The sequence below is a fragment of the Lysinibacillus sp. NPDC093197 genome (assembly GCF_044754025.1).
Classification (GTDB): domain Bacteria; phylum Bacillota; class Bacilli; order Bacillales_A; family Planococcaceae; genus Lysinibacillus.
In genome coordinates, this window is the sequence record NZ_JBIVOH010000002.1 from 57,672 (window position 1) to 173,014 (window position 115,343).

114 protein-coding genes, 2 pseudogenes and 2 riboswitches (2 of these 118 cut by a window edge) are annotated in these 115,343 nt (G+C 36.2%); of the genes and pseudogenes, 38 read left to right on the plus strand and 78 right to left on the minus strand.

Annotated elements, in window-relative coordinates:
• Window positions 1-634 carry the 3' portion of a class I SAM-dependent methyltransferase gene (locus ACIP9G_RS06180; protein WP_401018316.1) on the plus strand. Its footprint begins 125 nt before the window's first position, so 634 of the gene's 759 nt are visible here — the last part of the coding sequence; its start codon lies off the left edge, out of view; the stop codon is at window positions 632-634.
• A gap of 238 nt (window positions 635-872) precedes the next feature.
• On the opposite strand, the gene ACIP9G_RS06185 is transcribed toward ACIP9G_RS06180, so the two are convergent.
• The 8 genes from ACIP9G_RS06185 to ACIP9G_RS06220 all read right to left on the minus strand — a co-directional run bounded on the left by ACIP9G_RS06185 (window position 873) and on the right by ACIP9G_RS06220 (window position 9,861).
• Entirely contained in the window at window positions 873-1,196 is a 324-nt protein-coding gene (locus ACIP9G_RS06185; RefSeq protein WP_401018317.1) for a YnfA family protein, read from the minus strand.
• Between the two features lie 79 nt (window positions 1,197-1,275).
• Entirely contained in the window at window positions 1,276-2,016 is a 741-nt protein-coding gene (locus tag ACIP9G_RS06190; RefSeq protein WP_401018319.1) for an urease accessory protein UreH domain-containing protein, read from the minus strand.
• A gap of 38 nt (window positions 2,017-2,054) precedes the next feature.
• Window positions 2,055-2,915 carry a LysR family transcriptional regulator gene (locus ACIP9G_RS06195; RefSeq protein ID WP_401018320.1) on the minus strand — a complete coding sequence of 287 codons (861 nt, stop codon included), beginning with the start codon at window positions 2,913-2,915 and terminating at the stop codon, window positions 2,055-2,057.
• Window positions 2,916-3,072: 157 nt separating this feature from the next.
• On the minus strand, window positions 3,073-3,930 hold the full coding sequence (locus ACIP9G_RS06200; RefSeq protein WP_401018322.1) for a patatin-like phospholipase family protein: 858 nt from the start codon (window positions 3,928-3,930) through the stop codon (window positions 3,073-3,075).
• 294 nt (window positions 3,931-4,224) lie between these two features.
• Entirely contained in the window at window positions 4,225-5,775 is a 1,551-nt protein-coding gene (locus ACIP9G_RS06205; protein WP_401018323.1) for a hydantoinase/oxoprolinase N-terminal domain-containing protein, read from the minus strand.
• Window positions 5,768-6,871, minus strand: coding sequence for an S-methyl thiohydantoin desulfurase family protein (locus ACIP9G_RS06210; protein ID WP_401018324.1), 1,104 nt, complete (start codon window positions 6,869-6,871; stop codon window positions 5,768-5,770). Before ACIP9G_RS06210 ends, ACIP9G_RS06205 begins: the two co-directional genes overlap by 8 nt.
• Entirely contained in the window at window positions 6,868-8,136 is a 1,269-nt protein-coding gene (locus ACIP9G_RS06215; protein ID WP_401018326.1) for a cytosine permease, read from the minus strand. Before ACIP9G_RS06215 ends, ACIP9G_RS06210 begins: the two co-directional genes overlap by 4 nt.
• A gap of 132 nt (window positions 8,137-8,268) precedes the next feature.
• Window positions 8,269-9,861 carry a PucR family transcriptional regulator gene (locus tag ACIP9G_RS06220; RefSeq protein ID WP_401018328.1) on the minus strand — a complete coding sequence of 531 codons (1,593 nt, stop codon included), beginning with the start codon at window positions 9,859-9,861 and terminating at the stop codon, window positions 8,269-8,271.
• Between the two features lie 252 nt (window positions 9,862-10,113).
• Between ACIP9G_RS06220 and ACIP9G_RS06225 the strand changes: the two genes are divergently transcribed.
• Entirely contained in the window at window positions 10,114-10,995 is an 882-nt protein-coding gene (locus ACIP9G_RS06225; RefSeq protein ID WP_401018329.1) for a pentapeptide repeat-containing protein, read from the plus strand.
• A gap of 43 nt (window positions 10,996-11,038) precedes the next feature.
• On the opposite strand, the gene ACIP9G_RS06230 is transcribed toward ACIP9G_RS06225, so the two are convergent.
• The 9 genes from ACIP9G_RS06230 to ACIP9G_RS06270 form a co-directional block, all read right to left on the minus strand.
• A complete protein-coding gene (locus ACIP9G_RS06230; protein ID WP_401018331.1) occupies window positions 11,039-12,757 on the minus strand; it encodes an FTR1 family iron permease in 1,719 nt (572 codons plus the stop codon).
• Window positions 12,732-13,991 carry an iron uptake transporter deferrochelatase/peroxidase subunit gene (gene efeB / locus ACIP9G_RS06235; RefSeq protein WP_401018333.1) on the minus strand — a complete coding sequence of 420 codons (1,260 nt, stop codon included), beginning with the start codon at window positions 13,989-13,991 and terminating at the stop codon, window positions 12,732-12,734. The genes ACIP9G_RS06230 and efeB overlap by 26 nt, the downstream gene beginning before the upstream one ends.
• 6 nt (window positions 13,992-13,997) lie before the next feature.
• Window positions 13,998-14,864, minus strand: coding sequence for an iron uptake system protein EfeO (gene efeO / locus ACIP9G_RS06240; protein WP_401018335.1), 867 nt, complete (start codon window positions 14,862-14,864; stop codon window positions 13,998-14,000).
• Between the two features lie 166 nt (window positions 14,865-15,030).
• Window positions 15,031-16,227, minus strand: a complete 1,197-nt coding sequence (locus tag ACIP9G_RS06245) for an MFS transporter (RefSeq protein ID WP_401018336.1) — start codon at window positions 16,225-16,227, stop codon at window positions 15,031-15,033.
• Between the two features lie 12 nt (window positions 16,228-16,239).
• Window positions 16,240-16,659 carry a MarR family winged helix-turn-helix transcriptional regulator gene (locus tag ACIP9G_RS06250; protein WP_401018337.1) on the minus strand — a complete coding sequence of 140 codons (420 nt, stop codon included), beginning with the start codon at window positions 16,657-16,659 and terminating at the stop codon, window positions 16,240-16,242.
• Window positions 16,660-16,791: 132 nt separating this feature from the next.
• A complete protein-coding gene (locus ACIP9G_RS06255; protein WP_401018338.1) occupies window positions 16,792-17,799 on the minus strand; it encodes a FecCD family ABC transporter permease in 1,008 nt (335 codons plus the stop codon).
• Window positions 17,792-18,793 carry a FecCD family ABC transporter permease gene (locus ACIP9G_RS06260; RefSeq protein WP_401018339.1) on the minus strand — a complete coding sequence of 334 codons (1,002 nt, stop codon included), beginning with the start codon at window positions 18,791-18,793 and terminating at the stop codon, window positions 17,792-17,794. Before ACIP9G_RS06260 ends, ACIP9G_RS06255 begins: the two co-directional genes overlap by 8 nt.
• Window positions 18,794-18,818: 25 nt before the next feature.
• Window positions 18,819-19,745 carry an iron-hydroxamate ABC transporter substrate-binding protein gene (locus tag ACIP9G_RS06265; RefSeq protein WP_401018340.1) on the minus strand — a complete coding sequence of 309 codons (927 nt, stop codon included), beginning with the start codon at window positions 19,743-19,745 and terminating at the stop codon, window positions 18,819-18,821.
• Between the two features lie 13 nt (window positions 19,746-19,758).
• Window positions 19,759-20,547: an ABC transporter ATP-binding protein gene (locus ACIP9G_RS06270; protein ID WP_401018342.1), complete on the minus strand. Its 789-nt coding sequence runs from the start codon at window positions 20,545-20,547 to the stop codon at window positions 19,759-19,761.
• A 148-nt stretch (window positions 20,548-20,695) separates the two neighbouring features.
• Here ACIP9G_RS06270 and ACIP9G_RS06275 point away from each other — a divergent pair, with 148 nt between their 5' ends.
• Complete coding sequence (locus ACIP9G_RS06275; protein WP_401018344.1) at window positions 20,696-21,739, plus strand: NAD(P)/FAD-dependent oxidoreductase; 1,044 nt, start codon at window positions 20,696-20,698, stop codon at window positions 21,737-21,739.
• Window positions 21,740-21,981: 242 nt separating this feature from the next.
• On the opposite strand, the gene ACIP9G_RS06280 is transcribed toward ACIP9G_RS06275, so the two are convergent.
• Complete coding sequence (locus ACIP9G_RS06280) at window positions 21,982-22,575, minus strand: YdeI/OmpD-associated family protein (protein WP_401018346.1); 594 nt, start codon at window positions 22,573-22,575, stop codon at window positions 21,982-21,984.
• Between the two features lie 694 nt (window positions 22,576-23,269).
• Here ACIP9G_RS06280 and ACIP9G_RS06285 point away from each other — a divergent pair.
• Window positions 23,270-23,977, plus strand: a complete 708-nt coding sequence (locus tag ACIP9G_RS06285) for a class I SAM-dependent methyltransferase (protein WP_401018347.1) — start codon at window positions 23,270-23,272, stop codon at window positions 23,975-23,977.
• Window positions 23,978-24,103: 126 nt separating this feature from the next.
• Here ACIP9G_RS06285 and ACIP9G_RS06290 read toward each other — a convergent pair whose 3' ends face one another.
• The 5 genes from ACIP9G_RS06290 to ACIP9G_RS06310 form a co-directional block, all read right to left on the minus strand.
• Window positions 24,104-24,721 carry an NUDIX hydrolase gene (locus tag ACIP9G_RS06290; RefSeq protein ID WP_401018349.1) on the minus strand — a complete coding sequence of 206 codons (618 nt, stop codon included), beginning with the start codon at window positions 24,719-24,721 and terminating at the stop codon, window positions 24,104-24,106.
• 161 nt (window positions 24,722-24,882) lie between these two features.
• Window positions 24,883-25,848, minus strand: coding sequence for a quinone oxidoreductase family protein (locus tag ACIP9G_RS06295; protein WP_401018350.1), 966 nt, complete (start codon window positions 25,846-25,848; stop codon window positions 24,883-24,885).
• A 131-nt stretch (window positions 25,849-25,979) separates the two neighbouring features.
• Complete coding sequence (locus ACIP9G_RS06300; RefSeq protein ID WP_401018352.1) at window positions 25,980-27,065, minus strand: hypothetical protein; 1,086 nt, start codon at window positions 27,063-27,065, stop codon at window positions 25,980-25,982.
• 233 nt (window positions 27,066-27,298) lie between these two features.
• On the minus strand, window positions 27,299-28,657 hold the full coding sequence (locus tag ACIP9G_RS06305; RefSeq protein WP_401018354.1) for a PepSY-associated TM helix domain-containing protein: 1,359 nt from the start codon (window positions 28,655-28,657) through the stop codon (window positions 27,299-27,301).
• A gap of 174 nt (window positions 28,658-28,831) precedes the next feature.
• Complete coding sequence (locus ACIP9G_RS06310; RefSeq protein WP_401018355.1) at window positions 28,832-29,014, minus strand: hypothetical protein; 183 nt, start codon at window positions 29,012-29,014, stop codon at window positions 28,832-28,834.
• Between the two features lie 214 nt (window positions 29,015-29,228).
• Window positions 29,229-29,420, minus strand: a riboswitch (cobalamin riboswitch).
• Between the two features lie 374 nt (window positions 29,421-29,794).
• Between ACIP9G_RS06310 and ACIP9G_RS06315 the strand changes: the two genes are divergently transcribed.
• The 5 genes and pseudogenes from ACIP9G_RS06315 (at window position 29,795) to ACIP9G_RS06335 (ending at window position 31,800) form a co-directional block, all read left to right on the plus strand.
• Entirely contained in the window at window positions 29,795-30,013 is a 219-nt protein-coding gene (locus ACIP9G_RS06315) for a hypothetical protein (RefSeq protein WP_401018357.1), read from the plus strand.
• A gap of 14 nt (window positions 30,014-30,027) precedes the next feature.
• Window positions 30,028-30,234, plus strand: a pseudogene (locus ACIP9G_RS06320) (LytTR family transcriptional regulator DNA-binding domain-containing protein); the annotation flags it as partial.
• On the plus strand, window positions 30,231-30,647 hold the full coding sequence (locus tag ACIP9G_RS06325; protein WP_401018358.1) for a hypothetical protein: 417 nt from the start codon (window positions 30,231-30,233) through the stop codon (window positions 30,645-30,647). The pseudogene ACIP9G_RS06320 and the gene ACIP9G_RS06325, both read left to right, overlap by 4 nt.
• 11 nt (window positions 30,648-30,658) lie before the next feature.
• Window positions 30,659-31,201, plus strand: a complete 543-nt coding sequence (locus tag ACIP9G_RS06330; RefSeq protein ID WP_401018360.1) for a DUF7010 family protein — start codon at window positions 30,659-30,661, stop codon at window positions 31,199-31,201.
• 179 nt (window positions 31,202-31,380) lie between these two features.
• The gene (locus ACIP9G_RS06335) at window positions 31,381-31,800 is read left to right on the plus strand and encodes a hypothetical protein (protein ID WP_401018362.1); all 420 of its coding nucleotides are present in this window, start codon (window positions 31,381-31,383) and stop codon (window positions 31,798-31,800) included.
• A gap of 360 nt (window positions 31,801-32,160) precedes the next feature.
• On the opposite strand, the gene ACIP9G_RS06340 is transcribed toward ACIP9G_RS06335, so the two are convergent.
• The 4 genes from ACIP9G_RS06340 to metE all read right to left on the minus strand — a co-directional run bounded on the left by ACIP9G_RS06340 (window position 32,161) and on the right by metE (window position 37,791).
• The gene (locus ACIP9G_RS06340; protein WP_401018363.1) at window positions 32,161-33,054 is read right to left on the minus strand and encodes an SDR family oxidoreductase; all 894 of its coding nucleotides are present in this window, start codon (window positions 33,052-33,054) and stop codon (window positions 32,161-32,163) included.
• Between the two features lie 401 nt (window positions 33,055-33,455).
• A complete protein-coding gene (locus ACIP9G_RS06345) occupies window positions 33,456-34,382 on the minus strand; it encodes an alpha/beta hydrolase fold domain-containing protein (protein WP_401018364.1) in 927 nt (308 codons plus the stop codon).
• 610 nt (window positions 34,383-34,992) lie between these two features.
• Window positions 34,993-35,142, minus strand: a complete 150-nt coding sequence (locus ACIP9G_RS06350) for a hypothetical protein (protein ID WP_401018366.1) — start codon at window positions 35,140-35,142, stop codon at window positions 34,993-34,995.
• 354 nt (window positions 35,143-35,496) lie between these two features.
• Entirely contained in the window at window positions 35,497-37,791 is a 2,295-nt protein-coding gene (gene metE / locus ACIP9G_RS06355; protein ID WP_401018368.1) for a 5-methyltetrahydropteroyltriglutamate--homocysteine S-methyltransferase, read from the minus strand.
• 185 nt (window positions 37,792-37,976) lie between these two features.
• Window positions 37,977-38,155, minus strand: a riboswitch (cobalamin riboswitch).
• Window positions 38,156-38,363: 208 nt separating this feature from the next.
• Between metE and ACIP9G_RS06360 the strand changes: the two genes are divergently transcribed.
• Together ACIP9G_RS06360 and ACIP9G_RS06365 are read left to right on the plus strand one after the other, a co-directional pair.
• Complete coding sequence (locus tag ACIP9G_RS06360) at window positions 38,364-38,726, plus strand: VOC family protein (RefSeq protein ID WP_401018370.1); 363 nt, start codon at window positions 38,364-38,366, stop codon at window positions 38,724-38,726.
• A 441-nt stretch (window positions 38,727-39,167) separates the two neighbouring features.
• A complete protein-coding gene (locus tag ACIP9G_RS06365; protein WP_340824691.1) occupies window positions 39,168-40,100 on the plus strand; it encodes a C40 family peptidase in 933 nt (310 codons plus the stop codon).
• A gap of 196 nt (window positions 40,101-40,296) precedes the next feature.
• Here ACIP9G_RS06365 and ACIP9G_RS06370 read toward each other — a convergent pair whose 3' ends face one another.
• Window positions 40,297-41,682: a UDP-N-acetylmuramoyl-tripeptide--D-alanyl-D-alanine ligase gene (locus tag ACIP9G_RS06370; protein WP_401018372.1), complete on the minus strand. Its 1,386-nt coding sequence runs from the start codon at window positions 41,680-41,682 to the stop codon at window positions 40,297-40,299.
• A gap of 213 nt (window positions 41,683-41,895) precedes the next feature.
• Window positions 41,896-43,293 carry a Mur ligase family protein gene (locus ACIP9G_RS06375; protein WP_340824695.1) on the minus strand — a complete coding sequence of 466 codons (1,398 nt, stop codon included), beginning with the start codon at window positions 43,291-43,293 and terminating at the stop codon, window positions 41,896-41,898.
• Window positions 43,294-43,444: 151 nt separating this feature from the next.
• Here ACIP9G_RS06375 and ACIP9G_RS06380 point away from each other — a divergent pair, with 151 nt between their 5' ends.
• Window positions 43,445-44,650 (plus strand): ATP-grasp domain-containing protein, encoded by a 1,206-nt coding sequence (locus ACIP9G_RS06380; protein ID WP_340826484.1) that lies wholly within the window; start codon window positions 43,445-43,447, stop codon window positions 44,648-44,650.
• Window positions 44,651-44,840: 190 nt separating this feature from the next.
• Here the strand turns inward: ACIP9G_RS06380 and ACIP9G_RS06385 are convergent, their stop codons facing one another.
• The 7 genes from ACIP9G_RS06385 to ACIP9G_RS06415 form a co-directional block, all read right to left on the minus strand.
• Window positions 44,841-47,093 carry a YheC/YheD family protein gene (locus tag ACIP9G_RS06385; protein ID WP_401018374.1) on the minus strand — a complete coding sequence of 751 codons (2,253 nt, stop codon included), beginning with the start codon at window positions 47,091-47,093 and terminating at the stop codon, window positions 44,841-44,843.
• Between the two features lie 114 nt (window positions 47,094-47,207).
• Window positions 47,208-47,639 (minus strand): hypothetical protein, encoded by a 432-nt coding sequence (locus ACIP9G_RS06390; protein WP_340824698.1) that lies wholly within the window; start codon window positions 47,637-47,639, stop codon window positions 47,208-47,210.
• A gap of 345 nt (window positions 47,640-47,984) precedes the next feature.
• On the minus strand, window positions 47,985-48,317 hold the full coding sequence (locus ACIP9G_RS06395) for a DMT family transporter (protein WP_340824700.1): 333 nt from the start codon (window positions 48,315-48,317) through the stop codon (window positions 47,985-47,987).
• A 12-nt stretch (window positions 48,318-48,329) separates the two neighbouring features.
• A complete protein-coding gene (locus ACIP9G_RS06400; protein ID WP_401018376.1) occupies window positions 48,330-48,656 on the minus strand; it encodes a DMT family transporter in 327 nt (108 codons plus the stop codon).
• Window positions 48,653-49,192: a TetR/AcrR family transcriptional regulator gene (locus ACIP9G_RS06405; protein ID WP_401018378.1), complete on the minus strand. Its 540-nt coding sequence runs from the start codon at window positions 49,190-49,192 to the stop codon at window positions 48,653-48,655. The genes ACIP9G_RS06400 and ACIP9G_RS06405 overlap by 4 nt, the downstream gene beginning before the upstream one ends.
• 136 nt (window positions 49,193-49,328) lie before the next feature.
• Window positions 49,329-50,843: an osmoprotectant update ABC transporter permease/substrate-binding subunit OpuFB gene (opuFB, locus tag ACIP9G_RS06410; RefSeq protein ID WP_340824704.1), complete on the minus strand. Its 1,515-nt coding sequence runs from the start codon at window positions 50,841-50,843 to the stop codon at window positions 49,329-49,331.
• On the minus strand, window positions 50,836-51,792 hold the full coding sequence (locus ACIP9G_RS06415; protein WP_401018379.1) for an ABC transporter ATP-binding protein: 957 nt from the start codon (window positions 51,790-51,792) through the stop codon (window positions 50,836-50,838). Before ACIP9G_RS06415 ends, opuFB begins: the two co-directional genes overlap by 8 nt.
• A gap of 499 nt (window positions 51,793-52,291) precedes the next feature.
• Between ACIP9G_RS06415 and ACIP9G_RS06420 the strand changes: the two genes are divergently transcribed.
• Window positions 52,292-52,981, plus strand: a complete 690-nt coding sequence (locus tag ACIP9G_RS06420; protein ID WP_401018381.1) for a glucosaminidase domain-containing protein — start codon at window positions 52,292-52,294, stop codon at window positions 52,979-52,981.
• Between the two features lie 80 nt (window positions 52,982-53,061).
• Here the strand turns inward: ACIP9G_RS06420 and ACIP9G_RS06425 are convergent, their stop codons facing one another.
• The 11 genes from ACIP9G_RS06425 to ACIP9G_RS06475 form a co-directional block, all read right to left on the minus strand.
• Window positions 53,062-53,886: an NlpC/P60 family protein gene (locus tag ACIP9G_RS06425; RefSeq protein ID WP_401018382.1), complete on the minus strand. Its 825-nt coding sequence runs from the start codon at window positions 53,884-53,886 to the stop codon at window positions 53,062-53,064.
• Window positions 53,883-54,668: a serine hydrolase gene (locus tag ACIP9G_RS06430; protein ID WP_401018383.1), complete on the minus strand. Its 786-nt coding sequence runs from the start codon at window positions 54,666-54,668 to the stop codon at window positions 53,883-53,885. The genes ACIP9G_RS06425 and ACIP9G_RS06430 overlap by 4 nt, the downstream gene beginning before the upstream one ends.
• A 7-nt stretch (window positions 54,669-54,675) precedes the next feature.
• Window positions 54,676-55,605: a S66 peptidase family protein gene (locus tag ACIP9G_RS06435; protein ID WP_401018384.1), complete on the minus strand. Its 930-nt coding sequence runs from the start codon at window positions 55,603-55,605 to the stop codon at window positions 54,676-54,678.
• Window positions 55,602-56,549 (minus strand): ATP-binding cassette domain-containing protein, encoded by a 948-nt coding sequence (locus tag ACIP9G_RS06440; RefSeq protein WP_401018386.1) that lies wholly within the window; start codon window positions 56,547-56,549, stop codon window positions 55,602-55,604. Before ACIP9G_RS06440 ends, ACIP9G_RS06435 begins: the two co-directional genes overlap by 4 nt.
• Window positions 56,539-57,600 carry an ABC transporter ATP-binding protein gene (locus tag ACIP9G_RS06445; protein ID WP_401018388.1) on the minus strand — a complete coding sequence of 354 codons (1,062 nt, stop codon included), beginning with the start codon at window positions 57,598-57,600 and terminating at the stop codon, window positions 56,539-56,541. The genes ACIP9G_RS06440 and ACIP9G_RS06445 overlap by 11 nt, the downstream gene beginning before the upstream one ends.
• A gap of 11 nt (window positions 57,601-57,611) precedes the next feature.
• Window positions 57,612-58,586, minus strand: a complete 975-nt coding sequence (locus ACIP9G_RS06450) for an ABC transporter permease (protein ID WP_401018389.1) — start codon at window positions 58,584-58,586, stop codon at window positions 57,612-57,614.
• The gene (locus ACIP9G_RS06455; protein WP_340824715.1) at window positions 58,586-59,530 is read right to left on the minus strand and encodes an ABC transporter permease; all 945 of its coding nucleotides are present in this window, start codon (window positions 59,528-59,530) and stop codon (window positions 58,586-58,588) included. Before ACIP9G_RS06455 ends, ACIP9G_RS06450 begins: the two co-directional genes overlap by 1 nt.
• Before the next feature lie 141 nt (window positions 59,531-59,671).
• Window positions 59,672-61,498, minus strand: a complete 1,827-nt coding sequence (locus tag ACIP9G_RS06460) for a peptide ABC transporter substrate-binding protein (protein WP_401018390.1) — start codon at window positions 61,496-61,498, stop codon at window positions 59,672-59,674.
• 24 nt (window positions 61,499-61,522) lie between these two features.
• Complete coding sequence (locus tag ACIP9G_RS06465; RefSeq protein ID WP_401018391.1) at window positions 61,523-62,587, minus strand: dipeptide epimerase; 1,065 nt, start codon at window positions 62,585-62,587, stop codon at window positions 61,523-61,525.
• Between the two features lie 21 nt (window positions 62,588-62,608).
• Window positions 62,609-63,403, minus strand: coding sequence for a M55 family metallopeptidase (locus ACIP9G_RS06470; protein ID WP_401018393.1), 795 nt, complete (start codon window positions 63,401-63,403; stop codon window positions 62,609-62,611).
• On the minus strand, window positions 63,400-64,143 hold the full coding sequence (locus ACIP9G_RS06475) for a M15 family metallopeptidase (protein ID WP_401018394.1): 744 nt from the start codon (window positions 64,141-64,143) through the stop codon (window positions 63,400-63,402). The genes ACIP9G_RS06470 and ACIP9G_RS06475 overlap by 4 nt, the downstream gene beginning before the upstream one ends.
• 305 nt (window positions 64,144-64,448) lie before the next feature.
• Here ACIP9G_RS06475 and ACIP9G_RS06480 point away from each other — a divergent pair, with 305 nt between their 5' ends.
• Entirely contained in the window at window positions 64,449-64,904 is a 456-nt protein-coding gene (locus tag ACIP9G_RS06480) for a hypothetical protein (RefSeq protein ID WP_401018395.1), read from the plus strand.
• 44 nt (window positions 64,905-64,948) lie between these two features.
• Here ACIP9G_RS06480 and ACIP9G_RS06485 read toward each other — a convergent pair whose 3' ends face one another.
• The gene (locus ACIP9G_RS06485) at window positions 64,949-66,007 is read right to left on the minus strand and encodes a DmpA family aminopeptidase (RefSeq protein ID WP_401018396.1); all 1,059 of its coding nucleotides are present in this window, start codon (window positions 66,005-66,007) and stop codon (window positions 64,949-64,951) included.
• Window positions 66,008-66,035: 28 nt separating this feature from the next.
• On the minus strand, window positions 66,036-66,725 hold the full coding sequence (locus ACIP9G_RS06490; RefSeq protein ID WP_401018397.1) for an aspartate/glutamate racemase family protein: 690 nt from the start codon (window positions 66,723-66,725) through the stop codon (window positions 66,036-66,038).
• Window positions 66,726-67,127: 402 nt separating this feature from the next.
• Between ACIP9G_RS06490 and ACIP9G_RS06495 the strand changes: the two genes are divergently transcribed.
• Window positions 67,128-68,525, plus strand: coding sequence for an alanine/glycine:cation symporter family protein (locus tag ACIP9G_RS06495; RefSeq protein WP_401018399.1), 1,398 nt, complete (start codon window positions 67,128-67,130; stop codon window positions 68,523-68,525).
• A 136-nt stretch (window positions 68,526-68,661) separates the two neighbouring features.
• On the opposite strand, the gene ACIP9G_RS06500 is transcribed toward ACIP9G_RS06495, so the two are convergent.
• The 4 genes from ACIP9G_RS06500 to ACIP9G_RS06515 form a co-directional block, all read right to left on the minus strand.
• On the minus strand, window positions 68,662-69,192 hold the full coding sequence (locus ACIP9G_RS06500; RefSeq protein ID WP_401018401.1) for a DUF1572 family protein: 531 nt from the start codon (window positions 69,190-69,192) through the stop codon (window positions 68,662-68,664).
• Between the two features lie 154 nt (window positions 69,193-69,346).
• A complete protein-coding gene (locus ACIP9G_RS06505; RefSeq protein ID WP_340824729.1) occupies window positions 69,347-69,997 on the minus strand; it encodes an amino acid ABC transporter permease in 651 nt (216 codons plus the stop codon).
• Window positions 69,998-70,059: 62 nt separating this feature from the next.
• Window positions 70,060-70,869 carry a transporter substrate-binding domain-containing protein gene (locus ACIP9G_RS06510; RefSeq protein WP_401018402.1) on the minus strand — a complete coding sequence of 270 codons (810 nt, stop codon included), beginning with the start codon at window positions 70,867-70,869 and terminating at the stop codon, window positions 70,060-70,062.
• Window positions 70,850-71,608 (minus strand): amino acid ABC transporter ATP-binding protein, encoded by a 759-nt coding sequence (locus ACIP9G_RS06515; protein ID WP_340824731.1) that lies wholly within the window; start codon window positions 71,606-71,608, stop codon window positions 70,850-70,852. The genes ACIP9G_RS06510 and ACIP9G_RS06515 overlap by 20 nt, the downstream gene beginning before the upstream one ends.
• Before the next feature lie 399 nt (window positions 71,609-72,007).
• Between ACIP9G_RS06515 and ACIP9G_RS06520 the strand changes: the two genes are divergently transcribed.
• A complete protein-coding gene (locus ACIP9G_RS06520) occupies window positions 72,008-72,745 on the plus strand; it encodes a response regulator transcription factor (RefSeq protein WP_401018404.1) in 738 nt (245 codons plus the stop codon).
• Complete coding sequence (locus tag ACIP9G_RS06525; RefSeq protein WP_401018406.1) at window positions 72,738-74,498, plus strand: sensor histidine kinase; 1,761 nt, start codon at window positions 72,738-72,740, stop codon at window positions 74,496-74,498. Before ACIP9G_RS06520 ends, ACIP9G_RS06525 begins: the two co-directional genes overlap by 8 nt.
• Window positions 74,499-74,549: 51 nt before the next feature.
• Here ACIP9G_RS06525 and ACIP9G_RS06530 read toward each other — a convergent pair whose 3' ends face one another.
• Entirely contained in the window at window positions 74,550-75,158 is a 609-nt protein-coding gene (locus ACIP9G_RS06530; RefSeq protein ID WP_401018407.1) for an SCO family protein, read from the minus strand.
• A gap of 419 nt (window positions 75,159-75,577) precedes the next feature.
• Here ACIP9G_RS06530 and ACIP9G_RS06535 point away from each other — a divergent pair, with 419 nt between their 5' ends.
• Both ACIP9G_RS06535 and ACIP9G_RS06540 read left to right on the plus strand, forming a co-directional pair.
• Window positions 75,578-75,742, plus strand: coding sequence for a hypothetical protein (locus ACIP9G_RS06535; protein ID WP_401018408.1), 165 nt, complete (start codon window positions 75,578-75,580; stop codon window positions 75,740-75,742).
• A 2-nt stretch (window positions 75,743-75,744) separates the two neighbouring features.
• The gene (locus ACIP9G_RS06540) at window positions 75,745-76,119 is read left to right on the plus strand and encodes a type II toxin-antitoxin system RelE/ParE family toxin (RefSeq protein WP_401018410.1); all 375 of its coding nucleotides are present in this window, start codon (window positions 75,745-75,747) and stop codon (window positions 76,117-76,119) included.
• Window positions 76,120-76,350: 231 nt separating this feature from the next.
• On the opposite strand, the gene ACIP9G_RS06545 is transcribed toward ACIP9G_RS06540, so the two are convergent.
• The 5 genes from ACIP9G_RS06545 to ACIP9G_RS06565 form a co-directional block, all read right to left on the minus strand.
• Complete coding sequence (locus ACIP9G_RS06545) at window positions 76,351-76,479, minus strand: YvrJ family protein (RefSeq protein ID WP_340824740.1); 129 nt, start codon at window positions 76,477-76,479, stop codon at window positions 76,351-76,353.
• Between the two features lie 74 nt (window positions 76,480-76,553).
• Window positions 76,554-76,778, minus strand: coding sequence for a DUF2922 domain-containing protein (locus tag ACIP9G_RS06550; protein ID WP_340824741.1), 225 nt, complete (start codon window positions 76,776-76,778; stop codon window positions 76,554-76,556).
• Between the two features lie 27 nt (window positions 76,779-76,805).
• Window positions 76,806-77,021, minus strand: coding sequence for a DUF1659 domain-containing protein (locus ACIP9G_RS06555; RefSeq protein WP_340824742.1), 216 nt, complete (start codon window positions 77,019-77,021; stop codon window positions 76,806-76,808).
• 215 nt (window positions 77,022-77,236) lie between these two features.
• Window positions 77,237-77,665, minus strand: coding sequence for an NUDIX hydrolase (locus tag ACIP9G_RS06560; protein ID WP_340824743.1), 429 nt, complete (start codon window positions 77,663-77,665; stop codon window positions 77,237-77,239).
• A 310-nt stretch (window positions 77,666-77,975) separates the two neighbouring features.
• The gene (locus tag ACIP9G_RS06565; RefSeq protein WP_340824744.1) at window positions 77,976-79,415 is read right to left on the minus strand and encodes a sigma-54 interaction domain-containing protein; all 1,440 of its coding nucleotides are present in this window, start codon (window positions 79,413-79,415) and stop codon (window positions 77,976-77,978) included.
• Between the two features lie 368 nt (window positions 79,416-79,783).
• Here ACIP9G_RS06565 and ACIP9G_RS06570 point away from each other — a divergent pair, with 368 nt between their 5' ends.
• Genes ACIP9G_RS06570 through ACIP9G_RS06580 form a run of 3 tightly spaced genes read left to right on the plus strand, consistent with a single transcriptional unit; the run spans window position 79,784 to window position 82,639 of the window.
• The gene (locus ACIP9G_RS06570) at window positions 79,784-80,965 is read left to right on the plus strand and encodes an aminotransferase A (RefSeq protein WP_401018411.1); all 1,182 of its coding nucleotides are present in this window, start codon (window positions 79,784-79,786) and stop codon (window positions 80,963-80,965) included.
• 1 nt (window position 80,966) lies between these two features.
• On the plus strand, window positions 80,967-81,164 hold the full coding sequence (locus ACIP9G_RS06575) for a DUF3311 domain-containing protein (RefSeq protein WP_401018413.1): 198 nt from the start codon (window positions 80,967-80,969) through the stop codon (window positions 81,162-81,164).
• Entirely contained in the window at window positions 81,161-82,639 is a 1,479-nt protein-coding gene (locus tag ACIP9G_RS06580; protein WP_401018415.1) for a sodium:solute symporter family protein, read from the plus strand. Before ACIP9G_RS06575 ends, ACIP9G_RS06580 begins: the two co-directional genes overlap by 4 nt.
• Before the next feature lie 157 nt (window positions 82,640-82,796).
• Here the strand turns inward: ACIP9G_RS06580 and ACIP9G_RS06585 are convergent, their stop codons facing one another.
• Window positions 82,797-83,495, minus strand: coding sequence for a Type 1 glutamine amidotransferase-like domain-containing protein (locus ACIP9G_RS06585; RefSeq protein ID WP_401018417.1), 699 nt, complete (start codon window positions 83,493-83,495; stop codon window positions 82,797-82,799).
• Window positions 83,496-83,937: 442 nt separating this feature from the next.
• Between ACIP9G_RS06585 and ACIP9G_RS06590 the strand changes: the two genes are divergently transcribed.
• Both ACIP9G_RS06590 and ACIP9G_RS06595 read left to right on the plus strand, forming a co-directional pair.
• The gene (locus ACIP9G_RS06590) at window positions 83,938-85,140 is read left to right on the plus strand and encodes an MFS transporter (protein ID WP_401019075.1); all 1,203 of its coding nucleotides are present in this window, start codon (window positions 83,938-83,940) and stop codon (window positions 85,138-85,140) included.
• 378 nt (window positions 85,141-85,518) lie between these two features.
• Window positions 85,519-86,421 carry a cation diffusion facilitator family transporter gene (locus tag ACIP9G_RS06595; protein ID WP_340824751.1) on the plus strand — a complete coding sequence of 301 codons (903 nt, stop codon included), beginning with the start codon at window positions 85,519-85,521 and terminating at the stop codon, window positions 86,419-86,421.
• A gap of 76 nt (window positions 86,422-86,497) precedes the next feature.
• Here the strand turns inward: ACIP9G_RS06595 and ACIP9G_RS06600 are convergent, their stop codons facing one another.
• Both ACIP9G_RS06600 and ACIP9G_RS06605 read right to left on the minus strand, forming a co-directional pair.
• Window positions 86,498-86,947 carry a DUF1569 domain-containing protein gene (locus ACIP9G_RS06600; protein ID WP_401018418.1) on the minus strand — a complete coding sequence of 150 codons (450 nt, stop codon included), beginning with the start codon at window positions 86,945-86,947 and terminating at the stop codon, window positions 86,498-86,500.
• Between the two features lie 49 nt (window positions 86,948-86,996).
• Window positions 86,997-87,701: a CPBP family intramembrane glutamic endopeptidase gene (locus ACIP9G_RS06605; protein ID WP_401018419.1), complete on the minus strand. Its 705-nt coding sequence runs from the start codon at window positions 87,699-87,701 to the stop codon at window positions 86,997-86,999.
• 88 nt (window positions 87,702-87,789) lie between these two features.
• Between ACIP9G_RS06605 and ACIP9G_RS06610 the strand changes: the two genes are divergently transcribed.
• Window positions 87,790-88,515: a MerR family transcriptional regulator gene (locus tag ACIP9G_RS06610; RefSeq protein WP_401018420.1), complete on the plus strand. Its 726-nt coding sequence runs from the start codon at window positions 87,790-87,792 to the stop codon at window positions 88,513-88,515.
• A 117-nt stretch (window positions 88,516-88,632) separates the two neighbouring features.
• On the opposite strand, the gene ACIP9G_RS06615 is transcribed toward ACIP9G_RS06610, so the two are convergent.
• The 4 genes from ACIP9G_RS06615 to ACIP9G_RS06630 all read right to left on the minus strand — a co-directional run bounded on the left by ACIP9G_RS06615 (window position 88,633) and on the right by ACIP9G_RS06630 (window position 90,704).
• Window positions 88,633-88,950 carry a thioredoxin family protein gene (locus tag ACIP9G_RS06615; RefSeq protein ID WP_340824756.1) on the minus strand — a complete coding sequence of 106 codons (318 nt, stop codon included), beginning with the start codon at window positions 88,948-88,950 and terminating at the stop codon, window positions 88,633-88,635.
• A 114-nt stretch (window positions 88,951-89,064) separates the two neighbouring features.
• The gene (locus ACIP9G_RS06620) at window positions 89,065-89,688 is read right to left on the minus strand and encodes an FMN-binding negative transcriptional regulator (protein WP_401018422.1); all 624 of its coding nucleotides are present in this window, start codon (window positions 89,686-89,688) and stop codon (window positions 89,065-89,067) included.
• Between the two features lie 19 nt (window positions 89,689-89,707).
• Window positions 89,708-90,226, minus strand: a complete 519-nt coding sequence (gene paiA / locus ACIP9G_RS06625; protein WP_401018424.1) for a spermidine/spermine N(1)-acetyltransferase — start codon at window positions 90,224-90,226, stop codon at window positions 89,708-89,710.
• Window positions 90,227-90,251: 25 nt separating this feature from the next.
• A complete protein-coding gene (locus ACIP9G_RS06630; protein ID WP_401018425.1) occupies window positions 90,252-90,704 on the minus strand; it encodes a MarR family winged helix-turn-helix transcriptional regulator in 453 nt (150 codons plus the stop codon).
• Window positions 90,705-90,818: 114 nt separating this feature from the next.
• Between ACIP9G_RS06630 and ACIP9G_RS06635 the strand changes: the two genes are divergently transcribed.
• The 3 genes from ACIP9G_RS06635 (at window position 90,819) to ACIP9G_RS06645 (ending at window position 94,085) form a co-directional block, all read left to right on the plus strand.
• Window positions 90,819-91,439, plus strand: a complete 621-nt coding sequence (locus tag ACIP9G_RS06635; protein WP_401018426.1) for a YczE/YyaS/YitT family protein — start codon at window positions 90,819-90,821, stop codon at window positions 91,437-91,439.
• A 150-nt stretch (window positions 91,440-91,589) separates the two neighbouring features.
• Window positions 91,590-92,732, plus strand: coding sequence for a winged helix-turn-helix domain-containing protein (locus tag ACIP9G_RS06640; RefSeq protein ID WP_401018428.1), 1,143 nt, complete (start codon window positions 91,590-91,592; stop codon window positions 92,730-92,732).
• An 87-nt stretch (window positions 92,733-92,819) separates the two neighbouring features.
• A complete protein-coding gene (locus ACIP9G_RS06645) occupies window positions 92,820-94,085 on the plus strand; it encodes an MFS transporter (protein ID WP_401018430.1) in 1,266 nt (421 codons plus the stop codon).
• 141 nt (window positions 94,086-94,226) lie between these two features.
• Here ACIP9G_RS06645 and ACIP9G_RS06650 read toward each other — a convergent pair whose 3' ends face one another.
• Window positions 94,227-94,703 (minus strand): hypothetical protein, encoded by a 477-nt coding sequence (locus ACIP9G_RS06650; RefSeq protein WP_401018432.1) that lies wholly within the window; start codon window positions 94,701-94,703, stop codon window positions 94,227-94,229.
• A 325-nt stretch (window positions 94,704-95,028) separates the two neighbouring features.
• On the opposite strand from ACIP9G_RS06650, the gene ACIP9G_RS06655 reads away from it, so the two are divergent.
• Window positions 95,029-95,457 carry a DUF2621 domain-containing protein gene (locus ACIP9G_RS06655; protein WP_172771918.1) on the plus strand — a complete coding sequence of 143 codons (429 nt, stop codon included), beginning with the start codon at window positions 95,029-95,031 and terminating at the stop codon, window positions 95,455-95,457.
• Window positions 95,458-95,721: 264 nt separating this feature from the next.
• Here ACIP9G_RS06655 and ACIP9G_RS06660 read toward each other — a convergent pair whose 3' ends face one another.
• From ACIP9G_RS06660 to ACIP9G_RS06680, 5 genes are all read right to left on the minus strand, one after another.
• Window positions 95,722-95,913 carry a hypothetical protein gene (locus ACIP9G_RS06660; protein ID WP_340824768.1) on the minus strand — a complete coding sequence of 64 codons (192 nt, stop codon included), beginning with the start codon at window positions 95,911-95,913 and terminating at the stop codon, window positions 95,722-95,724.
• Between the two features lie 142 nt (window positions 95,914-96,055).
• A complete protein-coding gene (locus tag ACIP9G_RS06665; protein WP_401018433.1) occupies window positions 96,056-96,553 on the minus strand; it encodes a CcdC family protein in 498 nt (165 codons plus the stop codon).
• A gap of 24 nt (window positions 96,554-96,577) precedes the next feature.
• The gene (locus tag ACIP9G_RS06670; RefSeq protein ID WP_401007733.1) at window positions 96,578-96,964 is read right to left on the minus strand and encodes a response regulator; all 387 of its coding nucleotides are present in this window, start codon (window positions 96,962-96,964) and stop codon (window positions 96,578-96,580) included.
• 33 nt (window positions 96,965-96,997) lie between these two features.
• Window positions 96,998-97,708, minus strand: a complete 711-nt coding sequence (locus ACIP9G_RS06675) for a cytochrome c biogenesis CcdA family protein (RefSeq protein ID WP_340824771.1) — start codon at window positions 97,706-97,708, stop codon at window positions 96,998-97,000.
• Window positions 97,709-98,035: 327 nt separating this feature from the next.
• Window positions 98,036-99,715, minus strand: coding sequence for an L-lactate permease (locus ACIP9G_RS06680; RefSeq protein WP_401018435.1), 1,680 nt, complete (start codon window positions 99,713-99,715; stop codon window positions 98,036-98,038).
• 445 nt (window positions 99,716-100,160) lie between these two features.
• Here ACIP9G_RS06680 and ACIP9G_RS06685 point away from each other — a divergent pair, with 445 nt between their 5' ends.
• The 4 genes from ACIP9G_RS06685 to ACIP9G_RS06700 all read left to right on the plus strand — a co-directional run bounded on the left by ACIP9G_RS06685 (window position 100,161) and on the right by ACIP9G_RS06700 (window position 103,946).
• Window positions 100,161-100,880 (plus strand): FadR/GntR family transcriptional regulator, encoded by a 720-nt coding sequence (locus ACIP9G_RS06685; protein ID WP_401018437.1) that lies wholly within the window; start codon window positions 100,161-100,163, stop codon window positions 100,878-100,880.
• Window positions 100,881-101,060: 180 nt separating this feature from the next.
• On the plus strand, window positions 101,061-101,777 hold the full coding sequence (locus ACIP9G_RS06690; protein WP_401018439.1) for a (Fe-S)-binding protein: 717 nt from the start codon (window positions 101,061-101,063) through the stop codon (window positions 101,775-101,777).
• 25 nt (window positions 101,778-101,802) lie between these two features.
• Entirely contained in the window at window positions 101,803-103,230 is a 1,428-nt protein-coding gene (locus ACIP9G_RS06695) for a LutB/LldF family L-lactate oxidation iron-sulfur protein (RefSeq protein WP_340824775.1), read from the plus strand.
• Complete coding sequence (locus tag ACIP9G_RS06700; RefSeq protein WP_401018441.1) at window positions 103,230-103,946, plus strand: LutC/YkgG family protein; 717 nt, start codon at window positions 103,230-103,232, stop codon at window positions 103,944-103,946. The genes ACIP9G_RS06695 and ACIP9G_RS06700 overlap by 1 nt, the downstream gene beginning before the upstream one ends.
• A 216-nt stretch (window positions 103,947-104,162) precedes the next feature.
• On the opposite strand, the gene ACIP9G_RS06705 is transcribed toward ACIP9G_RS06700, so the two are convergent.
• The gene (locus ACIP9G_RS06705) at window positions 104,163-105,449 is read right to left on the minus strand and encodes an MFS transporter (RefSeq protein ID WP_340824777.1); all 1,287 of its coding nucleotides are present in this window, start codon (window positions 105,447-105,449) and stop codon (window positions 104,163-104,165) included.
• Window positions 105,450-105,666: 217 nt separating this feature from the next.
• On the opposite strand from ACIP9G_RS06705, the gene ACIP9G_RS06710 reads away from it, so the two are divergent.
• Window positions 105,667-106,905: a helix-turn-helix domain-containing protein gene (locus tag ACIP9G_RS06710; RefSeq protein ID WP_401018443.1), complete on the plus strand. Its 1,239-nt coding sequence runs from the start codon at window positions 105,667-105,669 to the stop codon at window positions 106,903-106,905.
• Between the two features lie 264 nt (window positions 106,906-107,169).
• Here the strand turns inward: ACIP9G_RS06710 and rarD are convergent, their stop codons facing one another.
• From rarD to ACIP9G_RS06730, 4 genes are all read right to left on the minus strand, one after another.
• Window positions 107,170-108,075 carry an EamA family transporter RarD gene (gene rarD / locus ACIP9G_RS06715; RefSeq protein WP_340824779.1) on the minus strand — a complete coding sequence of 302 codons (906 nt, stop codon included), beginning with the start codon at window positions 108,073-108,075 and terminating at the stop codon, window positions 107,170-107,172.
• Window positions 108,076-108,245: 170 nt separating this feature from the next.
• Window positions 108,246-108,782: a hypothetical protein gene (locus ACIP9G_RS06720; RefSeq protein ID WP_340824780.1), complete on the minus strand. Its 537-nt coding sequence runs from the start codon at window positions 108,780-108,782 to the stop codon at window positions 108,246-108,248.
• A 203-nt stretch (window positions 108,783-108,985) separates the two neighbouring features.
• The gene (locus ACIP9G_RS06725) at window positions 108,986-109,657 is read right to left on the minus strand and encodes an MBL fold metallo-hydrolase (RefSeq protein WP_401018444.1); all 672 of its coding nucleotides are present in this window, start codon (window positions 109,655-109,657) and stop codon (window positions 108,986-108,988) included.
• A 600-nt stretch (window positions 109,658-110,257) separates the two neighbouring features.
• A complete protein-coding gene (locus ACIP9G_RS06730) occupies window positions 110,258-110,614 on the minus strand; it encodes a hypothetical protein (RefSeq protein WP_401018446.1) in 357 nt (118 codons plus the stop codon).
• Between the two features lie 259 nt (window positions 110,615-110,873).
• Between ACIP9G_RS06730 and ACIP9G_RS06735 the strand changes: the two genes are divergently transcribed.
• The gene (locus tag ACIP9G_RS06735) at window positions 110,874-112,223 is read left to right on the plus strand and encodes a DUF3238 domain-containing protein (protein ID WP_401018447.1); all 1,350 of its coding nucleotides are present in this window, start codon (window positions 110,874-110,876) and stop codon (window positions 112,221-112,223) included.
• 61 nt (window positions 112,224-112,284) lie between these two features.
• Here ACIP9G_RS06735 and ACIP9G_RS06740 read toward each other — a convergent pair whose 3' ends face one another.
• The gene (locus ACIP9G_RS06740; protein ID WP_401018448.1) at window positions 112,285-112,539 is read right to left on the minus strand and encodes a cupin domain-containing protein; all 255 of its coding nucleotides are present in this window, start codon (window positions 112,537-112,539) and stop codon (window positions 112,285-112,287) included.
• Window positions 112,540-112,670: 131 nt separating this feature from the next.
• On the opposite strand from ACIP9G_RS06740, the pseudogene ACIP9G_RS06745 reads away from it, so the two are divergent.
• From ACIP9G_RS06745 to ACIP9G_RS06755, 3 genes and pseudogenes are all read left to right on the plus strand, one after another.
• Window positions 112,671-112,962: pseudogene (locus tag ACIP9G_RS06745) on the plus strand (PLP-dependent aminotransferase family protein); the annotation flags it as partial.
• A gap of 240 nt (window positions 112,963-113,202) precedes the next feature.
• Window positions 113,203-113,733: a hypothetical protein gene (locus ACIP9G_RS06750; protein WP_401018450.1), complete on the plus strand. Its 531-nt coding sequence runs from the start codon at window positions 113,203-113,205 to the stop codon at window positions 113,731-113,733.
• A 471-nt stretch (window positions 113,734-114,204) separates the two neighbouring features.
• Window positions 114,205-115,343, plus strand: the 5' portion of a protein-coding gene (locus ACIP9G_RS06755; RefSeq protein WP_340824800.1) for a M20 metallopeptidase family protein. It continues 43 nt past the right edge of the window; 1,139 of the gene's 1,182 nt are visible here — the first part of the coding sequence; it begins with the start codon at window positions 114,205-114,207; its stop codon lies beyond the right edge, outside the window.

Consider the following 115,343-nt stretch of genomic DNA (forward strand, 5'->3'; position numbering starts at 1 on the left):
AACTGGCGATTTAGCAAATGAAATTGCTCAATTTGATGTTGTCGTTTTAGGTATTGATGCCTCCAATGAAATGATTCAAAGTGCACAACACAAATTCCCGGCACTTACGTTCAAAACAAAAGATGCTGCTTTGATGGACTACACTCATCAGTTTGACGCAGTATTTTCAAATGCTGCTCTGCATTGGATGAAACAACAGGACAAAGTCATCGAAAACATTTACCGTGCACTGAAACCACACGGACGTTTTGTTGCAGAAATGGGCGGTAAAGGGAATATTGCTTCAATTGTAGGGGCACTTCGAAAAAGTATGGAGGAACTTCAGCTTCCTTTTGAAGAGCAATATTTTCCATGGTATTTTCCTACGGCTGACGAATATCAAACTATGCTAGAAAATGCGGGCTTTTCAGTCCAAATGATTACTTTATATGAACGTCCAACCCCACTTCAAGGCGACGATGGCTTACGCAATTGGTTAGTCATGTTTAGCAATAACGTTCTTCAGCATTTAAGTGTCGATGAAAAGGAGCTAGTTTACGCTAAATGTGAAGAATTGTTAAAGCCAAACTATTATGAGGACAAGCAATGGATTGCCGATTATTGGCGATTACGTTTTGTTGCGACGAAGGGCTAAAAATAACGAAAAGATTTTGTAATCAATAAAAAATTAGAAGAGAGCACTAGTTGATAGTAGCGAAGGCGGTGACTCCTGCGGGAACGCACGCATAGTAAGACGCAACAGTCCGTGCGTTAGCGAGGCTTAGGTGTGCCCGCGGAAAGCACTGCCGTAGCGAACATCAATGCCATAGCAAAAAAAGTGTAAGATTGATTGTAGTCAATCTTACACTTTCTCTCATTGTCTCCGTTTCTTATTACGAACGAGGCCATAGCATAACCATGACCCCTACTATACAAATGCCAGCTCCAACTAAATCTAGCATATCTGGCTTTTGCTTATCTATTCCCCAGCCCCACAATACGGAAAGCACAATAAAGACACCTCCATATGCTGCATAGACTCTACCGAAGGTTGGGAATGATTGAAAGGTTGCAACAACGCCATATAATGCTAATGCAACTCCCCCAAAAATACCCCAATAAAAAGGTTTACCTTCCCTTAGCCAAAGCCAAATTAAATAACCCCCTCCAATTTCGCCAATACCTGCTACGATAAATAATATAATAGCGTAAATCATAGTTACCTACTTTCTTCTTATACTTATTTAAATTACTGCTATGTTGCTTATGCTTGTCCCTACATTCAACTTACCTTTCTCATGTATTAAAGCCCCAATATGTAATCGTATCCGTTACACCAATGATAATTAAAATTATACCTGCTACGATTTGTATTACTCTTCCCATTTTCATACTTGTTTTCATAATAAGGCGTTTTGTATCAAACAAATGGATAAGTGTCAGCATTAAGATTAATGGTACTGAGGTCGCAATGCCAAAAATCGCTGGCAAAATAAAGCCATATGAAGTTGTAACGACTGTCGGCATAAGCCAAACGAAAAATAGCACAAACATCGTAGGACAAAAAGCAATGGCAAAACATGCACCCATTATAAATGAACCAAACTTTCCTTCTTTTAATACAAGCGGGATACGTGTTGACAGTTGATGCAGCCATTTGAATTTTAAGATGCCAATTAGGACAAAACCAGTCAACAACATAATTGGTCCGATTAACTTTCGAAAAATTGGAAAATAGCTAGTCATTGACGTTTCAAATGATCGACCAAATAGCCATGCAAATAATCCGATTATACTAAACACAACGACCTTACCGATGATAAAAAATATTACTTCCCCGAAATTATTTTTCATTTGAATCGTACGATTACCATAGAAAGTAATAGCACTCATATTGCCAGTTAATTGACAAGGTGCTAGGGCGCCAACTAACCCTAAAAGTAACGCTATAATTAGTGGGGAATGTTCATAGGAGCTTAAAAATAAAGTAATTGGACTACTAACGAAGCGACTAATTTCTGACATCAAACTATACATGCTTGTATCACCTTCAATCCTAGTAATGGTCCGCTAAACTAATTGTTTTTATAAATGGCATAACAAACAGCCAAAAATGCTTCAATATCTGCAGTTACATATTTACATAAAAAATAAGTATTTGAAACAATATGTGAAAACTCTTTTACTGAATAACTATGAAGCAATTGCTCTTGATAGGGAGCTTCAATTACACTTTTTGGTAAAAAAGCAATCCCTAAACCTTGCTTGACAAAATTTTTGATGACTTCTGTTTGATTAATTTGCATACTTTTATAGCTCGGCAATTGTTGTAGTACTTGCTGGACCTCTTGCCAATATGGCGCATATTCGTGGATTAAAATCGTTTCTTGCTGTAAAAGTGTCATAGGATCGGTAAATTTTTTGCCTATTGGTACGATCAATTGGAGTGGCTCTTCGGCAAGCATTTCCATATGGATAGCTCGTGTGGACGTCAGTTTCGAGATACCTATATCGACAGCTCCTGCATATACCGCTTCTCCGATTTCATTGGACTTTAACAATTCAATTGAGAGCTGAATTGCAGGTTTTTGCTGTTGAAAATAATCAATTACAGCTGGTAATGTAGAATTCGCAATTTGTGGTGCTACGCCAATCGTTAATTTTGAAGTAAAACCACTTTTCAAAGATTGTGTACTATGTAATGCTTCATCAACGGTTGCCACTATCTCTTTGGCTTGCTGTAAAAAGTGTGCCCCGATGTAATTTAATTTTACATGTTTTGCTTGCCGTTCAAACAGCGGTGTTTGCAATTCCTTTTCTAAATGCTGAATATGTTTCGATACTGTCGATTGTGTAATAAAACATCTTTCTGCCGTCTCACGAAAATTTTCGGTTTCCGCTGCCACGATAAACGTCCGTAACCATTCTGTTTCCATAGACAATGCCTCTTTTAGTTTTTCATTCATTATAACGAAATTATTGTGTAACTTGAAACCTTTCAAACTATATAGGTTAGTATTGTTACGGCTAAAAAGGACAAAGGAGCACCTTAACATGTAAGGCACTCTCTAATCTGAAATCGATTTTCTACAATTATTGTAAAAAGTACTTCAAAGCATCGATTTGTTGCATAGCTTGCTCATACCCCATGTCGTAATTTTTGCGCATTTGCACCGTATCTTTCTCAAAGCTGTTAAGTGCTTGTGTTGGGCGGAATATAAACGCTTTTCCTTGTGCCTCCAACTTTTCACAATAATCAAGAGAAGCATTATAATGGTCTGCACGTTTTTGCATGCTTTTCACCAAATTAGGATAACGTTTTGCTAGTAGTTTCATAGCCCACTTGCTTTGGCGATCCATTTGTTTACGGTAACCTTTAGGTCTTGTTAACACAAGTACATGCTTTTTAAAACCATTTTCGACACCATGCATTATCGGAATTGGCTCCGCTAAACCACCATCGTAATAGGCCGTATTATTTAGTTTAATTTCCGGAAAAAGAATAGGTATAGCACAAGTTGCCCGCAACATCATACATTGTCGATCCATTTCTCGTGCATCCATATACTCAACTTGCCCTGTTGCTGCATTCGTTACGCCAAAAAGTAATTTCCCGTCATATTGCTTGTACGTATCCCAGTCAAAAATATCTAGCTCATTTGGAATAACATTATAAGCAAAATCTAAGCCAAATAAGCTCTTTTCCTTAAGGAAATTTTTTATGCCCATATACCGCTTATCATGACGGTAATCCATTAATACACGTAACGATCGTTCCTTTTGCTGTGACACATAGGAGCAAGCATTGATTGCACCTGCTGAAATGGCTACTACATAGGGCATCATAATGTCATGCTCTAAAAAAGCATCCAATACACCGGATGTAAACAATGTACGAAACGTTCCACCCTCTAATATTAAACTTGAATCCTCCACATTTACCTGTAGCATACCATCACTCTTTCACTCTATATTCTCTTTTAGTTTACCGCAATCAAAGCTAAGTTTCTTATTTTTTCACCAATTATAATAGTTAAGATTTTTTAATCGAAATAATAGGCGATGTGCCTGCTCTATGGTAATCACTTTTATAAGTATTGTGTCTTGTCCATGCAAATATTAGTAAATACACAGGTGTTATAATCGAAGGAATTTGATTTTGGGTATTTTGTTAAATACAGTGCCAGGCACTCAAACAATTTTAAAATAAAAAAGAAGAGCCTATTTAAAGGCTCTTCTTTTTCTTTACGCCATTTTACCGACAACTTTTACTTTTAGTCTTGTTGCGTTTTCTGGATGATAAGCAAGTGGCGTTTCTTCCACTTCGACTAATTCAATTGTTTCAGCAAGAGCTCCGGCTAATACCGCTTGCTTCACTGCTTTATTTTGTGCATCTTGCAAAGATTCTTCACGTGGTTCTTTAGCATAAATATAAATCTGTTCATACTGCCCACTAATTTGAGCAATTGATGCACCAATTGCATTGGCAACACTACCATGTTCATTTTTAATAATTTTAGCTACCCCTCGTAACGATTCAGGCACAATAATACTGCCCCCACCGACTAAAACGAGTTGCACATCTTCTGAAGAAGTTTTCATTTTATCAATGGCCTGCTCAAGTAACGACGCCATTTCTTTTTGTACGTCTTTGGCAAATGCTTCATCAAGATGAGCTACTAAACTACGATCTCCTACATCTGCAAGACCTAAACGAACCGCAATATCTGTTGTTGTCAGTGTGTCGCCCCCAAAGACCAGTGCCTCTTGGCTAATTTTATAGCCTACACTATCAGGGCCAACCGTAATCTTGCCATCATTGACACGGACGATACTACCTCCGCCTAGTCCAACAGAAATAATATCTGGCATTCTAAAGTTTGTACGAATGTCCCCTACTTCTACAGCGACAGACGATTCTCTTGGAAATCCATCTTGTAGGACACCAATATCAGAAGTTGTTCCGCCAACATCCAACACCATCGTATTTTTAATTTGTGACAAATAAGATGCACCACGTATACTGTTCGTCGGTCCACAAGCAATTGTTAAAATTGGGAACTGTTTTGCATAATCGATTGACATCAACGTTCCATCATTTTGACATAAATACACTTCCGCATTAAAAATCCCTTCTGTTTGCAATGCATGTACGAAGCCTTGTGTCGTTGTTTCAATTACTTTGCAAAGCGCCGCATTTAAAATTGTTGCATTTTCACGTTCAATTAACCCAACTGACCCAATCAATGAAGAACAAGAAATTGGATACTCTTCACCATATACTTGTTGGATAATATCACGGACTTTCAATTCTTGATCATTTTTGATAGATGAAAAGACCCCAACGATGGCTATTGACTCTACTTGGTGTCGCCAGCCCTCTAATAGTGATCGAATTTCATCTTCGTCAAGCTGTCCTAATACTTGCCCATCATATTCGTAACCACCATGCACTAAAGCATAATTGCCAGATAGGTTTTCAACCATATCTTTCGGCCAAGCAGTGTATGGCAATACGGATGCAGTTGCAGGATAGCCGAGGCGAATCACACCTACTTTAGCGAGTTTTTTACGCTCTACAATAGCGTTCGTACATTGTGTTGTACCTAACATCGCATGACTAATTTGTGTTTTATCGATTGCTAAATCTTGCAGTAAATTTCGTAAAGATGTTTCAATCCCTGTTTTAATATCTAAGCTTGTTGGTGATTTTACACTATGAATAAGCTTATTATTGTTATCTAAAAGGATGGCATCTGTATTTGTTCCACCTACATCAATTCCGATTTTATACATGCTCAGTTACCCCCTTTTTCACAATTTCCTCGATTGGCTCATAATCATACTCATAGCCGAAGTATTTTGGACCTGCTGTTTCAATTCCTTTTGCTGTGCGCCATTTTTCATTAGCAGGCAGACCAATGACACGTACACGTTTACCGTATTTTAAACTTTCTGTTGTTACAGGTAATAATGTTTCATAATCTACTAAACAAATTAAATCTGGAGTCATCGCAACGACTTGCTCATTTTTTTCTGCTAGCAGATTTTCATTTTGGAAATGGACTTTCATCTGTTCATCTTTATTAGCATCAATGCCTTCAAGATTCATTTTCCCTAGGTTAAAGCCACCCTTCGTTTCTCGAATGACATCAACTATTTTACCTTGGAATAATTCAAAGCCTGAAACGAGGTTTAGCAATTCTTGTAGCTTGTCATTTACTTCCTTATTTTTGGATGCAATGATTTCCCCAATTTTTTCAGAAAGTGTGATAATGTGATGCACACCGCTTTTCTTCATTTGTGCACCAGTTGTAGGATACAAGCTCACTAAAGCACTTGCGCCCATTTCTACTGTCGCTGTACGAGCTAAACGCTCTGTCCATTTATTATCAATTGTTTCAAAAATACCAATATTCCCTTTTTCGTCGGTAATCGCCATCGGTGTTGCTGAAATGCCATCTAAATGGAATGTCACCATCTGCAATTCTGGGAAGGCACGACCCATGCCATCACAATCAATAAGTGGTAACCCAAGTTGTGCAGCTACGACAATCGGAATCATCGAGTTCACCCCACCGGCTTCCATTGGATACGTACCAGCAATTTTCTCTTTTCCTAAGTATTGAGCAAGCTTTTGGAAAACTTTCACGAATTCATCACCACGTGGGAACTTCTCGACTAAAACAGAAGGTGCTCCCATCATTGCAGCGGGAATAAAAAAGTCCTCATCTGCTATTTCATCTACTGAATACAATTTGACAGGCCCGTTTTTTTCAATAGCAGATAGCGCCATAAGCTTTCCAATATAAGGATCTCCGCCTCCGCCAGTGCCTAAAAATGCTGCGCCAATCGCAATATTTTCAATTGCTTCTTTATCTAAATATCTCATCTATTTTCCTCCAATATTATCGATTTTTGTCCAGTTAACCGATGCCCTACGTAATAAATAACAAATGAAATGACAATCCCGATTAAAGGCTGATTTGGTATTTGTGGTAATTCAGGGAATAAGGATAAAATTACAGGCGCACTAGCAATAATTGCGCCAGCTAACCATGAAAATACACCTAAACGATTGACCCCTTCTACCTCATGCCAACTATTTTTATCACCTTTATTCATAAACCAGTATGAAGCAATCATAACGCCCGCAACTGGAGGAATCATCGCTGATAATATTGACATAATCGGTGTAAAGTAATTGAGTATCCCTACTACAGCCAATAATGTCCCAACTGTTCCGGCAATACCAATTGCCACTTTTTCTTTTTCCTTAGAAACGTTAAAAACATTTATAAGAGCAATTCCTCCTGAAATGGCATTGACCAAATTTGTTTTCCATGTCGCTAAAATTAACGCCACACCGCCAATAAATGGTGTTGCAATATTTAAAAAGACAGCAGTAATATCACTTGTTTGATAAGCGATTGTTAACACAGCCCCTACGCCAATCATTAAAATGCCAGCAGGGATAATGCCGAATGTAGCTGCTTTAAAAACATCCGCACGTTTTTTGGAAAATTGCGAATAGTCACCAGCTATTACTGCTCCTAAAGCAAACGAACCAATCGTTACAGCTAATCCATCCATAAAGCTCATCGTTTGTTTCGGTTTATAGTCCAAAATGATTTGTAGATGATCTCCCGTCAATGTTTGTACTAAACCAAATACACAAATTACAACTAATAACGGTACTGCAATATAACTTAATACACGTAGTACTTTCATTCCATAAATCGCTGAAATCACCATTACCAACCCACTAAGGAAAGAAGCGAATGGCGTTGGTACATTCACATTAAAATGCGCTAACAAATTCGCTAACGCTACCCCACAAACATTGGCCTGGATACCAAACCAGCCCAAGCAAGCGATGGCTAATATAATAGACAAAATCGTGCGAGATCCTGTTTTACCAAATACATGTCCTGCGATATGGACGGTTGGCTTTCCTAAGTCACTGCTTTGCATCCCTTGCAAAACCATGATAATAACAACAATCGTATAGCCAACTAGTGCTACGGCCAGTGCCATCGGTAAACTCATACTCGAAATAAGCGTGTTCCCTACTAGTAAACTTGGGATACAAATCATCGCACCAGCCCAAATAATACCTAAACTATACCAGGACTGTTCATTGCCTTCGTTTCTCATAATACTCCCTCCTTATACTTCCTTGTTTCTTGAATGAATCTAATTATAAGAGAGAAGGGAATGGTACGTCTTTTTCATAAATAAAAAAAATAATCTGAAATTTTGTCAATTCGAACAAAATTCCAGATTATTTTAATTATTAATTAAACGATAGAGCATACATGCCATATAGACATCGTAAAATTCAGAGTAGATAGTGACATCGCTGCCAATCAATTCACTTATTTTTTTTATGCGATACTTTACAGTATTTTTATGAATGAATAAAATCTTACTACAGTCATCAAAATTACCATTTGCATCTAGGAGAAACGTCATTAAAGTTTTTAACGACTCCTCATCATTCAAAATAGGTTCAATTGCTGACAAGTATTCTTCAATCATCTCTTCCCCTTGTTTACTTAAATCAATCGCCCGCTTTATGGATCTTATTTCAGCTGCGGTATACAATTTCCGCAATGGAAATATGGCATGGACCTTTTCGCCGACTTGATTCACTAACTGATACATTTGTCTTACTGCTTTCGTATTTTTCATTTTCGGTGAATACACAATTTTAGCAATTTGTGCGTCATAACTTGTCGTCTGAATAAACTCACTAGCAATTTCAAATTCGTTATATTTATATAAACAATTTCCTAAGAGAACTATGATGCAATGATCAATACATTGAATCACTCTTGTTTTGTAATATTTTGAAAGTTGTTCATCCAATTCATCTCGAATACTTTTTTCTTTTGTTAAATCATCGATCGTAACTAACCACATCATCTGCACAGCAGAGACATCAATATGAAGTACATTTGCCAATCTGCGCATTTTATCACTTTCATCATTAATAATCGCTTTGACCAACGCATACTCACTTACATCATCATGTTTATCTCCCCATAGGTTAATTGCCACTTGTACCACTTCACTAATTTTTTCAATTGTCTTTGCAGGCAATTTCGTATTCTCTTTAATAAGGAATAAATACAGCAGTTCGCCATTTTTTTGGTGGACGCTTTTATATTCAATAACGCAAGTAATATCATTATTTAAAAGCTCAAGCTCCCCCTTGTCCTGATTGACTAAACTTTTGGAAAATTCTTCGATGACTTTGGACACATCTAAGGAAGAATTTCTAGGCCACATCACTTGGTTGACAATATCAAAATTCGTATTCGTCAGCACAATATTCGCTTTCAGGCGATCTGATAACATTTTCAGTGTAATTTCTACACTGCGTAAATGCTCTGGTAGCAACGAAACCTTCTCCAATGTTTCCTTCACGAAATGATCATTGACCGCTTGGTTACTAATGATTGTCTCCATCACTTCATAAATGACTTCATTATACCTTAGTGAATAATCATTTTTAGGCATACAAATAATAATAAAATCTTGAGCATCTGCTAATTGCAGTACTTCCTTTGGGATTTCTGGCAAAACGATACCAACATAATATAATATTAAACCCAATTCTCCTAGGTCATGTAAATATTGAATGGTACTACATTGTTTTTCCACACTATCTCGAATGGAAAAAAAAGAGCTGATCACTAGTTCTTCTGCATACCACTCTTCTTGCACTGTTTGGACAATCTTCGAACAAAAATCTCCATCTGAAACTTCTAAAACAGATAGAGAGGAAACAGTTCGATTAAGATTATTTCGACCTGTTAATACATCTGCTCCTCTAAATGATGGTAATTGCAGCAAATCGTTTACTGTTACCCCCATATTCCTTCACCACTACTTTGTTAAAAATTTGCATTCTATTAAATATTAATGGTATCACTAAAGTCGATACCTTATGAAAAAGAGTATCACATTCGACACAATGTTTCAAAAATAGACATTTTTCAAGAAATTTACTTGCTGTCAGCCTGCTCCACTTTTGTATGCGTTTATTAATCACCTAAAGAATACCTATTAAAAGTTATTTAATGGTAAAATTATAAATGAATTTAGAATATAAGTGAGGAAAAGACAATGTCAGAAGTATTAAAAATCGGAAATTCTATTGGAAATGATCTACGTAAGAGCATGCAAGCCGATTGTCGAAACTGTTTTGGCTTATGCTGTACCGCACTAAATATAGTTGAATCAAGCGATTTCGCTATTCATAAACCAGCTGGCACACCATGTATGAATTTGCAATCTAACTTCAGCTGTCAAATTCATAGTGAGCTTAGAAACAAAGGCTTTAAAGGATGCACCGTATACGATTGTTTAGGTGCAGGGCAATGGGTTTCACAATCGACGTTTCATAGACAAGGTTGGCGCAATAATCCTGAAATTGCTAATAAAATGTTTCGGATATTCCCGATTATGGAACAGTTATATGAAATGATTGCCTATGTAGCAGAGGCAATGTCTTATGCGCTGTCACAGCGCTTATACGATAAATTACATGCACAGTTAGAGAACTTGCAACACCTCACTAAACTAGACGTAGAAGCAACGTTAGCTATTGATATCCCTCATATTCGACTACCTGTTAATGACTTATTGTTAAAGACAAGTGAACTAATTCGCAATGAGCTTGTAGTAAACACATTCGGTAAACACAGTGGTCGAAAAACGAATTATCGAGGTGCCGATTGGATGGGGAAAAATTTAAAAAGCAAAGATTTAAGAGCAACTGATCTGCGAGGCGCATTATTAATTGCGACAAACCTGCAAAATGCGGATTTAAGAGGGGTTGATTTTATTGGTGCTGATTTACGTGATGCCAATATATGCGGGGCAAATCTTTCTACTGCGATGTTTTTAACGCAAATGCAAATTAATTCAGCAGTTGGTAATCGCGAAACGAAACTACCTTTTTATTTAACCATGCCGACACATTGGCATAATATACTACAAAAATAAGGGACAGATTAGAAGAATCTTTCTCTTCAATCTGTCCCTTTTATTACTTCGCTTGTTTCTTTTTATAAAGAATAGTCGCTATAACGAGCACAAGTAAAATAGCTTGTCCAATAATTGTTTCAACAGTTGGATAGAAACCAATAAAGCTAATAACCGGTAGTCCATCAACGATTGTCGTTGGCACGCTATCTCTAAGTTGCAATGTATGCAAGCTGACACCGATAATTTTAAATGCCAACACATAAATTAACACCGTTGCCACGGCAAAAAGCTTATGAATGGCAATTTTGCCACTCGCTTTAAATAATACAATGGCTATTACCGCTAAAATGATAAGTGCTAGGATAATACCAAGTATAAATTGAGATGTCGCCATTTTTGGGGCAATCCCAGCATAGAAAACAAGTGTTTCTGCCCCTTCTCGGAACACCGATAAGAAGCTAACAGATGCCATCGCAAATACCGATCCACTTGAAATGGCGTTGCCCATTTGTTTTGAAATATAACGGTTCCAGCTTGCGACACTTGATTTACTATGTAGCCAAATACCGACACCTATCATCATCGCAGCAGCAACAAGACCTACATAACCTTCCATCATTTCTCGGTTCGTATCCACCGTTGCTGAGTTGAAAATCGTAGACATTAATACGGCAGCTACCGCTGATACTAATATTCCAGCTAATGCTCCTACATAAATCCATTTACGCAGCGATTTTTGCCCAGATTTATTTAAAAATGACACTAATGCTAAAATAATTAATAATGCCTCTAAGCCCTCACGTAGTAAAATTAATGCTGAATCCCAAATAGTATAATCTGAATTTCCTTGAATTAATTCAATTTCAGTTCGGAATTGATCAAGCTTACTTTTAATGCCTTTAACATCTACCTGTGACTTTAATAAGTCACTTACTAGTATCGGCATATCACTTTCAATCTTTGTATAAAGACTACCATTACGAGTTGAAATATCGATTTCTACACTCGGCCATATTTTGATGAACTCTCGGATTTTATCGGATGCCGCTTTGTAGTTGCCTTCGTCAATTAAATCATTGGCATCATCAATATAAGCAATTAATGTTGATAAAGAGTAATCGCCTTCTACAACTTGCGCAGTATCATGACCTGCTACGAAATCCTCAATTGTTTGCTTTAAATCAGCGTATTGTGATTGCATTAATGCGACTTCAGGCTCTTCTGAAGCAAGTGTTATTCGTATAAAAGCCATTTGCGTTTCAATTTGGCCGTACATCCCTATGCTTTGCTCACGTACAGGACGTTCAATTTTTTTCCACTTCGCATTAAAATCTTTATAAGCATCGTTAATTGAAGCTACATCACCGCTTGCCAAAGCTTCTTCAAATGCTTTCATAATAGGTTTAAACTTTTGTCCAAATTCTGCTCGCTGTGCCGCTTCATCCACAGGGTTTTCAAGCTTCTCTAACGCGCGCAAAGCATTTGAAAGTGCAGACAATGCCGTTAAACGTTCTTCTTTAGAAGAAGCCTTTACTGCTTGGTCGAGTATTTTATCGACTTCTTTTTTCGCCTCAGTTTGGTCCGATGATACAGAAGACCAATCTGTTGCGAATTGTTCAAGTGCATCTTTTGCTTCTGCTTCCTTGTCTTGCTTTGTATTCATTAGCGCATCACTAATCGAAATGTATAAGTGACTGTAAGATTGCGCTGCTTGCACAGGTACTGCAAGTGTCAGTAATAAGCATATGATAATGCTACAGCGCGTTAAAAAGTGCTTCACCTAAGTAACTCCCCTTTTGTACTCCAGGGAAGCAAGCAAACACCGCACTGCCTCGATGGGTAATATATTCATTCATTTTATCCATTCGCCCTAAACTGTTTTGAATCGTTGTAAATTGTGCTGGATCTTTTTGGAAAGAGATAAATATTAGTCCTGCATCGTGCGCACCCGTATTCGACATTACACCTGATGCGTATGAATAAGATCGACGTAATATGCGGGCACCAGATTTACGTGCTAAATGCACATGCGATGTATCAGGCATAATATACTCGCCCTTGCTATCTTTTGCTTCGATATCAAAATCATCAAATTCCTTCGTTTTACCTAATGGGGCACCACTATCGCGATAGCGCCCAAACGTTGCTTCTTGATCCTTCAAAGAAGTACGATCCCATGTTTCAAGATGCATTTGAACTTTTCGAGCAACTAAATAGGAGCCACCCTTTAACCAGCCTTTATCTACCCATACGACTTTATTCAAGTCTTGTTCATCCGATATTGAAGGATTGACTGTGCCATCCTTGAATGCGAATAAATTGCGAGGCGTGCCTCCCTCTGCTGGAAATGAGTTAAAGCCCGCTTGTGACCATTTAATTTCCACTTTTCCGGAAGCAGCACGCACTAAATTGCGGACAGCATGGAACGCCACTTGTGGATCGTCAGCACACGCTTGAATACAAAGATCCCCGCCTGTAAATTCCTTTTGTAGCTGATCTTTTGGAAAATGTGGCAAATCAGCTAATTCAGCAGGCTTTAAATGGGCCATGCCGAGCTTATCAAATAAAGAAGGGCCTACACCGACAGTAATCGATAAATTAGAAGCATTTAAACCTTCTGCTTCTCCTGTATCACCTGTCGGCACTCGTGTATTTGTTGTTAAATCTACTATTAACTCACCATTCATTAAACGGACAACAAGAGGTGTCCATTTTTTGAACAACTCTTGTAGCTCTTCTTTTGATGACACGAGGACAGTTAAAGAAGCAAAATAAATATGTTTTTGAACGGGTGTAGAAATGCCCGACTGATGTTTTCCATAAAAATTAACTTTGTTTTTTGCTGTTGAGCTATCTGCGACAGGCTCGAAAACATCATAGCCCATCGCTTTCATCACACCACCAAAGCCAGAAGCACCAATAGCAATACCGGCCACGCCCATGCTTGTTAGCTTTAACATTTCACGGCGCGATATTTTTTTATCGATCCATTTTTCATCTTTTGACGATGTCATTATTTATCACTCCAAAATAATTCCCATTTGACTTAATGGTTCACCTAATTGATTCACCGCAGCTGCAAGTGCTTTTGTATTTTCTTCTGTTAATTCTTCGTAAGAAATATAGCCCCCATCAGTTGTTGCATGTTGAGCTAATAAATCATCCACTGCTTTGAATTTTTCATCTAACGTTGCCACTAACTCTTTGTCTTTTGCTTCTAATTTTGGACGAAGAATTTCAAAGATTTTTTCTGCACCTTCAATATTCGCTTTAAAATCATATAGGTCTGTATGTGAATAAATTTCTTCTTCTCCAGTAATTTTTGAAGTAGATACCTCGTTCAATAAATCAACAGCACCTGTAATCATTACATCTGGTGTCACTTCTACTGTTTGAACGAGTGCATGTAATTCTTTCGCGTCAGCAAGCAGCTGGTCTGCCACCGCTTCATAGCCTTCTGTTTTATTTTCTACCCAAAGTGCATACTCAAGCTTATGGTAGCCTGTCCATTCTTCTTTGCCTTTACCTTCTTCTTCGATATCCGCTAAACGTCCATCAATACGTGGGTCAAGATCACCGAAGCTCTCTGCAATTGGTTCAGATCGCTCAAAATACATACGTGCTGGTGCATATGCTGCTTTCGCGCCTTCAATATCACCTGCTTTGAACAGGTTCACAAACTTTTCTGTACTTAACAAAAATTGATCCATTTGTTCTAATGCAAATTGTTGATAGGCTGATAGTTCAGTAGATAAATCTACCGCTATCGTTTGATCCGCTTGCTCTGTTGCTGGTTTCTCATCTTTTTTTACTTCCTCAGTATTTCCGCAGCCCGCCATAAGGATGCCACCTGCTACTAATACTGACAATAATGATTTATTTTTCATGCTTAATACCTACTTCCCGAATTAGTCTCTAACGTGAATGATAATCATTATCATATTTGATTGCAAGAAGTATTTTTAAATTAAGAAAAAAACGTCATTTCGCAGTTGAATTTTATTTCCAACTAGCAAAAAGACGTTTTTTCTACAATATAATGATTCTAAACTACTAAATATTGACTTGTTTTATCTTTTCATTTTTACCATATAAGAAATAATAGAGCACGATTGAAATAAAAATAACGGCTACCATCGCTAAGAATATGGCACTATATCCCATTGTCGGAACAAAAAACCCTAAGAAATAAGGTCCTATCCCTAATCCTAAATCATATAAAATGAAATACGTTGAAGTTGCTAACCCTAAACGTTCATTTGGTGTAACCTTAATAGCTATCGCTTGTGCTACAGAGTTGAAATTACCATAACCAATTCCAATAAAAGCAGCAGCTATTAAAAATACACCAGTGCTTGTCGCTGAGCTAAATGCATACATACCAATTGCAAATAACACAAGACAAGGATAAATAATAATATTTGCTCCTCGTGAGTCGAGTAATTTTCCGGTAAACGGACGAGTAGCTAAAATTACAATTGCATAAACGATAAAGAAATAACTACCTGCTGTTACCAAATTAAGCTCTTTAGCGTAGAACGTCATAAACGACATCACACCTGAATAAGCAAAGCCAATAACAAGCGCTACAAAGGCAATCGGTAATGCACGCATTTCAATAAAGTTAGATAGCTTGAAGCCCGCTTTCTCTGCAGCGGCGTTCGCATTTTTAGGTGCCCCTGGAACTTTCACAATAAAATACATCATAAAGCAAATAATTGCTAATACTGAATCTACCGCAAAAATCATTCGATAATCTTCAAATAACTGCGTTAATAATATGCCGATAAATGGACCAATTGCCGTTGCTAAAATAGCACTTAAGCTGTAATAGCCAATCCCTTCACCACGTCGTTCTGGTGGTAAAATTTGTGCAATAATCGTCCCTGTTGCTGTACTTGCTATACCTAGCGCTATCCCTTGCACTAAACGATTTAGCATAAGGAATGGTAAATTTAAGGCGATAAAATAAGACATCGTAGATAACATAAATAATAATAATCCACAAAATAATGTTTTTTTACTACCCCAATCACCGATAATGCGTCCTGTGCCAAGACGTCCAAATAACGTCCCGATAATAAAAATACTCGACACTAGCCCTGCTGTACTTGTCGATGCGTCAAATTTCTCCACCGCATAGCCAGCTATCGTCACCATCAATAAATAAAAAATTAACGTAATCGTAAAATTGATGAGTGAAACGATTAAAAAGTCTTTTGTCCATAGTTTCTGTCTAGTTGCTTCCACTTGTTTCCTCTCCTACTGATGAATGTTTTTGCTTATGTTGGCTAAAACCCGAGAAGCAATTTCAATATCCTGTTGTGATACACCAGCTAATGCTTTTTCTAAAAAAGGTTTTATATGCTCCTGGATGTCGTCCACGTTTTTTTCACCATATGGCGTTAATTGTACAACTTTTGCTCGCTTATCTTTCCCAGCCACCGTCTCCACATAACCAAGATCTACTAGCTTTTGTACAAGCCTCGTTACGCTAGGCTTTTCAATCGACATAAAGTTCGCAATTTCAACTAGTGAATGGGGACCTTTATCAATTAAGAAGCGTAAAACTGCCCACTGAGAGCTATATAATTGATATTGTTCCAACTGCTTGTTGAGTTGATTCGTAAACGGGCGGTACATTAAACGAAACTCATTAAAAAATTGCTGTTCAATCGTCAAAAAAATCCCTCCTTAATTAGTTAGCCTAGCTAACTATATATTAAATTACACCGTTTGTCTAGGTTGAAATTTGCTACATTTCTATTTTTGACCAATCTTTCCGAACAAAAAAAACTGAACGGCGCGAGCCATTCAGTCGTTTTTTCTTAATAAATATAAAAAATACGGTGCACCGATACATGCTACAACGATGCCTGCAGGCACAGTGGCAGTTGAAATGGCCACGCGCCCTATTGTATCAGCTAGCATTAATAAGCAAGCACCAATACATAATGTTATTGGTAAAAAGAATTGATAGCGTGGTCCAACAAGCTGCTTTGCAATATGTGGTGCCATTAAGCCGATAAATGCAATGCCTCCTGTGACAGATACAGCAGCAGCAGCAAGGGCAACAGCGACCATTAATAATTGTAGTCGCTCTTTAGCAATATTCACGCCTAACCCAATTGCTGATTGCTCAGTCATTGCTAGCACATTTAAAACATTTGCTTTATAAAAAATAAACGGAATACATACGACTAGCCATGGTATTAATGCCCATAGGAATGGCCAATCAGTTCCCCATACACTTCCTGCAAGCCATTGTGCGATAAACTGTACATCTGAGCGCTCAGCCGAGGAAATTAACAGCATCATCACACCCGATAATGCAGATGCCACACCTACCCCGATTAAAATTAGCTTTACAGGTTGAACACCTTGATTGCGCTTATATGAAAAAAAGTAAATACTAAGTGCCGTTATTATAGCACTGAAAAATCCTACTACTGGCAATATGTACGCAAAGTTTGGTAAATCACCATGGACAAATAAATAAAAAATAGTGATTCCCACCCCTGCACCAGCATTGATACCAATAATACCAGGGTCCGCTAAATCATTACGTGTTACCCCCTGTAATACAGCTCCTGCCAATGCTAAAGCCATGCCTGCTGCTGCGAGGATAAAGAGCCTTGGCAGACGGACAGAAAACATTACAAAGGATTCTTTAAAAGTACCATCACCTAGTAGGATAGGAAGGATCCGATCAATGGACACCGAGGCAGCGCCCAGTGAAATGCCCATTACAAAAATAATAAATGTTAGCACTAGCCAAATAACCAGCCAAGTTCGTTGTTTTTTTTGTGCAATTTTAAGCAAATTGACGACCTCCCTTACGTACAAGTAATAAGAAGAATGGAAGGCCGATAATTGAAATAATGGCTACGACAGGCGTTTCGTAAGGAGCATTCACTATACGAGCTAACAAATCTGCAGCTACCATTAATAAGCCACCTATTAGCGCACTCATCGGCAACACGAAACGATAATCCGTACCTACTAAAGCACGTACAATATGCGGCACCATTAAACCAACAAATGCTAAATTTCCTACAAGGGCTACAGCGGAGCCCGCAAGTATTACAACTACGAACATCATAATCCCTTTAATCACTGTTGTTTTCTGACCTAAACCTACAGCTACCTCTTCATTTAAACTTAAAATCGTTAGCTGGCGACTGAATATAAACGCAATAACTAATCCGATTACAATAACAGGTACGATGATTAAAGCGTGCCACGTTGTGCCGATTAACCCCCCACTTGTCCACATTGATACATCTTTTGCAATTTTAAATAATATACCCGTACCATCAGCAACCGCTTGTAAAAGAGCCGATACCGCTGCACCAGCTAAAACTAGCTTCAATGGAGAAAAGCCACCTTTTGTTGATGCACCGATACTATAAACAATAATCATCCCAATTCCCGCACCAATGAAGCATGCAAAAATTAGTATATAATACGAGGAATTCGGTAGTAATGCCATCGTTAAGGCTAAAGCAGCATTTGCACCTGCTGTAAGTCCAAGAAGCCCTGGATCTGCTAAAGCATTTCTTGTGACGCCCTGCATAATTGCGCCAGCAACTGCAAGTGCACTACCAACAAAAATAGCTGCAATTATACGTGGAAATCGGATTTCACGTAAAATCGCATAATGCTTGCCGCCCTCTTGTCCGACAATTGCTTGATAAACATCTTGAATACTCGTATTCGCAGCACCAATACATAGCGAGATTGTTACTATTACTGCTAACACGAGCAGTGATAATAACACTTGAAGCCAAAACGGGAAATGCCGAAACTTTGTCATTTTCCTTCGCTACTCTCTACTGAAATTATTGTAAAAACTTTTCTTTAAAGAATTTTAGTTGATATTCTAATGTGATAGGATCGTTAAAGTAAAATGCGTTACCATTTACTTCAAATAAATGACCATTCTTCACAGCATCTAAATCTTTATACCAACCAGCATTTTCAATAGTAGTCTCTTCGCCATTAAACGTACTAAAAATCACATAGTCCCCAGCATATTCATTTAAAACTTCAGTAGAAATAGCGAAATAACCTGGTTTTAGTGCATCCTCTTTCACTTTTTCAGCCATATTTAAGCCCATTTCTTGATATAAAATTTCTGTTCCACGGCCCCAATTATCGCCATAGACATACATTTGTTTATTAAACATTTCTGCTACCGTAACTGTTGCATTTTCACCGATTTTTGCTTTAATTTCTGACCCTGCTTTAGCAGCGCGTTCTTTAAAATCTGCTACCCATTTCGTTGCTTCATCTTCTTTATTTACGACTTTACCGATTTCGATAAATTGCTGTAAATAATCGACTTTACCATACGTAAATAAGACAGTTGGTGCAATTTCAGCTAGTTTATCTGCATTTTCAATACCATTTAAACCAATGATTAAATCTGGATCTAGTTCAATAATTTTTTCAATATCTGTATTTTCAACGACTACTGCATCTTTAATAGCATCTTTAAAGTTTGGATTATCTGCAGCCCATGAATCTATCCCTACAACATTTACGCCAAGTTGCAATAAATCCCCAACAAATGATGATAATACGACTACACGTTTAGGATTCGCTGGTACTTCAATAGGACCTGTTTCAGATTGATAAGTAATTGTTTCCGCTGATGATGACTCGTTTGCGCCTTCATCTTCTTTCTTTGAATTGTCTTCTTTGTTGCCGCACGCTGCAAGTACAAGCACGACAATCATAAACATTGGTAAAAGCCACTTTTTCATTTATATATCCCCTTTAAGTTGTTTGTAATAAGTTGTATGTAATGCACATTGGTTTGTCTGTTCGTGGATCTTTTCCAATGACTGCATCAATATGAAACACTTTTTGTAATACTTCAGGCACAATGACTTCCTCTGCTGTACCAAATTTCACAAGCTCTCCTTGTGAAAGCGCTACAATATAATCAGAAAAACGGGCTGCTTGATTTAAATCATGGAGCACCATAACAATTGTGCGACCTTCATCTTCGTTTAGCTTGCTTAATAATTCTAAAACCTCTAATTGATGTGCCATATCTAAATAAGTTGTTGGCTCATCTAAAAAAATGATATCGGTTTCCTGTGCTAATGCCATCGCAATCCATACGCGCTGACGTTGTCCACCAGACAACGCATCTACTGCATGCTGACGAAAAGCATCTGTTTTTGTTACCTTGAGGGACCAATCAATGACATCTTTATCTTTTTGAGATAGATTGCCGAAGCCCTTTTGATATGGAAATCGACCGTAGGACACGAGCTCCTCTACCGTTAAACCGTGCGCACTTTCAGGACTTTGTGGCAAAATAGCTAGCTCTTTTGCCAAATCTTTCGTATGCATTTTTGAAATATTTTGACCGTCTAAAATGACATGCCCACTCTCATGCTTAAGAATTCTTGTAATTGCCTTTAACAGCGTAGATTTACCACAACCATTGGAACCAATAATTGTAGTTATTTTTCCATCTGGAATTTGTAATGATAAGTCATGCACTATGGTTTTGTTCTCATATCCAACACGGATCGATTCAATTTGTAAACGCAAAACATGCCCTCTCTTTCTTTTTACTAATACACATGATATGATAACATCGAAAGCGACATTGATAATCATTATCACTAAAGCTAGTCTAGTTTTCCACTAAGGATTTGTCAAATACTTTTTAATATTTTTCAAGGATGTGACGATATAAATGCAAGATTTATATGATGTGACGATTATAGGCGGTGGGCCTGCGGGCTTATATAGTGCTTTTTATAGCGGGTTAAGAGGCCTAAAAACAAAATTGATAGAGAGCCAGGAACAGTTAGGTGGTAAGGTGTTACTTTATCCGGAAAAGTTAATTTGGGATATTGGTGGGCACCCTCCTATTTTAGGCGGACAGTTTGTTAAACAATTAATTGCGCAAGCTAAAACATTCGATCCAACAATACTAACGAGCACAAAGGTTGACTTTATCGAACGTCTAGATGAAATGTTTGTTTTACATACAGCACAAGGAGAAAAACATTATTCAAAAACGATTCTTTTAGCTGTTGGTGGGGGCATTATTAATCCTCAAAAACTGACGCTAGAAGGTGCTGAAAAATACGAAATGGCTAATTTGCACTATACTGTCCAATCATATAAGCGTTTTGTCGATAAGGACATTATTATTTCTGGTGGCGGTAATGCTGCAATTGACTGGGCAGTGGAGCTTAGCCCTATCGCTAAAAACATAACTGTTGTCTATCGTAAGGATACGCTCTCTGCCCATGAAGCGACGATTCAAGAAGCGCTAGATGCTGGCGTTCAAATTGAATGTAACACAACAATTACAAAGTTAACGGCAAATACAGCTAAAACAGCTATTGAATTTGTCACATGCGAAAATTCTCAAACAAAGCAAAGCTACACACGCCAAGTGGATGAAGTCATAGTAAGTCATGGCTATAACCGTGAAGCATCTCTTGCATTTGACGAGGCAATCTCAATCCCTAAAAAAGACGACTATTATTTTGAAGGAAAAGCAACTGGTGAAACAGCCCAACCAGGTATTTTCGCAGCAGGTGATATTTTATCTTTCGAAGGGAAAATACATCTTCTACTAGGAACATTCCAAGATGCTGCTAATGCTGTCAACTCAATTAAAACGTATTTAGAACCGACTGCTCATCGTAATGCGGTCGTATCTTCTCATAATGAAATCTTTAAAGAAAAAAATCGCTCTATAATTGAAAATAGCTTGTCTAGATAAACAATAATGGTTTCGTAAAGTATTGAAATCAAAAAGAAGCAAAAAAAGAAAAAGTGTTAGATTGACTGCGATCAATCTAACACTTTTTTTGCTGCGAACATTAATGGACTATTTCCGAATGTTTCCGGCGATTCACGGGCTTTTACCGGCGATTTCCCCTATCTTACTGGCGATTCGCGGGCTTCTACCGGTGGTTTCCAAGTTATATCCCAGCATTTTATTTGAGCTAAAGTTAATCCATATTAATCATTTAAACCTTTACCATCAAGAATTTGCTGTGTATATTTTTCAATCCTAGACACGCGAGTTTTGGCTTGCTTCGCCTGAGAAAAATAATAAATGTAGGCTCTTTGTCGTCCAGGCGTTAATGCTTCAAATGCTAGTTTTAAAGCAGGGAGCTCGTTAAATTTAGCTTGTAGTTCTTCTGGTATATCGAAATCGGTATTCTTTTTAAACTCCACTTCCAAACCTGCTTTTTCAACTTCTATGGCTTGTTTAATATAAGCTTTTATATCGCTTTCCATTTCAATAATTTGCTGGACATTCGTAAAGCGAATTTGGCGTGCCGCTTGTACATTTTCTGTTTGTTGAATAAGAATTCCTTTCGTATCCTTTAACAACGCACCTTTATGGAACAGCAGTGCACAATATTCTTTAAATCCATGTATTAATACAATGTTCTTATTCTCTAAAGTATAACAAGGGTGCATCCACTTAAATTCTTCTGTCAGTCCACTATCAAGAATTAATTTTCTCAATGCTTCATATTCTGCTTTCCACGTTTTAGCTTTACTTAAAAACTCATCAACTTTAGGATTTGTTTTCATTTTTGTCATCAACGACACCCCTCTTTAATTTTAACCTATTACAATCAATCATTTTGTTCAATTACCAATTGATTAATAATAAGACATTCGTTGAGAACCTGTCCAGTTGATGCGCAAAATCTTATGAAAAAAAAGAGAATATACGCTGCTAAACTAAACGTTATATCCTCTTTATTTGTGTAATACATTGCAATCTGCCCTTTACTGAATCCCTCATCTACAAATAACTATCTAAATAGACTTAATAATGACCCCATTTGCCTAAGCATATTAACCCCACTCGTAATAGTGTCTGCGTGGCCCTTCATTGCGCTGAAATTTTCTGCTAAGTTTCCAAACCGAGAATTTCGAGGTTGTTGATTATTGAACGAGCTAGGTTGTGGACGCATACTTTGAATCATAGGATTATAACTTTGTCTATATCTTCGTGGTACTGGCCTCCTTCTAGGATTCGGCGAATAATATGGCATCAATTCACCTCCTATACAAAAACGTTTATATATTATACGTCTGGATTTTTTTTTCGTTTAGACTTTTGAAGATGTTTATAAAAATTAATAGTATAAATGAGTGCTACGTAAACATATTGAAATTACTAAATGCTACGTTGTATTTTGCTTTTTATCATATAGTCCGTCCTATGTCCTTCTAGGAACCATACTATTTTTATTTTCATATTATACAAATAAGAACAATAAAGAAGGTGTTAGAAATTCATAAATCCAAATATCTAGACTTTTTGTCCAAATTTGGTGTAGGGGGGGCACATCCTGGTGGTATAGCACTAACAAAGGAACTATTAAGGGCTGAACATATTAGAAGCACTTCTCAAATATTAGATGTTGGCTGTGGTACAGGCCAAACAGCTGCCTTTTTAGCTTCTCAATATAAAGCCGCTGTTACTGGTATTGATCGTAATTCAATCATGGTAGCTAAAGCCCAAAATCGTATGAAGAAACGTCGCCTACCAGTCACAATCATAGAAGCGTCAATTGAAGATATTCCTTTACGCAATGAGCAATTTGATTTAATTATTTCTGAATCTGTTCTTTCCTTTGTCAACAAGTCTAAAGCTCTCGATGAAATTTATCGTTTATTGAAAAACGGTGGTCGATTCATTGCAATAGAATTCACGATTAATCAATTGTTAGACGAAAAGAGTAAGAAGGAAATTGAACAATTTTATGGCTTCGATACATTATTAATGAAAAAAGATTGGGTTGCTCTATTGAACAATGCTGGATTTCAAACAATTCGAATACGCAAAAATCAATCGCTTTCTTCAACACCTGAATTTCAGCATTCACAAAATATCGAACCTGAACTTTATGAGGTCATGGAACAACACATTGACATGAATTTAAAATATGATGGAATTTTAGATTATAGAATTTATAGTTGTACGAAATAAAGAATAGCGTATGATTTTCATAGTTAGTTGCCAGCTGTGAAAATCATACGCTTCTTTTTAATTATTGTGTAAGCAGCTATTTTGCAGTATTGCTTTGTGAGGATAACTCGAAGGTGTTTTAAACGATTATTTAATCATTGCTATAAAATGTTTTAAAATTCTAGCAGTTAACCCCCAAATGGTATATTGTTCATAATCATAAAACCATTCTTCCATTGATCGTGTTCTCCAGTTATACTGTGCCCCGTTAACAATTTTATCAAAAGGAAAGTCTAAAGAAGGCACTGGTTCAATAGATACTAAATGCATATATGGTTCATGATGTAATAACCAATTGATTGGTACTGTAAACACTTCTTCAACTTCATCTTTGTTATAAGCATGAATAATTTGATTGAAATCAACAATTGCCACGAATGGATAGGTAACAAATGAGGATGATGCGATATACGGACTTAATTGCCCTATAACTTGAACCGTTTTCGGATCGATTCCTAATTCCTCGTACGTTTCTCGTAAAGCGGCTGCCAATGGTGATGCATCGGTGGCATCAATTCTTCCACCTGGAAAACTAATATCGCCAGGCTGTTTTCTCATCGTAAATGAACGCACTTCAAAAAGAATATGCCATTCGCCATTCACTTGAACTAATGGTATTAAAACGGCTGAACGAAAAGCTGTCTCCTCTCCTATAAATAAATGCTGATTTTGCTGTAATTGATGCTTCAATTTATCTAGAAACATGAGATTATCTCACCTCAATTGTTTATATTCTATTTTATCGTATCATTATTAAGTAGTTGGATAAAGACTATTAGACTAAATCATCCGATTCAAACTAGCAAATAAAATGTTGGCACAATAAAATGCAGAGGAGGTGTGCTGCCATCCTCCATCTGCATTGCTTATGGTTGTAATAAAATTTTCCCGACACTTTTACGACTTTCCAACAAATCATGTGCCTTTGCACCATCTTTCAGGGCAAAAATAGTCGGCTCGTGCATTTTTATCTTTCCATCTGTAATCCATTCAAATAGTTGTTGTGAACGGATTTTTCTTTCCTCAAAAGATGTTAAGACATTCCAAAGGTCTCCTCCGGTTAATGTTTTCGAAGTATCCATTAACATACGTGGATCCACCGCCACAGGATCTCCTCCTGACATACCAAAAAACACGACAGTTCCACCAACTTTTGTTGCTTCTAAACTATCTTGCAGTGTAGAACCTACTGATTCGTATACGACATGAACTCCTTGACCGCCAGTATGCTCCTTCACTTTTTGCACCCACTGCTCTTTATATAAAAAGACATGGTCCGCACCGATGGCCATTGCTACTTCTGCTTTTTCTTTAGAAGATGTGAGACCAATTACGTTAGCCCCTTTTAACTTAGCCATCTGGATTAAGTTTTGACCTACACCACCTGCTGCTGCGTGAATTAGAACCGTATCACCTGGTTGAATAGCATAGCTATCTGTCACTAAATATTGCGCAGTTAAACCTTGTAATAATATCGCAGCCGCCATTTCAAAAGAAATTTCATCTGGTAATAAAATTACCTTATCTAGTGGAACTGCCACGAACTCTGCATTCGCAAATGGAACATCCGCAAATGCGATACGGTCACCTTCTTGGATATTGTAAATATTTGAACCGACCTTTTCTACGATACCGGCACCCTCATAGCCTAAAATAAAAGGAGGCTGACCTGCTAAATGGTAATTACCTTTTCGTCGGTAAATATCAGCAAAATTTAATCCAACCGCCTTCGTTCGTACTAATATTTCGTTAGCTGTAATGACAGGATCTGCTATCTCTTTATATTGTAATACCTCTGGACCGCCAAATGTTTCAAATACTAATGCTTTCATTATCTAACCCCTTGCTAAATGTATGTAGAACTATCTTACGTTAAAGAAAAAGGTTAATACAACTCTTTAAGCTTAAAATAAACCATAAAAAAAGCCAGTAGCGAAACGATTCACTACTGGCTTCTCAACTTTTACTTCGCTGTTAAAGTTACATTATCGGCCGTTGCCCAATTGTTGATTGGTAATACTTTATAAGTACCACCTGACTTTAATGTTGCGTCTTTTACATCAAAAATACCGACAGCCCCTTTACGAGATGAATACCGATATTGAGCTTGTAATTTTGAACCATCTTCAGCCTGTAATTCTACACTGCGACCTGCAAATAATTCCATTCCTGGGTCTTTGTCGAGCGTAACTTCGAATGAAGTTGCATCGATTGGTTCGAGCGACTTAATCGTTAAAGGTGCTATTTCAGTTGCCGAAAACGTTGGATTTTTAAGTACTGCCCAGTCAGCTGTTACCGTATATTCCGTTCCCGACTTTAATGCTTTTCCTTCCGGTAAGCGGAATTTTGGTGCCTGTCTTCCATCTGCCGCTTGTGTAAACAGTACATAATTTGCCTGTATTTTCTCTCCATTCCCTGCTGTCAGTGTAACGACACGATCACGCAATGAAGAAATGACCTGATACTGCTTGCCTTTTTCGTCCTTATTGTCATCATTCACTTGGAACGAAAGGTCACCTCTAGCCTCTTTATATGCCTCAATAATATTTGAATAATCTGTTACACCTTCATCTTTAAATGATTCAATTTCAAACGTATCATTTGTAACTTGTTTCGCTTGGCTAACATTTATTAAATCATCGCTGGCATCAAAGGCAGTCGTTTCTCCACCTTTGTATCTTAGTGTGTAGTTAGTTCCCGCCTTTTGAATAGTGACTGGCACTATATACGTACTTTTAGCCCCTATTTTTAATCGAGGGACATTGACGATACTTAATTCATGATTGAATGAAAAGTCTTTTTTTATTACGTCTAAATTTTCTACTTTTACATCTTCTTCGGATAATGGTTCAGAAAAAGTTACTTGTAATGTCATTATGTTTAATGGCTTTATTTCTGTAATTTGAACTGCTTCTTTCGTATCTTTTTTCGTTTCTTGTTGTGTTTGCTCTTCCTTTTGTTCCGTTTGTTTATTTAGGAAATTACACCCTGATAGCGTTAATGTTACTGTTAAAAGAATGGGCGCGATAATACTGAATCTTTTAGTCATTTTTTTGACTCCCCTTCAAGTGATTTTTCTCGGTTCTTTGTTCATTTGCGAAATTTGCAAACTTTATCCTTCCTCAATTACCATTCTTGCCCACGCAACACTATTGTTATACGTGCAAACCCCTTATCAAATATTTTCATGTCACTGTGCAACCATTTTAAAGATAAAATGCTTAACAAATAAAAAAATAGTATGCTAGGACTAATCCAAGCATACTATCTACAATTTGAGTTTTAATTCATATCATTTACTACTGGTTTATTTTTACGCTTTATTTTCATCACGAGTTCAAGCAATGCGACAATGATTAAAGAAATGCCAAATAACGGCATAATGACACCTAAAATAATAATAATAACGATAAAAGGAATCGATATTTTTTGAGATAATTGAGGTGGTGCTGACAGTAAACCTTTTTTCTTGCGCAACAACCACGTATAGAATCCCCAGAAAATAACGCCTAAAAATGCTACACAAACAAGTAAGTTTAGTAACTTATTAGGCCAGCCAAATAAGTGACCTTCATGTAATGGAATTCCCCATGTAAACCATTTCGCTAAAATACCATAGTCGTCATAGCTAACTTTTGAAATAAATTTCCCACTATATTGGTCAAAGTAGATCGTCGTTTCATCATAGGGACTAACATCTAGTCCTGTTACACCTGTATTACTTGATTTTGCTACCGTAAATACTCCGTCATCACTAGTCGGATAAACAATGGCGTATGGCTTTGAAATATCATTTGCTTCAATTTGTTGTTGCAAGTTTTCCACTTTTACTTGATTTGGATTCTTGCTTATACTTGTTACACCCATTCCATGATGCGCATGTTTGGATGAAGAAGGGGCCTCTTCCTTACGTGTCGCCCAAGGAATTTCGCTTACATCTGAGGTAGGCGGTTGTTGTTGTAATAATGGCGTACCAAATGACGGATTTGCTTGTGATGCATTATAAATCATGTTCCCCATAAAAGCAGACCATGGCAATCCTGTGAATATAATAACAATCATCGGAATCGTAATAATCGTACCGATAAGGGCATGCCATCTTCTATTTTTTTGTCGTTTATTCGCTTGCTTCGTTTTCTTTAATACTTTTCCTTTAAAAGTCATATATAGACCGGAGAGTAGTAAAAAGATTGCCCAGCAAGCAGCCAATTCTACTAAATAATTGACAACAGTTCCACCTAAAAATAAGGAGCTGTGCAAACTTCTTATTGCATTTGCAAAAGTGTATATTGGATCTTGGTGACCAACGATTTGATTATTTTTATCTAAAAATAAATATCGTTGAACACCTTCTGCATTAGTCATCGTTAATCGTGTATTGTAAGGTTCTTCTAATTCGATAATTTTAGTCGTCGTATAGCCAGCAAATGCCGCTTCCGCTTGTTGAACACCTTCATCAATTGTTAAAGCTTCTGTTTTTCCACTTTCTCCAAAGAAGTAGTCTTCATATAAATGATTTTCTACATTCGTATAGAACAAATACCCTATACCACTTAATGTCAGTGTGATGAGAAGTGGTGTAATAAATAATGCAGCATAAAAATGCATTCGCCAAAAACTTGAATAAGTTGCATTTTTCATCTCTTGTTCCCCAATCTATTATAATAAAAGCAAATTTATTATATAAGATAAAAGTGAAATAAGAATGAAGTCCTAGAGAAATATTAAAAATTCTATACATGACTATCTTTAAATATAAAAAAGGCTACTTAGCATCCCTAAAATCAGGTTGCGTTAAGTAGCCATCCGTTATTTTTATCCGATTAATTCTTTTCTTACATTACAATAAGCTGTATAAATGTCTGAATGGTGCGCTTCATCTTGCCCAAAAAAATATTCGACAAGCTCTGCTAACGTTTTTCTAGCCCCATCAAACTGTTTTTGCATAATTTCATATTTAAAAAGATTTTCATAGTACTCGATAACTTGTGGATTCATGTGGAACACTCCTTCATTTTTAGCATAAAAAAACATCTTTCCTTCTTTAGAAAGATGCCTACTATGACAAATACACGACATAATACGTCGATTGCCATGACGGAAAAAGCTTGCTATTACGCATAGAAGCTACCCTCTTGACGATCGTCGTACTATGAGCATGCAGAAGAAATTCTCTAGTCACACTCAACACCCCCTATCCTCGTAGGTTTTTTGGTTGTACTAGATAAAGGCAGGTCTCCTGGCTTATGTTCATCACACGTTTCACCTTCCCATTACAATACGTAACAGTGGTTTTTCTGAAATGTGCTCCCATTTACAGTTGCGGGACAGCGTCGGAATTTCACCGATCTTCCCTTTTAAACAAATCGGTATTCCGATTTGTACCTCTATCTTATTATTCCGTTTTTATTATTATACCATAAAGCTTTGTGTACATTGACACTATCCGAATAGATTACTAATATTTAATGTAACGGCGCTAATTTTCCAATAAATACATTTTAATGAAATATATTCACATTTCTTTTTTTACAAAAAAGAGAGTGATAGCATTCTATCTTTAAATACTAACGGCTTCATTGAGTTGTATCCAGACTTCTTGTGAATGCAGCGAATTTCAGTTTCACCGTTTTTTGCACCGTGTATTGATGGTGGGAAGACGCGAGCTTTCCATTCACTGAATTAATTTGTAACAAAGCCTATTTTTTTTGCAACAAAACGAAAAATTATCGTAAGTACTAAAAAGTGTTGTTACGATAAAAACAGGAAGGAGAACATATGAAATTCAACTATATTTGGAAAAACAAACAATCAATTTCTGAAATTGACATTATTAGTAATCCATCGAATAAAGAATTGCTTTTAACATTTGAACAGCATTTTTCACAACCTATTACATTAAGCGCAACAGATTTCAAAACAAATCGCCAGATTATGATTGAACTCAATGATATCGAAGCAATGGAAGCATCCGGTCATTTTACTAAAATCTTTTAGTAGATGGTACAGAGCTATTGCTAAACAAAATTTTAAAAGAATTAGCTTACTTGGAATCATTTAGACTAGTTAGAATTAACAATTCGATGATATTAAATTTGAATCAAATACACTCGTTTGCTTCTGGCAGTCATGCAAGATTAGAAGTTATTACAAAACAACAACATAAATATATTGTCAGTAGACATTATGCAAAATCCATTAAGGAGAAATTGATATGATAAAAGATTTAAAAAACAGCTTTTTGTCCACTTCATTTTTAGGGTTGATTTTGATTGTCTTATTAATGACAATTTTTAATCTTCACGAAGAAACGGTCAACTTTCATTATATGTGGAATTTAATTTGTATTAGCGTGTTAATGGGTATTGTTTTTGGTATTGCTTATCCTTACTTGTGGAACTATTCTACATTAAAAGTAACCTCAAAAATTACGATTAGTACTCTTTTGAATTTTTTCAGTGGTGTAGGAAGTGTATATCTATTTTCGGTGGAAGTATTTGGATTTATCAAACATTATTTGTTGCTAATTTTAGCAATAACGTTAATTGGCCATATTATCGGATTTTATTTTTTCTCAAAATATGAAAACAAAAAAATAGCGGATAGTTTAAATAGCTCGCTAGAAAACTAAGGAGACGTAAAATGAACCTCGACACTAGCTTACAAGTACTATTAAATGATATTGCTCAGAAACAAAAGAAGGGTCTTCCTTTTATCATGGCCTCCATATTTATTTGGGGTGTTATTACAACAATCACATTGCTACCTTTAGATTTAATGATCAAAAACATTGGCATTTTATCTTGCGGTGCCTTGCTATTTCCTGTTTCAATTGTTTGTGCCAAAATATTAAAAGTTGATTTATTTTATAAAGAAAACCCTTTGATTAATGGACTATTAATTGCAACAAACAATCAAATTTTATATTTAATTATTTGTATTCTTCTATTAATAAAAGCACCGATGTGGGTGTTACCTGTTTATGCAATTATTTACGGTGCTCATTTATTACCATATTCATTTTTTTATCAATCGAAAAATTATCGATATAGTTCAATTTTTATTTGTCTAGCTATTTTAATAAGTATACTTTTCTTCCATTTGAATATGATTTTTGTCCCGCTTATTGTAGAAATCGGTGTGCTCTTCTTATTTTTCAAGCTGCATAAGGAAGTCAAAAGCTAGTCTGAAAAAAATCAGACTAGCTTTTAATTCGAAATATACCTGCAATAAATAATTATGCCAAAAACTTATTTGCTTTGTTTGGGTTCACAAATAATTGTAATTAATCCAATTATAGAAAACATCTTTTCTTCGTGGTTTTTTAAAAGTTGTGCTATATTCAAAGTGTCAGGAGTGAGTCGATGAAAAAATTTTTAACAATTACCGCAATAATTTTTGTTTTAATCGGAGCAGCTGGCTATGCTGTATGGCATTTTGGGACAAATATCGCTTCCGAAAAAATAATTGAAAAAGTGGAATCTAATTTAGATGATGCAAATTTAGAAGAAGTTAAATCTTATATCGAGAACGATTCGAAGGTTCAAGAAATTGTAAGCGAGGCAGCAACTACAAATCCGGATACTCTTCCCTTCCAAACTAAGGAAGAAGCGACACGTGTGTTAATTAAAAAAGTGGGCGTTAATCGTTTACTTGAAATTCAGGAACAAGCGCAAAACGGTTCAATTAATAAGGATGAAGTATTATCTGAAATTGAAGGAAAACTGTCTGAAGATGAAATTTCTGCTTTAAAATACGTTTTATATAAGGAATTAAATAAATAAAACTAGCCATTTAAAGTATTACATGAAAATAACAGAGAGGCTAAGATTCATATAACGATTTTTAATCACGCGACAGCCTCTCAGCGTGTCGACTGTATGTGGCAACACATTGGTGCTAATCGGTATAATTAATAGACTCGATTCCCATTTAATGGAATAGAGTCTTTTTTTCTTATCATTCTTCTACTGTTGAAGCATCTAGTTGCCTCCTACAGTTAAAACGCAAAACATCAACTGTAGGAGGCATATCATTTATTACGTTTTCATTATCTATTATGAGTTCCCGTGCCGTCTTAAAGGAGAAATCAGTGAATCATCACTGATTTCGATGGAGTTTTTCTATTTGTCACATACTTAAGATTACAAGTCTATCGGCTTGCCACCTGTCACCCCATAAATCTGACCGGTAATATAACTTCCTTCATCAGAGGCCAGAAGAACATACACCGGCGCAAGCTCTACTGGCTGTCCCGCACGACCGAGTGGCGTATTTTGGCCAAACGCAGGAATTTCTCCTTCCAATTTTCCATTATCCAACTGCAATGGCGTCCAAATTGGACCTGGCGCGACACCATTGACACGCACACCCTTAGAAGCAAAGTACGAGGACAGGGATACCATAAAGTTGCTTATCGCACCTTTTGTAGCGGCATAATCCATTAAAGATGAGGATGGATCGAAAGATTGAACCGATGTAGTGGTAATAATCGCACTTCCTGGTTCCAGATGTTCTTCTGCAGCTTTTACGGACTCAAATATGCTGATAATGTTTACTTTGAAAGTGTCTTGCACTTGTTTGATTGTTAAGTCACTTAAGGTTGGCTGTGCGATTTGTTGCGCAGCATTCAATACTAGCAGGTCCAATCCGCCAAAAGCTTCCACTGTTTTTGTAACAATCTCTGTCGCTGTACCATCTTCCCGCAAGTCATACGGTAGCAGCAATGCTTTGCCTCCAGCTTTTTCTATTAACTCTTTAACTTCGTTGGCATCCTTCTCTTCACCAGGGAAGAATTGGATCGCCACATTTGCTCCTTCGCGTGCATAGGCAATGGCGACGGCACGGCCAATCCCAGAATCGCCTCCAGTAATCAAGGCATTGCGCCCTTCCAGGCGATTGTATCCTTTATATGATTCTTCACCGCAGTCAGGTTTGGGTTTCATTTCATTCTGTAGCGCTGGAGTACCCTGTTCTTGATCCGGGAATTTTTCCGTATGAAATTTCTTACGTGGGTCGGTTAGATGTGAGTTTCCCATCAAAAATCATCTCCTATTTTGTTTAATTAGTAAATCGCAAGGATAAAAAGTTCCACAAGGCTTTTTCGAGCTTGCACTAACTTTATCCTGTTACATATTTTGAATACCCCGGGATATTTACTTTAAACAGCTTCAGATTTATTACCTACTTGAAACCCACCTATTAAATATGAAATACGGTGATTCACATCATTCCCAAACTCTACAAATACCTCTATTACATAAATATCCAATAATGGTTTTAGAACTTATTCAAGTATATTGCCCTTTAATGAAAAAGAGCGCTGATTCTTGTAATCGCGCTCGAATGTTGAATATTAAGTTTGTGATTTCTACCTATTGCCTGCTAACCTGTCACTATTTAAATATAAAACAACTGTTCCATGACTAAAAGAAAACACTTAGTTACTAATTATATTAATAATTTTCTGTTGTGCATCTTTGGCTTCAGGGGTTGGCATAACAACAAACACATGAATCATTTGAGGATAAACAAAAGTATTGATTTCAATTCCTTGTTCTGTTAGTTTTTCATCAAATATCATGCCATCTGGATATAAAGCCTCGTGTGTTCCAATAAAATGAGTGATCTTCCCAAGTCCTTTAAAGTCACCGTAAATTGGGCTAATTAATGGGTCAGTTACACTTTTATCAGCTGCCCATATCTTTGTAATTACTTCCATTCCTTCACGAGCTAACAGAGGATCCTTTTCATCATATTCAGGTATAAGAGGATTGCCCAAACTCATATCAACACATGCAGATAATAAAATTATATCTTTCGGTTGAGGTAGATTTTCCATCTTTAAAAGATGGGCCAGACCAAGTGAGATATTTCCGCCAGCCGAATCGCCCATGATAGTCAATTGATTAATACTTTCAACAGTTTCAAGAATTTCTTTATATAGGTTGAGGATTTTCGGATAGGTATCCTTATAGTTAAAATGAGGTACTTTAGGATAAATAGGAGCAATAATTTTTGCATCTAAAGATTGTGCCATATTATCCATGAACAACCAGTGTAAATTTAAAGGTTGACTCGTCCAAGCACCTCCGTGTATATAAAGAATAACTTTTTGTTTCGAGGACTTTTGGCCATTTAATGTAAAGACTTGCATGCCCTCGAATGTTCGCTCCTGCACATCACTTAAAAATGTAACATCATTCCCAATAATATAGGGCTTAGTATTTTCAGTTCCCCTTTGTTTAAGGAAATTTTCGGTGTTTTCAATACTAGAAAAACTTTTTTTATTACCTTGCAAAGTTATCCATTTTTCAAATTGAATACTTTCTTCAGAACGTTCTCCATTATAAATTTCTACACTCATTTTTATTTCTCTCCTTTAAACTTTTTATTGTTTTCATCCTGTTTCATAACACGAAATGATTTGAGATTCCCATGTTTTCTTTATCTGAAGTCTTTGTTGGATCGAAGGTCTTGTGTAGATGGTATTCAATTCAATGGCCCATTAGTGGAAGTTTCATTACCCATCTTGTCACTGCAATTATATCACACGTTTTTTACTAATTATTGGACTTTATTACAAATTATCAGACTTTATTACATATGATTAATTTTTATTTATTATCTACAGAAATACCTATACAAAATAACGTTCCCCGATGAAAGTTTGGAGCACATGAAAAAGCCACGAATGTTGTACCATCAACGTTTCGTGGCTTTACTTGGGAACATTATTTATACAAGTTTTTATGCACATTCTCCAAAAGTCAGTCATAGCAATGCTTTCGTTGTATTTGGAACGATGTTGCACTATCAACGGTTATACATATTTCTGAATGTTGTAAATCCGCATTTTTTGACGATATCCCTACTATAGGTTTTAGTTTATAGAATAAAACTTTAATCCTTTTTCGAAAAGACTTCAAGCGCCGTTTACCTATAATAAATTAAGTCTCCCTATGTTTTCATTTCTATTATTTTTCTGTTTGATCTTGCTTCTTTTTTAAATACTCTGCACGTATTTTTTCAATTTGCTGCTTTTTATCAAATTTGGCAGGCTTGTTTTTTTCATGATACTTTGCCACAGCTACCTTACCTTTAGTATCCAATTGATATTTCCCCACTTTGTTCACCTACTTTTCTTATCCTTAAAGAAGAATCTATTCACCAAATATAATATACCTTATTTTACTGAAGTAAACCTTATTAGTGTACTACAAACCTTGCATATATCCGTAAAAACATTCAAAACTTCGTAAAGTGATTTATTGCCGAATGGTCATTTATAATCCTTATCTTTACAACCTTGATTTTGCTGATTCATTTTAAAATTTTCAGTTAACTCTACTAAAATTGCTTTTAATTAATTATCGAAACAAGACCGTACTGTCCCATATACAGACAAAACCCCTGAGAATTTTCGTCTCTCAGGGGGTTATTAACTCAACGTTTTCTATTTCTATATTTTTTATTTACAATCAATAGGTGGATTGCTGTACTTGTTGACGTAATGTTTTGGCAGCAGCAACCATATGAGCGAGCGCTGCAACTGTTTCAGGTTCTTTTCTCGTTTTCAGACCACAATCTGGGTTGATCCAAAATTGATTTGTCGATAATACTTGTAGGCTATCTTGCATGATACTTAACATTTCTTGTTCGCTCGGCACACGAGGACTATGAATATCATAAACACCTAATCCAATCCCTTTTTTATATGGGTTTATTTGCAGTGATGCAATTAGCTCTCCATGACTGCGTGACGTCTCTATAGATATAACGTCGGCATCCAATGCACTAATTGGTTCAATAAAATCATTGAACTCACAGTAACACATATGTGTATGAATTTGTGTTTCATCCTTTACACTAGCCGTAGCGAGCTTAAAAGCATTCACTGTCCAATCTAAATATGCGCCCCAATGTTCTTTACGTAAAGGCAAGCCTTCACGCAATGCAGGTTCATCGACTTGAATAATAGAAATGCCAGCCGCTTCTAATGCTTCAACCTCTTTCCTTAGTGCAAGTGCAATTTGATAGGTCACATCTTTTCGCGCGATATCGTCACGTACAAATGACCAGTTCAAAATCGTAACAGGACCTGTTAACATCCCTTTCACATATCGATTTGTTAAACTTTGTGCATAGGCAGTTTCTTTCACTGTCATCGGCGCTTCCCATGCAACATCACCGTAAATAATCGGTGGTTTTACACAACGAGAGCCGTACGAAACGACCCAAGCTTTTTCTGTAAAAGCGAAGCCTGTTAGCTTTTCACCAAAGTATTCCACCATATCCGTACGCTCGAATTCACCATGCACGAGTACATCAATATCTAAATCTTCTTGAATGGCAATCCATCGTTTCGTTTCTTGTGCGACAAAGTCAGCATATGCTTCATCTGAAAGCTGTTTTTTACGCCATGCATTACGTGTGCGCTTCACTTCATCAGATTGAGGGAAGCTACCAATCGTAGTCGTTGGGAATAGTGGTAGCTGCAGTGACTGTTGTTGTATAATCTGACGCGCATTAAAATCATTTTGACGTTCAAAATCCTCTGTCGACACCGTTTGTACTTCTTGTTGAACAGCCTGATTATTTCGTACGGGGTGTTTTTTTAATGCTTCAATTGCTTTCATGCTCTCAGAGATAGTATGATTGGACGTATGATTTTTTTCTTTTAAATACTTAGCCACCTCTGATATTTCTGCTAATTTTTCATCAGCAAATGCAAGCGCATTTTTTAAGACAGGCTCTAATTTTGTTTCAAGTGCGGTCGAAATCGGCACATGCTGTAAGCTACATGACGATTGAACCCACAGCTCTTGTGCACTAGTCAGCTGTTCAATTGCCCTAACTGTTGTACTTACCTCTGCTAAATTTGCCCTCCAAATATCTCGTCCATTAACAATTCCTACCGCCAATACTTTATCATGTGGAAAGCCAAATTGACGTAGCGCCTCCATATTTTTCGTATAGCCATGAACAAAATCTAAGCCAAATCCTTGTACAGGGAGTTCAATTAGTGTGTTATAAGCTGATAACGATTCAAAATAGGTTTGTAACATAATATTAGCCTCTGGTACAGCGGCTGCTAATTGTGTATATATTTCTTGCACAAGTTTTACCTCTGCCTCATCTAATGATGTGACTAATGCAGGCTCCTCTAATTGAATCCAGTCAGCACCGGCTGTTACTAGCTCTTGAATAATCTGCGCATACAGTGGTAGTAGTGCTAAAATAAACGCAACTTGTGTTACTTTATCGTAACCTTTTGTTAGCTTGCAAAATGTATATGGCCCGATTAGCGTTGGCTTTGCAGTAATGCCATATACTTCTTTAACCTCAAGGAAATCTGCAAGTATTTTATTGTCTGTTAGTTGCAGAGCTTGACCTTCATATTCAGGGACAATGTAATGATAATTTGTATTAAACCATTTTGTCATTTCACTCGCAACAGCTTCTTTATTTCCACGTGCTACCGCGTAATACGTTTGTAAGTCAATCTTTCCACCTTGCCAGCCGAAGCGCTTTGGCACTAAGCCAAACATCATCGCTGTATCAAGCATTCTGTCATATAGTGTGAAATCCCCAACTGTGACAATATCTATACCGCTACGAAGCTGCTTGTCGATACGTGCAAGACGAATTTCTTTAATTTTTTGTAAGAAATCTACTTCTGTAAGTTCATTTTTCCAAAATGCCTCTAATGCCTTTTTCCATTCACGCTCTTCCCCTATGTATGGGTAGCCTATTACAGTCGTTGTATACGTCATATTCCTTCTCTCCTCTGGTTTAAAATAAAAAAAACCATCTTCCTTTTTAGGAAAATGGTAGTTATTGTCTATCTAAATTAGCTATGACGAGGCGATACGATAATATATTAATTATCGTATATATTCGTTAGTCGCACAGTGCCGATTCGGTCACATCTCACCACCTATTTCCACGTAGGTTATTTGGTGTGTACTAGACATTGGCAGGTCTCCTGGCTTCTCATCAACACGCCTCACAGCCTTCCCAGTTCCCCAGTGGCATATGTGATTTGCTCCGATTTACAGTTGCGGGACAGCGTCGGATTTACACCGACTTCCCTTTTAAGCCAAACTTTCATTTGGCACCAACTCTTACACAATATTCAATTATGTTTCCTACTATAACATATATTTTTCTGAAAAGTATAACTTTTGTGAAGATATAGTAGTTTTTCTGTACAAAGTTACACGTTGAGTAATTTTTAAAGACTAATTGACAACATAATAATAAAACAATCTACTAATCAGAAAAGGTATTTTAAGTAATTTGTAGAAATATATAGTTATATGAAGAATGAGTGAGGAGGATTACTATGATTGTCGGATTACATCACGTACAATTAACGATTCCAAAAGGTACCGAGGAGCAAGGGAAAGTTTTTTATTGCCATGTGTTAGGGCTCAAAGAAATAGAGAAACCACAATCTCTTAAAGGGCGTGGTGGATTTTGGCTACAAGTTGGTCATCACGAAGTACATGTTGGCACAGAAGACGGCTTTGATCGACTAACAACGAAAGCGCATATTGCCTATCAAGTAGAGGATGTAGCATATTGGAAAAAAGTATTAACAGAGCATCATATCGAAATCCTTGATTCTGTTCCAATTCCTAATTTTGAGCGCTTTGAATTTAGAGACCCTTTTGGTAATCGAGTAGAAATTATTCAGCCGATTTAAATTTTTAAAAAGCAGCCTTCAATGGCAGCTTTTTTATTTACAGTTTAAAGTGTTGAACCTCTTTGTTTAAATTCTCTGCCATCGAAAAAAATTCCTATGCCTACGTGCTTTTATAAGTACTCTTCGACTCATAAAGTTATTTTTATATTATTCCTTACCCTTATTTTATTTCTCTATTAGCACATTGCCTAGCATTGTTTCTATGAGTAACAATGCATAGTTGCTAACGTTTTTTGTATGCACTATTTATCAAACTGAAACATTTGTAATGAAACTGTAAATTCAAGCGATAAAGCCTTATATATCAAGGTTTTTACATAAAGTGCGGCTCCCTGTGGAAACATTTACCTCACAGAACCCCTACTTTTTCATGCTACGATTATTGCAACAGCAAGCAAACAGATATGAATTTACTGCTCGCTTACAGGAGGTAAAAACAGCATGAAAAAACAATTTTTAAAAACTACACTAGCATTATCGATTGGATTTAGCTCATTCGGAATCGTTCAAGCATCCATTGAACCAATCAAAGTTGAGGCTGCAACGACAAATGCACAACATAATGACAAAGCTGTCGCAGCAAAGGCTGAACAACTTATTCAAACAGGAAAAAGTTTAATTGGTAAGGCTACATATAGTAATTCAGTTTACAAGTCTACATATCCTTACAAGTTTTCTTGTGCTTCATTTATTATGTATATTTTTGAACAAAATGGAGTAGATATTGGGACTTATAATGAAAATTATATGATCCAGCAAGGGACATTTGTTCCTAAAAGCCAATTGCAAAAAGGCGACTTAGTATTCTTTAAAAGTAAAAAAACGGGCACAGACCCCGATCATGTAGGAATGTACATTGGAAATAACAAAATTATTCATATGGCTGATTCCAAGCAAAATATCGTCATTTCGGATATGAGTAGTAAGCCTTATTATACTGACAACTACGTATCTGCACGAAGAGTATTACCAACATTACTATCGGCTAACCCTGCGACGAAAGGCGATACAGTTGTTGAAAATGCATTTACTTATAAAAATAAAGTAACAATAAGCTCATTAAATAAAGAACAAAGCTTACAATTTACAGCCCCTGGTTTCGTTGAATATGTCTATCGTAAGAGCGGTGTAAAACTTGGCGCAACAACTCTAAAAGAACAAATGGCTAAAGGAACTACGGTATCACGTGCCAATTTAAAAAAGGGCGACTTAGTGTTCTTTAATAGTGTAAAAGGGTCAAAAAACCCTTCCCTTGTAGGTATCTATGCTGGAGATCAGCGTATCATCGTTCCAACTTCAAGTGGTGTTACTACTAGAGTACTCTTTGTTGATTACTATAAAGAGCATTATTTAACAGCAAAACGAGTATTTTAAGATAATCAGCTGCTATTTGACAGCACGACGTATTATCTTCACTCTATAAAAATAATAAAACATAGCATACAAGCAGTGTAATTACCACGCTTTGTATGCTATGTTTTTGATATAATAAGCGGAACCTTACAACATAAGGATTCTTTCGCATAAAGTAACTACTGATGAGTAGTCGCTAGTACGGCCTTACAAAAGGCTATTTTTCCTTTAATTGATTAGCAAATTCAATCATGGATCGACTAGACATAGGGCCCTTTATTAATACAATAGTATCTTTATCAAGTTTTGGTTTAAGTATTTCTAGTACACCTGTGACATCTTTAAATATATGAACTTCAGCAGTTGTTCCATCTTTTTTTGCTTGAGCTGCTATATCTTCAGCTCTTTTTCCAATCGTAATAAGCATTTGAACATCTCTCTGCGCCACCATAGAACCAATCTCACGATGATACTTTTCTTCGAAAAGACCCAATCGCTTTATATCACCTAATATAAGGATTATTTTTTTATCTTTTCCTATCGTATCTAAAACCTTTAAAGCAGCTTCAACCGATGTTGGGTTATTCGTCCATGTATCATCTATAATGGTACTTTCACCGAGACCAGTTGAAAATTCTAGGTGCCTTGCCATCGGTTTAAATGTTTTTAAACGCGAGATTGCAGTTTGGATAGACACTCCCATCTCCTTTATAGCTGCGATAGCCGCTAGCGCATTATACACTTGATGTTCTCCGTAACCAGGTACAAAGATAGTATACTTTTCATTAGATACTTGCAGGATAAATTTCATGCCGTTGTTCGTAAATTCAATGTTAGAAGCTTTGTAATCTGCATGTTGCTGAACGCCAATAGTAATAATTTTCCCTTTAAACTTATGCAAAGGTACTTTTTTTGTATTTTCATCATCACCATTGATGATTAACGTGCCATCCTCCGACAACCCTTCTAAAATTTCAGATTTCGCTTTTATATAGCCTTCAAGATTTTTACACCCATCTAAATGATGCACACCAATATTGGTAATAATTCCAATTGTCGGTTTGTAGATCATACATTGATGTTTAATGTTACCTGTATTCCCCAGACCTAGCTCAAATACAGCTGCTTTCGTTGTTTTATCGATGCCTGTTAAATACGGTAAAGATTGGCGAGGCTCATTTTTGCTACTAACTGATGCCTGAACATTCCAATCTTTACTTGCAATATGTTTAATCATTTCTTTTGTTGTTGTTTTTCCACATGTTCCGGTTAATGCGACAACTGGTATATCAAAAAGGCCTCTATAGTATTCAATAAACTTCCAGTATGCCTGCAAAGTACTTTTTACTTGAATAACGGTTGTATTCTCGAGTGCGTTTTTAAGTTCACTTAAAGGTTTATCTGAAATGACGAGGGATGGCCCCTTATGGTCGATTTCCTTCCAATTAATTGACTCACTTTTATTAATGAACATTAGTGTATTTTTCTGTGTCAAATCATGGCGGTTATAATAAATAGCATGTTTGACAAACCAGTGCTCAGAACCGCTTACTAAAACCCCTTGTAGTAACTTTCTAATCACAGTCACACTTATATTTTGCACGTTAACTCCGTCCCCCCTCTCATTATAGTATGAAAAATGATAGCTAGAAGTTTGGGTAAAGGAGCGTATCCTTCACTATTTCTAGCAACGACTATTATTTGTTGATTTACATTATCTTTTATTCAGAGCGCTCCTTTCTAGTAGATTACTATACAATATTATTAAATGATCTCATGTGACACAGTATTTATCCTGTTGCCATTGCATCCATCATTACCTTGTATCTCTAAATGATTTTTTTATTTTTAAATCTGCTGCCAAATCGGAAATTTGTTTACTATACATATCTCCCTTTATCAGGACAATTGTATTTTCATCTACTATTTCATGTAATAACTTATAGACGAGTGTACTATTTTTAAAAGTATAAACAGGGTCACTAAATCCTAGTTTCACTGCATGATCAGCCATAATACGGGCGTGCTCTCCTATTGTAATAAGCACATCTACACCAATACGATTGATTAACTCTCCTGCTTGCTCATGGATGACATAACCCCACGATCCTAAATCGGTAATCGTTCCAATAACGGCTATCTTTTTCCTGCCATCTCCTATTGAATTTAAGACTTTTAAAGCTGCTTCTAATGAAGTCGTTGTTAAACTCCAAGTATCGTCTATTAACAGTGAATTATTAATGCTTTCAAAAAGTTGTAGCTGCTTTTTCATTTTCTTGAATGACGCTAATTGTTTAATTGCTAGCGAAATCGGTACATTTAATTCATTAATAGCAGCAATTGCGGCTAATGCATTATATACTTGATGCTCTCCAAATCCAGGGACGAAAACGTCATATTTTTTCATATTGTGATGCATTGTAAACTGCATGCCATTTTCAACATACCGAATGTGGCTTGCTTTAAAATCACATGATGCATGCTGCCCGATTTTAATAATATCTCCCTTGAATTTCGACAAATCGATTTTTTTTATATTAGCATCTTCCGCATTGAGAATTAATGACCCTGCTGGATTCACAATTTCAGCCATTTCACCTTTTGCCTGTATATAACCATCTAACGTTTTACAATAGTTTAAATGGTGGGCTCCAATATTGGTAATAATGCCGATAGTCGGCTTGAAATACTTCCCTGCGTTCCTTACATCCCCAGGTGATCCAACCGCTGTTTCAAAAACTGCAACTTCTGTTTCATCATCGATGCTAAGTAAATATTGCAAAGAAGCTGTTCTAGAATTACTGCTTAAAGTAGTTGCAGCAACTTCTTTTTCGGCAGAAAGAATATGCTTAATCATCTCCTTCGTTGTTGTTTTTCCAGAGGTACCGGTAATTGCAATAACAGGGATTTCAAATTGACTACGATAATAATGTACAAACTTCCAGTAGGCCTCATCTGCATTCTCTACTTGAATGATGATTACTTTTTGAGGAATTTCATGCTGACTATACAAACGATCTGTTACAAGTACTAGTGGGGATAGTGACTCTAGACTTTTCCAGTTGATAATGCGTTTGTTTGTAAAAAGTGCAGTATACGGTTTTTTAACTTGTTTTAGTCGATATGCGCCATACTGGATCAGCACCTCATCCGACCCTTGCAATAATTTACCTGCAGTAATCGCTGTTAAATTCTTCACCGATAGAGGCTTCATATCAATTCACACTCCTTTCATTTCTATTATATGAATGGACACAAAAGTTGCTTGGATGTAAACATGATACATAACTAGAAGAAAACTATTTCACAGCATATATATAAAATGTATATTAATAATCCAAGTGCCAACTGAAGGAGTGATTATACTGAAGGCAATTATATTTATAGGTACAAACAAATCTGGATCTAGTCGTGAAGCGATAAAAGCAGCAGAAAAGTTGGGTTACTTTACGGTACTCTTCACAAACAATACAAAACAATTAGAACAGAGAAAAGCCTACCCAGACATTCATAAAATGGTTCTTATCGACACCTCTAATATAGAAGATATGATAGAAGAAATTCACAATTTGTTTGATGCCGGATTAGAGATAAAATCAATTGTTAGTTTTGTAGACCCCTTTGTTCATATTGCCTCTATTTTATGTGATGAATTTTGTCAAAACTATACGTCATCATCTGCTATTGAAATGATGGAGGATAAAGAAAAAACTAGGAATATTTTAAAGGATCAACCTTATTCCCCTAAGTTTGTTCTAAAAAAACCACATGAATCATTTACAAATAATATGGTATTTCCACTTATCGTTAAATCACCTAAATCAACAGGTTCTAAAGACGTACTGTTCGCGACAAATAAAGACCAACTCGATACACACCTTACATTTCTCCAAAACAAAAATCCCGGGGAAACCATCATGATTGAAGAATATATTGATGGCCCTCAATATTTAGTTGAAGCTCTTGTTTATAAGAGCCAAGTTCATACGATTGGCATTATTGAACAAGAAATCACACAAGGAAAGCGATTTATTATTACTGGCTATGGTGTGCTGGCAGAAGTGCCTCCGCATATTCAAAAAGGAATTGAAGAGGTGCTCCATTCGATCGTTGATGTATTTGATATTGAAAATGGAACATTGCATTTAGAACTTCGCTTAACTGAGAACGGTTGGAAGCTCATTGAAATAAACCCTAGAATTTCAGGGGGCGCTATGAATAACATGCTACATGCTGCATTCGGATTTAGTTATGTGGAAGAAACACTTAAGTTATTTTTAGGTGAACAACCTAATGTAAACCCACGCCATAATAAGTACATTTTCACAAAATATGTGATTGTAGAAAGTAAAGGTGTGTTAGAAAGAGTAATTGGAAGAACAAGGGCTTCAAAATCAACAGGTGTTGTAGATGTCTATGTAAAACCTAGAAAAGGAACAATTTTAACCCCGCCATTATCGATGGGGCATCGCTATGCCTACGTTATTGCTGAGGGCAAATCGTTAGCTCAAGCTAAAAATAATGCCATAACAGCCGCTAAGGAAATCAAATTTCTAATAAAAGCCTTATAAATTTTTCAATACACTTGTAAGGATTACAAATGAATCAGTTTTGCGGATGTAGCTTCGTCCTGCTACATCCGCTCTAAAATTACACATCCATGACGACATTCAATTAGTACATATCATTTTAAATACAGCACAAACATAAACAACCCGAGTAGTTGACCTATCAATTTGGCAACTGCTCGGGTTATGTTATTTATGCTTTAAATGTTTTATCTAAAAATTTAACCGTTTCAAACATATTAGTTTTACTTGCACCCTTCACTAAAATCGTGTCATCAGGCTTAATCAGTTCCTCCAGCAAGGCATGCAATTGATCTTTGTTCGTGTAATGATATATGTTCTCTTGTTTCATTCCTTTAGCCTTTGCTGCTGCACCAATTTCTTCGGTCCTGAACCCATAAGTAATTAAAAGATCAATACTTTGGTCAGCAATATATTCACCTAATTTACGATATTCTTCTTCTCTTAAATCTCCTAGTTCTCGCATCTGACCAATAATCGCAATCCGCCTTTTCTTACCGACATTTGTCAGTACTTCAAGAGCAGCCCTTACACCTTGAGGATGGGAATGCACAGTGTCATCTATAACCGTTATATTTTCACGACAGTTATAGACCGTCAATCTTCTTGGAGGTTTTTTGAAATGTAAACCGGCTTTTATTTCCTGTGGCGTAAACCCTAAATAATCCGCAACCGCGATTGCATTTAGCGCATTATATACATGATGTTCTCCTAATATTGGAATAAATAATTGGATTTCCTGCCCTTGGAGTTTCATTTTAAAGGACATGCCATTTTCTTTATATTGAATATCGTAAGCTCGATAGTCTGCTTCCGTCTTCACTCCAGTTGTCAGTATTTTCCCTTTAAATTGATCCGTCAATAAATATTTCGAGTTATCATCATCTTTATTTAAAATAAGTAACCCTTGTTGGTCCATACCTTGAATCAATTCTGATTTCGCTTTCGCCACTAGTCTCACATCACCATCAAAGTTACCAACATGGGCAAGACCGATATTCGTAACGATACTAATATTCGGTTGAATAATGCTACAGTGATTCGTAATAATCCCTGGATAGGCCATTCCGTATTCAAGAACGACGGCTTGGTGGGATTCATTAATTTCTTCAGCATGTTTTTTAGTATGCTCAGTCGTATTCCAATAATCTTTAGATTCGAATACATTCCATTTTTTAGATAATATAGATCCTAAAAATGCCTTCGATGTTGTCTTTCCTGCACTTCCAGTAATTGCAATAATCGGTTTGTCGGTTTTTGCTTCTACATAATTTGGCTTTGGCTCTACCGGCTGAGGCTGAGGTTCTACAACCTTAGGCTTTTGCTCTACTGGTTTTGGTTTAGCATCTACAAGTTTTGGTTTTTGTTTGACCTTCGCTTTTTTTACATGTTGGTGGTTTTCTGCTAAGTATTTTGCATAGCGAATTGAATGGATCACGACATCTAATTCTAAATAAAATGCTGGTGGACAGCCTGGACGCCAGTTTACTTCATAAACCCAAATTCTTTGCTGTGAATCTAGCCCAACATCGATTCCAATTTCATCAATGACTTCTCCAAACTTCGTCATCTGAATATCATCTAAATGGCGTGCCAAAGATAATGAAAAATGCTCTAACATTCGTCGTATATTAAAAGCTTCTTCCTGAAATTCCTGCTCCAAAAATGGATCTAAATAATTTGTATATCCCCCGTTATTTATATTAGGAATAATTGAGCCATGTGGCGCTATTCGTGGATAAACAGTCGTCACAACCCATTTTCCCTCACCATTTTTTTGCACATGAAGACGAAAGTCATATACTTGACCCGATTTCATTTTCGATTGAATATAAGGCTGCATAATAAATGTTCCCGTAGCAAGTAGTTCATTTACTAATGCGTTTAACTGGGGTTTTGAATACATACGGTTATCGCTATTTTGCCTTACCTCGAATGTATCCCCTATTTTTATAATGAAGTAAATTCCTTTACCTTTCCGACCATCAATCGGTTTAAATACTATTTTTTTATGATGGGCAATATAGCTATGAAATACATCGATGTTTTTTACTATTTCTGTAGGAATAATATATTTATCAAATTCTTTGGCTTCTTTTAACCGCTCCATAACATTCCATTTATTCCCTATAGAATGTGTAGTAAACGGTATTTCCTTTTTCAATCTCTCTATAATATCTTTTGACACCGATAATTTTTCTGGACTTCCAGCATTATAAATGACATCTGGAAAGGGCATCACTCTTTCATGCCATTGCCCATCTTCTAATACCTTCCCATCGATAGTACGGTTGTCAAAGTTTACCTTTCTAGGTGTAAAGTAAAAAAATTCTACCCCTTCTGCTTTTGCAACTGCTGCATATGCATATGACTTGAGAACAGTTTTAGGATCTAGACGATGATGCAACATCCCTATAATTGTCATGCGTTAATCTTCCTTTCTATAGATTCTTTCTATTAAATTCAGATTACGCAGCTTGCATATGGACAGATGCTCTAGTTTTTCAATTATTTTAGTAGTTTTACCATAGAACGTTTCTTACCACTTAGGCTCAATGATGAATTTCTTTTTTAATAAATCAGGATTTAATAGCTGAATAGCTGAAATACTGCCTAACTCAATAGACTTTTCTGTAGTTGTTCGTTCTAGTCGTACAACATCAGCAATTGAGTTCGTTTCATTGCCTTCATAATCATAAGCTCGTAACAGTGAAATAGTTCCTCGACAACGCTCCTTATCAATTTCTTCTATACGGAAATACTCTGTTTCAAATTGTTTGACAGTATCTATTAATCGTAAATGTGCTCCATTGTGCGTTATTAAAAAAAAGGGAATGGTATCACTACCAACTATTTTTACAAGAAGCTGACCATAATATTTCGAATGAAAATCTGTGATTATATCCTGAAGTGCTTTTATATCGTATAGCGCTTCACTTACAAAGTGGTTTCTTCCTTTTTCAACACCCAATTTCCCCAGCCCCTTCCTATTCCATTTTCGCAATGTATCATTACTCGAACGGTAGCAGAAAATTTATTTGTCCTTTCTCGTTATAATATGTACGTTATCGAAATATGACGACATAATTTATAAGGTGACACTAAAAAATAACGGCGTTTTACATAAAAAAAAGAATGCTAGGAGTTTACCTAGCATCCTTCACAATATTGATATAAAATTCCCGCGAAGTATTGCATTAATTCCGCGGTTCAGTGCGGTTTTTCCGCGATTCAATGTATTAATTCCGCGCTTCGCAACGGTTTTTCCGCGATTCTATGCTTTATTTCCGCGGTTCCAAGCTTTTCTTCTGCAAAACTAATGTGCATGATGTTGATTCCCTTGATTGAGCAGAATTACACCACCGATGATTAATGAAATGCCAATTGCTGTATAGAGATTAAAAATCTCTCCCCAAATGACAATGCCTAGAACGACTGTTAGGGCTGTCCCAACCCCTGACCAAATCGCATAGGCTAAACTTAATGGTAAAGTTTTTAAACATAAAGACAAGCAATAAAAAGAAATACCATAACCAAAAGCAACTGCGATTGATGGACCAAGTACTGTAAATCCTTCAGATAGCTTGAGCATCGTTGTCGCAAACACTTCACAGACAATAGATATCGTTAAATATATATAACCTTTCATTCTTAAATCCCCCTAATGGCTTCCGCCGGCGAGGTTTAAAATTACCACACCGATTATAATTAATAAAATGCCCGCAAGCTTTTTGACATTAAAATATTCTTTATAAAAAACAACGCCAACAACAGCCGTTAACGCTGTGCCTAATCCTGCCCATACTGCGTAGGCAGTGCCAATCGGTAAAGATTGCAATGTTAATGATAAAAAATAAAAGGCTGCGCCATACCCTATGACAACTCCTAGTGAAGGTAATAACCGTTTAAATCCTGCAGTTAGTTTCAACATTGAACTGGCAAAAACCTCCGAAACTATTGCAATGAATAAAAAACCTAATGCACTCATGCTTGATCGTCCTTTCTCGTCATTTGCAATAATTGATCAAAAACAGTTTCAGTTACTTGCTTAGATACTGGTGCGATATTTAATAACTTGGAATAATACAAACCATCAATCGTTAAGCGAATCATATGAACGATTGATGGTTCAAGGCCATCATGTAACAGACTTTCGAGTAATTGCTCATAGGCAATGGAAATCGAGTGATTATCATTCTGAATAATTTGTATGGCAATATTAATCCAAGCTCCGTCTTCATAATCTTTTTGTGAAGCTAAGATGAACCCCCTTGTTCTTTTACCAGTGCCGTGCTCCAGCTGAGTTATAGCTTCAAAAGAGTCGACAAATTCAGTCATAATGGTTTGTGCAATAGCCAAATAAAGCTCATCCTTTGATTTGAAATGATACAGAAGACCACCCTTACTGATATTCGCCTTTTGGGCAATTTTGTCCAACGTTAAAGTATGTAAATCATGTTCCTTTAAATATTGAATCGCCGTGTGGATAATATGGGCACGTTTTAAATCTGCCTTCGATGACATCGTATCCCTCCTTAAAAACTCGTAATAAAAACCGTCTGGACGGTCTTTTTTATTGTATAACGTCACATGAAGTATCGTCAACAAAGGAAGTCCCAAATAATATGCATTATTTGGGACTTTCTCTACACGTTCAGATTTACAGCAATCCTGCATTTTCTAAAAATGTCCGTGCTACATCTTCTATATTTTTTCCCTCAACGTTTACTTGATAATTCATTTCACGCATCTCGTCATCCGTTATTTGATTGGCAAGCTTGCCTAATACCTTTTCAAGCTCAGGATACTTTTCGAGTGTTTCTTTTCTTAACAATGGCGCACCTTGATATGGTGGGAATAGCTGTTGATCATCTATTAAAACAGTCAAATCATATTGTCGTAACTCACTGTCAGTTGAATATGCATCTAATAAATCGATATTGTCTGATTGAATAGCTTGATATCGAAGCTTTGGTTCCATCGTTGTAATAGAAGCAATATTAATACCATATCGCTTTTGAATGCCTAAATAGCCATCTTCACGATCATTAAATTCTAACGTAAAGCCTGCTTTAATTGTGTCTTGAATAGCTTTAATATCTGATATCGTTTGTAATTGATAGGTTTCAGCCATTTGTTTTGAAACGGCCAATGCATACGTGTTGTTGTACTGCATTGGATTGAGCATGACCATATCGAATTTTTCCAGCATTCCTTCTTTCGCCTGTTTATAAACATCCTCTTGGTCATTACTTACCGCTTGCTCTTTTAAAAACTCTGCTATTGCTGTACCTGTAAATTCAGGATAAATATCGATGCTTCCTGATTTAAGTGCATTAAAGACAAAGGAAGTTTTACCAAGCCCAGGTTTTAATTGCACATGTAAATCTGTGTCATTTTCAATTAATAATTTGTACATATTAATCAGTATTTCTGGCTCAGATCCAAGTTTCCCCGCAATCACAATATCCTCTTTGTCATTGAAGTTTAAGAATGGCAACACAATTAACACGATTGCCGCCACACAAATCGCACTTAATGCCGTAACTGTTCTTTTAAATGACAGTGATTCTAGCTTTTTCAATAAATAATCAAATACTAATGCTAAAATAGCGGCTGGTACAGCACCTAAGATGATAAGTGATGTATTATTGCGGTCAATACCAAGCAAAATAATATCGCCTAACCCACCAGCACCAATTAATGCTGCTAGTGTGGCTGTTCCGACTATTAAGACCATTGCTGTCCGTATGCCCGCCATTATTACAGGCATCGCAAGTGGCAGTTCTACCTTCACTAGTCTTCTAGTGGTATTCATCCCCATCGCCATTGCCGCTTCCTTCAAAGACGGGTCTACTTCATTTATGCCTGTAAATGTATTGCGTAAAATGGGAAGAAGCGCATAGACAACAAGGGCAATAATAGCAGGTGTTTTCCCAATACCAAGCAACGGAATTAACAAACCTAATAGAGCTAATGAAGGAATTGTTTGTAAAGCTGCACTAATACCGATAACGCTTTCTGCTATTTTCTTTTTATTCGTTAAATAAATTCCAAGAGGTATAGCAATAATTACTGCAAAAAATAGGGCAATGAAAGAAATTTGAACATGCTCTATTAATGAAGCAATTAGCTGACCTTTACGTTCATTCAAAACGTCAAAAAAATTAATCATTTGCATCACCTCGTTTTGAGGCTAAAAAATGTAGCATGGATTGCCTTGTAATGATTCCAATTATTTCAGTATCATTTTTCACTACAACACATTCTTGTTGAGCCAATTGCTGAAGAATGTGCTGTAAGGAATCGTCTACTGCAACACTAGAATGAACATAATTTTGATGCGCCTTTTCAGCAAATGGTTCCATTACTTGTTGAATGGTAAATACACTGAATGGATCATCCTTTATCCCAATAAATTTTTGTACAAAATCATTTACTGGATTTTGTATAATGTCTTGTGGTGTACCAATTTGGACAATTTCCCCATCCTTCATCACACATATACGATCCCCTAGCTTTAACGCTTCTTGCATATCATGAGAAACAAATACGATTGTTTTTTGTATCGCTCGTTGAAGCTCTAGAAGATCATCTTGTAACTTTGTACGACTTATTGGATCTAGTGCACTAAATGGCTCATCCATTAATATAATTTCAGGATCTGCGGCCAATGCACGAATAACACCAACCCGTTGCTGTTCACCACCTGAAAGCTCCTTCGGCTTGCGCTCACTATATTTGTCTGGTTCAAGCCCTACCATTTCTAATAATTCACGAACTCGTTGAGAAATTTCAGTCGTACTCCATTTTTTCATTTCAGGGACAACCGCAATATTCTCTTGTATGGTCATATGCGGAAAAAGAGCAATTTGTTGGAGCACATAACCAATATTCCATCGTAGTTCATGTATGTTATAATCGCTAATTCTTTTACCGTTAATTCGTATTGTTCCTTCAGTCAAATGAATTAATCGATTGATCATTTTTAGTAGTGTCGTTTTTCCACAACCACTAGGGCCTATAATGACAAAAAATTCTCCTTTCTGTATTTCAAGATTGATGGAATTCACTGCAACTTGGTTGTTTTCATATGTTTTCGTAACATTCTCAAATGCGATCATACTCTAAGCTCCTTGTTAATGAAAAGTTCTCACTTTTTTTGATAAATTGGCTAGCTTCGCTCGTCTCTCCAGTATATCTTTCCACATTCTCCAGAAGATAAACTGCAAAAAGCTGCCGTACTAATACTGTCCATCATAACCACTCAATTCCCACTACTTTATTTTACATAATTTTATATTAATACCACAAAAAAGTATTTCAACTTTTTGTTTTATAACGATATGTCAATAACCTACTTTCATACACTTCTTAGAGACAAACGCTAATATAACGAAACTTTTTCTTGTTAAAGTTCGTTCTATTAATTATGAATTCTAATGAAAAAACGATGCTTTTTATTATCTAATTGTTTTACAATAATAAGAGAGTAATCTATTTTTCGAAAAGAAAGGAGGAAGGTGTTGCAAATATTCAACATCTATAAACTACATGAGATTATTAAAAAAACTATTAATCGGAATGGTTGTCATAGCATCCGTAATCAGTATTTCCACTTATATGATGATCCAGCTATTCAAGTCTACCAATAATCCCGTACAAGAATATGTAGATGAAGGTCCAAGTGTTGAAGAATTTATTGGCTCCATTGCAGAAACTGCAAGGCAGCTTGGAGCAGAAAATGACCTCTATGCATCTGTGATGATTGCACAAGCCATTTTAGAGAGCAAGCAAGGGGAAAGTGGTCTTGGTTCATCTCCTAATAACAATCTATTTGGCATGAAAGGTAAATATCAAAACGATTCCGTGACACTTGAAACATTTGAGGATGATGGCTCTGGTAATCTAACAACTGTGATGGCTGAATTCCGCAAATATCCTTCCTATGAAGAATCCATGAAGGATTATGTCCATTTACTTCGCAACGGTGTATCGTGGAACAAAAATTTTTATACGGGTGTCTTTAAAAGTAATACAAAGTCCTATACAGATGCGACAAAATTTTTAACAGGCTCCTACGCAACGGATTCAACATACAACGAAAAGCTAAATAACCTAATTGCCAAGTACGACCTACAACAATATGACAGCCCCGTAAAAATTAAAAAAACCATTACAGTCGCAGATGGTGACTCTCTGATGCATATTGCACAGGCTCATAATGTTAAGGTCACATCTATTAAGCAATGGAACCAGCTTCGCACAGATACTATTGAAGCTGGACAACAATTAAATATTTATCAATATTGAGAAAAAAAGCTACCTAAAAATAGCAAACTACGAGGTATTCAACATCCCGACCGTTGAATACCTCTTTTTTCTCTCAAGATTCATTGTTCTTTATAAAATAAGCTCCCAACTGCTGTAATGGTCGTTGCTAAATCTTTACGATATAACGCATGCTGTTCATCTAGACTATTAATATTAACCTCATTGCCACCGAGCGATGAATGTACATAAAGTGTCTGACCAATATACATTGCAACATGACCTGGGAAAAATAATAAATCTCCTTTTTGCATGCGTTCAAATGTTATTTCTTTAATTGGAAAACCTTCTGCGATTTTAGCATCACGGAAAATCGTTACGCCATTTAGCATATAAGCTATTGAACACAAGCCAGAGCAATCAATGCCAAGCGGTGACTTTCCTCCCCAGCGATACGGGGTTGCTAAATAGCTAAGTGCCGTTTGCACGACATTTTTTCGGAAGACATACTCCGTAAGGCTATTTTCTGCAACTTTTTGGAGCAGCCATTGTTGACGTAAATAACCTATTTCTCCTGTCGCCAATTGAATTGCTGCCCATTCCTTATTTAATGGCTCATCTGAAACGACATGCACAACTGACCCTTTTACGAATGTCATTATTATCGAGCTTTGAATTTTCGGTTCTTGTAAAACATCTGCAAAACGCTGGTTAATAACATGTTGGGCTTTTTGAAGCCACGTACTTGTGTTCTGATCATCTATGAGCAAATTCCTTTTCTCACAATAGCCTTCGTAGCGGTAGGCAGTTTGAATATGGACCCAATCGTTCGCTAGCTCCTCTATAACTTGAACAGGCATACCATAGAGGACTTCATCAATCAGCTCCGAAGCACTATCTGGTTTAGCATGTAAATTCGCAATCATAGCAATGACAATTGCATTCATATCGCCTCTCCTTTCAGTCCAATCAGATTGTCATAAACGGCCTTTGATAGATGACCTATTATTTGCCGAGCGATATCATTTTCAGTAACTTCAGTAATAAATACCCCAATACAATAATCTTGAACGTCACTGTAAACAATTCCTACATCGTGGTCAACGCTATCAAGACCACCTGTTTTATGGGCTATTTCCACATCATCGGCTATATACCGTCTTAAAGATTCATGAAATCGCTGGCGGCACAAAATATCAATTACAAGCTGGCTAAATACAGGATTTAGTAGATTTTTTGCATAAATATTGCTAAAAAGATGTGCCATATCACGTGCAGAGGTAATATTGTCAACACCTTTTGCAAGTCGCTCGAAGTCCATCATTTTTCGTTGCACTTGTGTATGTGATAAACCAATTTTACGAAAGAACTTATTAAGTGCATCCATCCCGATAAAATCAATTAATACATTTGTCGCTGTATTGTCACTTGTCGTAATCATCCATACTAACAGTTCATAAATTGTACTTGTCGTTAATTTTTGTTCGCTAATTACACTATAATCGACCCAGTCCTCGCGACTTATCGTCATAACTTGTTCTAATGGCACATTGTGGTTTTCTAAATAATCCAATATGGCGATAAGTATTGGCACTTTAATTAAACTTGCACTAGAGAATGGCTCATCTATGCGTTCTTTAATAATGAACTGATTCGTCTTCAATTCTTTTACAAACATATGCACTTTATACGGAGCGTCATCTATAATATGTTGAATCGTCTGTTGCATAGTTCACCTATCCTATAACTTTAATTTTTTGCGTGTCTGCGTGTACTGTAATTATCCGACCTAAAGGAAGTGACATCGTCGGTAAACAATGACCACAGGTAAGGTCCATTAAAATTGGTTTCTTTAACGGTTTTAAAATCTCCTCAAAAATAGTGTTTAATGATAAGCTACGTTCTGGATGCTTCGGATTATCAGGTCCACAATTCGTCCATGCACCTAGTAACAACCCTTGTGCTTCATCGAGCTTACCAGCTAATTTTAATTGCGTAAGCATGCGATCTACACGTTGCTCGCTCTCATCTATATCTTCCAAAAATAAAATCTTACCCTTTGTATCAATTTCATACGGCGTGCCTAACGATGCCGTTATCAATGTTAAATTGCCACCAACAAGTTGCCCTGTCGCTTTACCCGTAACAAGTGTTGTCATTGGTTGTTGGGGAGGATTTAATAGCAAGCAGTTGTTATCTGTTGCCATCACCTGCTTCATAAATGAATCCCACGTAAATTGATCCATGTTTTGAGCAATAAATTCCGTCGATGGCATTGGCGTATGATAAGTAACAAAACCACATTTTTGATTAAAGGCGATATGTAATGCAGTCACATCGCTATAACCTGCAAACACCTTTGGATTTTCTTTAATCATCTCGAAATCAAGTCTAGGTAAAATCTTCGTTGCCCCGTATCCTCCTCGTATACAGAAAATCCCATCGACATGAGGATTACGGAACATTTCATTTACATCATGCGCACGAAGTTCATCTGAACCAGCTAAATAACCATGTCTTGCTCGACATGTTTCCCCTACTATTACGTTAAAACCGAGTTTCTCAATACTGTCGATTGCAGGGTATAGCTTTTCTGGTGGCGTAGCACCTGAAGCACTGATAAGTCCGATTGTATCCCCTTTTGTTAAAGCTTTAGGTCGAATCATTCGCTTACCTCCACTTTTTTTGATGTACGGTAATTTTCGATTTCCTCTTCGTTTGCTAAAACAAAATGCCCTTGCTCAATTTCCACAAATGAAGGTGGCGCCAAATCATATCGATGCTGTAATGGATTATAAACTTCTACTACTTTCGCCCGCTCCTTATATGGATTTGGCTCAGGTACTGCTGAGAGCAACGCCCGCGTATATGGATGAATTGGGTTAGTAAATAGCTTTTCTGTCTCTGCTAACTCAACAATATTCCCTTTATAAATGACGGCAGTACGATCCGTAATAAATCGTACGATTGATAGATCGTGGGCAATGAATAAGTATGTTAAGTTATTTTTTTCTTGAATGTTCGATAGCAAATTAAGCACTTGCGCTCGAATGGACACGTCTAGTGCGGAAATTGGCTCATCCGCAATAATAAATTCAGGCTCCATCACTAATGCACGCGCAATCCCAATGCGTTGACGCTGACCGCCAGAAAATTCATGAGGAAAACGACTAGCGAATTCAGGCAATAGGCCAACATTTAATAGCGCATTTTGTACTTTTTGCTGACGGTCAGTCTCATCTTTAAAATTTTTCGTATTCATGAGACCTTCTGAAATAATATAGTCTACCTTTGCCCGTTCATTGAGCGATGCCATCGGGTCTTGAAAAATCATTTGAATTTTTTGCGTAATGTCACGGTCCCAATCTTTTGTGATTTTGCCGTTTATTTTCTTGCCATGATACAATATTTGACCACCCGTTACTTCATTGATACGCATAATGGCACGGCCAATGGTCGTTTTCCCTGAGCCCGATTCACCTACTAAGCCGAATGTTTCGCCTTTATAAATATTAAAACTAACATTGTCAATTGCCACGAACTTATTTTTCCCTTTACCAAACACAATGTTTAAGTTTTTCACTTCGACTAATACTTCTTTATTGCTCATTGGCATACAGTCTCCCTTCTTCAAAAAATGCTTGTAGCGCTGTGGGAGGCTCTACTTTTGGTGCACGAGGATCTAATAGCCATGTACGGGCATAATGTGTCTCACTTACTTGAAAAAATGGTGGACGTATTTCGTAATCGATCTTTAAGGCAAATTGATTGCGCGGGGCAAAAGCATCTCCTTTAATTTCCTTAAAAAGGTTTGGAGGGGTCCCCTTAATGGCGTAGAGCTGTTCCCCTTTCGACCCAAGCTGAGGTAAAGAAGAAATAAGCGCCCATGTATATGGATGCTTACCATTAAAAAATACTTCATGTGTGCCACCAACTTCGATAACATCCCCTGCGTACATTACGGCGACACGATCTGCGACTTTTGCTACAACGCCTAAGTCATGTGTAATAAAAACAGTTGTCAGTCCGTATTTTTGCTGAAGATTTTTTAGAAGCTGTAAAATTTGTGCTTGGATGGTTACATCCAATGCTGTTGTTGGCTCATCACATATTAAAATTTTCGGCTTGCATGCGAGTGCAATGGCAATAACAATACGTTGGCGCATTCCTCCTGAAAATTCGTGAGGGTATTGCTTATAGCGCTTCTCTACATCATAAATACCGACATCCGTTAATAATTGGAGTGTTTCTGCATATGCGCTTTTGCCTTTTAGCCCTTGGTGTAACACAACACACTCCTCTATTTGCTTACCGATTCTTTTTAATGGATTTAAAGATGTCATAGGATCCTGTGTAACAATCGCTATTTCTTTACCTCGGATATTCAACCACTGTTGTTCCGTTTTAAACTGCGCTAAATCCATATCGTTGTATAAAATTTGCCCTTGCTCGATAGTACCGTTTTTATCGAGTAAGCCCATGATTGATTTCATGAGCACTGATTTACCTGAACCCGATTCGCCAACAATGGCAAGGCTTTCACCTTTATATAGTTCAAGGGAAATATCTCGAATTGCCGTGAGAACTTGGCCACGAAGTGTAAATTTGATGACTAAGTTTTGAATCGTTAAAATACGGGATTTTGTTTGCTCCACTACCATTTCAATCCCCCCTATACATGATTTTTAGGATCTGCTGCATCTGCAAATGAGTTACCAATAATATAAAATGCTATTGTAATAATACTTAGTACAATACTTGGGAAAATTAACTGATACCTCAAATCTGGTGACATCATAAGAACACGACCTTCGTTAATTAAATTCCCTAATGAAGGTTCGCTAATCGGTAATCCTAAGCCGATATACGTTAAAAATACTTCTGCTCCAATTGCAAATGGAATCGCCAAACTCATCCGAAGCATAATGACAGATATTAAATACGGTAGTAGATTTTTAATAATAATTCGATAGTCTGGTGTCCCCAAACATTTTGATGCTAAATTATATTCTCGATCTCGTAAAATAACAATCTGATTACGGATGAAACGTGCCATTTCCACCCACCCTGTAATGCACATTGCAATAATAATGGTCGAAATGCTAGGCCGTAATATATATGACATTAAAATAAGGACAATTGTTGTTGGAATATTATCTACTACGTTATAAAGCTGAGTAATCGGCATTTCTAATTTACGAGAGAAGCCCCATAGTGTGCCGATTGTAATTCCTACAACCGCTTCAACTAATGCAACAACACAGCCAATCATTAACGATGTCCTTGTCCCAGCCCAAATACGAGACCATAAATCTTGCCCAATCGAATTAGTGCCAAACCAAAATTCAGCGTTCGGTGCAATATTACGTGCCTGTAATCCCGTTTGTTCATCGAGGTATATTTCAGTTGGTGATTTTTGTGCGGGTAAATATGGCTGAAAAATCGTGAAAGCTACAATGATACAAACAATTACTAATAAAAAGACAGCCATGCGGTTTTTCAAAAAAGATTGCCAAGTAGAACGCCAATAGGAATAATTGGAGTAGGCTGTTTCTTCCGCCTGATGATCACTAGCTTCAAAAAATTCAAATAGTTCTGCACGAGATTTGTCTGATATATTATCTATCTCTTCTGTATAAATGCTCATTAGCGCACACTCTCCCCTTTCCCTAATTTAATGCGTGGATCAACGAGTGCCATGGCAATATCTCCTAAAATCAAACCGATAATACCAAGTGATGAAAAAACAAGCACTAAGCCTTGTACAATCGTATTATCCTGCCGTTGAATAGCATCAACTAGTAATCCTCCCATTCCTGGAATAGAGTACAATGATTCAATATAAATAGAGCCAGTGATAGTAAAGAGAATTGTTGCTGGCAAATATTGCGCCATCGGGATAAATGCATTGCGCAGTACATGACTAAACATCAATGTGCGCTCTTTCACTCCTTTTGCACGTGCTAGCTTAATATAATCTTTGTTTAGTTCATCTACCATGTAACGGCGCATCCACATCGCGTAGGAAGCGGTCGGTGCTAACGCCATTGACGTAAGCGGTAATAGCCACGTAATGGGCCTATATTCATCAAAAAGCATCGGCAAATGAAAAATGTCCGTAATATACATTTGAATTACTAAGTAATACACTGCAGCTGGTACAGCTACGACAAACACAATGTAGCCAGTCCCTAGTCGATCCAACCAGCGTCCCTTCATTTGAGCCATCAAAATGCCGAGTGGCATACCGATAAGAAGCGATAAAGCTACAGCTCCTAATCCAAATAACAAAGAATACGTTATTTTATCTGAAATAATTGTGACTACAGGCACATCCGTACGATATGTAACGGATTTGCCTAAATCACCTTGAAATAAATCCGCATAAAAATTCCCCAATTGCACAGGCAGTGGATCACGTAACCCTAAACTTGTTAAATAAGTTTCTTTTTGAGCCGGTGACATTTTTTCTGCCGCTGCCCCTAAATATCCTTCTTCGGGCATTAATCGTAATAACGAGAACACAATCGTGATAATAATAAACAGCGTGATAACAGATTGTAACAAACGCTTTCCTACATACCACAACATACAAAGCTCTCCCCTCCATTTAAATACTTTTACAAAGCATGAAGGAGATGCCGAATCAGCATTTTCGGTCATCTCCTCTGTATTGAAAAATCACCACTTATTGCTAACTGATTGAATCTTGGTAATGATTAATCCACTCGGTTATTTTGTTGCATTCGTTAATGCATTCGCACGTTCCTGCTCCCACTGTGCCAAAGCTGCCTTAAACTCATCATTACTCATTGGTTTTTCTAACACCTTTTGCCCTTTAAACTTCTCTGCTGTCACACCAAATGGTGAGTATTGGGCTTCAAATGGATTTAATTTTGAAGCAACATAACCGCTCCCACCAACGGCGTATGGAATTACAAACGCCTCTTCAATTAGGAAGGCTTCCGCTTTGGCAAATAGGTTATAGCGTTCTTCTGTCTCAATTGTTGCCTTCGCTTTATCCAATAAATTCAAGTAGATTGTTTGACCGTTTGCTTCTGTATACCCTTCCGCTAATTCCGGCTTATTGTAAGTGCCATCCACGCTAAATGGCTCTGTATACGTTGACGGATCCGCATAATCTGGACCCCAGTTTGCTTCTATTAATGCAAATTTACCAGGACGTCGAACTTCTGATAAGAAGCCTGTCGATGGACCCGCTTCTACGATAATATCAACGTAGTCCACACCTAATAATTTTTCGATTTGTTGTTCAATAACTTGTGTACGATTTGCCCAATCTGGCATCCCAGAGTTATATGGCATCAATACCTTTACTGGGAATGTCGCTTTCCCTTCTAGCGCTGCCATTGCTTTTTCCTTAAACTCTAATGCTAAATCTTTGTTAAAGGAATCATTGCTTGTTATCGCAGCTAACGGTTCTAGTTGTGTATAGTCAACTCCTTCAACATCTACAAAATTTTTCGGTGTAATGGTATTACTTAGTAAATCTTGAGGATTAAACGGTTCGACTGTAAGCATCGCTGATACACGATCAAATGCATGGAATAATGATTTTCTGAAATCTTTATTATTGACAGCGACCTTCCAGTTATCAGGTTCATATTCCGCATCAAATTGCGGATTAAAGTTTAAAGCATAGAAATACGAATAAAAATTATTTTGCGTTTGACGTACTTGCGATTTTTTCTTGTCATCATTGAACCATTCGTCAATAATGGATGTTGGAATATCTGCTGAATCGATTTCGCCACGTAAAAATAGCTCTGGAGCAACTGTTGCCGCTTCTTTATTATACTTATAGCGAATTCGATCAATCAGAACATTATCCTTATCCCAATATGTGTCATTTTTCACAAGAACACGCTCATTTTGAGGTTCAAATTTATCTAATATATATGCACCGTTATAAAGGAAGTTCTCACGTGTAGTACCAAACTTATCACTTTTTTCAGCTAAAAACTTTCCATTTACAGGGAAGAAGCATACATAGTTCAACATCGAAAGGAAATAAGGTGTAGGCGCCTCTAAAGTATATTCGACCGTCGATTTATCGATAGCTTTGATTCCCACCTTCGAAAAATCAGTAAGCTCGCCGTTATAGAACGCTTCACCATTTTTTACAACGGTCGCACTCCATACGGTAGAAGATTCATTTTTTGCATCTAACACATAATTGAGGCCATCCACAAAGTCTTGGGCCACAACATCGGCATACTCCTTACCTTCATGCGTAACCCATTTCACATCATCACGTAGCTTAAATGTCCAAACAGTTGCATCTTCGTTTGATGACCATTCTTTCGCTATGCCTGGTTGAACGACACCGTACTTATCGTATTCAATTAGCCCGTCAACTAAATTTGCAGCGACAGCAAATTCATTTGTTTCTGATGTTTTTAAATAGTTTAATGTTTTAATCTCTCCTGAATAAACGACACGGTACTCAGATTTTTTTTCGTCCAAAGAATCATTACTACAGGCAGCACAAAGTAAGGCGACCAGACATACTAAAAGAAACCATTTCCTTTTCATCATAAGCATCCCCCTTAGCTTTTTTTATCATGAAAATCCTATTCCAATTGCATCCGTCATCGTTATTCGATCATTGTTAAAAATGGGACCTCCTGCAATAGGATCATTCATACATAAACTCGGTCCGTCTAAATCTACCATTGTGATATTTTTCTGTGAGGCAGCGAAATGCGCTGCCGCACTGACACTTATTTTGGTTTCAAGCATGCAACCAATCATACAAGGAATGCCATTGGCTTCTGCTATGTTGCATATTTTTTGCGCCTGAAAAATGCCACCTGTTTTCATTAGCTTAATATTGATTAAATCGGCAGCACGTCGTTCGATGATCGTGAAGGCATCTTTTGCTGAAAATACACTTTCATCAGCCAAAATATTAGTGATTGTATTGGCTGTCACATATTGCATGCCGACAAGGTCATCATAGTGAACAGGTTGTTCGACTAATTCGATATTGGCGTCCGCATCTTCAAGTGCACTTATAATTCGCACTGCTTGCTTCGGCGTCCATCCTTGATTTGCATCAACTCGTAATGTTATCGCATCACCTACAGCATCCCGTATTGCCAGCACCCGCTTAGCATCTGTTGCTGGATCCTTTCCAACCTTAATCTTTAGTATTTGAAAGCCACGCTCTACTGCAGCAAGGCTATCTTTTATCATTTCTTTAGTATTATTCACACTGATTGTAATATCCGTTATTAATTCCTTTCGATAGCCCCCTAGTAATTTATATAACGGGGTTTTGTAGTGCTGTGCATGTAAATCATAAAGTGCCATATCAACTGCTGCCTTAGCACTCGTATTTTGATAAAGACTTTTATCTAAACGCTCCATAATGGATGCCATTTCTTCTATATTCATCCCCAAAATTGCTGGTTTAATATAGTGTTCGATCGCATGTGTGATCGAACCAAGTGTTTCACCTGTAATGACTGCAGTTGGTGCTGCTTCACCTATGCCAATGTGGCCATCCTCTGTATGGACATAAACAGCAATATTTTGAATGCTATGAACGGTTCGCAATGCCGTTTTAAATGGCACAATGAGCGGAGCTTCGACCTTCCTTACAACTATATTTTTAATTTTCATTTATTCACCTACAGTCTATTCTTATGTTAAAAACTGTAATATTCGAAGCACTTCAAAATAATCATCTGTTACATATTCGACTGTGTTATGCGGCTTAAACGTTGCGTTCGGATAAAATGAGTTTCGGTAGGCACGTGTATGGTCACGGTAAATAATTTCCACTACAAATCGGTCAGGCAATGTCACTTGTAAGTCATTCCGTGATACTTTCATTGATGCTTCTACAAGTCGTTTTGTTTCTGCGATTGCCAATTGAGGACTGACACTTATTGTTGCATTGCCTACCCCCTCTTTAGTGGCAAATGTTACGATGTTGCTATTGAATGATTGAATCTCTTCCGTAAGCCCAACATCCCCACTGACAAAAGATACTGGAACGCCATGTAGGGAGGCAGCGTACGTATTAATGAGAAATTCACTTGCATATTCGCCGTTTATTTTTATATCTGCAAATACACAAAGCGTATGTGCTAATGGATTGCGCTCGCTTCCTCCTTTACTGTGATACCCAATGAAAATCGCACGATCAAAGCTACGATCAAGTCCTGCTACCATACACATCGGGTCATATGTCCAACCACGAATGACTTTACAATTGATAGGCAAGTTTGCAATATCAAGATTTCGAGCTGAGTCATGGGCATCCTTTAATAAAATTTCCGTTGCACCACCAACTAGCGCACCTTCAATTGCTGCCTCAACTTCCATCGTCATCTGTTTCTGAAAAAAATGATAATCTGGTCCATTCAGTTCTGTCTCGCTCCACGAGGTTGTTCCTGTAATACCTTCAATATCTGCACTTATATAAACTTTCATAAATATCGATACTCCTTTATTAAATAATTTTCAATCTTTGCTTCAATAGCACCGTAATGGGCTTTTTTAGCATTTACCCTTCTCGCCCAAGCAATATTGTGAAAGTCATAATGCCACCATTCCTCAGCATAATTCGTAAATCCTACCGCCGTCATACAGTTATACAAAAGACGACGATGAACACACGCTTCCTTATTTTCATCAGAATGTAGTTCAAAATAGCGGGTTGCTGATTTTTCACTAATTTCATCAAATGCTGTACCAAGATCTAACGCATTGCCTTTATCATCGCCTAGAGTTAAATCAATCGCTCCACCTGTTACATGCGGAACAAAATGCTCTTGACCTTCGCATGGAAAAGCCACATACTTTAACGTCTCTTTAAAAACAGCTTCTTTTGTAAAATTTGGATGTTGATGTTGGATTTCTTCAGAAAAATGCGAAAATAAAAATTGTTGCACCTGGAATGGACGGTATCCGTCATATAAAATAAAGCTATAATTTTCAGGCAATAGCAATAAAGCTTGCTGTAATCGCTCAAAAGCTTCTTTACGCAAATAAATGGATTGTAAACTGTTAGCAATTTGTTGTAGGTAATAAACAGGTTGAGTAAAAATTCTAGATTGTTGTTTGTCAATTTTAATCAAAGGCTCGAAGCTTTTTTGAATGATAGGAGTTGGTTGTTGATTCTTCGGAGTATAATTCACTTCAATCGGCTGATAAATCTTTTCTTGCATCATACCCACCTCTTTGTAGGAAACAAGTAAAATTATTAGATAATTCAGTATTTTCATTGAATATTAACATACCACATAATTGTTGACTAGATAAAAAAAGGATAATGTCAAAATATTAGCTATTCTCTACTGATTACACAAATTATGCTATAAATAGGGGAAAAATTAATACAAGGGGAGAAATTTTAGCTATTTTATAAGTATTTAGCGAATTTTTATATTGAAGGTTGTATAATCCAGCCGAAATAAATCAAATAATGGCATCGTGGTCATTTTGCCTAAAATTGTAGTTTTAAAAGGAGTTTACTATGGAAATAAAAGTGATGGCAGAGGTGTATCGATTAGGAATTACAATAGGATATTTTACAATAAAAGACGTTATTGATTGGGCAGACGCTATTATCGAAAAACTTGAACATCCACCAGTTGAATTAATTGATATTTCTTTATCATCAAAAGCAAAACCGAACGATATCTGTTCATTATTACATTCCTTTTATGGAAGCCCTTATAACGATTCTCCTTTACAAATTCTGCTTGGCATGCTCAGTTGTGAATATACATACTCAAAGAATCTAGGTGAAGTGGCGTCAATGCTATTTAGACTAATTGACTATATTCAGTTAGAGGAACGTGCTGAATGGATATTAAAAGAAATACTGCATTTATCCGATGCTTATTTTTTAGCCGAGCAAAAAATATACGGTGATTTACAAGCAGTAGAAAACGACATAAAGAAATTTTTACAGTTATTTTTAGTATAAAATAAAGAGCTATTGAAACACTTTAGTGCTCAATAGCTTTTCGTTTAATTTTTAAATTTATAAGCTTCTACTACATGACCGTTTCGACCAGTAGTTGTTTGCGCCTGTGAAAGTGAATTTAAAATGGCTTCCTCTGTTGCTTCTGCTGCGGCTGTAAATAACTGATTCATAATTGGGTGATCTTCGCGTAGCTGCTGTCGTGTCTCCAAAAATTGATCTGTACTATGTGAAATAAGTCTTGCCGTCGTAAAGCCAATCACTATATCGCCACTTCCATGAGAATAATGACTACCTGTTCGTCCGAGTCCGATTCCACAGCGTTTAATAACACGAGTTAGTTGGCGGCTACTAAGGGGTGCATCCGTTGCCAACACAATGATAATCGAGCCATCTGTTGGTGATAATACAGTGTTACTTTGAGCATTTGGCACGTTGTAGTGTTCAGTTAAAAACTCTGAGCTATGGCCAAAATTACTTAGAACCATACAACCGACTGTATAGTTGATTTCTTCTCCATTTTCTAATGTCACAATGCGCGATGATGATCCTATCCCGCCTTTATAGCCGAAACAAATCATCCCTTTTCCTGCCCCAACAGCGCCTTCTTCTGCTACATCTTCAGATGCGTTATAAATCGCTTCTAATGCGTGGACTGGTGTGATTGGACATGCCCGAATAGAATTTAAATAACTATCATTACATTCCCCAACAACAAGATTAATCGTCCCTGTGCTATCGCCAATTTCCTTATTCGTCTCTAACATATATTGCAAAGTTCCTTGTGTTACAGCAGGCACACCAAAAGTATTTGTCAGCATAATTGGCGATTCAATCACACCTAGTTCATTTACTTGAACGAGTCCTGTTGTCTTGCCAAAACCATTTAACACATAACTTGCACCAGTAACTTTTTGTTGAAATAAATTTCCACCATGCGGTAAAATGGCCGTTACCCCTGTACAAGCATATGCTCCTTCTTCATTTAACTTTTCATCAAGAGTGACATGCCCTACTTGCACACCTTGTACATCGGTAATACAATTTTTTTTACCTATTGGTAACGTGCCAATAGCAATTCCCATTTCCCGCACTTTTTTTGTCATTTTATCGCTCCTTATCAATGGCCTTTCTCTATTTTAGTGCCTTATCTACAGCGGCTAGCGCATGAATAATGGTCGTGTCGAAAACAGGGACTGGAACATCTTCTTGCTGAATTAACAATCCGATCTCAGTACAGCCTAGAATAATTCCTTGCGCGCCAGATTTCACAAGGCTTTCAATAATCTGTAAATAGGCTTCTTTTGAAGTCCGTTCAATTTTACCTAAACATAACTCTTCATAAATAATTCGATTGATGACTGTTCGTTCTTCATCGTTTGGCACCATTACGTTAATGCCAAACTGTTCGATTCTAGTTTTATAAAAATCTTGTTCCATCGTATATTTTGTACCTAACAATGCAATAGTTTGTAAACCAGCTTGTTGAATTTGAACGGCAGTTGCATCGGCAATATGTAAAATCGGAATTGTAATATTCGTCTCAATAACATCCATTACCTTATGCATTGTGTTTGTACAAATGACAATAAAATCGGCACCTGCTTTTTCTAATGATAATGCCGCTTCCCCTAATATTTCCCCCGCATTTTGCCATTGTCCATTCGCTTGATAATGTTCAATTTCTTGAAAATCAACACTATATAAAATACATTTTGCTGAATGTAAGCCACCCAATTGTTGCTGTACCTTCTCATTAAGAAGACGGTAATACATAGCTGTAGACTCCCAACTCATACCACCAATTAATCCAATCGTCTTCAAATCATCAACTCCTTTTCTATAAAAATCCTCTTTGCGTCATTAACCTCTCCCGTGATTTTATCGTAAATTTTTATTAAAATAGGAGGGAAAAGACTACTTCGTTTGTCAATAACAGCGTTTTCCTTAGTTCTTTATACTAAAAACAATCACTCCTTCTTTACTATTTATAGGTATAAAACAAAAACCAAGATGAATACTAATTTGAAAAGAATTAGCCGCAACCACTGTAGCCAACACCAGCTTTTTTCCTTTACTACTATTTTACCACCATCTAAATATTTACAAAATAACAATTCAGTTCAAAAGCAAAATATCATTTTATTATTATGAATTTTCAATAATTTGATGTTTAATTAAAAAAAAGTGTAAAATAAAAACTTATTGAAAAAAGGAGGAAGATAAATGGAATGGATTTCAAATATTGTAGATGACACGAATAATATTTTATGGACGTACCTCTTAATTATATTATTATTAGCAGCTGGATTATATTTTTCAATTGGCTCTAAGTTTGTACAAATACGTCTTTTCCCTGAAATGTTTCGTTTAATAGCTGAGAAAAGAGATGGTGAATCTGGTGTTTCTCCGTTTCAAGCTTTTACGATTAGCGCAGCGTCGCGTGTAGGTACTGGTAATATAACTGGTGTTGCACTTGCCATCGGTGTTGGTGGCCCGGGCGCGGTATTTTGGATGTGGATTATTGCCATTCTCGGTATGGCTACAGCTTTTATTGAAAGCACACTGGCTCAAGTTTATAAAGTAAAAGACGGTGATACTTTTCGTGGTGGTCCTGCCTATTATATAGAAAAGGCATTAGGACAACGTAAGCTAGGAATCGTTTTTAGTATTCTCTTAACATTGAGCTTTGGCTTTATTTTTAACGCTGTACAGTCAAATACGATTGCTACTTCTGTAGGTGAAGCATTTAATATTAAACCAGTTGTTATTGGCATTCTATTAGTTGTGCTAACGGCGATGATTATTTTCGGTGGTGTACATAGAATTGTTAAATTTACACAAGTAATTGTACCTGTAATGGCCGTATTTTATTTACTCGTTGCTCTTTACGTCGTTGCAACAAATTTAGGAGAAATTCCAACAGTGTTCAAGCTCATATTCTCTCAAGCTTTTGGGCTTCAAGAAGCGGCTGGCGGGGCGATTGGAATTGCCATTATGCAAGGTGTTCGTAGAGGATTATTTTCCAATGAAGCCGGTATGGGTAGTGTGCCAAACGCAGCTGCAACAGCCAATACTTCACACCCTGCTAAACAAGGTCTCGTGCAAAGTTTAGGCGTATTTTTTGATACAATTATGATTTGTTCAGCAACTGCTTTTATTATTATTTTGGCAGGCTTATACAAAACAGGTGAAAGTGATGGGATTATCCTTACGCAAAACTCATTAGCTGTACATGTTGGCGATTGGGCACCTTATTTTATTGCGATTAGTATTATTTTCTTCGCATTTAGCTCCGTTATTGGTAATTATTATTACGGCGAATCAAATATTGAGTTTATCAATGCGCACAAAGGCTGGATGACTGTATATCGCATTTTAGTACTTGCCATGGTAATGTTCGGCTCAGTAGCTCAAGTGCAACTTGTTTGGAACTTAGCCGATCTATTTATGGGGCTTATGGCGCTAATCAATATTACGGTTATTATGATTCTCGGTAAAATAGCATTCCGAGTTTTAGACGATTTCACGCAGCAACGTAAAAAAGGAAAAAACCCTGTCTTTTACTCAAAATCTATCCCAGAATTGAAAAATACAGAATGCTGGGAAGATGACCGATCATAAAATAAATGCCATCCATCAAGCTTAATCTTGATGGATGGCATTTTTGTACCGTTTGATGTGCCAGGTACCCGAACAATTTAGAATATTCCACCAATAGTGCCAGGCACCCAAACAATTTTGAATTTTGCCAGTTGTGCTACCCCTTTTTTATCATAGCTTCTGTGAACGCCTGCGATTGCCCTCTTGGAATACTCAATGTATTCCACTCGTCCCCTTTTATTTGCTTCCCTACGTAGACAATTTGCCCGACATGTGAAGCATAATGCGCCATCTGTCTTTCAATAGCATCTATCACTGTATGCTGCTGTCCTCTTATTGTGATGTTCGCCAACAAATCTGTTGTTGTTAAACTATGTAAAGCATTAAAAAATACTTGCCAGCCCTTTTCCCAAATAGCTATTAACTCTTCTTTAGTATCAATGCTATCAATAAATTCATCATCACGATTCCTTGCCGTTTTCTCGCCATCCGTTAATAAAAAGTCAGTCCATCTTGAAATCATGTTTCCGCTAACATGTTTGACAATGACCGCAATACTATTGGACTCCTCGTTGAAAGCCCAGTGCAATTGCTCAATGTCTAATTGTGCAATTGTTTTATCGCCATCCGCTTTGACAGATTTAAATCTCTCGAGTACAACGTTTAAATATGTTTCGCCTATGCTCATACAAAACTACCTCCCCTTATTTGAAGCCGGAATATTCATATTATAACAAGTGCCAGTCACCCGAACAATTTTGAATTTTGCCAATCTTTTCAGTGTCAGGCACCTCAACTCAAAAAAAAACTGTAGCAAGCGTACTCGTTGCTACAGTGTCCCTTTAATGACGCGTCTGTAAATTCAAACGCTTTTCCATTCTATTGAAAATAAATGTAAATGCTAATACTAGTATTAAATAAAATGCACCAGTAACCATGTATGTTTCTAATGGACGATAGTTTGCGCCCGCAATGGCTAATGTAGTACTCCATAAATCTGACATACCGATATAAGCAACAAGCGCAGATTCCTTCAATAATATAATGAATTGATTACCTAGTGGTGGAATCGCTCTTCGCATAGCTTGAGGTAAAATTACTCTGCGCATCCCCAACGTCTGGGACATCCCTAACGAACGAGCCGCCTCCATTTGACCACGATCGATTGACTGAATTGCACCTCGGAAAATTTCAGAAATATACGCTCCATTATGGACAGCTAAAGCTAATACACCCGCCCAAAAAGAAGGCAGCGTTAGGAACGAAGAAATACCAAAATATAAAATAAAAATTTGAACAATCATCGGTGTACCACGGATAATGGCTAAATACACTGCCGCAAAATATTTCAGCACTTTTATTTTTGACATATTAAAAAAGGCAATAATTAACCCGACAATACTACCTAAAACTAATGAACAAATCGTTACTGAAAGTGTTACCCATAGTGCATCAAAAAGCATTTTATAATTCGATTGAAAAATTTCTAACATCTATTCACCCACTCTGTTGTCATCATTGTTGTAAGGTAACGGAGAAATGTTTTCTCCGTTACTCATTTACTAACTCTTTCGTCCATTAAGTTAAAGCCAAACCATTTTTCACTAATCTTTGCATATGTTCCATCCGCAATTAGTTGTGCTAATGCTATATTTAACTTTTCTTTTAATTCCACATTTTTCTTATTAACTGCAATTGCTTGTTCATTTACTGCTAATAAATCCCCAACAGCTTTAACTGGTATTTTCGCTTCATCGATAGCAAGCTGTGCAAAAATATTATCTGCCACAACAGCATCTAACCGACCTGTCTTAATATCCATCAATGCTGCAACATCACCTTGCGGATAAGTTATAACATTTTCCTTAGCCGTTAATTTTAACGCATCTGTTTCATAATTTGTGGCAGGTACAGCACCAATTACTTTGCCCTCTGCATCTGCTCCGGATTTAATCGTCGTATTATTTTCAGCTACAAATAGTTGTGAGCCTGAACGATAGTAAGTATCTGTGAAGCTAACAACCTTTAAGCGCTCCTCAGTGACTGTCATACTCCCTAAAATCGCATCAAATTTATCGTCTAAAAGACCTTGTATAATAGATTCAAATGGAAAAGTCATAGGGACAGGTTTCATGCCCATTTTTTCAGCTAACGCTTCTCCAAGTTCTACATCAAACCCTACTAACTCACCATTTTCCTTATAGTTAAATGGCTTATAAATTCCACTCATTGCATAAACAAATTCCTCTTGTTCAGTACCTGAAGATGCTGCTTTTTTCGGATCATCATTTGAACTACAGCCTACTAAAAGACCTACCCCTAAAGTTAAAGTTGCTAATAATGCTTTAAGCTTGAACCGTTTCATGTTTACTACCCCCTATGTGTAAAATTCTATTTAAAAATTGCTTCGTTCGTTCATTTTTTGGATTATCAAAGAAAGTATCTGGATGACCTTCTTCTAAAATTTGTCCACCTTCCAAAAAGACGATATGATTCCCTACTTCACGCGCAAAGCCCATTTCATGCGTCACAATAACCATCGTCATACCATCATTAGCAAGCTGCTTCATAACTTGTAGTACCTCCCCAACTAACTCTGGATCTAATGCAGAGGTTGGTTCATCAAATAACATCACTTTTGGCTCCATCGCTAATGCACGTGCAATGGCTACCCGTTGCTTTTGACCGCCCGATAAACTATCAGGGTACATTCCCGCCTTATCACGTAACCCTACTTTTTCAAGTAAATCATATGCATAAGCAGTTGCTTTTTCTTTTGACTGCTTTTTTACAAAGATTGGTGCTTCAATTATGTTTTCAAGTACTGTCCGATGAGGGAAAAGATTAAAATGCTGGAACACCATACCTACCTCAGCTCGAATTTTATTTAAATCAGTTTTTGTAGCCTGTATGGCCTGTCCTTCAATACTTATTTGTCCTTCGTCATATAACTCTAAAAAATTTAAACAACGTAACAATGTGCTTTTTCCTGAACCACTCGCTCCAATTAATACAACAACATCCCCTTGCTGTACTTGTAAATCTACCCCCTTTAAAACTTGTAAGGGGCCAAAGGATTTTTTTAAATTGTTGACTTGAATCATTGCTGTCACCCTTCCTGCAAACACTTCGGTCTCATTCGACATTTCACTGTTTTAATTGGTGTTACTCGACTTTTTTGTCTACTATTATATTTTGATATTTTTCTACTAAGTTAAAGACTCCCCCTCGTTCATAATCCCCTTGCACATTTGTTAAATATATCAATTATCTGAAAACACTAAATTGCTAAATAATTAATATACTTTTAATTAAACCGTAATAATATTGTTGAAAAAAGGGCTATTATTAGACAAAATAGTATCTTTTTTTAATATGTTAGTCCCTTACACTTACTTAAAGTATCAATTTTCAACATTTAAGATTCATAAACTTTATAAATAGAGTATGATAAAAAGTAATTATTTTAATATTTCTAATTATTTAAAAGGTGATGATTTGCGATGTATAAACTATTAATTGCTGACGATGAGTTTGAAATTCGTAATGGCTTAAGCAGTTATTTTCCATGGGAAGAAATTGGTTTTGAAATAGTTGGTGCAGTTGAAAATGGTATAGAGGCTTTAGCTTTTATTAATAACCATCATGTCGACGTGTTACTCACGGATATAAGAATGTCAGAGCTAACAGGAATCGAAATTGCTAAACAGCTCGATGAACAAAAATCACCAATCCATGTCGTATTTTTAAGTGGTTACAAAGATTTTGATTATGCACAGCAAGCTATCCAATATGGTGTCAAAAACTATATAACCAAACCAACAAAATACAGTGAGCTTGTCACAGTTTTCACAAAGATTAAAGCACAGCTCGACGAAAAATATGTAACTTTTAAAACGGACTTTAATCAAGATAAGGTCATTGAAACGATATTAAAATATGTTAACGAGCATTACCAACATGCTTCCCTTGAAGGTGCATCACAGCTAGTTCATTTAAATCCAGTCTACATCAGTAAATATTTCAAGGAAAAAACAGGCCGCAACTTCTCTGATTTTGTCGTAGAAGTAAAAATGGAAAAGGCAGCGATTTTTTTAAAAAACCCTGACTATAAAATTTACGAAATAAGTGAATTAACGGGTTATAGCAATGCTAAAAATTTCACTCGGACATTCCGTAAATATTATGGTAAAACACCTCGTGAATATCGAAACGAGGAGTGTGATCTTCACATTGACTAACCATTACATACGCACCTATTTTTTAAAAAACTTAATTAGCTTATTAATACCAATGCTTATTCCACTCATTGTATTAGGGGCATTATCCATTTTTTTAATTCAACAATATGTATTACAGGATATTATTGATCGCAATACAGATCTTTTAACGCAAACAAAGGAAAATATCGAGCTTATTTTTTATGAGCTCGATTCGTTAAATAGCTATATTATTTCTAGTACAAATCAATTTGACAACCTGCAGCAGCTTATGGATAAGCCAACACTTACTCATCAAGACTATAAGGACCTTGTCACATTAAAAAATTTTATTGATGCACCAAAAGAAGCTAGAGAATATATCCACTCGATATACATCTATGTAAAAAACGATTCTGGAAAGTATTTATCGACGACAACAACTGGTTTGGTCGAATTAAGAAATACACTCGATTTTAATTGGTATCACAGCTTTGTGACCCATCTCGGTTATGAGGAAACGTGGGCTGAATCAAGGACCATTAAACGTATAACGAATAACCAAATGGATACACCTTTAAATATTATTACGATGTATCGGACCATTCCTAAAAATAACGGCGTGCTTGTGTTAAATATTAAAGCAGACTATTTACAGCAACAGCTCGCGTCATTGTCAACGACAGTTGGACGCAATTTAGTCATCGTGGACAATAAAAATAATATTATTTTTAACGAGCAAAATTATGAGCTAGGTAACCGAATTATACAAAGGCTAACATCTAATCCTAATTCATTTTTTGATATGACGATTGATGGCAAGCCATACGTTATTTCTAAAATGGAGTCATCAAAATATGACTGGACATTTTTATCGATCAATCCTAAAACGAGTCTTTATCAAGTACCTAAGAAGCTGTTGAAGCTTGTATTATTTCTTTCAGCGATTTGCATCATCGGCAGTGTCATCTATGCCTACTGGGTAACAAGAAAAGCAACTGTTCATATGCGAAAAATATTAGCTATTTTCCAATCTGCTGAACAGGGCGGTGCATTACCTGACATTTCAATCCCAGTTAATGATGTGTATAGTCTAATTACACATAAAGTTTTATTGAATTTTACGGAACAAAATACTTTGAAAAGAAAGCTAGCTGAGAAAAAATACAAGGAGCAAACGTTAGAACTAGCCGCCCTACAATCCCAATTGAACCCACATTTTTTATTTAACACACTGGAAACATTGAACTGGCGCGCGATATCGTTAACAGGGAAACCAAATGAATTAAACGACATGATTGATAATTTAGCGACGATTCTCCGCTACTCACTAGATGATGAATCAAGTATGGTTCCAATAATGGAGGAAATTAAATACACGAAGCATTATATTGATATTTTGAAAGCGCGTCATCAAAATCAATTTCACGTTCTATGGGAATATGATGATGATATTATGCCATTTAAAGTGAAAAAGTTGACGATTCAGCCGTTAATTGAAAATGCCATCGAGCATGGGAAACCAAAAAAGCAGCTTTGTCAGATTAAAATTAAAATGACCGTTCAAGCCGATTTGATGACCTTAGTCGTTATCGATAATGGAAAAGGCATGGACAGAAGTCAGCTACAAATCGTACGTGAGCGTCTTCAGCAAAATGAGCAATACAGCCATATTGGGTTAAGTAATACACACAAGCGACTCCTCGTCGCCTTTGGTGAGCATGGAGGGCTTACGATTTTAAGCAAAAAAGGTTGGGGAACAGTCGTTAAGATGAAGATTCCGTTGAAAATATAAACGATTGCGCAAAAAAGCTAGTGCTATATCCATTTAGCACTAGCTTTCATTTTATAAGTTTTCCTCTATATATGTTTCTAAATCGCCCACGATCGTATCGATTGGTACATCTGATGCGTCCTTCGCATAGCCGTCATATTGTTTTACAAGGATACCATCTTTATCGACTAAGAAAAATTGGATACCGTGGATAACTTGATCTGAATTCGGGTCATCTTTTACTAGTAATTTTGTGGATTTCACTGCAAATTGTTCAATATATGACTGAGAATACCCCGTAAGGAGATTCCATTTCGATTCATCAGGTACGGTATATCTTGCTAAATAGTCAGCTAGCACTTCAGGTGTATCAACTTCAGGATCTACTGAAAAAGCAACAAGATTATAATCCTCTATTCCTTTTTTCATAAGCTTTTCTTGTATTTGCGTCATGTTAAACGTCATGGGTGGACAAACTGAATTACAATTCGTGAAAATATACATACCTAACCAAGGTTTGCCTTTTAAACTTTCAAGTGAAACATTTTCTCCACGTTGATTGACATGGTCAAAATCTTGTATTTCATAACTATAATCAGCTTTAAACTTCACATTTCCACATGCACTAAGTGCTGTAACTAAAGCTAATAGTAACACGAATCCTATTACCTTATTTTTCATCTTCACACACTCCCTACCAACATTACCCTCATCTTATCGAATGGTGTAAGCGTTGACAACTACCTGTAGTGACAGCTTTCTTACATCTTTGTGAAATCACCTATCCTTAATCGAAACAAGTACATCATGTATCGCATCAAGCTTTACTTCGACGCGGTGCAAAACAAAATAACAGTAGAAATGCTGCCGCCACCCAATTCAATCCAGACATCAAACAAATAAGACATGTTGTGTTGAAATTTAACAAAATAGTCTATCGAATTATAGTAAAATCTCAATGAATATACTGAAAAGCTTGATAGATTGACGCAATTTGCTATGATTTATTTAAAGGATTGCACACCGTCTATGCTTAATATATATAGTTGTATTTAAATAAGGCGGTGAGTTTAGTGTGTGATAAGGAGGAAAAAAAAGATATGACAACTACTGAAACTATAAAAAAAGTCTCAAACAAGTCCATTCCCTCTAATAGAAATCATCAAATATCAAATGCAATTCAAGAAGTTGATTTAATTGAACAAAGCTTACTACCTAAAAAATCAGCACGTTCTTTTTTAAAAGATTTACGTGAAGAGAAATAGTAATGAAGTATAGAGTTAACACAACTCCTACATTTGAAAAGGAGTTTAAGCGATTACTAAAGCGGTATCCAAAGATAGTTGATGATTTTGAAGCATTAATTGATGAAATCGAAGTAGGTGCTGAATTAGGCGAACCTATCCAGGGTATAGGTGTAAAATTCGAAAATAGTAAAAAAAGGTTTAAAATTTTCAAAAAAAGAATGGCAAATACAAGTGCGAAGCAAGGTAAGTCTGGTGGATTTCGAGTTATTATTTATTTGATTACAAGTAATAATCTAGTATATTTATTGGATATATACTCGAAAAATGAACAAGAAAATATTTCTACAAAAGATATTATAAACTTAATTAAAAAGAATGAACCACAACTTAAATAATGTTAAGTTTAAAAAAAGAAAACTGCGACGTTTCTAGATTAACGTGACGCTCACAATAAGTCTCCACTATAGCGACATCAAGTTTTACAGAAAAAGTGTTAGATATTAAATAATCTAACACTTTTTCTCATTGTGTTTCACACTCTATATTGTCAATTTAATTGAGGAATGTCTTGGTAGCATGCAAAAAAAAGTTAGCATATCACTTTAGCATAATGCTTCTGTGTGAAATCACCTATCCTTAATCGAAACAAGCACATCATGTATCGCATCAAGCTTTACTTCTACTCGATGTAATAAATAAAACGACATGAGGATCGGAAAGCCAATATTGGATACCATATTCAGCCACTGTTCCATACCGCACCCTCCTTTCGACATTTTGCTGACTTCTTAAAAAGGGTCTTTGCAGTTTAGTGCAAAGACCATTTCAATCAATTCATACCTAGTTCAAATTCTGAAACTTGACGATCAATTATTCGTGCACCTTTCATGCCAACAAAAGCACCAGCTTGTCCACCAAATACACTGTTCGTAATAATCGTTTGCATTACTTGTTGTATTTCAGCAGGTGTAACATTTGGCTTCGGTGCATCAATCGCAATCGTTGCCGTCTTCCCCATCTCTGTTTCAAACTGTAACTCTAACACTTTTGCCATTTTAATCACCCCTTGTTTTTACTGAATTTACGATAATTCTGTTGTTTCTTGCTTCATAATACTGTCGAGTGGCTGAGATGAAAGACTTGCAATCGCTTTAGCTACCGCTACTAACGCCGCTGTTGTATGCGTACCATTTAAATTACGGTATGTTTTGATTGCGAACTTCGGCTCATTTTTTTCATTGTGTCCTGCTAAATACTTTAAGCGAAGCGTAGCACCTAAAAAATTCGTTTTTTGCATCGGTAACACCCCCTTTCTGCACACTATATACGTCTATTTCTTATGCAAAGGGACATTAATTTGAAATTTTATTTTGAAACAAGCAGCAGTTTACCACCACAAAATAAACTACCGTGAAAAATACACTACTAAAAAAGCCGTCCGACTATCCGAACGACTTAACAATATTTTATTTGTTTCTTTAGAGTAAGAAGGTTCCTAACTCAAGTAGCTATTCAAAGCAAATCGAATAATCCATCGGGAACTAAAGTTAATTTATTATTTGTAAAATCACTAATTGCCTTCCATAGCAATTTGAACGTTGCACCATTATCTTCTTTTCCAAGAAAAGAAGGGTTTGCATAAAAGGACTTGTCTACAAATTCAGCATCATATACAAATACTACTTCGTGTCCAAGGTCACCGTTATATGTAAATATGTTTTCAATTGTTCCTATATAGTTTAAATTATGTATATTTGCCTCTATTTCTTCAAGTACTTCTCTCTGTATTGCTTGCGCACTTGTCTCTCCGAATTCAATTTTCCCACCAATTGGCCGATAGTAAAATTCCCCTTTTACTTCATCAAAACCTTCGGCGACAAGTATTAAATCGTCATTTCTAAATAGACAGATTGCTTTTGCTATAATTTGCTCAGCCCTCATTCTATACCTCCAAACGCCAACCGTCAGTGAATACTTCTTTTTAATACCAATTAGGTACTGCTCATCACGGATTGGTCTTATTTATTTTCTCAGATATGATATGGCAAATCATAATCGTAAATGTAAATATAAATGTATGCATCAATGCTTCAAGAAAAGGATATTTACGGTTAAATAGTTGAACAACTAGCATTAAAATAAAAGCTAAACTATAAAAACTATAAAAAAATGTTCTTTTCAAATAAATTTTCCACTTCCTTTATCCTTCATTTTTAACGATAGAGATTTTCTGACTCCCCCTCTTTAAACGTTATTCCGTACTAGTCAAATTTTTCGTTTCTGTAATGTTTAAATTATATTTTTTGAACCTTCTTGCAATATACGCCTGGGTGACGCCTAGTTTAGCAGCTGTTTTTCTTGTACTTTGAAGTTGATTATACGTTTTTTCAATAATCTCTTTTTCAATATGATTAAGGTATTCGGTTAAGGATTGACCTTCAGGCAAGGTATCCAGCATATTAGCTGTCTCTTCATGACGAAAGTCACTCGGAAGGTCCTGTTCATTAATCACTTTATTGGGAGCAGTAATGACCAATCGTTCTAATAGATTTTCTAATTCTCTAATATTTCCTGGCCAATCGTAGTTATATAAAATATTAGTTAGCTTACCAGATAAGCTACGGTCTTTTTGATATTTATTATTATATTTTTTTAAGAAAAAATCTAAAAGAGGTACGATATCTTCCCTGCGTTCCCTCAAAGGAGGGATAGTTAGTGGCAAGATATTTAAGCGGTAATATAAATCAGCCCGAAATTGTCCAGCTTTCGTCATTTCTAGTAAATTAGCATTTGAGCCAGCAATGACTCGAACGTCTGCTTGATGGACTTGTGTATCTCCAATCGGTGTATACGTTTTATTTTGAAGGAACAAAAGTAATTTAGACTGTATTTGCAATGGGAGTTCACTAATTTCGTCAAGAAATAATATGCCATTTTCCGCAGCAGCGATGAGCCCTATTTTTCCGTTATTATTGGCTCCTGTAAATGCACCTTTCTTATAGCCGAAAAGCTCCGATTCAATTAAAGATTCAGGAATAGCACCACAATTTAAGTGGACAAAAGGTTTGTCACTGCGGTTACTTAATTGGTGCATTTTTTGAGCAAAAGCGCTCTTCCCTACGCCTGTTTCCCCCGTAATTAAAACGGTTGTATCCACATCTGCCACTTTTTCAAGCCACTCAATAGCAGCGTGAAAAGCTTTACTTTTTCCAACAAATGTTTCTAGCTCTTGCTCTTTATTTTGATGCCTAATCATTTCCCGAATTTGGTTTTTATAACGTTGTAAAAGATCTTCTGCCTTTTCTAATTCCATATTCATATTAAATGCTTCACTTAGCGTGCGAGCATGGGTAACAATAAATTCAATTTCACCATTTTCGTCAGTAATATAATCCCCAGATACTAGTAATTTCTGGTTGTTCTTTATAACTTGGACTGTATTAACAAACTGCTTATTTTTCAATACAAGACGGGCAATTGAAGGTGAAAATAACCCCCTTTTTTCCATGTCAAATACACTTTGATTGATTAAGTCCACTTCATCAACATCAAACAGTCCCCGCTTTGCAGCATCATTTACCCAAATGACGGTTCCATTTTTATCAAGTACCCAAATACCATCCTTAATAGTGTTCATAATATCTAAAAAAAATTGATTCTTTTCATCTTGAAAAAGAGCTAATTTATCCATTCGAATCACCAAATTCTATATTATTTCATTCAATTCTATCAAAGTTTAATAAATAATCTATAAAAATGAGCCGTTCTATTATTTGTTAATCAATAAAATAATGTCCATTTACAGGTCAATAGTAAAGAAAAACAGTATTTTCGATTCGAAAACGACTCATTTTTAAACCCTGATGTAACAAACGATAGCATTTGATATCGGAGAGTTATACAAAACTGAATCGAAAACGAATCAATGAGTCAAATTTGAACCATTATTTCAATGAGGTATTTATTAAAAACCTTGATTTATCAATGTTTTCAAATTGGCATGCTTTTTGCATATTACTAAACTGTCCCCAAATAAATAGATAGGAGAAGGAGAACAACGTGAAATATTTACTTAATAAAACGATCAAAGACATTAAAATTTCTGCAATACGTGAAATTGGAAACAAGGTGGCAAATGACCCGTCAATTATTAATCTTACAATTGGACAACCAGATTTTGTAACACCACATTCTATTTTAGAAGCAGGAAAACAAGCTATTGATGCACATAAAACTGGTTATACACATAACGCAGGTGTACTTGAACTTAGACAGGCTGCTGCTAACTTTGTGAAAAGACGCTACCAACTCCATTATAATCCAGAAGATGAGATTTTAATTACTGTGGGTGCAAGCGAAGCGTTAGATATTGCATTCCGTACGATTTTAGAGCCTGGTGATGAAGTCATTTTACCAGCACCTATTTACCCTGGTTATGAACCACTTATTCGTTTGTGCTACGCAACACCTGTATTTGTTGATACACGTAAAAATAATTGTAAAATCTCTGCAAAATTAATCGAAGAAAACTTAACAGAAAAAACAAAATGTGTCGTTTTACCATATCCATCAAACCCTACAGGTACTATGTTAGAGGCTCATGAATTAGAAGAAATAGCAAACCTATTAAGAGGTAAAGATATTTTTATCATTTCAGATGAAATATACAGTGAACTAACATATGGTTTGAAACATATGTCAATCGCTTCATTCCCAGCCATGAAAGAGCAATGCATTGTCATCAATGGTTTATCAAAGTCCCACGCTATGACAGGTTGGCGAATTGGCTACACATTAGCCCCTGCTTATATAACAGAAGAAATGTTTAAAGTTCATGCATTTAACTGTGTATGTGCAAACTCAGTTAGTCAATACGCTGCCATTAACGCATTAAATCATGATTTACCAGAAGTCGAAGAAATGCGCCAACAATATGAAATACGACGTAACTTTATTTTTCAACGGATAACGGACATTGGCTTAGAAGCAATTGAACCAGATGGTGCGTTTTATTTATTTGTTTCTATTGAAAAAACAGGCTTAAGTTCAAATGATTTTGTTCATCAGCTTGTGGAAAAAGAGAAAGTGGCAGTCATACCAGGATACGGATTTTCTGAATATGGCGAAGGGTATATCCGTATTTCGTATGCATGTTCAATGCATGATTTAGAAGAAGGTATGAAGCGGATACAACAGTTTGTACATCCCCTATTAGAAAAAGCACTTGAGGAGGTTGATTAATTTGAAACCATTATATTATCTAGCGTTTATTCCAGTTCTAGGTTTTCTTGTTGGTGTACCTTTAACGAATCGGGTTGACCCTTATATATTAGGGCTCCCTTTTTCAATGTTTTGGATTGTTCTTTGTGTCGTTCTAACTTCACTAACTACTTTGATTATGTATAAGTTCGACCAGCATGATGAGGAGGATGTAGAATGAATATTTCTATTACAATTATGATTTCCTTTGTCATTGTCTGTATGTATTGGGCAATTAAAGCTGGTAGAGGTAAAAATGAGAATATGGAAGAATGGGCATTAGGTGGACGAGGCATGGGTGCTATCGTTACTTTCTTCTTATTAGCAGGAGAATTTTTTACCGCATTTTCCCTTACTGGATTAGTGGGACTAGCTTATAATAGTGGCATTGCAACGCTTTATATTATGACTTATATTTCAATTGGTTGCGTACTAGGCTATTTCCTATTACCAAAAATCAGACGTTACAGTAAAGAGCATAATTTAATATCGCAAGGTGGCTTTTTTGAAAAGAAATATACGAGTCCATTTTTAGGAAAGCTCATTACGATTGTTGGTGTAGTTGCAATTATCCCTATGATTGTCATGGCATTAAAAGGGTTAGGACTGATTGTTTCTGTTGCATCATACGGGGTTATATCGTCTACAACAGCAATATGGGTTGGAAGCTTTATTGTTGTCATCTATACATTAATTTCAGGGCTCCACGGTTCTTCTCGCGTCGCTTTGATTAAGGACATTTTAACATTTGGCGTACTTTTATTTTTAGGTTTGTACTTACCATTTCATTATCATGATGGTGTTGGATCCATGATAAAAAATATTTCTGAAGTGAAACCTCAAGTATTGTTCTTTCCAGATGCGGGTCTAAGTCTCGTATGGTTTATCTCTACCATCATATTAATGGCGCTAGGAGTATATATTTGGCCACATACATTTTTATCAGCATATGCAGCAAAAAGTGACAAGGCACTTCGAAAAAATACGATTTTGATGCCGCTGTATTCATTAATGCAGCTATTTTCATGCTTTATCGGATTAGCAGCGATATTAACAATCCCAAATCTATCAGGCGCAGAAAGTGATTTGGCATTAATTCAATTAGTATTTCAAACATTTGATCCATGGTTTGTAGGATTAATTGGAGCGGCTGGATTACTGGCTTCATTAGTACCATGTTCAGTTATGCTTATTACAATTGGTTCAATGATAACTTCTAATATTTATGTTCAATTGAAACCAAATACTTCGGCACGTAAGCAAATGAATATTGCACGATCTTTCGCAATTATTGCTGCGATTATTAGTTTATACTTATCATTAAATTCAAGTGGTGCGCTCGTATTGCTACAATTAATTAGCTATAACTTTATCATACAGCTTTTCCCTGCTCTAATTTTTAGTTTACTGAAGAAAAACTTCGTGACAAAACAAGGTGCAATCGCTGGTATAATCGTTGGTATTTCAATAGCTTTATTTTCAGCAGGCACAGGCACAACGATGGCAACTTTATTCCCTAATTTACCTTCATTTATTTTAGATATTAACAATGGTTTATATATGTTAATCATCAATGCAATCGTAACAATAGTTGTCAGTCTTCTCCCTCAAAAATCAACTTTAGAAAGTAACAGTTTAGAACGTGGGATTATCTAATATAAAGTGCCAGGCACTCAAACAATTTTCCCACTTAGATGCCGGCTCAAAACGTACAATACGTAAGCCGCAACTAACCGTGCATTAGCGAGGGTTGCGGCTTAGTGCCAGGCACTCAAACAATTTCAGATACTATGATAAATATTCATGCAATTATTTAAATAGCACCTAAATAATTTGTTTCAAGTTCAACCTCAGTAATTTCCTTATCGTTATAAACTTTATACGCCTTAGCGTTTGGTCTTGAGCTCACAATATGACCGACTTCTTGGTCAATGAAATGAATAGCCACACCGTCATCAGCTGCAATACCAGGTTTAATGCTATTAGTAGCAATTAACTTTTGATACGAAGGTCTTCTATCGGCTTCTCCGTCGTAGTGAGGACAATTACTACCTTTTAGGAGCCCTAAACACTTTAATGGTTCAAGCCCATCTCCATAAGAATCTGTAACCCCTTCCTCAAACCAACAAATGGAACCAGCACTAATACCAGCCAGTACTATTCCTTGCTCCCAAGCTTTCCTCAAAATGGTGTCCAATCCCCACTCTTTCCATAAAACTAATAAATTCTTTGTATTACCACCACCAACATAAATAATGTCTTTCTCCAGTAAGAAACTTTCTAATTCTCTTGTAGGTGGGTTAAATAGTGATAAATGTGATGGTTGACAGTCCTGTTTTTCAAAGAAATGATAAAATCGAGAAATATAATTTTCTGAATCTCCACTTGCTGTTGCAATAAAACAGATTTTCGGATTTGATTTCTTAGATTGATGAAGAATATATTTATCCAACAAAGGATTTTCAGGCTCCATCGAAAATCCACCACCACCTAGTGCAATGATTTGCTTCATTATTCTACATCCTTTCAACTTAAAATTTTTATTTAAGGTCTGAAATACTCTTTATATGAATAAAATGCGTCGTGATCTCGAATCTAAACTGCTTGTAATACCTCAAATGTTTATGTCAATTATATCCCCAAAAGCACACAGATGTAAAAGTCTACCTTTTTTTAAATGGTATAGATTCTTTTTCTCTATTGGATTAAGAATTGAGATAAGGAAAATAAGATGTTCTTGGTATTTGGCAAACGCTTCAACAGTGATAGAAACTTTACCAGATGTAATATTTCTACAATTGTATGATTATGTTAAGCTTGGTAAATGGGTTAATAAAGTGCTAACTTATTAAATTAAGTTAATCAAATAGCTAGAAAGATGGTGTTACATATAATTGGCTAGTGCGAATAATTCAATCGGGCGTTATGTAAATTCCCCCGAAAAACTGAAAAAAATGTATAAAAGAGTTTTAATTGTAGTGAGCTTATCACAAATTTTTGGTGGAGCAGGTCTTGCAGCCGGTATTACTGTAGGGGCACTGTTAGCGCAACAAATGCTTGGGACGGACGCAGTTGCTGGATTACCCTCTGCCCTATTCACATTAGGTTCTGCGATATCAGCTTTTATAGTTGGGAAACTTTCTCAACGCTACGGACGTCGCATTGGTCTAACTACAGGTTTTATTACGGGTGGGCTTGGGGCGATTGGCGTTGTCATTGCAGCTATACTCAATAGTGTTTTCTTATTGTTCGCTTCGCTACTTGTATACGGGGCAGGAACAGCAACAAATTTACAGGCTCGATATGCAGGGACAGATTTAGCAGATAAAAAACAACGAGCAAAGGCTATTAGTACTACGATGGTTATGACGACTTTCGGTGCTGTAGCAGGACCAAATTTAGTTGAGGTGATGGGGAAATTTGCCCTTTCTATTGGTATTCCTTCATTAGCTGGCCCATTTATATTATCTGCAGTAGCATTTATTATGGCAGGATTGGTCCTTTTCATCATGCTTCGTCCTGATCCCTTACTGCTAGCAAAGTCAATAGAAGCTTATAAACAACAAGACGCTGAAGGCGTTATCACGCATTCTAGTCCTTTAATGAATAAAAATGGTATTATTGTAGGCGCAGTTGTCATGGTCCTCACGCAAATCGTTATGGTTGCTATTATGACAATGACGCCAATTCATATGCAACATCATGGACATAGTTTAAGTGCTGTAGGTATCGTGATTGGTTTTCATGTTGGATCGATGTATCTCCCTTCCCTTGTAACTGGAATTCTTGTAGACAAGATTGGTAGAACAGCTATGAGTATTGCTGCAGGTGTTACGTTACTGTTTGCAGGTTTAGTCGCTGCATATGCACCAAATGATTCAATGTTTATGCTCATATTGGCCCTTTCTTTATTAGGATTAGGATGGAATTTTGGCTTAATTAGTGGAACTGCTCAAATTGTTGATGCTACAGAACCATCAACACGTGCTAAAATTCAAGGAACAATTGACGTTTTTATTGCGTTAGCTGGTGCTACAGGAGGAGCTCTTTCGGGGGTAATTGTAGCCAATTCAAGTTACGCAGTATTATCTTTAACTGGTGGCCTTTTATCATTATTACTAATTCCTGTTATAATATGGTATCGTAAAGTGAAATAATAATTCATTTGCTTTAAGGAGAACAAGTTCTTGAGTAAAATGAGGCATGGTTTTTTTGATCTTACTGCAGTCATAATGAGTATTATAAAATGAAAATATCGCTAACTGGCTGAGGTATCTCATCCGATAAAGTAAGCTGTATTTATTAAAATTAATTTAGCCTGTTTTAAAGACAGGATTATTGAAAAAATGAGACAAACCATTATTGAACCAACGAATATAATGTGTTACACTCAGTGGACGCCTATATAGGAGTGAGAATATGATTCAAATTTCAAGTTCACGAAAACTATATTTTTTTAAACAAAACCTTTGACTTAAAAATAGTCAAAGGTTTTTGTTGCTTTTAGGAAAGAATTTTATTGGAGGTATACTTTTATGAATCAAAGCACAAATTCCGATGCTTCAATTGTTGCTGGATGGATTAGTTTAATAAGTAACATCGTATTAACAATTTTAAAAATTGTAGTTGGTACTCTCTTCCATAGTCCAGTGCTTCTAGCAGATGGTTATCATAATGCCGGGGATGTTATTGCAAGCGGTGCCGCTTTAACATCGATGCGTATTTCTAAACGCCCTGCCGACGAAGATCATCCTTACGGACATGGGAAGGCTGAAGTAATCAGTTCCGCTATTGTAGGGATCATTTTAATAATAGCAGCATTGTATATTGCTTATGAATCGATCAAAGCATTCTTTCATGAACCAGAAAAAGCAAGTCTAATTGCGTTTATTACTGCAATCATTTCACTCGTTTGGAAACTCATTTTATACGTATATACGATTAAAATTGGCAAAAGAACAAATAGTAAAGGCTTAATTGCCACTGCATATGATCATCTTGCAGATGTGTATGCTTCCATAGCTGCTGTATTGGGAATTGGGCTTGCGCTCGTTGGGGAATTTACTAATATTCATATCCTTACATATGGGGATCCAATTGCTGGTATCATAGTGACAATATTAGTTTTCAAACTTGCCTATGGGATGTTATTAGAAGCTATAGACACACTTATGGAGAAAAGTGTAAGTCGTGATACACTGGATAATTTCGAAACATTAATTCTAACAATTCCAGAAGTAAAACGTATAGATCGTCTACGAGCTAGAGAGCACGGCCATTATGTATTGGTGGATCTGCGTGTAAGTGTACCTGGAGGTTTAACAGTTCAAGAAGGTCATGATATTATCCGTAAAATAAAGAAAACGATAATGGAAAAGCATCCTAATGTAGAAGAAGTTCTTATTCACTTAAATCCTTGGTACGAGGATGATAAATAGGTCGAAATAGCAAAAACCTCCTAACTCATTTATTAGTTAGGAGGCTTTTTATTGGACTGAAAAATCTTTACATTGATTACACTTCAAACTGTTTTAAATGATGGTCAAGGTGCTTGTATATTCCTTTTCCCCATTGCTCTGGAGTGAGTTTTCCAAAAAAGGGATGAGGATGCGCTGTACACTTCTCTGGTCCGTTCTGTTGGAAGGTCGTAATTTTTTGTTTAAGCTTTTCTTTTTCTGTAGCAAATTCTCTAGCATCTGCAATCAAAATGGTTGGAATTGTAGACATATTGTGAGGTAATGTCTTTTCATTGTAAATCATTGGTTTTGCAAATCCCCCTACGATTACACCTAACCAACTCCTTGTCGGAAATGCATTTCCCATTGCAATGTCTTGGAAAGCTGAGCAATGTGCAAGCATTTGAGCAACATCCATTTTTCCCCATTCGGGTTGTGAATTAGGACTTAATTTATCTATCCGCTGTAAAATTTCTGCTGTATGCGTAGGATTAAAAATATTTTTCATTATTGCAGATCCCCTACCTTTTTCAATTTGTCCTATAGTTGAATAATTTTCATCCCATACTTGTTAGCAAAACCATAATTCCATTCGTAATTCCGTGAATCCATATTGGTGCCCAAATCGAATTAGTGCGTTCATATGCTAAAGCAAAAATGACACCACTAAAGAAATTTACTGGCATTACATTATATGTCGGTATATGAACAATTGTAAAGATGAGCGAGCTAATTAAAATGGCACCAGTAAATCCTACGCGTGTACGAAACCAACGATATAAAAAACCACGATAAAAAATTTCCTCGTATATTGGGGAGATAACAGCCGCAGAGATAAAAGCAATGAAAACCGTGAAAAAAGTTACGCTTTGCTGCATTGCATCTGTTTTGCTGTTCTCTACGGAAATTCCTATAAAACTAGTAAGCACGACAATTATTACAGCACCAACTAACAACATAATAGAATATATAAGAATGAGTTTCCAATCCTTCAGAGCGATTGATTTTAATCCTACTTCACGCCAAGAAAGTTTTTTAGGACGTAGGGCTATAAAATAAACACCGAAAAGAAGTGTAATCGCAATTGTTAACCCCGTTAACGTTCCAGCATATAGTTCATTATTAAATAAGTGAAAATAAATCGGTTTAACAATAAATTTAATACAACCGATGACAATCACAAATTCAAGTAATATTAAAAAGATGAATTCTTTCCATCCCCAACAGTCTTGTTCTTTCCAGTTCATTTGCTTTATTTCCATCCATTATCCCTCTTCCTCTTTATGGTATAATCCAAGTGTATTAGATGACGTTACGTCACCTGCAACCTTTTTTTCAGGAGGAAATGAAATGAAACAATGGACTACTGGCGAGGTATCGAAACAGCGGCATGTATCTATTCGTACACTTCGTTATTATGATCAGGTGAATCTCCTTACACCTAGTTTTAAAGATGAGAATGGCCGACGGTACTATTCAGAAAAGGATTTATTTAGATTAGAGAAAATCATCATTTTAAAATCACTTTCACTTCCACTCGACACTATACGTGATTTATTAGATAAACTCTCCTATAAACAAATTTTAATTTCGCATCATAATTACTTACAAGAACAACTGTCCCAACTACAAACAAGCATTTCTAATACGACTTCATTAATTAATATGATTGATTTGGAAGAGTCTTTATCGTGGGAGCATGTTATTGAACTTGTTGAGAATTCACAAAACATCCCCAAAAAGTGGATCGATTATTTCCAAGATGATGAACAGTCATTTTTACAAGAAATAATCCCAAATCTCAGTAACAATGATAAAACAACACAGCAATATATTGCATTACTACGACGAATTGAATGGTGTATAGAGCACAATATTAAAGCCGAAACAGACGAAGGTTTTCAAATTGGTTCCAAATTAATAGCGCTATCAAATGACACTTTTCAAGGAGATACAGAATTGATAGAGAAGTTTTGGGAGGTTAGAAAACTACCCGTTGAGGAAACTGGGCTATATCCGATTTCCGAAGACGTATTAGACTTTGTGGAACGCTGTATTACATATGCAACAACTTGAAATAAGATAAAAATACGAATAAAGCTATAGGAGGAAGTTTCGCCCCTATAGCTTTTGCAAATAAATTTAAATAATATACTTACAGGAATTTCAAATGTCGAGAATTCCCCTCTTACATTATGATGCTAATCCATCAATAAAAGCTTCAATCTCTTCCTGTGTTTTACGGTCCTTGCTAACAAATCGCCCAACTTCATTGCCTTTATCGAAAGCTACAAAGCTTGGAATACCAAATACATCTAATTCAACACATAAATCGATGAAATCATCACGGTCAATCTTTACAAAACTATATTGACTATAGTTTTCTTCAATTGTAGGCATTATAGGATCAATGAATCGACAATCTCCACACCAATCTGCTGAAAAAACAAATATTGTGCGTTCTCCTTTTTTAAGTTCTTCAAATTGTTCAATCGATTGTAAATTTTCCACTTAAAAATCTCCTTTTTAACTGCTATTTTTTCTAAAAATAACATATTTACATTTCCAGATATTCTTAAAACAATTCATGCAGGCAATTAATAAACACCATTTCTAAATATACGTCTATATTTGCTTTTTGCATCTCTTTTCCATTAATAATGCCATTTGTTTCGAATGTGGGGCTTCTTCATTTTTTAATTGATCAATGATGTTTTTATAATCATCTTCATTACGGTTCTGACTTAATTTATAGGCAGCTTGAACTTCGCCAATCTTTATTTTAAAACCGACAATACCTTTCATTTCCTTTTCTAAAAGCTCAGGAGAAAGATTATCCCACAAAATAGGTTTCTCTCTATCCTTCTCATATTTTTCTAACAGCATTGTTAAATCGTCGATTAATTCTTCTTTTTCTATAATATTAGCCTTGCCATAGATGTGAACAGCCTGATAATTCCACGTTGGAACATTTTCATGTGAATACCAAGAAGAAGAAATATACGCATTCGGGCCCTGAAACATAACGAGCACATCGTCACTAGATTCAAATGTTCTCCACTGAGGGTTTCCATATGCCATATGCCCAGTAAGATAATAATTGTCGCCCTTTTTATTGAACATTAAAGGCAAGTGAGTCGCAATTGGTTTTCCTTGTTTTGTTGTTACAAGTGTAGCAAAAGAGTTCATTTGAATAAATTCTTCAATTTCATTAACATCCGTGACTTTATAGTATTTAGGAATATACATATATGTCCTCCTTAATCATTTAAATGAGTGGTTTAGTCATGATAATATCAATTTGTTCTTCATCACCCATATAAAATGAGTGTGCTCCTGTTTGAGCAAAGCCTATATTTTTATAAAAGCTTATTGCATTTTCGTTCTTTTCCCAAACACCTAGCCAGATGTTGCTTTTGCGTTGTTCTTTAGCAATTTCTATCGCTTTATCGATTAGGTATTTTCCGAGCCCTTTTCTTTGAAACTTGTTTCTTATATAAATTCTCTCAATTTCTAAGTACTCATCCCCCATTTTTTCTGATTGGGCATCATGTACATTGACTTTTAAATAACCCGCAACTTCTTCATCGCACCAAATGAAATAAAATTGTGAAAAACGATTGGCTAGTTCCATCTCTAATTGTTTAGAGGTAAATGCGCTATCCAAATACGCTTTCATATTTTCAGGCGAATTTTGATTGCTAAATGTATCATTGAACGTTTCAATACTTATTTCTCGGAGTATATGTAAATCTTCCAAGTTGCACTTCGTTATTTTCACAGTCATTTTAATACAGCCCCTTTATTTAAATTCAATAATCTCGCTTATTTCCCTTTTTCACAAATTCCCAGTCTACTTCTATATTTTTCCGAACTCTTTGGAGAAGATGAAAAATCGTTTCTGCTTCACGTTCGGAAAACCCTGCTAACGCGACACTGTTGGAATAATCATTTTCCCTTTTGATAATTGGAAAAATCATTTTTCCTTTTTCTGTTGGAAATAGTTTTTTTATTTTTTTGTTATGGTCATCCTCTTTCTTTTCAATAAAGCCATTCATCTCTAGTTTTTTTATAGCCCGAGCTGCTGTTGTTCGATCTACTTTAATCATCTCTGCTAGCTTTTCTTGTATGATGCCTGGATTTTCACAAATTCGTACAAGATATAAATACTGCCCTTTTGTCAGGTCATATTCTTTAAATTCTATATTACTTATTGAATCTAACGCTCTTGAAATCATGCCAATTTCACGAAGAATTTCCTCCATAAATTAACTCCTCCGTTTTTTTATTGCAAATGCAACAAAAAGAATATATATTGAATCTAACCTAACTTTGTTGCAAATGCAACAAAAAACCAATGGTAGAGAGGTCGCAAAAAAGTGAAATATTGCTTATATGTATTAGGAATTTTATTATTAACCCTTGGTATTTCTTTCACTATTCAATCAAATCTTGGAACTTCTCCTTTTGATGCACTTTTGGTAGGACTATCTATTAATGTAGGACTAACAGTGGGGAGCTGGGAAGTAATTTTAGCTTTAATTTTGATCGGTTGTAATGCAATATTAGCAAAACAAAGGCCAGAGTTTTTAGGATTAATAACTGCATTTATTACAGGGATTGGGATTGATATGTGGTTATTTTTATTACACAATTTGTTAACACCAGAAATGTGGTTTAGCAAAACCATTTGCTTTGGAATAGGTTTGATTATTATTGGCTTAGGAACTGCCACCTATTTACAAACAAATTTTGCACCAATTCCAGTGGATCGATTAACATTAGTCGTACAACAATTAACAGGGAAAAGTATATTATTTGCGAGAACATCCATTTATCTGTTGTTTTTACTCTTAGCAATGCTTTTTAATGGACCGATTGGTGTTGGCACTTTATTAACGGTTAGCTTAGGAGGGCTCATACTTAATTTCTTTATGCCAATTACTAAAAGATTAATAGACGGCATTTTAACTCCAGCTACTACATTGAGAAAAGGATAGTATTCAAATTTCTGCTTTAACATACTCTCCATCTTGAATGGAATTTTGACAAGCATCGTATGTTCATTCTATTGGAATAGTAACTAGGCTTTAAATAATCTATCTGTTAAAATGAGCTATAAAAATATCCCATTTAGTTGAGGTGAAGGAATGGAAAAGATTCAGTTTTCCAAAACCGATTATAACGTAACATATCGTTCCGAAAAAATTGTATTTTTACCGAGGGAATATCATCTATTTAAATATTTATATCAAAATCCTTCCCGCATTTTTTCAAGGGAGGAACTGTTAAACGCTGTGTGGCCTATGGAAAATCCAGTCGATAGAACTGTAGATGATCATATTTATAGGGTTAGGAAGAAAATTCAACCTCTTTCATCCGTCGTTGAAATTGAAACAATTAGAGGTCAAGGATACCTTTTGTCAATAAAAGAGGTACAGAAAAGTCCATTATTAAAGGACGACGAAGTATCTACTCAAGTTAAAAGTCTTTTTCGCAAGTATCATCGCTACGGGCAGGGAGATGCCCTAAAACTATTAGCAGAAAATCAGAATGTGTTTGGCTTCCAAATCGATTTGCCTAACCTTCTGTATCTCCATTTCATGAAAGGAGATTTCAGTTGGTTTCTTGATGCGCAAGAAATCAACTTTTGGGAAAAATGCTTTTATCTATTGCATATCTATTCATTAATTGAACCAGATAAGAAGAAATGCTTAGATTACTTTACTTGCGCTTTATCTGCAGAGGAAATACCTGAATATCATCGTTTAGAAATAAAGTTGTTAAACCGTCTATCATTATTGATATTTACTAAACAACTAGATAAAGCCGCTACCCTTCTTCATCGATCTAAAAATGAGATTTATAAGAAAAACTTGGAAGGTTTCATCCCCTTAATCTTGCTTTCTGAACTATGGCTTACCTTACTTCAAAAGGACATTCTAAAGATAGAGGAAAGGATGGAAGAAACAGAAAATAAGCTTGCAAGTTTTCCTTATCTAAGAGAAAATGCGAATTTATCAATTATTAAAGGTTGCTATTGGCTTCTTAAAAACAATGAATCAAAAGCTAAAGATTATTTTGATGAAGCGTTTCAGCTACTTTTGGAAGCTAAATTCATACCTGGGGTGTTAATGAACATCAATATGATTTTATTTTGCGTAGATGATTTTGGCGTGAGTGGTACACTACAAACTGATTATAAAGAATTAAAACAACAGTACATATCCAAGTACAAATTAAATGAAATACATAGTAAAATCGAATATCAGTTACAATACAACTTAAAATAATAATGAAAAATTTCATTTCCTCTGATATTCCTCTGATAATTGCTCGTTATGCTCGTTAGTAGAGACACGAGCGTGGAGGGATTATTTATGAATAAAGAAATATCAATATGGCGCAATGGCAATTTCATTAAATTTTTTTCTGCCAATACTTTAGCCAATTTAGGAAACTGGTTTGATTTTGTTGGGGTCCTTATTTTATTTAGGTATACATGGAAGGCTGACCCGATGCTGATTGCACTTATTCCTATTATGTATGCCATACCTAGTATACTTTTAGGACAATTTGCGGGCGTATTTGCAGATCGAAGAAATAAACGAAAAATCCTTATCTATTCTGACTGGTTTCGTGCAGCGTTAACTTTGTTGCTTGTCTTTACGCCGACACCTTGGTTAGCTTTGCCCATCCTATTTTTACGAAACACTGCCGGGGTATTAAGCCTTCCTGCACAGCAAGGATTAATGAGAAGTATTGTGGACGAAAAAAATATCATGCAAGCCATCACTATTAATGGCAGTCTGTTTCAGTTAGTAAAGGTCATTGGCCCACTTATAGGGGGTTCAGTAGCAGGAATATTTTCTCCAAATGTATCCATTGCAATTAATGCGATAGCTTTCATTATTTCTGGCATACTGCTTACACAAATTAAGGTACAAGAAATCGAATCAAATAAAAAAATAGAAGATTTACAATCTGGATTTCTACAATCTTGGCAAGAAGGTTGGCATATTGTATTAAAAAGCAAAGTCCTTTTAGCGAGCATAATTTTCGGGATATTCAGCACCTTAACAATACAAATGATTGACGCACAAATTGTTACTTTGTTTAGTGAGGTGTTCCCCAACAAGCCAGCATTTACTGGCTGGGCAATTTCTGCTATCGGAATTGGTTCCCTTCTTGTTGTCATCCTTCTAACCAAATTTAAAAAAATCTCTAAATTTGGTTGGTTTTTCGGTGTCGGAAGTCTTCTAATTGGTGTAATGACTGGAGGGTTTGGATTCCTATTGCAATACAATTTCATAGCACTTGCTATTATTCTTTCGATTGTTGGTGGAATCGGCAACGGGTTAACGTTTACAGCCATAAATTATCTCATTCAAACAGAACCCCCTAAGGAAGCGATAGGAAGAGTCACAGGTATAATCGATTCCTTAATGAGTATCCTTTTTATTGCAGGCCCTCTTCTTGGCGGACTACTCATTACACAATTAGGGATATTAACCACATTTAAAACAATTGGACTTGGACTAACCATTATTGGCATGACAGGTATATTGCTGCAACGTCTCATCTGGAAGCAGCCCAAACTGACAAACGTACAAATGAATGTTAATGAGGGAAATGAATCTTGTTGAAGCGGGTTAGGAGAATATTGCTTTATAAAAACCCTTAACTAAAAACCAAAATCCCTACTTTCATTTGAAAGAGGGATTTTTTTGTATAATGAGGCGTTATAATAATGCAGAATAATCCTACTTGTACTATGTGAAGTATCGTTATTCAAAGGCAAAACGTATGTATTGTTCGCTTTGAATGATCTCAAGGTGATGCAATTCGATTTCTTCAATATTGATACTATGATTTTTTAGTTTTCGGTCGTTTTCTCCTGCCCAAAACCTAATAATTTCAGCGTTTTGCTCAGGTTTTATATGTTGTTTCAAATAGATTAACAAGTCCGTTAAAAATTGAGACCCCCAATTTCCTTCAATACCGTATACAAAGGCTTTTTCACTATAATATTTCAAATCATACGGAGGATTCCCCCATTCAAAAATATTCAAATGACCAAAAGCCTCTTCATCTGGCGCATGTAAAATAAGTGCATCATCATCCATCAAATGCCAAGGCTGTGCTGCTGTACTTTCTGTAATTGGATATAATTTTTTTAATTCTCTAACTGTAATTTCTGCAATCCCTGTACAATCAACTGTTTGTAAAGCGCTATTCGCTACAAGTACAGAATATAAAGTCATATCTTTACCTCCTTAGTTTAGAATCTTGAAAACAGCATCCGCTTTCATCAACTTTATTTCCTAAACAAAAATCCCATATAATAAAGAATAAAAACTTGATAATTCTAAGAAAAAATCTATCGAATAATTCCCTGTCCAAAGAAAGATTCACTTTATTAAAACACACTTTCTTTTATTATTTTCCGATTATCGCCAAATTAATTTAGCAAAATCCGCAACAATATTATTAAATACCTCACCTTATTGTAAAAACAGGCACAATAAGGATGAATTTTTTTGTAGAAGCTTTTATAATAGAGTGAGTGAAGACAAAGAGGTGAACGATTTGTTAGATGGTTGGTTTTTATGGTTTATTTTATTTTGGGTAGTCGTCCTTATCTCGCTAATGGCAATAGGCGGATTTTTCATGTTCCGTAAATTTTTAAAGGCATTACCAAAACAGGATGGGAAATCGGATTTAGATTGGCAGGAATTTTATTTAGATAAAACGATTCATCTATGGGGACAACCTGAGAAGGAGCTTCTTTATGAGCTTGTGAGCCCAGTACCTGAGTTATTTAGACAAGTCGCAAAAGAAAAAATTGCGGGTAAAATTGGGGAGCTTGCTTTAGAAGAGAAAGCTAAAGCTATTGATAATGACTTAATCATTCGTGGCTATATTCAAGCTACACCTAAACGTGATCATAAGTTTTTACGCAAAAAATTAGATCAACTGCAAATTGATGTTTCCCCGTATGAACATCTGTTTGAATAAAAGAGAAAAAGTGTTAGATTGACTTCAATCAATCCAACACTTTTTTGCTATGGCGTAGATGTCCGCCGCTATGGCGGTTTCTTTCTGAAGGTTTACCGGTGATTCGCGAGTTTTACTGGTGATTCTCGCAACTTTACCAGCGATTTCTACTGTTTTTCTGGCGATTCTTGCACTTTTACCGGCGATTTCTACTGTTTTTCTGGCGATTCTTTCACCTTTATCGGCGATTTCAATAGGTTTACCCCTAGTCTCTTGATAAATAGATTATTTAAATAAATGATCTAACGCTTGATAATCTTGTTGGTAACGTCCACCATCTGCTACTTCTGCATGATATAGCGCCTTTAATGCGTAATTTTTTTGCAAATCCATGTCAGCCATCAGCTCTTTTAGTCGATCATGTAATTCACGGTTTTCTTTTACTAGCTGCTGCATCTGTGGTTTAAAATATTTCATGTAATAAACTCCTCATTTTTTAACATGCTTCCTAGTATACCACGATTACTGTTGGCTTGTAGCAAAAGCACAACTTATTTCTTCGAAGTCGCTTTGACATAAAAAAACTACAACAGCACAAGTGCAAGTGTAGTTTTTCTCATTACATATTTTTGAGCGGTATTGTTTTTTTGATTTTTTTAAATTGAATAAGCATAGCAATTCGCCATGGGACTAGCATAGCAAATGCTAAAATCCAAAACATGCCTGCTAACTCACCGACATCTATTGAGTTACTTAATATCATTTTCGCCACAACACGGAATATTAACAGTCCAACTAAAATAAATACAAACGCTTTTGAACGTTTTAAATAAATATCCTTACCTTTTACTTCAAATTTAGAAGTAGCAATTAAAATTGTTGAGAACACTACGCCTACAGCAGCTGCTTCTAAAATTTGCATAGGTGGCACTCGAAATTGTGCAAATAAAAACATTAACGCACCTGAAGACATTGCAATCGGTGGAATAATAATTTTCTTCTCATTTGTAGGTTTTTTGGAAGCTCGCATACGTATTACCATAACGAAGCTACCCATTATAATGGCCATTATAGTCGAACCTATAACATAATAGTGAGAAGGGATATTGCTTAACATAAAAAATCCTCCTCTGATGTTAAATTAGCAATTTTGACCAACTAATTGGTCTGCTATAGCCCTTAATCTTTCCGGTTCGAAAGGCTTCGTTATAAAATCTTTCGCACCACTTTCAAGCGCTTCTACAATTAATTTTTGTTGACCTAAAGCAGTAATCATAACAATCTTTGCATTAGGAAATTCTGGGACGATTCTTTTTACAGCCGCAATACCTGTCATTACGGGCATCGTTACATCCATTGTTACAAGATCTGGTTGTAACTCTCGATACAGCTCTACAGCTTCCTTACCATTCACTGCATTGCCGACTACCTCGTAACCCCATTCATTAAACATATTACTGATTGTAACACGCATAAAAAGCGTATCATCCACTACTAAAACTGTAGGCACGTATTCATCTCCCTCCACGTTAAAGTACAGTATGCCATTAAGTTTAGCAGATTAGAAGCCAATAAATCCACCAAAAATAGGCTGTAATAATCGTGTGATGTACGTTAAACCGTCGAAGAATAACAATATCCCTACAGCAATCATAATATAGCCGCCGACTTTTACGATTTTTTGACTATGGTTGCGAATCCAATTCATACGTGAAATAAAGAATGATAGCACAAAGAATGGTATCGCAAATCCTAAATAATAAGCAAACATATAGCTAAACCCTGAAGAAGGATTTGCTCCAGCTAGTGTAATAATGGACATTAAGATAGGTCCTGTACACGGTGTCCAACCCGCTGCAAATGCAATACCGATTAAAATCGAACCTAAATAGCCGGATGGCCGATTTTTAAATTGGAATTTCCGATCTTTCATTAAAAAATCAATTTGAAGTAATCCTACAATCATTAAGCCAAAGATAACAATTAAAATTGCGCCGATTTGACGTAACAATGTTTGATAATTAAGGAAAAACTCTCTTGCTAAAGATGCGCCAAGGCCAATCATTATAAAAATAATTGAAAAACCTAGTAAAAAGAATAGCGTATGCAAAATAGCACGCTTTTGCATCATGCCCCGTTCAGATTTTAGCTCATCTAATGTCATTCCCGTTATGTATGATAAAAATGCAGGATACAGTGGGAGCGTACACGGTGAAATGAAGCTTAAAAAGCCTGCGCCAAACGCTAAAAATACGTTAATATCAGTTTCCATATTTTTTCATTCTCTCCTTACAGTTACTGCCTCCATCGTACCAAAAAACAATGGAAATTGCGCCCTTTTAGCTTGTGAACGTTTCATGACGAAAAGCGACAAAAAACGTGAAATTTTGATATGTTTACAAATGTACTTCTGAATTATGCTCTCGGAGCGTTTTTCTGTCAATGAAATTCACTATAATATTAGAAGTTAAAACAGTATTTTTATGTCGAGTGAACGCTTTGTAGCAGTGCCCTATCCTCCGCTCCGCACGACAATTCGATAAAAAAAGACATTGAGAAATTCATTCTCAATGCCTTTCATTAAAACTATTCAATCCCCTTAAGGAATCATCCAAGCTAGGACATTACTTTGTAAGAATGTTAGTAAACAAATAAATAACAGCAGCATAACACTATACTTTAACGCAAAACGAATCAATTCCGATTCTCTACTGACAAGTCCAACCGCGGCAGCTGCTACTGCGATAGATTGTGGCGAAATCATTTTCCCTGTCACGCCCCCCGAGGCATTAGCAGCAAGCGATAGCACTGGTTCCATACCAACAGATTCAGCTGTAACTTGCTGTAACTTGGCAAATAATACATTGGAAGATGTATCAGATCCCGTAATAAATACACCTAGCCAGCCTAGTACAGGAGCGAAAAATGGGAACAGTACGCCTGTTTTAGCTAGCACCAATGCAAGTGTTGTCATCATCCCAGCAGTATTTGTGACATAAGCATATGCTACAACACTACAAATCGTAATTAGTGGAAACTTAATTTCATTTAACGTTTCAAAAAAAGTTTTACCCCATTCGTGCCAAGAAACGTGAAAAATAAATTTAGAAACGATTGCAGCTAATAATATTGCTGTGCCCGCTGCGCCTAACAATTCTAGTTTATAAAATGCTGCTATTGGTTCCTCTGTAGTGCCATTTAATACTTGATTATGTAAAAGCGGTACTTCTGCTGTAAATGTCACCGCTTGTCCTACTACATTGATACCTTTTAAAATGATATTTGTCCCTTCATAATTTCCCGTTAAAGCACTTTTGACTATCGGTATTCCCCAACAAGAAATAAAAGCTGTCAAAATGATAAATGGTGACCAAGACTTTAATATTGTTCCTCCTCTATACGACTCTTTTATTGCCGTTGAATCAGCGGTCGCTTCGCGTTCTGAAGCAAAGCGATAAATCGTTTTAGGTTGCCAAAATTTCATGAAAATAGCTAGTGCAAAGAGCGATACTAATGCAGATAAAACATCGGGTAATTCAGGGCCTAAAAAATTCGAGCTCAAAAACTGTGTCACCGCAAATGATATACCTGACACTAAAATGGCTGGCATTACTTCCCAAGCTTTTTTAAAGCCAGTCATTATTAACACTAAAAAGAATGGAATAAATACTGCTAAAAAGGGTAATTGACGTCCTACCATTTTTGAAATTTCAAATGCTGCGATTCCCGTTGGCCCTTCCATTGCAGTAATCGGAACACCAATGGCTCCGAATGCAACTGGTGCAGTATTGGCAATTAAACAAAGGCCTGCAGCATACAACGGGTTAAAGCCAAGCCCTACTAATAACGCAGCAGAAATAGCAACCGGTGCCCCAAAACCGGCAGCTCCTTCTAAGAAGGCTCCAAATGAAAACGCTACGAGTAATGCTTGAATACGTCGGTCTTCCGTAATGGTTAAGACAGATTGACGAATTATATTAAAATTCCCTGTTTTTACGGTGATATTGTATAAGAAAACAGATGTTATGATAATCCACCCAATTGGTAATAGTCCATAAACAGCCCCCTGTGTAGCGGACATTATCGCAGTCCCTACTGGCACTTTAAAAGCAATAGTAGCCAAAATTAAAGAAACAAGCAAAGTCGTTACGCCTGCCAAATAGCCTTTCATTTTTTTAATCGCTAATGCCCAGAAAAAATAAAGAATGGGAATAACTGCCACAATTGCAGACCATGTCAAACTACCCCCAACAGCTGTAAAATTTTGTGTAAATGTCAAATTACATACCCCCAAATAAAAATTTCTCCCAAACTAATGACTGTAAGCAACAACAAACCACAATTTGATTCGTTTCCTGAGTTGTAAACCAATTGGCTACATGCTCATACTTACGCATTGTCATTGTAGAAACTACAAATGAAGTTATCCCTTTAGCAACACCTACAAATTATTACAAACATATTCTTTTAATTTTCATAAGCCCTCCAAACAATAATAGATTAGGTCATCTGATGACTATATGATAAAATTATATTAACTATATTTTAAAAATTCAATAATTTTTCATAATTCTTTTTAACTTATTGAAATAGTCACTTCCGCAAAGCTTGCATGAATGGACAATCTATACTATTCACTTTAAACAGTAAGTAAAATTCTATTCATCATGTATAATAAAGTTATAATGTAGAGCAATCGATCGAGATGAATGAGGTGTAGCTCCTTGGAATTAAAGAAAATTAAACAAAAAAAAATATATGAGGAAGTATCAGAAATGCTCTATGAAAAAATTCGGGCTGGTGAACTGAAGCCCGGAGATCGTCTTGATTCAGTAGAGCAACTTGCTGAACAATTACAAGTTAGTAGATCTGCCATTAGGGAAGCCTTATCCGCCCTAAAAGCAATGGGCTTAATTGAAATCAAACAAGGTTCCGGGACTTTTGTTAAGAGCACTCCTTCCCAAAAACTTGATTTCCCATTTTCAACACTAACTTTAACAAATAAAAAAGATATCTCTCATTTATTAAAAGTACGGAAAATTATTGAAGTGGGTGCTGCTGCGAGCGCTGCCATCCATCGAACTGAAGAAGATTTACAAACAATGCTTCGTATTTTAGATGACATGAAACTTGCACAAGGCGATGGTGAGCTAGGCGAAAAAGCAGACTTTCAATTTCACGCAGCAATTTCAGCTGCCTCTCAAAATCCCCTGCTGGCAACAATTTTAGACCAAGTATCTGGTTTAATGATTGATACGATGAAAGAAACACGCCGTATTTGGCTGTATTCGAAAAAGACAACTAGTGAAAAATTATATGATGAGCATATGCAAATTTTCCTCGCTATTAAGCAACAAAACGAAGAGCTAGCGAAGCATGCGATGTCCTCTCATTTAAGCAACGTCGAGGAAGTTTTAATGCAATACTTCGAAACGAGTCATTAAGTAAATGTAGCTGCCTATGTAATATGGGTAGCTACTATTTTTTTGAAAATTTGCAATTAACACTTTCAACAATCCAGAAGGTTGTAGTATTATTAAAACAATCTATTTACATACCAAGTCATCTGATGACCAGTTGATTAATCGTTTGAATAGGAAATTATCACATAAGGAGTGATGAGCATGAAAGTAACATTGTTTGCGACTTGTTTAGTCGATATGTTTCAAGGTGATGTAGGAAAAGCTGTCGTTGAAGTATTAGAGAGACTCGGCTGTGACATCGACTTTCCAGAAAATCAAATTTGCTGTGGACAGCCTGCCTACAATAGCGGCTACGTCCAAGATTCCAAAAATGCTATGAAAAAAATGATTACAGCTTTTGAACATGCAGAGTATGTCGTCTCCCCTTCTGGCTCTTGTGCCTATATGTTTAAAGAATATCCTGAAGTATTTAAAGGAGATCCTATATGGGAACATAAAGCGCAGGTATTAGCAGAAAAAACATACGAATTCACTGAATTTATTGTAAATGTTTTACAAGTTGAAGATGTAGGTGCCCATTTAGAAGGTAAGGCAACTTTTCACACTTCTTGCCATATGACCAGACTGCTTGGTGTGAAAGAAGCTCCTATTAAATTATTAGGGCATGTTAAAGGCTTACAATACGTGGAGCTCCCAGGAAAAGAACGCTGTTGCGGTTTTGGTGGCACATTTTCGGTAAAGATGGGGAATATTTCTGGAGAAATGGTCAGTGAAAAAGTACAAAACGTGGAAGAAACTGAAGCAGATATTTTAATTGGTGCGGACGCTGGCTGTTTAATCAATATCGGCGGTCGAATTGAGCGGCAAGGGAAACCAATAAAAGTCATGCATATTGCGGAAGTGCTAAACTGCCGATAAATTGCATTTAGAGGAGGATAATCGAATGGCAATGAAAACAAGCGATGATAGGTTTAACCAGCGAGTAACGAAAGAGCTAGAAAATACTTTTATGCGCGGCGCAGTATCAAGTGCTCAAGAACGCTTTCAAACACGTCGTTTACAACAAGCAAATGAGCTTGGACACTGGGAAGAATGGCGTTCCCATGGTGAGGAAATTCGACAACATGTACTTGCCAATTTAGATTATTACTTATACCAGCTTAGTGAAAATGTTGCAAAACGTGGTGGACATGTGTATTTCGCTAAAACTGCTGAAGAAGCAACTACCTATATCCAACAGATTGCAATAGAGAAGCAAGCAAAGAAAATTGTTAAATCTAAATCAATGGTAACGGAAGAAATTAATTTAAACCCTGCTCTCGAACAATTAGGCTGTGAAGTGATTGAAACAGACCTTGGTGAATATATTTTGCAAGTTGGTGACCATGAACCACCCTCTCATATCGTCGTGCCAGCATTGCATAAAAATAAAGAACAAATTCGAGATATTTTTAAAGAAAAACAAGGCTATGACAAAACAGAAAAACCGGAAGAACTGGCACTTTATGTTCGTGAAAAACTACGAAATGAATACTTAACAGCAGATATTGGTATTACAGGCTGTAACTTTGCTATCGCAGAAAGTGGCTCAATTACGCTCGTTACAAATGAAGGTAATGCTGACTTAGTAACTGCTTTACCTAAAACACAAATTACAGTGATGGGAATGGAACGTATTGTTCCTACATTTGAGGAAATGGAAGTGCTTGTCAGTTTATTAACAAGAAGTGCTGTTGGGCAAAAGCTAACAAGTTATATTACAACGTTAACAGGTATAAAAGATGAGAACGATACAGATGGGCCAGAAGAATTCCATTTAGTTATCGTCGACAATGGCCGTTCGAATATTTTAGGTGGTGAATTCCAGCCTATATTGCAATGCATTCGCTGTGCAGCATGTATCAACGCGTGCCCTGTTTACCGTCATGTTGGTGGCCATACGTATGGTTCGATTTACTCTGGACCAGTCGGTGTTGTACTATCACCACTTTTGGGAGGGTATGATGATTTCAAAGAGTTACCATATGCTTCTACTTTATGCGGTGCTTGCACAGATGCTTGCCCTGTCAAAATCCCATTACATCAACTGATACACCGGCACCGTCAAGTCATCGTTGAAAATGAAGGGAAGGCTCCAGTGTCTGAAAAGCTTCTCATGAAAGCGTTCGGCTTAGGTGCTTCTTCCCCTACTTTATATAAGATGGCAACGAAAATGGCATCGCCAGCAATGTCACCATTTACAAAGGACAATAAAATATCAAACGGCCCAGGGCCATTAAAAGCATGGACCGAAGCGAGGGATTTCCCTGCACCGAATAAGGAAAACTTCCGTAGCTGGTTTAACAACCGTACTAAAGGAGGGTCTGAATAATGGCAGGAAGCATTCTAAATAGAGATGCATTTTTATCTAATATTGCCAATCAACTCGGACGAGCACCAAAAACAGAGTTAACTAAGCCGATTTGGCAATATCAGCCACAGGACCGTGTTTTAAAAGATGCTACAAAGGATGATTTAGTAGCCGTCTTAGAGGAGCAATGTAAAAATATTAATACAAATATGCTCATAACCAATACAGCTAATCTAGCAGCTGATTTACAAGCAGTCGTAGATATCTACGGTGGTCGCTCTGTCATCACATGGCAAGACGAACGCTTTGATCACTTTGGATTATCACATATGATGCATACACAATGGCCACAAACAAATATTCAACTTTATGTATGGAATGAGACACAGCCAGAGGAAAATATCCGACAAGCTGAAAAAGCAAACATCGGTATCACCATTAGTGAGATGACATTAGCCGAATCAGGTACCGCCGTGCTATTCAGCGACAAGCATAAAGGGAGATCGGTTAGCTTTTTACCCGAAAAGTCGATTATTTTAATTCCTAAAAGTACAATTGTTCCACGAATTACCCAAGCAGCTCGATGGATTAGCAAAAAAGTTCAAAATGGTGAACATATTGCTTCCTGTATTAATTTTATTACGGGTCCAAGTAATTCCGCAGATATCGAAATGATTCCTGTCGTTGGTGTCCACGGCCCTATTAAAGCAACATATATCGTCATCGAGGATCAATAAACGTAGCACAGGCATGCACGGGAAACTATGCATGCCTGTTGCTATGGTGAAATTTGTATTATTGTAGGTAGAACAAGCATTATTGCTAGTAACACTTCTACTATTCAGGATAAACCTCTCGCTACCGCTCAGAAAAACCTTTGTTATCGCCCATAAAACCTATGAAATCGCCATTAATCCCCCGTTACCATTAATAGAATATATCCTTTTGGATAATTAATTTGCTACTCTTTCTGCCATCGTCGTTTCTTCGTAAAATTCTGGGTGAGCTTCTTTTAAGACAGCTGTGCGTAGTAATACAAGTGTCATTACAACTATAATCGCACTTGTGACAAGTAAAATACCGGTTGCTGGTAACATATCGTACAAAATACCATAAACGAGCATACCAATTGGCATCATGGACATAGCCATAGTTTCCATGAGACCAAATACACGTCCGCGGTATTCCTCAGATATAAGCTTTTGCATAAATACGCCTAGAGGCATATTTACGCCCATTTCAAAAATGGCAAAAATGAAGTAGAGCATAATATAAAAGACAACAATCATGGAATATGAAAAATCCGTAACTAACGGGATAACCGCAAATGCTAAGCTACTTGATAACAACAATAAACAAAATTTAGAAAAACGAAGTGGCACTTTAATCTCGCCACGTGTTGCAAAATAGATGGAAGCTACTAGCATGCCGAGCGCACCTGCCGCTTCAACAAAACCAAAATGAGTAGGTTTGACCTTGAGTAACTCGATAACCACATACGTTCCACCGACTACGATTGCTGAGAAAAATAAATTAATCCACAATGATAACCACATCACAACTTTAATAACTTTGTGTTGCTTAATATAGCTAAAGCCGCTAACAAGCCCTTTCCATATCTTTTCAGTTTTAACATCGTCCCCTCTTGTACTGTACAAATTAAAATTCATCGTTGCCTCTAAGCAAAAAGCAATCGCATAGGCAATCATATGCACAATTAAAAAAACTTCCATCGAGAAAAATCCGTACATCATCCCCCCGATTACTGGACCTCCAACGGCTGCAACGGACATTGACATTTGATTAAATGACATTGCGCGCTGTAAACGTTCTGGATTTACAAGTGTAGCAATAGCTGAAGTAAAGGTTACACCTGAAAATGCAGAACAGAGTGTATAAAAAACTGTTGTCACATAAATCGCATTGACCGACATACCAAACATCTCTGTATACAGCAGTAAACCTGCCATCGTCAAAATCGTTCCAGCTTGCGCTAATAAAATCGTTCGTTTTTTAGAATAATTATCTGCAACATAACCGGCTAATGGTGCAACGAGAGCCCGAGGCAATATGGAACAAATCATGTTTGTTGCAAAGCTTGTGGCAGAACCTGTCATCGCTAAAATATACAAACTAATACCAAAGGACAACACATGTGACCCTAACATTGCAATCATTTTACTTGCCGTAAAGGTCCACAAATGATAGGTCGCCTTTTTATATTTTGCTGCTTCATCCATCGAAAAAATCCCTCCATATTTTATTTAAATTTAAAAGTTTAATTTTATTAAACAAAATATACCACATCATTTACTTTTCTTGCAACAAAAAGTTTAATATAATTAAACAAACTAAAAATTCTAGGTCGTACCTAGCACTCTCGGCTGTTTTGGGTAAATGTATAGACTTTGCGAAGAATAGTTATTATTGTTAGTAGTGAAGAAAGGAGGCGAGGCAGTGGACTCTTTAGGCATGAGGATTCGCAAATTACGAAAAGAACGAAAATTAACATTAGAGGCACTTGCTGCTGATCGTCTAACAAAAGGTATGCTAAGTCAAATAGAAAATGATAAAGCGAAGCCATCTATGGAAAGCTTAGATTATATTGCGGAACGTCTTGGTGTGAAAGCAAGCGAATTACTTGAACAAGTGACATCATCTGATATTCGTCATCTTTTGGAGCAAGTAGAAATTATGTTTGCTGAGGTAAAGTTTGACGATGCGGACAACCATCAGCAAATCGTTGATATCATTCACCCATACATAGACGATTTACCACTTAGCTATGAAGCTGGGCGTTTATTATATATTTATGCGAATGCGCAGTACGTTGCAGGTTTAACGACATGGGAACCACCGCTTCAACAAGCGCGCCAAATATTTAAAGAAATCAATTTGTGGAGTCATTGGTTCAAAACCTACATGCTCCAGCTTGGCATTTTATCAGAAAATCGCTTATATGAAGAAGCCTATCGATGTATTTTACAAGTGAAAGAGGAAGTTGCCCGCGAAAACTATCAGCTAGATTCACGTGATACGGGGAAAATGTCTTATTATATTAGTATTTTTCAGCTAGCCATTGGTGAGCATGAGGCAGGTAAAAAATTAATTAACGAAACCATTGAACATGCCCATCAAAACCAACTGTTTTATCATATCGATGATTTGTATCGTATTGGTTCCTATTGTGCCATGATTGATGGTGATTTCGAGCAGGCTGACCAAATGATGATGAAGTTGGAGCAGTATCGTATTTTTGTTGAACAAGATGATGTCGATGCCTTTATCTACGTCTTAAAATCCCATTATTATAACAATTATACACATGAGTATGAAAAAGCATTAGTTGAAATTGAACATTTTAATGCCCTTACAGATTCAACAAAACTAAATAAAAACTTTTATTATGCTGAAAAGGGAAAATCATTGTATTTACTTGGTCGTTATACAGAATCACTAGCAACATTTACCCATTTTACAGAAATCCCCATTTCAGTTTCACACCCTTATGATTTGCTAAGTATGAATGAATGTTTTTCCTATAAAGCGCTATGCTACGCACAGTTTGGCAAGCTAACAACTGCTTACGAAATTGCCAAAAAAGCATACCTTGATTCGAAAGATTTAATCGACCTACCTTATAAGCAAAAAATTGAGGAAACGTATTTTACGATTAAAGCACAAATCGATTCTTAAAGGAACCGTAGAAGCTGTTGATTTCCGCTACAGGCGGACGCTTTCCACCGACACAATGTAAACCGCAACCCTCCCTAACGCGCGGCGCGGTTTATTGCGTTTTACATTGTGTGCGTTCCGGCTGGAGTCACCGCCCTCCGTACAAATCAACTGAGCAAGTTTTTTCATTATAAGGATAAAAAATGACAAAGCATCAAGAGTTAACTACTTGATGCTTGTCTACATGGTGAAAGGACTTGTAGAGTACTCTACAAGTCCTTTTCGCTACGCAGATTTATGATGTGCTTTTCTTATTTCTATAATTTTCGAACCTGAGAACAATATTAAGGCTACCCAAATAATGCTGAATGCCAGTAGTTCAACTTGACTGAATGGTTCTTTATACAGTACAACGCCCAAAATTAAAACAATTGTTGGCGCTACATATTGTATAAAGCCTAATAGGTAAAGCGGAATATTTTGAGCACCTTTAGCAAATAAAACTAAAGGCACAGCTGTCACAATACCGCTCACAATCATTAATACATCTGTTTGTGTATTAACATGTAAGAAAGATGCTTGGCTTGTTGAAAATAAATAGACGTAATAGCCTAACGCAAATGGGAGAATAAACATAGTTTCAATGGCTAGGCCCCTTGTTGCATCAAGTGTAATTTTCTTTTTCAGTACCCCATAAATAGCGAACGTTAGGGCAATTAAAATCGCCACCCAAGGTACTGTACCATAATTTACAGTTAGTATGATAACCGCAATAAACGCAATGGCTGTAGCAACCCATTGTGCCCGACTCAATGTCTCTTTAAAGAAGACAACACCAAAAATGACCGACAATAGTGGATTAATATAATAGCCAAGGCTTGTCTCAATCAAATGTTCATGGGTTACAGCCCAAATATATAAGTACCAATTCATTGAAATGACAAAAGATGCACATGCTAACTGCCAAAAAATCTTCTGGTGTGTCCATAAATATTTTAAATCAGCTAATAAATCTTTGCGCATACCGAAAATAATGACTGCTAGTACTGTAAAGACGAAGGACCATATTACACGCCCTAATAAAATTTCCATACTTGGCACATGCTCAAGTAGTTTCCAGTAAAGTGGGAATGCTCCCCAAATGGCATAGGCAAAAAACGCTGCCAATACCCCTTTTTTCTCATTTGACATTGTCTTTAATTCTCCTACTCTTCTTAAATCAATTACGACACTCTCGTAATTTCACAAGTTTGACGTTTATTTATAATGTGAAAGAATAGACTAATTATAGGACTTTGACCGGCAACTGTAAATGCACAATTTTACTATGAACATATTGTTTATTGCTAAAACACCTGACATTACGCTTTATTTTCATTTTCAAGCTCAGAAATATATTTTCGTACCATACTATAACTAATATCAGGATTAATTTGTCGCTTAATGCGAATATGAATTTCTTTTATGCCTACCCCCTGCTCCCGCATATCTCGAATCATCGATTTTAAAGGACCTGAGAGAGATTCCCTAGACAGGGCCGTGTATTTACTAAGCTCAATTAGCAAGTTGGTATTTTGTCGGCGGAGCTCCTTCAGCTCGTCGACGGCACAATTATACTCCGTTAGCTTTTTTTGTAACACCGCATTTTGCTGTGTCAATTTTTGCATGTCTTCAGTAAGCTTAGTATTTTGTTTTTTTAAATTTTTTCGCTCTTGCTCTAATACAATTTGCTTTTCATCTAAATCAATATGCATGGCATTATACAATTGTTCAATATGCATTAATTCTTTATAGCGACTTTGCGTTAACATCATAAGTGTTTCTGTCGTTTTGACAGCAAGTGTGCCATCTTGCATTTTTTCACATGTTAATGCCGATAGATCCATTTTGTTCGTCATTTTTTTCTCACTCCATTACTAAATTGTTCGTGTAATGGGATTGCTTTGTTTAACATCCTTCAGCTTCCTTTTATATGATAATCATTCTCATTTATCTTATCATAATGAGAAAAGCACATTTTGTCAAAATAAAAAACTCCCTGTGTACAACACAAGGAGCCCTTAGTACTATATTACCTCTAAACCTTCGTTTGATTAATGCATCACTTTCTGTCATTAATTAACAATTTCTGAATTTGCTTTTTCATATTTCCAGAACTCAATCCGCCGTGGTAACAAACTACCGATTCAATGTCTAACTCTAAGTATTTCTTTAAAGATTGTTGAGCTTCCCTTATATCCAATGTCGTTGGAACATGAACTCCCCTCAATACTCCGTTCTCACTATACATCGAATCTCCAGCAACAAGCGTTTTACTTTGTTTGAAGTATAGGCTGACATGACCCTGCGTATGCCCTGGCGTATGGATAACACGAATGCCTCCGCAATACGGCAATTCTTGACCATCTTTTAAAGTGTCGTTCACTATTCCTTTAGGTGGGTTTTCTATGTGCCCGTCTTTCAAAAGAGGCAAATCCCCCTCGATATAAGGCTTATCTAGTACGTGCGCATAAACTTTAATATTACTTCCACAAACCTGCAATATTTCTGGGAGACTGCCTATATGATCGATATCCTGATGCGTTAAAATGACAACCTTTAGTTTATCAAACGATACCCCTACCTTCTCCATTGCTACGTGCAAATCTTCAAATTGTCCCGGAAATCCAGTATCTATTAACACAGCCATTTCCTGATCCCATAAAAGAGTTGGATAAATGATGATTCCATTAAATTCGAGCTCCAAAATTTCTACACCCTTTGAAACTTCCATAAACTTAGTTCTCCTTTATCATTCTATTTTAAAAATTAGGTTGAAATAATTCTTAAACAACCAAGTTATTTTTTTATATCCTTAAGAACAGTCCCCTTGGCGTCTTGGGGATTTTCATACTTGCATTGCATTTAATAGGATTATGAGACTACAGGTATAGCTGTTTGGTTAAAGTTGGCATCTCTCACAATAACAGATGTTTAGGAAAATAAAGATTGGAAAGATTAGCATAAAAAAGAGATGTAGCTTAAAAACATCTCTTTTTAAAATATTATTACGACTACTTTCTTATCTATTTGCTTTCTAGAACATTTTTGTCTGCAATATTACCTGGTGTTACATTTAGTAAATTTCCACATAACCAACAACTCCTCTTTAAAATTACCATAATTATACTTTTATGTTATTACACTCTATATCCGTTTCATTTAATTTGTAGCTTATAATTACCTTTTTTCGATGAATATTAGACTCAGAATAGCCATTAATTTATTGCCTAGTATTTATGAAAAGAATGAAAATCCCCAAATTATCAATTATCTTTTTGATTGAGTAGCAACCTATTTTTCAAATTAATCTTCAAATGTATTATAGATATCTTCATTGATTACGTTTAATTAACTTATCACTAATAAAGAAAACGGTAACATAAACAAATGCTATTAATGTGTAAATAAAAAATAATTCTATATCCCAGTCAGTTAACAGCAAAAGCACACAAACACAAATTAATCCACAGCCAAAATGTTTCATATAAGCAAGTAAGATATGTTTAGTTCGTAATTCAATCAACAAGGAAGCTAAAATTCCAATAGTAAATAGTATGGGAACTGAAATAATACTCACGCCAAGCCCGATTGCGAAATAAGAGTTCGTAAAATCGTTAAAGAAAAAAGGTACGATAAAGTAACATATGACTGTTGTTACAAAAGCTGCTAACAATTTTCTGTTAAACATATTTTCACTCCTTCACTCACATTTCGTAATAAGCGATAATGTTTTATGTTTTCATTCAGATGTCGCCTACTGAAAATACTCTAGAACTCGAAGTGTTTCTTCTTTTCTAAAAGATTAACTGATACACTACGCTCAATCAAATATTTTAAGTTGCTATATAATACTCTTATTCTATAAATTTTTTTATTTCTTCGTTCCTTGATATCTAATACGGAATTTAGTTATTATTTAATTAATCTAAAAACAAGGAGGAATATATATGGAAAACAAAAAACTTTTTTTATACCTATTTGCAATTTGTTTATCATTTTTGTTAATACCATCTATTTCTGTCTTCGCTTATGAAGATGAATCCTTCAATCAAAATTTTTCAGATTTCCAAGTAAATAAAAATGCTAATGAGATGATTGTAAAATGGAACTCCATACCTAAAGCAAAAAAATATATAGTTAAACACAACCACGAAATATTGTACGAGGGAACTGAAGCACAATTCGAAAGTAAAAATCTTTCTGAAGGTAGCCTTAATGAATATGAAATAGCAGCTATTGATTATAACGACCAAGTATTCTCAAACTCACATATAAAAATATATACTACTTCATCTAATAATGAAGAAATAGGAATAGACACATTTTCTACAACATCAAGTATCATTTTAGACTGGCCTGATGTAGATAATATTACTGAATATTATATTTATAGAGATAATCAATTCATAGGAGTAACAAAAGAAAGCCATTACATAGATAATACTCCATCAGCAAATACCGAATATCAATATACAATTACTGGTGAAATACCTTTTACTAATACCCGATTTGAGCAAATAATCGAACAAGTAAAAATAGATTTCCTGAATTATTTGCTAACAGATGATGTGAATATATCTGCTAACAATTTATTCTCACAAGTATATAAAGAAATAGAGGAAAATCCTTTCGATTTAATAGAAATTTCTACTCCAGTTAAAACTTTAGAGGAAAATGTCCAAAAAATTTCTCTTCAAAATTATAGAGCAAAGCCCCAAATAATGCCTTTAGCAATATCAACAAATACATGGATAAAAATAAATACAATGATTTTAAATACTTCTAAATATCCTGGATATATTCCAGCACCAATTGGAAGCTACTATTACGGAACAGATAATCGTACTACAATAACTTCCCAAGGAAGTACTCGATTATCACTAGAAGCATCAATTAATTGGTCAACTTTAGCAGTTGAGGAAACAAAATCAATTGGTTGGACAAATCGTTACACAAAAAACTCCAATGGAACATATACATTTGTTGACCGAAAACAAGCATCTAGTAATAATGTTTATTTAGGAGCTACTAAAAAAACTAGTTCAATGATTGATATTAATTTCATTCACAAAGCAGCTCACCCTTATTACACCTTAGCGCCAAATGTAGAATACGAGTTCCGTACAGAAATTTATAAAGATGGGACTACAAAAATCAGAGGGTACCACACCTTATTCCCGTCACTCGGTATTTTCAGAAGTGATGGTTCAGGATATAAGACTATTTATACACATGATCAAGGGTCAAGGTCTCCTTGGAATTTATATTCACATAAAACAATTAACATAACGAAATAATTGACCAAAATACAAAGAGCAATCCAAAATATTAACGGATTGCTCCTTCTCGTATATCAACTTATTTTTCCGACTCTACTATATGTGACGCGAAGTTTTCGTTTTGGATTCCTTCATGAACCTGGATAAAGATACTTACTCGCTCAGTAGGTTCGATATCGTAATTGGTAACAGTGTGAACGACCCCTTTGGGAACTACGAATGTGTCACCTCCTTTATAGGATTTCCAATCACCATTTTGTAGGAGTTTTACTTTTCCTTTTGTAATAATCACTTCAGCCACTTCCTGATAATGGGGCAATACGGCTCCGCTCACCTCAATGCGTTCTCTTTAGACCGAGCTGACACTTACACCCAGTTCATCCGCCTCTTTGGCACTTAGGAGCTCGCGGCGATGGACTTACGTGTAATACCATTCCCACCAGTCATTCCCTAGAGAGCAATCGCCTACAAATACGAAAAGAAATTATGGAAGAAGAGCTAGCAGTAACAGGTTGGCAATGGGGCAGTCCAAATGGTGGTCTGAATTTATGGGTGCAGCTCCCTGATCAACTTTCAACTGAATTATTTATTATTATCGAAAAGTATCGAACAATCTATATCCTTTGTGCCAGGGCAAATATGCGATCCATTAAAACAAAAATCTTCTTGGATACGTTTAAGTTATTCTTATGCAAATGAAAAGCAAATAAGAGAAGGGGTAAAAAGCTTGGTTGCATTGGCGCAGTCGCTTAAGTGAGGAGGCTTGGCGTACTCGAAGTGTATTCTTCAAGCCTTGCATCACTTTGACTTTTGAATGTTTGTAAGATTGTCACTAAAATATAAAGCTCAAATAACATTCGGAAGTTATTTGAGCTTCTTCTATTTTCATTTAATGTACATTTAGTAAGGTAAAAAATTTTAGAGGAAGTAGCAAGGAAATATTAATAAATACTATTTAAACTATACTTAATAAATTCAAAATAAAGGGGGATTTAACATGAAAAATTACATAATAATTATTTCTATTCTTCTAATATTTACTGTATTTTTAATTATACAAAGAACTTATTCTATTGAATCGAACGAGAGTGCAATGACTACTAGTATTCAACAACAATTAGAGGACGATATAGAGATTTCATCGATAGAAGAATATGACATTTCAAAATCTAATTCAAAGATTGTTTTATTTGAGTATGGTAATGAAAAGGGATATGCAGTTTTCAAAGTGAATTATGTTAACAAAAAATTAAAAATTATTTTTGTAAAATCTAATATTTTAGATAAGAATATCAATATCATACATACAAATCGAGGTAATTATATTCTTTTAAGTGGTAACTATAATGAGAAAATAAATTATATAGTTGTAAATGAAGGCAATACTAAGCACTTATTTGAAGTTGCACTTTTTAACGACAACTTTACAAATTTATATATTACTCTGGAAACTATTCCACGTAGTTTAACTGACACGATGCTAAATGATGTTTTAGTATACAATAAGGATAATAAGCTATTATATTAGAATCACTGCCAATATCTTCAACTCCATCAAAGACTATGCCCTCCCCTTTTTATAAAATAGAATTTATCTACCTGCGTGTTTAAATGATTAAAACCGAGGTGGTAACTCCTGTAGAAACACAAAGTATATAAATGCAACAAGGTGCACATTAGCGAGGGTTGCAGTTTTCGATGCACCTGAGGAAGCGTCCGCATGGAGCGAGAATCAAATGCTAGAATGCTTGTTTAAGCGTAAATAAGTATTCCTTTTCAACAAAATCAGTTAAAATCGTCCTTCTTTTATCCTTTATCTTCTTGTGCTTATCTAAGAAGAATATTTTTTCGCAAGATTCCACTTACATTAAAAAACAAGAGCGATTGGATTGGACCTAAGAAAACTTTTTCATAAAGCTTTTATATATCTATATCATACTTGACAACTTGGTTTAATCAACGTATTATCATTTTCATACATTTAGATAGAGGTGATCTTGTGAGTTTTCAAAATCAAGTAGAACAATTACATACACTTTTCGATGAAATTGTAGCTAATCGTCGTTATATGCATATGCACCCTGAATTATCATTTGAAGAAGAAAAAACATCCATTTTTATTGCAAATACATTAAAAGAATATGGTATCCCATTCCGCGAACGCGTTGGCAAAAATGGAATCGTCGCTAACATTGATGGCGCTTTACCAGGAAAAACACTCGCGTTCCGTGCCGATTTCGATGCCCTGCCAATCAATGATGAAAAAGACGTACCCTATAAATCGACAGTACCTGGCGTTATGCACGCTTGTGGTCATGATGGACATACTGCTGCACTACTTGCATTTGCAAAAATTGTACAGCAAAATAAAGATCAATTAAGAGGCTCTATCCGTTTAATTTTCCAACCTGCTGAAGAAAAACCACCAGGTGGAGCAAAATTTATGATTGAGGATGGCGCGCTTGATGGTGTTGATTTTGTATTTGGAGCTCATTTAGCTTCCGATTTACCTTTAGGAAAAATTTCAACTGCAGCTGGTCCAATAATGGCCTCTGTTGACGCATTTACGATTAAATTATTCGGTAAAGGTGGACATGGAGCTTACCCACATACGACAAAAGATTCAATCATTGCAGCGACTCAGCTTATTCAAAATTTCCAGCAAATCGTTAGCCGCAGAGTAAATCCAACTGAGGCAGCGGTTGTAACAGTTGGTAGCTTACACGCAGGAAATGCCTTTAATGTTATTGCAGACACTGCTACATTAGAAGGTACTGTTCGTACATTAAATCAAAATGTACGGAATCAAATTGAAAAAGAAATTTTCGCTATTTTAGATGGCTTAAAAGTTTCAAATTATGTAGACTATGAAATCGATTATTTAAAAGGCTATCCTGTTTTAATTAATACAGAAAAGGAATCTGTTATTGTTGAACAATTAATTAAAGAACAATTCACAGAAGAAGCTTTCGAAATTAAAACTGCAGTCTTGGGTGCCGAAGATTTTGCCTATTACTTACAACATGTACCAGGAAACTTTATTCACGTTGGCTCTGCCAATGAACATGCAAATACACAATTCCCTCACCACCATCCGAAATTCGATTTTGATGAGCGTGCATTGCTAAATATCGCAAC

Bases quoted from the DNA above. Each gene is read 5' to 3' on its own strand.
- ACIP9G_RS06185 (WP_401018317.1), bottom strand. From the start codon at position 1,196: ATGATTTACGCTATTATATTATTTATCGTAGCAGGTATTGGCGAAATT.
- ACIP9G_RS06190 (WP_401018319.1), bottom strand. From the start codon at position 2,016: ATGTATAGTTTGATGTCAGAAATTAGTCGCTTCGTTAGTAGTCCAATT.
- ACIP9G_RS06195 (WP_401018320.1), bottom strand. From the start codon at position 2,915: ATGGAAACAGAATGGTTACGGACGTTTATCGTGGCAGCGGAAACCGAA.
- ACIP9G_RS06200 (WP_401018322.1), bottom strand. From the start codon at position 3,930: ATGCTACAGGTAAATGTGGAGGATTCAAGTTTAATATTAGAGGGTGGA.
- ACIP9G_RS06205 (WP_401018323.1), bottom strand. From the start codon at position 5,775: ATGTATAAAATCGGAATTGATGTAGGTGGAACAAATACAGATGCCATC.
- ACIP9G_RS06210 (WP_401018324.1), bottom strand. From the start codon at position 6,871: ATGAGATATTTAGATAAAGAAGCAATTGAAAATATTGCGATTGGCGCA.
- ACIP9G_RS06215 (WP_401018326.1), bottom strand. From the start codon at position 8,136: ATGAGAAACGAAGGCAATGAACAGTCCTGGTATAGTTTAGGTATTATT.
- ACIP9G_RS06220 (WP_401018328.1), bottom strand. From the start codon at position 9,861: ATGGGGGTAACAGTAAACGATTTGCTGCAATTACCATCATTTAGAGGA.
- ACIP9G_RS06225 (WP_401018329.1), top strand. From the start codon at position 10,114: ATGTCAGAAGTATTAAAAATCGGAAATTCTATTGGAAATGATCTACGT.
- efeB (WP_401018333.1), bottom strand. From the start codon at position 13,991: ATGACATCGTCAAAAGATGAAAAATGGATCGATAAAAAAATATCGCGC.
- efeO (WP_401018335.1), bottom strand. From the start codon at position 14,864: ATGAAAAATAAATCATTATTGTCAGTATTAGTAGCAGGTGGCATCCTT.
- ACIP9G_RS06260 (WP_401018339.1), bottom strand. From the start codon at position 18,793: ATGACAAAGTTTCGGCATTTCCCGTTTTGGCTTCAAGTGTTATTATCA.
- ACIP9G_RS06265 (WP_401018340.1), bottom strand. From the start codon at position 19,745: ATGAAAAAGTGGCTTTTACCAATGTTTATGATTGTCGTGCTTGTACTT.
- ACIP9G_RS06275 (WP_401018344.1), top strand. From the start codon at position 20,696: ATGCAAGATTTATATGATGTGACGATTATAGGCGGTGGGCCTGCGGGC.
- ACIP9G_RS06280 (WP_401018346.1), bottom strand. From the start codon at position 22,575: ATGACAAAAATGAAAACAAATCCTAAAGTTGATGAGTTTTTAAGTAAA.
- ACIP9G_RS06290 (WP_401018349.1), bottom strand. From the start codon at position 24,721: ATGTTTCTAGATAAATTGAAGCATCAATTACAGCAAAATCAGCATTTA.
- ACIP9G_RS06295 (WP_401018350.1), bottom strand. From the start codon at position 25,848: ATGAAAGCATTAGTATTTGAAACATTTGGCGGTCCAGAGGTATTACAA.
- ACIP9G_RS06300 (WP_401018352.1), bottom strand. From the start codon at position 27,065: ATGACTAAAAGATTCAGTATTATCGCGCCCATTCTTTTAACAGTAACA.
- ACIP9G_RS06305 (WP_401018354.1), bottom strand. From the start codon at position 28,657: ATGAAAAATGCAACTTATTCAAGTTTTTGGCGAATGCATTTTTATGCT.
- ACIP9G_RS06310 (WP_401018355.1), bottom strand. From the start codon at position 29,014: ATGAATCCACAAGTTATCGAGTACTATGAAAATCTTTTTAAATATGAA.
- ACIP9G_RS06315 (WP_401018357.1), top strand. From the start codon at position 29,795: ATGAAATTCAACTATATTTGGAAAAACAAACAATCAATTTCTGAAATT.
- ACIP9G_RS06325 (WP_401018358.1), top strand. From the start codon at position 30,231: ATGATAAAAGATTTAAAAAACAGCTTTTTGTCCACTTCATTTTTAGGG.
- ACIP9G_RS06330 (WP_401018360.1), top strand. From the start codon at position 30,659: ATGAACCTCGACACTAGCTTACAAGTACTATTAAATGATATTGCTCAG.
- ACIP9G_RS06335 (WP_401018362.1), top strand. From the start codon at position 31,381: ATGAAAAAATTTTTAACAATTACCGCAATAATTTTTGTTTTAATCGGA.
- ACIP9G_RS06340 (WP_401018363.1), bottom strand. From the start codon at position 33,054: ATGGGAAACTCACATCTAACCGACCCACGTAAGAAATTTCATACGGAA.
- ACIP9G_RS06345 (WP_401018364.1), bottom strand. From the start codon at position 34,382: ATGAGTGTAGAAATTTATAATGGAGAACGTTCTGAAGAAAGTATTCAA.
- metE (WP_401018368.1), bottom strand. From the start codon at position 37,791: ATGACGTATACAACGACTGTAATAGGCTACCCATACATAGGGGAAGAG.
- ACIP9G_RS06360 (WP_401018370.1), top strand. From the start codon at position 38,364: ATGATTGTCGGATTACATCACGTACAATTAACGATTCCAAAAGGTACC.
- ACIP9G_RS06365 (WP_340824691.1), top strand. From the start codon at position 39,168: ATGAAAAAACAATTTTTAAAAACTACACTAGCATTATCGATTGGATTT.
- ACIP9G_RS06375 (WP_340824695.1), bottom strand. From the start codon at position 43,293: ATGAAGCCTCTATCGGTGAAGAATTTAACAGCGATTACTGCAGGTAAA.
- ACIP9G_RS06385 (WP_401018374.1), bottom strand. From the start codon at position 47,093: ATGACAATTATAGGGATGTTGCATCATCGTCTAGATCCTAAAACTGTT.
- ACIP9G_RS06395 (WP_340824700.1), bottom strand. From the start codon at position 48,317: ATGAAAGGTTATATATATTTAACGATATCTATTGTCTGTGAAGTGTTT.
- ACIP9G_RS06400 (WP_401018376.1), bottom strand. From the start codon at position 48,656: ATGAGTGCATTAGGTTTTTTATTCATTGCAATAGTTTCGGAGGTTTTT.
- ACIP9G_RS06405 (WP_401018378.1), bottom strand. From the start codon at position 49,192: ATGTCATCGAAGGCAGATTTAAAACGTGCCCATATTATCCACACGGCG.
- opuFB (WP_340824704.1), bottom strand. From the start codon at position 50,843: ATGATTAATTTTTTTGACGTTTTGAATGAACGTAAAGGTCAGCTAATT.
- ACIP9G_RS06415 (WP_401018379.1), bottom strand. From the start codon at position 51,792: ATGATCGCATTTGAGAATGTTACGAAAACATATGAAAACAACCAAGTT.
- ACIP9G_RS06420 (WP_401018381.1), top strand. From the start codon at position 52,292: ATGATGATCCAGCTATTCAAGTCTACCAATAATCCCGTACAAGAATAT.
- ACIP9G_RS06425 (WP_401018382.1), bottom strand. From the start codon at position 53,886: ATGAATGCAATTGTCATTGCTATGATTGCGAATTTACATGCTAAACCA.
- ACIP9G_RS06430 (WP_401018383.1), bottom strand. From the start codon at position 54,668: ATGCAACAGACGATTCAACATATTATAGATGACGCTCCGTATAAAGTG.
- ACIP9G_RS06435 (WP_401018384.1), bottom strand. From the start codon at position 55,605: ATGATTCGACCTAAAGCTTTAACAAAAGGGGATACAATCGGACTTATC.
- ACIP9G_RS06440 (WP_401018386.1), bottom strand. From the start codon at position 56,549: ATGAGCAATAAAGAAGTATTAGTCGAAGTGAAAAACTTAAACATTGTG.
- ACIP9G_RS06445 (WP_401018388.1), bottom strand. From the start codon at position 57,600: ATGGTAGTGGAGCAAACAAAATCCCGTATTTTAACGATTCAAAACTTA.
- ACIP9G_RS06450 (WP_401018389.1), bottom strand. From the start codon at position 58,586: ATGAGCATTTATACAGAAGAGATAGATAATATATCAGACAAATCTCGT.
- ACIP9G_RS06455 (WP_340824715.1), bottom strand. From the start codon at position 59,530: ATGTTGTGGTATGTAGGAAAGCGTTTGTTACAATCTGTTATCACGCTG.
- ACIP9G_RS06460 (WP_401018390.1), bottom strand. From the start codon at position 61,498: ATGATGAAAAGGAAATGGTTTCTTTTAGTATGTCTGGTCGCCTTACTT.
- ACIP9G_RS06465 (WP_401018391.1), bottom strand. From the start codon at position 62,587: ATGAAAATTAAAAATATAGTTGTAAGGAAGGTCGAAGCTCCGCTCATT.
- ACIP9G_RS06470 (WP_401018393.1), bottom strand. From the start codon at position 63,403: ATGAAAGTTTATATAAGTGCAGATATTGAAGGTATTACAGGAACAACC.
- ACIP9G_RS06475 (WP_401018394.1), bottom strand. From the start codon at position 64,143: ATGATGCAAGAAAAGATTTATCAGCCGATTGAAGTGAATTATACTCCG.
- ACIP9G_RS06480 (WP_401018395.1), top strand. From the start codon at position 64,449: ATGGAAATAAAAGTGATGGCAGAGGTGTATCGATTAGGAATTACAATA.
- ACIP9G_RS06485 (WP_401018396.1), bottom strand. From the start codon at position 66,007: ATGACAAAAAAAGTGCGGGAAATGGGAATTGCTATTGGCACGTTACCA.
- ACIP9G_RS06495 (WP_401018399.1), top strand. From the start codon at position 67,128: ATGGAATGGATTTCAAATATTGTAGATGACACGAATAATATTTTATGG.
- ACIP9G_RS06500 (WP_401018401.1), bottom strand. From the start codon at position 69,192: ATGAGCATAGGCGAAACATATTTAAACGTTGTACTCGAGAGATTTAAA.
- ACIP9G_RS06505 (WP_340824729.1), bottom strand. From the start codon at position 69,997: ATGTTAGAAATTTTTCAATCGAATTATAAAATGCTTTTTGATGCACTA.
- ACIP9G_RS06510 (WP_401018402.1), bottom strand. From the start codon at position 70,869: ATGAAACGGTTCAAGCTTAAAGCATTATTAGCAACTTTAACTTTAGGG.
- ACIP9G_RS06515 (WP_340824731.1), bottom strand. From the start codon at position 71,608: ATGATTCAAGTCAACAATTTAAAAAAATCCTTTGGCCCCTTACAAGTT.
- ACIP9G_RS06520 (WP_401018404.1), top strand. From the start codon at position 72,008: ATGTATAAACTATTAATTGCTGACGATGAGTTTGAAATTCGTAATGGC.
- ACIP9G_RS06530 (WP_401018407.1), bottom strand. From the start codon at position 75,158: ATGAAAAATAAGGTAATAGGATTCGTGTTACTATTAGCTTTAGTTACA.
- ACIP9G_RS06535 (WP_401018408.1), top strand. From the start codon at position 75,578: ATGACAACTACTGAAACTATAAAAAAAGTCTCAAACAAGTCCATTCCC.
- ACIP9G_RS06540 (WP_401018410.1), top strand. From the start codon at position 75,745: ATGAAGTATAGAGTTAACACAACTCCTACATTTGAAAAGGAGTTTAAG.
- ACIP9G_RS06545 (WP_340824740.1), bottom strand. From the start codon at position 76,479: ATGGAACAGTGGCTGAATATGGTATCCAATATTGGCTTTCCGATCCTC.
- ACIP9G_RS06550 (WP_340824741.1), bottom strand. From the start codon at position 76,778: ATGGCAAAAGTGTTAGAGTTACAGTTTGAAACAGAGATGGGGAAGACG.
- ACIP9G_RS06555 (WP_340824742.1), bottom strand. From the start codon at position 77,021: ATGCAAAAAACGAATTTTTTAGGTGCTACGCTTCGCTTAAAGTATTTA.
- ACIP9G_RS06560 (WP_340824743.1), bottom strand. From the start codon at position 77,665: ATGAGGGCTGAGCAAATTATAGCAAAAGCAATCTGTCTATTTAGAAAT.
- ACIP9G_RS06565 (WP_340824744.1), bottom strand. From the start codon at position 79,415: ATGGATAAATTAGCTCTTTTTCAAGATGAAAAGAATCAATTTTTTTTA.
- ACIP9G_RS06580 (WP_401018415.1), top strand. From the start codon at position 81,161: ATGAATATTTCTATTACAATTATGATTTCCTTTGTCATTGTCTGTATG.
- ACIP9G_RS06585 (WP_401018417.1), bottom strand. From the start codon at position 83,495: ATGAAGCAAATCATTGCACTAGGTGGTGGTGGATTTTCGATGGAGCCT.
- ACIP9G_RS06590 (WP_401019075.1), top strand. From the start codon at position 83,938: ATGTATAAAAGAGTTTTAATTGTAGTGAGCTTATCACAAATTTTTGGT.
- ACIP9G_RS06595 (WP_340824751.1), top strand. From the start codon at position 85,519: ATGAATCAAAGCACAAATTCCGATGCTTCAATTGTTGCTGGATGGATT.
- ACIP9G_RS06600 (WP_401018418.1), bottom strand. From the start codon at position 86,947: ATGAAAAATATTTTTAATCCTACGCATACAGCAGAAATTTTACAGCGG.
- ACIP9G_RS06605 (WP_401018419.1), bottom strand. From the start codon at position 87,701: ATGGAAATAAAGCAAATGAACTGGAAAGAACAAGACTGTTGGGGATGG.
- ACIP9G_RS06610 (WP_401018420.1), top strand. From the start codon at position 87,790: ATGAAACAATGGACTACTGGCGAGGTATCGAAACAGCGGCATGTATCT.
- ACIP9G_RS06620 (WP_401018422.1), bottom strand. From the start codon at position 89,688: ATGTATATTCCTAAATACTATAAAGTCACGGATGTTAATGAAATTGAA.
- paiA (WP_401018424.1), bottom strand. From the start codon at position 90,226: ATGACTGTGAAAATAACGAAGTGCAACTTGGAAGATTTACATATACTC.
- ACIP9G_RS06630 (WP_401018425.1), bottom strand. From the start codon at position 90,704: ATGGAGGAAATTCTTCGTGAAATTGGCATGATTTCAAGAGCGTTAGAT.
- ACIP9G_RS06640 (WP_401018428.1), top strand. From the start codon at position 91,590: ATGGAAAAGATTCAGTTTTCCAAAACCGATTATAACGTAACATATCGT.
- ACIP9G_RS06645 (WP_401018430.1), top strand. From the start codon at position 92,820: ATGAATAAAGAAATATCAATATGGCGCAATGGCAATTTCATTAAATTT.
- ACIP9G_RS06650 (WP_401018432.1), bottom strand. From the start codon at position 94,703: ATGACTTTATATTCTGTACTTGTAGCGAATAGCGCTTTACAAACAGTT.
- ACIP9G_RS06660 (WP_340824768.1), bottom strand. From the start codon at position 95,913: ATGAAATATTTTAAACCACAGATGCAGCAGCTAGTAAAAGAAAACCGT.
- ACIP9G_RS06665 (WP_401018433.1), bottom strand. From the start codon at position 96,553: ATGTTAAGCAATATCCCTTCTCACTATTATGTTATAGGTTCGACTATA.
- ACIP9G_RS06675 (WP_340824771.1), bottom strand. From the start codon at position 97,708: ATGGAAACTGATATTAACGTATTTTTAGCGTTTGGCGCAGGCTTTTTA.
- ACIP9G_RS06690 (WP_401018439.1), top strand. From the start codon at position 101,061: ATGAAAGTAACATTGTTTGCGACTTGTTTAGTCGATATGTTTCAAGGT.
- ACIP9G_RS06695 (WP_340824775.1), top strand. From the start codon at position 101,803: ATGGCAATGAAAACAAGCGATGATAGGTTTAACCAGCGAGTAACGAAA.
- ACIP9G_RS06700 (WP_401018441.1), top strand. From the start codon at position 103,230: ATGGCAGGAAGCATTCTAAATAGAGATGCATTTTTATCTAATATTGCC.
- ACIP9G_RS06705 (WP_340824777.1), bottom strand. From the start codon at position 105,449: ATGGATGAAGCAGCAAAATATAAAAAGGCGACCTATCATTTGTGGACC.
- rarD (WP_340824779.1), bottom strand. From the start codon at position 108,075: ATGTCAAATGAGAAAAAAGGGGTATTGGCAGCGTTTTTTGCCTATGCC.
- ACIP9G_RS06720 (WP_340824780.1), bottom strand. From the start codon at position 108,782: ATGACGAACAAAATGGATCTATCGGCATTAACATGTGAAAAAATGCAA.
- ACIP9G_RS06725 (WP_401018444.1), bottom strand. From the start codon at position 109,657: ATGGAAGTTTCAAAGGGTGTAGAAATTTTGGAGCTCGAATTTAATGGA.
- ACIP9G_RS06730 (WP_401018446.1), bottom strand. From the start codon at position 110,614: ATGTTTAACAGAAAATTGTTAGCAGCTTTTGTAACAACAGTCATATGT.
- ACIP9G_RS06735 (WP_401018447.1), top strand. From the start codon at position 110,874: ATGGAAAACAAAAAACTTTTTTTATACCTATTTGCAATTTGTTTATCA.
- ACIP9G_RS06750 (WP_401018450.1), top strand. From the start codon at position 113,203: ATGAAAAATTACATAATAATTATTTCTATTCTTCTAATATTTACTGTA.